Annotated in this window: 108 protein-coding genes and 4 pseudogenes (2 of these 112 cut by a window edge); 54 read left to right on the top strand and 58 right to left on the bottom strand. The window is 60.6% G+C overall.

Annotated features, from left to right (window positions below; all coding sequences use genetic code 11):
• On the bottom strand, nt 1-351 hold the beginning of the coding sequence (locus tag ACK3SD_RS18640) for an MFS transporter (protein WP_481127614.1). 957 nt of this gene lie to the left of the window's left edge; only the first 351 of its 1,308 coding nucleotides appear in the window; it begins with the start codon at nt 349-351; its stop codon lies beyond the left edge, outside the window.
• Between the two features lie 123 nt (nt 352-474).
• Here ACK3SD_RS18640 and ACK3SD_RS18635 point away from each other — a divergent pair, with 123 nt between their 5' ends.
• Nucleotides 475-1,383 carry a LysR family transcriptional regulator gene (locus ACK3SD_RS18635; RefSeq protein ID WP_481127613.1) on the top strand — a complete coding sequence of 303 codons (909 nt, stop codon included), beginning with the start codon at nt 475-477 and terminating at the stop codon, nt 1,381-1,383.
• 515 nt (nt 1,384-1,898) lie between these two features.
• Here the strand turns inward: ACK3SD_RS18635 and ACK3SD_RS18630 are convergent.
• From ACK3SD_RS18630 to ACK3SD_RS18610, 5 genes and pseudogenes are all read right to left on the bottom strand, one after another.
• Nucleotides 1,899-2,291, bottom strand: a pseudogene (locus ACK3SD_RS18630) (malonate decarboxylase subunit alpha); the annotation flags it as partial.
• A gap of 176 nt (nt 2,292-2,467) precedes the next feature.
• A complete protein-coding gene (locus ACK3SD_RS18625; protein WP_137765494.1) occupies nt 2,468-2,845 on the bottom strand; it encodes a cupin domain-containing protein in 378 nt (125 codons plus the stop codon).
• A 68-nt stretch (nt 2,846-2,913) separates the two neighbouring features.
• Entirely contained in the window at nt 2,914-3,756 is an 843-nt protein-coding gene (locus tag ACK3SD_RS18620) for a PRD domain-containing protein (protein ID WP_481127612.1), read from the bottom strand.
• A 28-nt stretch (nt 3,757-3,784) separates the two neighbouring features.
• The gene (locus tag ACK3SD_RS18615; protein WP_481127611.1) at nt 3,785-5,251 is read right to left on the bottom strand and encodes a glycoside hydrolase family 1 protein; all 1,467 of its coding nucleotides are present in this window, start codon (nt 5,249-5,251) and stop codon (nt 3,785-3,787) included.
• Nucleotides 5,248-7,083 (bottom strand): beta-glucoside-specific PTS transporter subunit IIABC, encoded by a 1,836-nt coding sequence (locus ACK3SD_RS18610; RefSeq protein WP_481127610.1) that lies wholly within the window; start codon nt 7,081-7,083, stop codon nt 5,248-5,250. Before ACK3SD_RS18610 ends, ACK3SD_RS18615 begins: the two co-directional genes overlap by 4 nt.
• 273 nt (nt 7,084-7,356) lie before the next feature.
• Here ACK3SD_RS18610 and ACK3SD_RS18605 point away from each other — a divergent pair, with 273 nt between their 5' ends.
• On the top strand, nt 7,357-8,088 hold the full coding sequence (locus ACK3SD_RS18605; RefSeq protein ID WP_481127609.1) for an AzlC family ABC transporter permease: 732 nt from the start codon (nt 7,357-7,359) through the stop codon (nt 8,086-8,088).
• Nucleotides 8,085-8,378 (top strand): AzlD family protein, encoded by a 294-nt coding sequence (locus tag ACK3SD_RS18600; protein ID WP_481127608.1) that lies wholly within the window; start codon nt 8,085-8,087, stop codon nt 8,376-8,378. Before ACK3SD_RS18605 ends, ACK3SD_RS18600 begins: the two co-directional genes overlap by 4 nt.
• A 146-nt stretch (nt 8,379-8,524) precedes the next feature.
• Here the strand turns inward: ACK3SD_RS18600 and ACK3SD_RS18595 are convergent, their stop codons facing one another.
• The 6 genes from ACK3SD_RS18595 to ACK3SD_RS18570 are packed head-to-tail and all read right to left on the bottom strand — an operon-like array spanning nt 8,525 to nt 11,880.
• Nucleotides 8,525-8,917, bottom strand: a complete 393-nt coding sequence (locus ACK3SD_RS18595) for a DUF943 family protein (RefSeq protein WP_481127607.1) — start codon at nt 8,915-8,917, stop codon at nt 8,525-8,527.
• Between the two features lie 26 nt (nt 8,918-8,943).
• Nucleotides 8,944-9,336, bottom strand: coding sequence for a DUF943 family protein (locus tag ACK3SD_RS18590; RefSeq protein WP_481127606.1), 393 nt, complete (start codon nt 9,334-9,336; stop codon nt 8,944-8,946).
• A 50-nt stretch (nt 9,337-9,386) separates the two neighbouring features.
• Nucleotides 9,387-9,785, bottom strand: a complete 399-nt coding sequence (locus ACK3SD_RS18585) for a DUF943 family protein (protein ID WP_481127605.1) — start codon at nt 9,783-9,785, stop codon at nt 9,387-9,389.
• Between the two features lie 55 nt (nt 9,786-9,840).
• Nucleotides 9,841-10,233 (bottom strand): DUF943 family protein, encoded by a 393-nt coding sequence (locus tag ACK3SD_RS18580; RefSeq protein WP_481127604.1) that lies wholly within the window; start codon nt 10,231-10,233, stop codon nt 9,841-9,843.
• A 26-nt stretch (nt 10,234-10,259) separates the two neighbouring features.
• Nucleotides 10,260-10,652, bottom strand: coding sequence for a DUF943 family protein (locus ACK3SD_RS18575; protein ID WP_481127603.1), 393 nt, complete (start codon nt 10,650-10,652; stop codon nt 10,260-10,262).
• The gene (locus tag ACK3SD_RS18570) at nt 10,645-11,880 is read right to left on the bottom strand and encodes a PAAR domain-containing protein (RefSeq protein ID WP_481127828.1); all 1,236 of its coding nucleotides are present in this window, start codon (nt 11,878-11,880) and stop codon (nt 10,645-10,647) included. The genes ACK3SD_RS18575 and ACK3SD_RS18570 overlap by 8 nt, the downstream gene beginning before the upstream one ends.
• Nucleotides 11,881-11,909: 29 nt before the next feature.
• Between ACK3SD_RS18570 and ACK3SD_RS18565 the strand changes: the two genes are divergently transcribed.
• The gene (locus ACK3SD_RS18565; RefSeq protein ID WP_481127827.1) at nt 11,910-12,218 is read left to right on the top strand and encodes a hypothetical protein; all 309 of its coding nucleotides are present in this window, start codon (nt 11,910-11,912) and stop codon (nt 12,216-12,218) included.
• Nucleotides 12,219-12,360: 142 nt separating this feature from the next.
• On the opposite strand, the gene ACK3SD_RS18560 is transcribed toward ACK3SD_RS18565, so the two are convergent.
• A complete protein-coding gene (locus tag ACK3SD_RS18560) occupies nt 12,361-13,902 on the bottom strand; it encodes a methyl-accepting chemotaxis protein (protein ID WP_481127826.1) in 1,542 nt (513 codons plus the stop codon).
• A 459-nt stretch (nt 13,903-14,361) separates the two neighbouring features.
• Here ACK3SD_RS18560 and ACK3SD_RS18555 point away from each other — a divergent pair, with 459 nt between their 5' ends.
• The 8 genes from ACK3SD_RS18555 to ACK3SD_RS18520 all read left to right on the top strand — a co-directional run bounded on the left by ACK3SD_RS18555 (nt 14,362) and on the right by ACK3SD_RS18520 (nt 23,127).
• Nucleotides 14,362-15,840 (top strand): hypothetical protein, encoded by a 1,479-nt coding sequence (locus ACK3SD_RS18555; protein WP_481127825.1) that lies wholly within the window; start codon nt 14,362-14,364, stop codon nt 15,838-15,840.
• A 247-nt stretch (nt 15,841-16,087) separates the two neighbouring features.
• Nucleotides 16,088-17,305, top strand: a complete 1,218-nt coding sequence (locus ACK3SD_RS18550) for an SfnB family sulfur acquisition oxidoreductase (protein ID WP_481127824.1) — start codon at nt 16,088-16,090, stop codon at nt 17,303-17,305.
• A gap of 13 nt (nt 17,306-17,318) precedes the next feature.
• Entirely contained in the window at nt 17,319-18,524 is a 1,206-nt protein-coding gene (locus ACK3SD_RS18545; RefSeq protein WP_481127823.1) for an SfnB family sulfur acquisition oxidoreductase, read from the top strand.
• The gene (locus ACK3SD_RS18540; RefSeq protein WP_481127822.1) at nt 18,524-19,888 is read left to right on the top strand and encodes an LLM class flavin-dependent oxidoreductase; all 1,365 of its coding nucleotides are present in this window, start codon (nt 18,524-18,526) and stop codon (nt 19,886-19,888) included. Before ACK3SD_RS18545 ends, ACK3SD_RS18540 begins: the two co-directional genes overlap by 1 nt.
• A gap of 30 nt (nt 19,889-19,918) precedes the next feature.
• Entirely contained in the window at nt 19,919-20,743 is an 825-nt protein-coding gene (locus ACK3SD_RS18535; protein WP_481127821.1) for a MetQ/NlpA family ABC transporter substrate-binding protein, read from the top strand.
• Nucleotides 20,744-20,745: 2 nt separating this feature from the next.
• Nucleotides 20,746-21,831 (top strand): methionine ABC transporter ATP-binding protein, encoded by a 1,086-nt coding sequence (locus ACK3SD_RS18530; RefSeq protein ID WP_481127820.1) that lies wholly within the window; start codon nt 20,746-20,748, stop codon nt 21,829-21,831.
• Complete coding sequence (locus ACK3SD_RS18525) at nt 21,815-22,468, top strand: methionine ABC transporter permease (protein ID WP_137765471.1); 654 nt, start codon at nt 21,815-21,817, stop codon at nt 22,466-22,468. Before ACK3SD_RS18530 ends, ACK3SD_RS18525 begins: the two co-directional genes overlap by 17 nt.
• Before the next feature lie 134 nt (nt 22,469-22,602).
• The gene (locus ACK3SD_RS18520) at nt 22,603-23,127 is read left to right on the top strand and encodes a GNAT family N-acetyltransferase (RefSeq protein ID WP_481127819.1); all 525 of its coding nucleotides are present in this window, start codon (nt 22,603-22,605) and stop codon (nt 23,125-23,127) included.
• A gap of 52 nt (nt 23,128-23,179) precedes the next feature.
• Here the strand turns inward: ACK3SD_RS18520 and ACK3SD_RS18515 are convergent, their stop codons facing one another.
• The 4 genes from ACK3SD_RS18515 to mntR form a co-directional block, all read right to left on the bottom strand.
• Nucleotides 23,180-23,992, bottom strand: a complete 813-nt coding sequence (locus ACK3SD_RS18515; RefSeq protein ID WP_481127818.1) for a MetQ/NlpA family ABC transporter substrate-binding protein — start codon at nt 23,990-23,992, stop codon at nt 23,180-23,182.
• Nucleotides 23,993-24,009: 17 nt separating this feature from the next.
• A complete protein-coding gene (locus ACK3SD_RS18510) occupies nt 24,010-24,678 on the bottom strand; it encodes a methionine ABC transporter permease (RefSeq protein WP_481127817.1) in 669 nt (222 codons plus the stop codon).
• Nucleotides 24,671-25,696, bottom strand: coding sequence for a methionine ABC transporter ATP-binding protein (locus ACK3SD_RS18505; RefSeq protein ID WP_137765467.1), 1,026 nt, complete (start codon nt 25,694-25,696; stop codon nt 24,671-24,673). Before ACK3SD_RS18505 ends, ACK3SD_RS18510 begins: the two co-directional genes overlap by 8 nt.
• Nucleotides 25,697-26,174: 478 nt before the next feature.
• A complete protein-coding gene (gene mntR / locus ACK3SD_RS18500; protein ID WP_481127816.1) occupies nt 26,175-26,639 on the bottom strand; it encodes a manganese-binding transcriptional regulator MntR in 465 nt (154 codons plus the stop codon).
• A gap of 204 nt (nt 26,640-26,843) precedes the next feature.
• Here mntR and ACK3SD_RS18495 point away from each other — a divergent pair, with 204 nt between their 5' ends.
• From ACK3SD_RS18495 to ACK3SD_RS18480, 4 genes are all read left to right on the top strand, one after another.
• Nucleotides 26,844-27,044, top strand: coding sequence for a hypothetical protein (locus ACK3SD_RS18495; RefSeq protein ID WP_481127815.1), 201 nt, complete (start codon nt 26,844-26,846; stop codon nt 27,042-27,044).
• Nucleotides 27,045-27,226: 182 nt separating this feature from the next.
• Nucleotides 27,227-27,763, top strand: a complete 537-nt coding sequence (locus ACK3SD_RS18490; RefSeq protein WP_481127814.1) for an SRPBCC family protein — start codon at nt 27,227-27,229, stop codon at nt 27,761-27,763.
• Nucleotides 27,763-28,926, top strand: a complete 1,164-nt coding sequence (locus tag ACK3SD_RS18485) for a zinc-dependent alcohol dehydrogenase (protein ID WP_137765463.1) — start codon at nt 27,763-27,765, stop codon at nt 28,924-28,926. The genes ACK3SD_RS18490 and ACK3SD_RS18485 overlap by 1 nt, the downstream gene beginning before the upstream one ends.
• A gap of 313 nt (nt 28,927-29,239) precedes the next feature.
• The gene (locus ACK3SD_RS18480; RefSeq protein ID WP_137765462.1) at nt 29,240-29,728 is read left to right on the top strand and encodes a YciE/YciF ferroxidase family protein; all 489 of its coding nucleotides are present in this window, start codon (nt 29,240-29,242) and stop codon (nt 29,726-29,728) included.
• Nucleotides 29,729-30,059: 331 nt separating this feature from the next.
• On the opposite strand, the gene ACK3SD_RS18475 is transcribed toward ACK3SD_RS18480, so the two are convergent.
• The 5 genes from ACK3SD_RS18475 to ACK3SD_RS18455 all read right to left on the bottom strand — a co-directional run bounded on the left by ACK3SD_RS18475 (nt 30,060) and on the right by ACK3SD_RS18455 (nt 34,654).
• The gene (locus tag ACK3SD_RS18475; protein ID WP_481127813.1) at nt 30,060-30,956 is read right to left on the bottom strand and encodes a manganese catalase family protein; all 897 of its coding nucleotides are present in this window, start codon (nt 30,954-30,956) and stop codon (nt 30,060-30,062) included.
• A gap of 147 nt (nt 30,957-31,103) precedes the next feature.
• Nucleotides 31,104-31,616 carry a ferritin-like domain-containing protein gene (locus ACK3SD_RS18470; RefSeq protein ID WP_137765460.1) on the bottom strand — a complete coding sequence of 171 codons (513 nt, stop codon included), beginning with the start codon at nt 31,614-31,616 and terminating at the stop codon, nt 31,104-31,106.
• Nucleotides 31,617-32,029: 413 nt separating this feature from the next.
• Nucleotides 32,030-32,176: a hypothetical protein gene (locus ACK3SD_RS18465; RefSeq protein WP_168195913.1), complete on the bottom strand. Its 147-nt coding sequence runs from the start codon at nt 32,174-32,176 to the stop codon at nt 32,030-32,032.
• 97 nt (nt 32,177-32,273) lie between these two features.
• Nucleotides 32,274-33,269 (bottom strand): cytochrome d ubiquinol oxidase subunit II, encoded by a 996-nt coding sequence (locus ACK3SD_RS18460; protein ID WP_481127812.1) that lies wholly within the window; start codon nt 33,267-33,269, stop codon nt 32,274-32,276.
• Complete coding sequence (locus ACK3SD_RS18455) at nt 33,266-34,654, bottom strand: cytochrome ubiquinol oxidase subunit I (protein ID WP_481127811.1); 1,389 nt, start codon at nt 34,652-34,654, stop codon at nt 33,266-33,268. Before ACK3SD_RS18455 ends, ACK3SD_RS18460 begins: the two co-directional genes overlap by 4 nt.
• Before the next feature lie 307 nt (nt 34,655-34,961).
• On the opposite strand from ACK3SD_RS18455, the gene ACK3SD_RS18450 reads away from it, so the two are divergent.
• Nucleotides 34,962-35,222: a hypothetical protein gene (locus ACK3SD_RS18450; RefSeq protein WP_137765457.1), complete on the top strand. Its 261-nt coding sequence runs from the start codon at nt 34,962-34,964 to the stop codon at nt 35,220-35,222.
• Between the two features lie 93 nt (nt 35,223-35,315).
• Here ACK3SD_RS18450 and ACK3SD_RS18445 read toward each other — a convergent pair whose 3' ends face one another.
• The 3 genes from ACK3SD_RS18445 to ACK3SD_RS18435 all read right to left on the bottom strand — a co-directional run bounded on the left by ACK3SD_RS18445 (nt 35,316) and on the right by ACK3SD_RS18435 (nt 38,211).
• Nucleotides 35,316-35,615, bottom strand: a complete 300-nt coding sequence (locus ACK3SD_RS18445) for a hypothetical protein (RefSeq protein ID WP_481127810.1) — start codon at nt 35,613-35,615, stop codon at nt 35,316-35,318.
• 246 nt (nt 35,616-35,861) lie between these two features.
• On the bottom strand, nt 35,862-36,956 hold the full coding sequence (locus ACK3SD_RS18440; protein WP_481127809.1) for a tyrosine-type recombinase/integrase: 1,095 nt from the start codon (nt 36,954-36,956) through the stop codon (nt 35,862-35,864).
• Nucleotides 36,957-37,182: 226 nt separating this feature from the next.
• Nucleotides 37,183-38,211, bottom strand: a complete 1,029-nt coding sequence (locus ACK3SD_RS18435) for an ABC transporter substrate-binding protein (RefSeq protein ID WP_481127808.1) — start codon at nt 38,209-38,211, stop codon at nt 37,183-37,185.
• A 193-nt stretch (nt 38,212-38,404) separates the two neighbouring features.
• Here ACK3SD_RS18435 and ACK3SD_RS18430 point away from each other — a divergent pair, with 193 nt between their 5' ends.
• Entirely contained in the window at nt 38,405-40,513 is a 2,109-nt protein-coding gene (locus ACK3SD_RS18430) for a TonB-dependent receptor (protein ID WP_481127807.1), read from the top strand.
• A gap of 36 nt (nt 40,514-40,549) precedes the next feature.
• Here the strand turns inward: ACK3SD_RS18430 and ACK3SD_RS18425 are convergent, their stop codons facing one another.
• The 3 genes and pseudogenes from ACK3SD_RS18425 to ACK3SD_RS18415 form a co-directional block, all read right to left on the bottom strand.
• Complete coding sequence (locus ACK3SD_RS18425) at nt 40,550-40,693, bottom strand: hypothetical protein (protein WP_168195912.1); 144 nt, start codon at nt 40,691-40,693, stop codon at nt 40,550-40,552.
• Between the two features lie 108 nt (nt 40,694-40,801).
• Nucleotides 40,802-41,404: pseudogene (locus ACK3SD_RS18420) on the bottom strand (RBBP9/YdeN family alpha/beta hydrolase); the annotation flags it as partial.
• Nucleotides 41,405-41,427: 23 nt separating this feature from the next.
• Nucleotides 41,428-43,644, bottom strand: a complete 2,217-nt coding sequence (locus ACK3SD_RS18415; RefSeq protein WP_481127806.1) for a putative bifunctional diguanylate cyclase/phosphodiesterase — start codon at nt 43,642-43,644, stop codon at nt 41,428-41,430.
• Nucleotides 43,645-43,956: 312 nt separating this feature from the next.
• Between ACK3SD_RS18415 and ACK3SD_RS18410 the strand changes: the two genes are divergently transcribed.
• Genes ACK3SD_RS18410 through ACK3SD_RS18390 form a run of 5 tightly spaced genes read left to right on the top strand, consistent with a single transcriptional unit; the run spans nt 43,957 to nt 48,930 of the window.
• A complete protein-coding gene (locus ACK3SD_RS18410; protein ID WP_481127805.1) occupies nt 43,957-45,525 on the top strand; it encodes an ABC transporter substrate-binding protein in 1,569 nt (522 codons plus the stop codon).
• On the top strand, nt 45,525-46,577 hold the full coding sequence (locus tag ACK3SD_RS18405) for an ABC transporter permease (protein ID WP_481127804.1): 1,053 nt from the start codon (nt 45,525-45,527) through the stop codon (nt 46,575-46,577). The genes ACK3SD_RS18410 and ACK3SD_RS18405 overlap by 1 nt, the downstream gene beginning before the upstream one ends.
• On the top strand, nt 46,574-47,431 hold the full coding sequence (locus ACK3SD_RS18400; RefSeq protein ID WP_481127803.1) for an ABC transporter permease: 858 nt from the start codon (nt 46,574-46,576) through the stop codon (nt 47,429-47,431). The genes ACK3SD_RS18405 and ACK3SD_RS18400 overlap by 4 nt, the downstream gene beginning before the upstream one ends.
• The gene (locus ACK3SD_RS18395; protein ID WP_481127802.1) at nt 47,421-48,272 is read left to right on the top strand and encodes an ABC transporter ATP-binding protein; all 852 of its coding nucleotides are present in this window, start codon (nt 47,421-47,423) and stop codon (nt 48,270-48,272) included. Before ACK3SD_RS18400 ends, ACK3SD_RS18395 begins: the two co-directional genes overlap by 11 nt.
• A complete protein-coding gene (locus ACK3SD_RS18390; protein WP_481127843.1) occupies nt 48,265-48,930 on the top strand; it encodes an ABC transporter ATP-binding protein in 666 nt (221 codons plus the stop codon). Before ACK3SD_RS18395 ends, ACK3SD_RS18390 begins: the two co-directional genes overlap by 8 nt.
• 91 nt (nt 48,931-49,021) lie before the next feature.
• On the opposite strand, the pseudogene ACK3SD_RS18385 reads toward ACK3SD_RS18390, so the two are convergent.
• Nucleotides 49,022-49,131, bottom strand: a pseudogene (locus tag ACK3SD_RS18385) (type VI secretion system tube protein Hcp); the annotation flags it as partial.
• A 161-nt stretch (nt 49,132-49,292) separates the two neighbouring features.
• Between ACK3SD_RS18385 and tnpA the strand changes: the two are divergent.
• Nucleotides 49,293-49,703, top strand: a complete 411-nt coding sequence (tnpA, locus tag ACK3SD_RS18380; RefSeq protein WP_481127726.1) for an IS200/IS605 family transposase — start codon at nt 49,293-49,295, stop codon at nt 49,701-49,703.
• A 381-nt stretch (nt 49,704-50,084) separates the two neighbouring features.
• Here tnpA and ACK3SD_RS18375 read toward each other — a convergent pair whose 3' ends face one another.
• The 3 genes from ACK3SD_RS18375 to ACK3SD_RS18365 all read right to left on the bottom strand — a co-directional run bounded on the left by ACK3SD_RS18375 (nt 50,085) and on the right by ACK3SD_RS18365 (nt 54,318).
• Nucleotides 50,085-52,199, bottom strand: coding sequence for a TonB-dependent siderophore receptor (locus ACK3SD_RS18375; RefSeq protein ID WP_481127801.1), 2,115 nt, complete (start codon nt 52,197-52,199; stop codon nt 50,085-50,087).
• Nucleotides 52,135-53,292, bottom strand: a complete 1,158-nt coding sequence (locus ACK3SD_RS18370; RefSeq protein ID WP_481127800.1) for an ABC transporter substrate-binding protein — start codon at nt 53,290-53,292, stop codon at nt 52,135-52,137. Before ACK3SD_RS18370 ends, ACK3SD_RS18375 begins: the two co-directional genes overlap by 65 nt.
• Nucleotides 53,293-53,472: 180 nt before the next feature.
• Complete coding sequence (locus tag ACK3SD_RS18365; protein WP_481127799.1) at nt 53,473-54,318, bottom strand: GNAT family N-acetyltransferase; 846 nt, start codon at nt 54,316-54,318, stop codon at nt 53,473-53,475.
• 379 nt (nt 54,319-54,697) lie between these two features.
• On the opposite strand from ACK3SD_RS18365, the gene ACK3SD_RS18360 reads away from it, so the two are divergent.
• From ACK3SD_RS18360 to ACK3SD_RS18345, 4 genes are all read left to right on the top strand, one after another.
• The gene (locus tag ACK3SD_RS18360; RefSeq protein WP_481127798.1) at nt 54,698-55,912 is read left to right on the top strand and encodes an MFS transporter; all 1,215 of its coding nucleotides are present in this window, start codon (nt 54,698-54,700) and stop codon (nt 55,910-55,912) included.
• A gap of 95 nt (nt 55,913-56,007) precedes the next feature.
• A complete protein-coding gene (locus ACK3SD_RS18355; RefSeq protein ID WP_481127797.1) occupies nt 56,008-56,463 on the top strand; it encodes an acyltransferase in 456 nt (151 codons plus the stop codon).
• Nucleotides 56,464-56,539: 76 nt separating this feature from the next.
• Nucleotides 56,540-56,761 carry a type II toxin-antitoxin system Phd/YefM family antitoxin gene (locus ACK3SD_RS18350; RefSeq protein ID WP_481127796.1) on the top strand — a complete coding sequence of 74 codons (222 nt, stop codon included), beginning with the start codon at nt 56,540-56,542 and terminating at the stop codon, nt 56,759-56,761.
• 114 nt (nt 56,762-56,875) lie between these two features.
• Nucleotides 56,876-57,472 (top strand): hypothetical protein, encoded by a 597-nt coding sequence (locus ACK3SD_RS18345; RefSeq protein ID WP_481127795.1) that lies wholly within the window; start codon nt 56,876-56,878, stop codon nt 57,470-57,472.
• 29 nt (nt 57,473-57,501) lie between these two features.
• Here ACK3SD_RS18345 and ACK3SD_RS18340 read toward each other — a convergent pair whose 3' ends face one another.
• Nucleotides 57,502-58,677, bottom strand: a complete 1,176-nt coding sequence (locus tag ACK3SD_RS18340) for a sugar transporter (RefSeq protein WP_481127842.1) — start codon at nt 58,675-58,677, stop codon at nt 57,502-57,504.
• Nucleotides 58,678-58,991: 314 nt separating this feature from the next.
• Here ACK3SD_RS18340 and ACK3SD_RS18335 point away from each other — a divergent pair, with 314 nt between their 5' ends.
• On the top strand, nt 58,992-59,960 hold the full coding sequence (locus ACK3SD_RS18335; protein WP_481127841.1) for a sulfonate ABC transporter substrate-binding protein: 969 nt from the start codon (nt 58,992-58,994) through the stop codon (nt 59,958-59,960).
• A 28-nt stretch (nt 59,961-59,988) separates the two neighbouring features.
• On the opposite strand, the gene ACK3SD_RS18330 is transcribed toward ACK3SD_RS18335, so the two are convergent.
• The 8 genes and pseudogenes from ACK3SD_RS18330 to ssuD all read right to left on the bottom strand — a co-directional run bounded on the left by ACK3SD_RS18330 (nt 59,989) and on the right by ssuD (nt 69,593).
• Complete coding sequence (locus ACK3SD_RS18330; protein WP_481127794.1) at nt 59,989-61,206, bottom strand: acyl-CoA dehydrogenase family protein; 1,218 nt, start codon at nt 61,204-61,206, stop codon at nt 59,989-59,991.
• Nucleotides 61,203-62,654 carry an MFS transporter gene (locus ACK3SD_RS18325; protein ID WP_481127793.1) on the bottom strand — a complete coding sequence of 484 codons (1,452 nt, stop codon included), beginning with the start codon at nt 62,652-62,654 and terminating at the stop codon, nt 61,203-61,205. The genes ACK3SD_RS18330 and ACK3SD_RS18325 overlap by 4 nt, the downstream gene beginning before the upstream one ends.
• Before the next feature lie 169 nt (nt 62,655-62,823).
• Nucleotides 62,824-63,699 carry a MetQ/NlpA family ABC transporter substrate-binding protein gene (locus ACK3SD_RS18320; RefSeq protein WP_481127792.1) on the bottom strand — a complete coding sequence of 292 codons (876 nt, stop codon included), beginning with the start codon at nt 63,697-63,699 and terminating at the stop codon, nt 62,824-62,826.
• 2 nt (nt 63,700-63,701) lie between these two features.
• Nucleotides 63,702-64,403, bottom strand: a complete 702-nt coding sequence (locus ACK3SD_RS18315) for a methionine ABC transporter permease (protein ID WP_481127791.1) — start codon at nt 64,401-64,403, stop codon at nt 63,702-63,704.
• On the bottom strand, nt 64,400-65,419 hold the full coding sequence (locus ACK3SD_RS18310) for a methionine ABC transporter ATP-binding protein (protein ID WP_481127790.1): 1,020 nt from the start codon (nt 65,417-65,419) through the stop codon (nt 64,400-64,402). Before ACK3SD_RS18310 ends, ACK3SD_RS18315 begins: the two co-directional genes overlap by 4 nt.
• The gene (locus ACK3SD_RS18305; protein WP_481127789.1) at nt 65,416-66,843 is read right to left on the bottom strand and encodes an LLM class flavin-dependent oxidoreductase; all 1,428 of its coding nucleotides are present in this window, start codon (nt 66,841-66,843) and stop codon (nt 65,416-65,418) included. Before ACK3SD_RS18305 ends, ACK3SD_RS18310 begins: the two co-directional genes overlap by 4 nt.
• Before the next feature lie 76 nt (nt 66,844-66,919).
• A pseudogene (locus ACK3SD_RS18300) lies at nt 66,920-68,367 on the bottom strand (FAD/NAD(P)-binding protein).
• Nucleotides 68,368-68,435: 68 nt separating this feature from the next.
• On the bottom strand, nt 68,436-69,593 hold the full coding sequence (ssuD, locus tag ACK3SD_RS18295; protein ID WP_481127788.1) for an FMNH2-dependent alkanesulfonate monooxygenase: 1,158 nt from the start codon (nt 69,591-69,593) through the stop codon (nt 68,436-68,438).
• A gap of 276 nt (nt 69,594-69,869) precedes the next feature.
• Between ssuD and ACK3SD_RS18290 the strand changes: the two genes are divergently transcribed.
• The 5 genes from ACK3SD_RS18290 (at nt 69,870) to ACK3SD_RS18270 (ending at nt 76,406) form a co-directional block, all read left to right on the top strand.
• Nucleotides 69,870-71,765, top strand: a complete 1,896-nt coding sequence (locus tag ACK3SD_RS18290; protein WP_481127787.1) for a sigma 54-interacting transcriptional regulator — start codon at nt 69,870-69,872, stop codon at nt 71,763-71,765.
• Nucleotides 71,766-71,814: 49 nt separating this feature from the next.
• Nucleotides 71,815-72,333 carry a P-loop nucleotide/nucleoside kinase family protein gene (locus ACK3SD_RS18285; RefSeq protein WP_481127786.1) on the top strand — a complete coding sequence of 173 codons (519 nt, stop codon included), beginning with the start codon at nt 71,815-71,817 and terminating at the stop codon, nt 72,331-72,333.
• A 211-nt stretch (nt 72,334-72,544) separates the two neighbouring features.
• On the top strand, nt 72,545-73,282 hold the full coding sequence (locus tag ACK3SD_RS18280) for a gluconate 2-dehydrogenase subunit 3 family protein (RefSeq protein WP_481127785.1): 738 nt from the start codon (nt 72,545-72,547) through the stop codon (nt 73,280-73,282).
• 3 nt (nt 73,283-73,285) lie between these two features.
• A complete protein-coding gene (locus ACK3SD_RS18275; RefSeq protein ID WP_481127784.1) occupies nt 73,286-75,070 on the top strand; it encodes a GMC family oxidoreductase in 1,785 nt (594 codons plus the stop codon).
• Nucleotides 75,071-75,080: 10 nt separating this feature from the next.
• Complete coding sequence (locus ACK3SD_RS18270) at nt 75,081-76,406, top strand: c-type cytochrome (protein WP_481127783.1); 1,326 nt, start codon at nt 75,081-75,083, stop codon at nt 76,404-76,406.
• Between the two features lie 60 nt (nt 76,407-76,466).
• On the opposite strand, the gene ACK3SD_RS18265 is transcribed toward ACK3SD_RS18270, so the two are convergent.
• On the bottom strand, nt 76,467-78,650 hold the full coding sequence (locus tag ACK3SD_RS18265; RefSeq protein WP_481127782.1) for a beta-glucosidase: 2,184 nt from the start codon (nt 78,648-78,650) through the stop codon (nt 76,467-76,469).
• A 252-nt stretch (nt 78,651-78,902) separates the two neighbouring features.
• Here ACK3SD_RS18265 and ACK3SD_RS18260 point away from each other — a divergent pair, with 252 nt between their 5' ends.
• Together ACK3SD_RS18260 and ACK3SD_RS18255 are read left to right on the top strand one after the other, a co-directional pair.
• Nucleotides 78,903-79,133, top strand: a complete 231-nt coding sequence (locus ACK3SD_RS18260; RefSeq protein ID WP_137765422.1) for a DUF378 domain-containing protein — start codon at nt 78,903-78,905, stop codon at nt 79,131-79,133.
• Between the two features lie 432 nt (nt 79,134-79,565).
• Nucleotides 79,566-80,072, top strand: a complete 507-nt coding sequence (locus ACK3SD_RS18255; protein ID WP_481127781.1) for a DsrE family protein — start codon at nt 79,566-79,568, stop codon at nt 80,070-80,072.
• Between the two features lie 35 nt (nt 80,073-80,107).
• Here the strand turns inward: ACK3SD_RS18255 and ACK3SD_RS18250 are convergent, their stop codons facing one another.
• Nucleotides 80,108-80,650, bottom strand: a complete 543-nt coding sequence (locus ACK3SD_RS18250) for a DUF924 family protein (protein WP_481127780.1) — start codon at nt 80,648-80,650, stop codon at nt 80,108-80,110.
• Between the two features lie 228 nt (nt 80,651-80,878).
• Here ACK3SD_RS18250 and ACK3SD_RS18245 point away from each other — a divergent pair, with 228 nt between their 5' ends.
• From ACK3SD_RS18245 to ACK3SD_RS18235, 3 genes are all read left to right on the top strand, one after another.
• Nucleotides 80,879-81,313: a pyridoxamine 5'-phosphate oxidase family protein gene (locus tag ACK3SD_RS18245; protein ID WP_481127779.1), complete on the top strand. Its 435-nt coding sequence runs from the start codon at nt 80,879-80,881 to the stop codon at nt 81,311-81,313.
• 1,075 nt (nt 81,314-82,388) lie between these two features.
• Nucleotides 82,389-83,894, top strand: coding sequence for a glycine betaine/L-proline transporter ProP (proP, locus tag ACK3SD_RS18240; RefSeq protein WP_481127778.1), 1,506 nt, complete (start codon nt 82,389-82,391; stop codon nt 83,892-83,894).
• A gap of 415 nt (nt 83,895-84,309) precedes the next feature.
• On the top strand, nt 84,310-85,209 hold the full coding sequence (locus ACK3SD_RS18235) for a manganese catalase family protein (RefSeq protein ID WP_481127777.1): 900 nt from the start codon (nt 84,310-84,312) through the stop codon (nt 85,207-85,209).
• 41 nt (nt 85,210-85,250) lie between these two features.
• On the opposite strand, the gene umuD is transcribed toward ACK3SD_RS18235, so the two are convergent.
• The 4 genes from umuD to ACK3SD_RS18215 form a co-directional block, all read right to left on the bottom strand.
• Nucleotides 85,251-85,679, bottom strand: coding sequence for a translesion error-prone DNA polymerase V autoproteolytic subunit (gene umuD, locus ACK3SD_RS18230; protein WP_481127840.1), 429 nt, complete (start codon nt 85,677-85,679; stop codon nt 85,251-85,253).
• Between the two features lie 101 nt (nt 85,680-85,780).
• Nucleotides 85,781-86,137 (bottom strand): hypothetical protein, encoded by a 357-nt coding sequence (locus ACK3SD_RS18225; RefSeq protein WP_481127776.1) that lies wholly within the window; start codon nt 86,135-86,137, stop codon nt 85,781-85,783.
• A 173-nt stretch (nt 86,138-86,310) separates the two neighbouring features.
• Nucleotides 86,311-86,709: an H-NS family histone-like protein gene (locus tag ACK3SD_RS18220; protein ID WP_137765415.1), complete on the bottom strand. Its 399-nt coding sequence runs from the start codon at nt 86,707-86,709 to the stop codon at nt 86,311-86,313.
• 315 nt (nt 86,710-87,024) lie between these two features.
• Nucleotides 87,025-87,846, bottom strand: a complete 822-nt coding sequence (locus ACK3SD_RS18215; protein ID WP_137765414.1) for an IclR family transcriptional regulator domain-containing protein — start codon at nt 87,844-87,846, stop codon at nt 87,025-87,027.
• A 238-nt stretch (nt 87,847-88,084) separates the two neighbouring features.
• Here ACK3SD_RS18215 and ACK3SD_RS18210 point away from each other — a divergent pair, with 238 nt between their 5' ends.
• The 8 genes from ACK3SD_RS18210 (at nt 88,085) to ACK3SD_RS18175 (ending at nt 94,249) form a co-directional block, all read left to right on the top strand.
• Nucleotides 88,085-88,768 (top strand): 3-oxoacid CoA-transferase subunit A, encoded by a 684-nt coding sequence (locus ACK3SD_RS18210; RefSeq protein WP_137765413.1) that lies wholly within the window; start codon nt 88,085-88,087, stop codon nt 88,766-88,768.
• A complete protein-coding gene (locus tag ACK3SD_RS18205) occupies nt 88,768-89,448 on the top strand; it encodes a 3-oxoacid CoA-transferase subunit B (protein WP_481127839.1) in 681 nt (226 codons plus the stop codon). Before ACK3SD_RS18210 ends, ACK3SD_RS18205 begins: the two co-directional genes overlap by 1 nt.
• Nucleotides 89,426-90,628 (top strand): 3-oxoadipyl-CoA thiolase, encoded by a 1,203-nt coding sequence (gene pcaF, locus ACK3SD_RS18200; protein ID WP_481127775.1) that lies wholly within the window; start codon nt 89,426-89,428, stop codon nt 90,626-90,628. The genes ACK3SD_RS18205 and pcaF overlap by 23 nt, the downstream gene beginning before the upstream one ends.
• 8 nt (nt 90,629-90,636) lie before the next feature.
• The gene (pcaD, locus tag ACK3SD_RS18195; protein WP_481127774.1) at nt 90,637-91,398 is read left to right on the top strand and encodes a 3-oxoadipate enol-lactonase; all 762 of its coding nucleotides are present in this window, start codon (nt 90,637-90,639) and stop codon (nt 91,396-91,398) included.
• 15 nt (nt 91,399-91,413) lie between these two features.
• Entirely contained in the window at nt 91,414-92,529 is a 1,116-nt protein-coding gene (locus ACK3SD_RS18190) for a muconate cycloisomerase family protein (protein ID WP_481127773.1), read from the top strand.
• 12 nt (nt 92,530-92,541) lie between these two features.
• Nucleotides 92,542-92,832 (top strand): muconolactone Delta-isomerase, encoded by a 291-nt coding sequence (gene catC / locus ACK3SD_RS18185; protein ID WP_137765409.1) that lies wholly within the window; start codon nt 92,542-92,544, stop codon nt 92,830-92,832.
• Between the two features lie 75 nt (nt 92,833-92,907).
• A complete protein-coding gene (gene catA / locus ACK3SD_RS18180) occupies nt 92,908-93,837 on the top strand; it encodes a catechol 1,2-dioxygenase (RefSeq protein WP_481127772.1) in 930 nt (309 codons plus the stop codon).
• Nucleotides 93,838-93,880: 43 nt separating this feature from the next.
• The gene (locus ACK3SD_RS18175) at nt 93,881-94,249 is read left to right on the top strand and encodes a hypothetical protein (protein WP_481127771.1); all 369 of its coding nucleotides are present in this window, start codon (nt 93,881-93,883) and stop codon (nt 94,247-94,249) included.
• A gap of 179 nt (nt 94,250-94,428) precedes the next feature.
• Here the strand turns inward: ACK3SD_RS18175 and ACK3SD_RS18170 are convergent, their stop codons facing one another.
• From ACK3SD_RS18170 to ACK3SD_RS18160, 3 genes are read right to left on the bottom strand one after another with little or no spacing between them, the layout of a single operon-like run.
• A complete protein-coding gene (locus ACK3SD_RS18170; protein ID WP_481127770.1) occupies nt 94,429-95,739 on the bottom strand; it encodes a c-type cytochrome in 1,311 nt (436 codons plus the stop codon).
• Between the two features lies 1 nt (nt 95,740).
• Entirely contained in the window at nt 95,741-97,513 is a 1,773-nt protein-coding gene (locus tag ACK3SD_RS18165; protein WP_481127769.1) for a GMC family oxidoreductase, read from the bottom strand.
• Between the two features lie 33 nt (nt 97,514-97,546).
• Nucleotides 97,547-98,263 (bottom strand): gluconate 2-dehydrogenase subunit 3 family protein, encoded by a 717-nt coding sequence (locus ACK3SD_RS18160; protein WP_481127768.1) that lies wholly within the window; start codon nt 98,261-98,263, stop codon nt 97,547-97,549.
• A gap of 396 nt (nt 98,264-98,659) precedes the next feature.
• Between ACK3SD_RS18160 and ACK3SD_RS18155 the strand changes: the two genes are divergently transcribed.
• Both ACK3SD_RS18155 and ACK3SD_RS18150 read left to right on the top strand, forming a co-directional pair.
• Nucleotides 98,660-99,706, top strand: a complete 1,047-nt coding sequence (locus tag ACK3SD_RS18155; protein ID WP_481127767.1) for a Gfo/Idh/MocA family protein — start codon at nt 98,660-98,662, stop codon at nt 99,704-99,706.
• A gap of 148 nt (nt 99,707-99,854) precedes the next feature.
• Nucleotides 99,855-100,874: a LacI family DNA-binding transcriptional regulator gene (locus ACK3SD_RS18150; RefSeq protein ID WP_137765402.1), complete on the top strand. Its 1,020-nt coding sequence runs from the start codon at nt 99,855-99,857 to the stop codon at nt 100,872-100,874.
• Nucleotides 100,875-100,906: 32 nt separating this feature from the next.
• Here ACK3SD_RS18150 and ACK3SD_RS18145 read toward each other — a convergent pair whose 3' ends face one another.
• The gene (locus ACK3SD_RS18145; protein ID WP_137765401.1) at nt 100,907-101,869 is read right to left on the bottom strand and encodes a heme-binding protein; all 963 of its coding nucleotides are present in this window, start codon (nt 101,867-101,869) and stop codon (nt 100,907-100,909) included.
• A gap of 158 nt (nt 101,870-102,027) precedes the next feature.
• On the opposite strand from ACK3SD_RS18145, the gene ACK3SD_RS18140 reads away from it, so the two are divergent.
• The 5 genes from ACK3SD_RS18140 to ACK3SD_RS18120 all read left to right on the top strand — a co-directional run bounded on the left by ACK3SD_RS18140 (nt 102,028) and on the right by ACK3SD_RS18120 (nt 106,270).
• The gene (locus ACK3SD_RS18140) at nt 102,028-103,134 is read left to right on the top strand and encodes an L-dopachrome tautomerase-related protein (protein WP_481127766.1); all 1,107 of its coding nucleotides are present in this window, start codon (nt 102,028-102,030) and stop codon (nt 103,132-103,134) included.
• A 218-nt stretch (nt 103,135-103,352) separates the two neighbouring features.
• On the top strand, nt 103,353-104,561 hold the full coding sequence (locus tag ACK3SD_RS18135) for a diguanylate phosphodiesterase (protein ID WP_481127765.1): 1,209 nt from the start codon (nt 103,353-103,355) through the stop codon (nt 104,559-104,561).
• Nucleotides 104,562-104,651: 90 nt separating this feature from the next.
• On the top strand, nt 104,652-105,281 hold the full coding sequence (locus ACK3SD_RS18130) for an alanyl-tRNA editing protein (RefSeq protein ID WP_481127764.1): 630 nt from the start codon (nt 104,652-104,654) through the stop codon (nt 105,279-105,281).
• A 125-nt stretch (nt 105,282-105,406) separates the two neighbouring features.
• Nucleotides 105,407-105,721, top strand: coding sequence for a DMT family transporter (locus ACK3SD_RS18125; protein WP_137765397.1), 315 nt, complete (start codon nt 105,407-105,409; stop codon nt 105,719-105,721).
• 162 nt (nt 105,722-105,883) lie between these two features.
• Nucleotides 105,884-106,270: a bleomycin resistance protein gene (locus ACK3SD_RS18120; RefSeq protein ID WP_481127763.1), complete on the top strand. Its 387-nt coding sequence runs from the start codon at nt 105,884-105,886 to the stop codon at nt 106,268-106,270.
• Here ACK3SD_RS18120 and ACK3SD_RS18115 read toward each other — a convergent pair.
• The 7 genes from ACK3SD_RS18115 to hpaA all read right to left on the bottom strand — a co-directional run.
• Nucleotides 106,267-106,806 carry a DUF3156 family protein gene (locus ACK3SD_RS18115; RefSeq protein ID WP_481127762.1) on the bottom strand — a complete coding sequence of 180 codons (540 nt, stop codon included), beginning with the start codon at nt 106,804-106,806 and terminating at the stop codon, nt 106,267-106,269. The genes ACK3SD_RS18120 and ACK3SD_RS18115 overlap by 4 nt on opposite strands.
• The gene (locus ACK3SD_RS18110) at nt 106,784-108,277 is read right to left on the bottom strand and encodes an APC family permease (RefSeq protein WP_481127761.1); all 1,494 of its coding nucleotides are present in this window, start codon (nt 108,275-108,277) and stop codon (nt 106,784-106,786) included. The genes ACK3SD_RS18115 and ACK3SD_RS18110 overlap by 23 nt, the downstream gene beginning before the upstream one ends.
• Before the next feature lie 57 nt (nt 108,278-108,334).
• Nucleotides 108,335-108,703 carry a cupin domain-containing protein gene (locus ACK3SD_RS18105; RefSeq protein ID WP_481127760.1) on the bottom strand — a complete coding sequence of 123 codons (369 nt, stop codon included), beginning with the start codon at nt 108,701-108,703 and terminating at the stop codon, nt 108,335-108,337.
• A gap of 16 nt (nt 108,704-108,719) precedes the next feature.
• Nucleotides 108,720-110,021, bottom strand: coding sequence for an NAD(P)/FAD-dependent oxidoreductase (locus ACK3SD_RS18100; protein WP_481127759.1), 1,302 nt, complete (start codon nt 110,019-110,021; stop codon nt 108,720-108,722).
• 159 nt (nt 110,022-110,180) lie between these two features.
• A complete protein-coding gene (hpaC, locus tag ACK3SD_RS18095; protein ID WP_481127758.1) occupies nt 110,181-110,693 on the bottom strand; it encodes a 4-hydroxyphenylacetate 3-monooxygenase, reductase component in 513 nt (170 codons plus the stop codon).
• 9 nt (nt 110,694-110,702) lie between these two features.
• Nucleotides 110,703-112,265 (bottom strand): 4-hydroxyphenylacetate 3-monooxygenase, oxygenase component, encoded by a 1,563-nt coding sequence (gene hpaB / locus ACK3SD_RS18090; RefSeq protein WP_137765390.1) that lies wholly within the window; start codon nt 112,263-112,265, stop codon nt 110,703-110,705.
• A 219-nt stretch (nt 112,266-112,484) separates the two neighbouring features.
• Nucleotides 112,485-113,070: the 3' portion of a 4-hydroxyphenylacetate catabolism regulatory protein HpaA gene (gene hpaA, locus ACK3SD_RS18085; protein ID WP_137765389.1), read on the bottom strand. It continues 293 nt past the right edge of the window; the window shows 586 of its 879 coding nt (coding positions 294-879); the start codon falls outside the window, past its right edge — the gene reads right to left on this strand; it ends in the stop codon at nt 112,485-112,487.

The following is a 113,070-nucleotide window of genomic DNA, read 5'->3' as shown; positions in this document are numbered from 1 at the left end:
CGCCACGCCCAGCAAAAAGCGCAGGATGTAGAAGCTGGTGGTGCCCTGCACGAAGGCCATGCAGCCGGAAACCAGCCCCCAGGTGATCATCACCCTAGCGATCCAGATACGGGCGCCGACCTTATGCAGAATCAGGTTGGAGGGCACCTCAAACAGGAAGTAACCCAGAAAGAAGATCCCCGCGCCCAGACCAAATACCGTCGGTGAGAAGCCGAGATCCTGGTTCATGGTCAGGGCGGCGAAGCCGATGTTCACCCGATCAAGAAAGGCAATGAAGTAGAGCAGCATGATGAAGGGCACAATGCGCAGGGTGACTTTGCGCATCACCCGTTTTTCGAGGTCAGCGGTCATAAGGCAATCCTCAGTTTGTGTAGGGGATGTTATTTTTTTGTAAGCAAAATTAGTATGCTGTTTTGGCGGGTATTATCATCAGCGGCGGTTTATATAAATTATTGAGATAATCGGGAGTGAGGAATGGAACTGCACCAGCTGCGTTGCTTTATCGCGGTGGCGGAGGAGCTGCACTTTGGCCATGCCGCCCAGCGGATGGGCATGATGCCTGCCTCCTTTGGCCGCTTTATTCGCCTGCTGGAGGAGGATTTAGGCGTGCGGCTGCTGAACCGCTCGACCCGCAATGTGTCGCTGACCGCCGAGGGCACGGCTTTTTTTGGCGAGGCGGCGCAACTGGTCGCGCAGGCGGATGCGTTGGCGGCGCGCTTCCGTCAGGCTGGCAAGGCGTTGCGCCGTCCGCTGCGCATTGGCGCGATTGACAGCGCCGCCTGCGGGCTGATTCCGCACCTGCTGATGATGTGCGGGCAGGTGCGGCCAGAGCTGGAGATCCACATTACCGAGGACAAGACCGCCAACCTCATTCCGCGCCTCAAATCCGGCTGGCTGGACGTGGCCTTCATCCGCCCGCCGGAGCAGCTTGATCCCCGGCTGGAGCTGGCATTCATCGCGCGGGAGCACTGCGTGCTGGCGGTGCCGCTCGGCCATCCGCTGGCGGCACGGCGCAGTGTGACGGTGCTGGATTTTCAGGCGGAGCCGATGATTATCCCGGAGCGGCGTGCGCGGCCGCACAGCCACGATCTCACCATCTCGATCTTCAAATCCGCCGGCTTTAGCCCGCGCATCGCCCAGTATGCGGAGGAGAAACAGACTATCCTGAGCTTTGTCGCCGCCGGGCTGGGGTTGGCAATTGTGCCAGCCTCCTTCAGCAACATGAACAGCGAGGGGGTGGCCTACATTCCGTTGAAGCTGGAGAAAAGCCTAAAGGGGTTACCGTTAAGCGCTGCCTGGCTCAAGGGCGCGGCCGATCCCGCCACCCATTCGCTGCTCGCCATCATTGCCGAGCACAAGCAGTGGCTGGCGATGCACCTTTAGCGTTTTGGCAATTGGACAGGGTTCGAACCGGGGAGGTGTTACTTGGGAACTGCCCCGGCGGGTGCCGGGGCAGGAGTATCAGGACTGTGGCTGACCGACGGGGCCGCTGCCCAGCGTGCCGCCCGGTGAGGCCTGACCGCTTGGCGCATGCGGGCGACCATCCTCTTTCACCGCGCTGCTGCGGTGTGAGCAGCCTGCGAGGGCCGTGAATGTTGCGACAACCAACAGGAGCGCAGAAATTTTCTTCATGGAACCACCTTTGAGTGAAGTGAAAAAACGTCTTTCTTAAAGCGTGCAAAACCAAAGGATAGTCAATGATTTGGATTTTCACAGGTAAGGCGTTTCCGAAAATGCCACGCCCTATGCCTGATTGATCAGCCGCATCACCCGGTGGTGCTCGCCAGCCGGCAGCTGCTGGTAGGCTGGCAACAGCGCGGCGGCGGCCTCGGCCAGTGCGGCGATCAGCCCCCGTGCGGCGGCGGAGATCTGGCGGCCCTGCGGCGTGATGACGCCATGGGGGCGAGATCCACGAACAGGCGGGAGTAGAATTCGATATAGGTGTGAATGTCGCCGATCTTCAGCAGCTGCGAGACGCGCAGGCTCTGCGGGCCAGAGAAAGCGAAATCGAGTTTGCGGGCGATGCCCTTCTCAAAGATGTCTAGATGCTCGCTGCGCCCAACGCTGGGCATGATCATATGCAGGTCGTGCACGGTAGAAGGGTTCACCTCCGCCAGCATTCGCGAAAGGAAATCCGCCTGCTTCTGGTTATTCCCCTCCATCTCCACCCGGACGCCGGTCGCGGCCAGCCGCCGCTGCTTCTCCACCCGGACGCCGGTCGCGGCCAGCCGCCGCTGCTTCTCCGTGCGGCGCGTATCCCAGACGTGCGGAGATGTGTGTCCTGTCAACATTATCAGCCTCCTGAGATGGCCCATCGTGGCGATGGGCGGGATTCAGGATCCAGTGTGGCGGCCTCTGGCAAGGGCATCAATTAAGCCACGGCGCTAACCATCAGGCTGAGAGTAATGATTGGCAGGCAAAAATGTGCGGCAGATCAAAGCGTCGCCCATTTTCGGCGTCATGCGCACTAAAACTCCGACGGCTCACCCGGCAGCGGTTCAGAGATCGCCTGCCCTTCGACGCCAGCATAGGTGATCACCAGCACAGCGGGTTCATCGGTGGTATAGCCGCGGTGTGCGCTCTCCACCGTCTCATTCAGCGCCTCGCCCGCCCGCACCGTATGGGTCTCGCCGGTCTCTTTGTCCTCGACCGTCAACTGGCCGGAGAGCACATAGGCGGCATTCGGCATCGGGTGGGTGTGCCATGGCAACTCCGAGTGCGCGGGGATATGCATTTTCATCACGGTCAATTTCGGCTTACCAGCCGGGTAACGTTCATAAGTCTGGCCATTCCAGGCCTGTCCGCTGCTCAGCAGCTCTTCGGTATCAATGGATGTTGATGGCATGACATACCTCAATAGGAGAGTGTCCATTGAGTGTAGTTGCAAATAAGGGGTTGATTGGAAAGGAGAGGTCAGGCTTCACTCCCCTCCTCCGCCAGTCGGCTGATATGGATGCTGAGCCAAGTCAGTTCATCCTTTGGCAGGGTGACGGCGTATTTATCCTGGATATAGTCACGAATCGCCCAGGCGACGGCCATCGCTTGCGGGTAGAACCTCAGTAGCTCCTGGTAGAAGTCGTCACCGCCGGTTGAGGCGATGCTGCGGCTAATGATGCGCTCGGCGAAGTAGCGCAGGTGGGTGATAAAACGCTGGTAGTGCAGCGTGGTGGGGTTCAGGTCGCGCTTGAGTTTGTAACGCACAATCTCGGCGATGCGGTTCACCAGTTGCACTTGCTGGTGGGCGTCGCCATTTTCACTCTGCGCCGAAGCGTTGATCAGGTGGAAGGCGATGTGCACCGCCTCATCCTCCGCCAGCGCGACGCAAAAACGGTTGGCGACCAGCGCCCGCGCCTGCTCGCCGAGTTGATACTCGCGCGGGTAGTAGCGCTTGATCTCCCAGCTCAACTTGTTGGTCAGCGGCGCGCCGCCCTTGCTGCGCTCCACCGCGTAGAACAGGTGCTCCGCAAGGGTAAAGAACAGCACGGTGTGCAGCGGCGTTGGGTAGTGCGCTTGCGCCAGCGTGATGATGTCATGGGTGACGTCAAAAAAGGCCGCCGGGATGCGGTCGGTCAATGATAGGAAGTGGCGGGACTTCAGGGTCTCCAGCGGGATAAAGACCTGCTCGATATGCGCGATGTCCACCAGCGCACCGGGCTGGGCATTGAAGCCAATGCCCTTGCCGAACAGCACCATCTCGCGCTGTTCGTGATCCACCAGCAACATGCTGTTATTCAGTGATTTTTTGACGCGTATCACATCAGCTCCCTGCGGCCTTCCGACGCGGTTAGTCCAGATCCTGCCCATTGGAGGCGATCACCTTCTGATACCAGTAGAATGAGTCCTTGCGCAGGCGCGCCAGCGTGCCGTTGCCCTCATCATCCTGATCAACATAGATAAAACCATAACGCTTGGACATCTGCGAGGTGCCAGCGCTGATAATATCGATGGTGCCCCAACTGGTATAGCCCATCAGCTCCACGCCCTCATCCACCGCCTCTGCCATCTGCTCGAAATGCGCGCGGAAGTAGTTGATGCGGTAATCATCATGCACCTGCCCCTCCTCGACCACATCCTTCGCGCCAAGGCCGTTCTCAACAATAAACAGCGGCACACGGTAGCGGTCATACAGTTCCAGCAGCGAGATCTTCAGCCCCACCGGGTCAATCTGCCAGCCCCACTCTGACGCGGGCAGGTAGGGATTTTTTACGCCCAGAATGGTGTTACCGGCGGTGCGCTCGGCATCGGGCTGGGTCGACTCGGTCAGCGACATGTAGTAGCTGAAGGAGAGGAAATCGACCGTATGCGCCTTCAGGATCGCCAGGTCATCCGGCTGCATCTCAATCTTGATGCCGCGCCGCGCCAAATCGCGGGTGATCAGCGGCGGGTAGCTGCCAAACACCTGCACGTCGGTGTAGAAGTAGTTCTCGAGGTTCTTTTTCAGGGTGGCTTCCACATCCTCCGGGTGGCAGGTGCGGGGATAGGTGGTGAGCTTGGTGAGCATACAGCCCATCTGGCTGCCGGGAATTTTGGCGTGGCAGTCGCGCGTGACCAGCGCGGAGGCAACAAACTGGTGGTGCAGCCCCTGATAAATATCCTGCTCTGCCTGCCCCGGCGCGCTCCTCTCCGCGCGGATGCCAGCGGTGGTAAAGGGGTGGCGATGGATGCTGTCGATCTCATTGAAGGTCAGCCAGTAGCGTACCAGATCTTTATAGCGGTCAAAGCAGACGTTGCTGTAGCGCACAAAGGCGTCCAGCACGTTGCGGTGCGCCCAACCGTTGTACTTCTCACTCAGGGCCAGCGGCATCTCATAGTGTGACAGTGTCACCAGCGGCTCAATCTGGTGGCGGCGCATCTCGCGGAACAGATCCTCATAGAAGCGCAGGCCCGCTTCGTTAGGCTCGCGCTCCTCGCCGGTTGGGAAGATGCGTGTCCAGGCGATGGAGACTCGCAGCACCTTGATGCCCATCTCGGCAAACAGCGCCAGATCCTCTTTATAGCGGTGGTAGAAGTCGATGCCGCGCCGCTTCGGGTAGCGCTGGTCGTTCCGCCCATGGAGGGCATCGGCAATGTGCTCCTCTGACAGCGCCATGTGCCCGGTGTAATCCTTGGGATCAAGGTGCGCCTTATGGGCAATGGCGTCCGCGACGGACGGCCCCTTGCCATCGACATTCCATGCCCCTTCGGCCTGATTGGCGGCAATGGCCGCGCCCCATAAAAAGTGCTCGGGGAAAATTGATTTGCTGTGACTCATACGGACTCCTTAAGGATCATGATGGGATTCGGGTCGCCGACGGCGCTGGCCGACGCGGTGGGGGAGACGTGGAAACGCTCACTGTTGGCGACCACCATGATCACCACGGGGTCATAACCAGCGGTAAGCAGCGCCGCCAGGTCAAAGGTCACCAACAGGTCGCCCCGTTGAACGGTCTGGCCGGGCGCCACTTGTGGCTGGAACCCGTGGCCGTTCAGCCGGATGGTGTCGATGCCGATGTGGAAAATCAGCTCCGCGCCGTGGGTGGTGATCATGCTGACGGCATGGCCGCTCTCGAATACGCTCTCGATGGTGCCGTCCGCTGGCGCGCGCAGTTCGCCCCGCTCTGGGATCACGGCGATGCCATCGCCCATGATGCCCGCGGAGAAGACATCATCTTTTACCTGCGACAGCGGGATCACCCGCCCCTCTGCCGGGCGATGGAACGGGAACTCGCCAGCGGCTGGCTGCGGCACCTCTTTGAGTGACGCGGCCTCCTCATGCCAGAGCAGTAGCGTGGCGGTAAAGGCGATGACGAACGCCAGCCCGGCGCCCATCAGGGCGTAGAGGATGTTCCAGGCATTGTCTGGCGAGATGAACATTGAGATGCTGGCAAGGCCGGGGCCGACCAGCGCGAACGCCTCCACCGCCATCCAACCAATAAAGCCGCCGCCCACCACGCTGCCCGCGATCACCGCATAGAGCACCTTTTTGTGCAGCAGCGTGACGCCGTAGAGCGCTGGCTCTGTAATGCCGAACAGCGCCGAGAGGCCCGCGGAGAGCGCGGTGGACTTCAGCACCTTGTCACGGCACTTCAGCGCGACGGCCAGACTGGCCCCGGCCTCGGCGATGTTGTGTGCCAAGGATGCTGGCAGGTAGAGCATCTCACGGCCAAACTGGCCGAGGCTGGTGACCGCGTAGGGGATCAGCGGCTTGTGCATCCCGGCGGCGACAATGAATGGCAGGATGCCGGCCAGCACCGCCGAGGCAACAAATCCCAGCTTGCCATAGAGCCAGACGATCGCCGTCGCCAGCAGGGAGCCAGCCTCAAAGCCGAGCGGGCCGAGCAGCAGCAGCGTCACTGGCGCGGTGACCAGCAGCGAGAGCATCGGCGAAAGGAAAATGCGCAGCGCGCCCGGCGTATAGCGGTTGAACAGGCGCTCGGTCTGGGCGTAGAACAGCACGCATAAAATGGCCGGGAACACCTGTGAGGAGTAAGCGATGTTTTGCAGGTCGAGCGAGAGGAAAGTGGTGCCCTCCGCCAGCTGTTTGGACATCGCGGGCAATAGCATCACTGACACCGCCGAAACGGCCACCAGCACGTTTACCTTAAGTTTGGTGGCGGTGGTGATGGCGACCAGAATCGGCAGGAAGTAGAGCGGCGCGCTGCCGATGTTGTCCAGTACCCGATAGGTGGCGCTGTCACGGCTCAGCCAGCCGGTCATCGCCGTCAGGATCAACAGGGATTTCAGCACCCCGCCGCCAGCGATGGCTGGCACCAGCGGCTGGAAAACGCTGATGACAAAATCGACCAGCCGCGCGCCCCATCTCCCCTGTTTGGCGGGTGAGTCTGCCGTAGCTGTCGGGGCGCCCGCCATCAGCTGTTTCACCGCCTGATACACCTCCACCACCTGACTGCCGATAATCACCTGGCACTGTGCGTTGATCCGTACTCCGAGCACCCCCGGCACCCGCTCCAGCGCCGGCTGATCCACCTGCGCATTGTCGTGCAAGCTCAGCCGCAACCGGGTGGAGCAGTGCTCACAGTGCGCGATATTGCCCACCCCACCCACCCGACTGACAATCTCCTGCGCCATCTCTGCATGGTTCATCCGGCACCTCCGCGTTTGTCCAAAAAAAAAGACCTGAAGCGCCCCTTTTGCAAAGGGAGCTTCAGGTCTTGCCTGGCTAAGCCAGTAACACGCCTGCCTTAACTTCTAGGTTTTTCGGCCTACGATTGCAACCGGTTTCCCCCAGCAAACTAAAAGAGTGTGACGCCCTTGGCAAACTGCCGCGCCTGCCGAGCCATTAACCTGATCGAGCGCAAAAAATGTTGCCCGCTTCTGTGCATTACCCCTTAGAATCGGGGGCCTCAAGGAGAACCCATGAACCGCTCACTCTCTATTTCTTCACACAACCCCGCTTCCGCCGAGCTGATACGTGGGGTGCTGGCTGCCCTGCCGGTGATGATCGGCTTCCTGCCGTTTGGCCTATTACTGGGCGCGCAGGCGGCGCAGAAAGGGCTTTCCGCGCCGGAGCTGATGATGATGACCGGCCTGAACTATGCTGGCGGATCGGAGTTTGCTGCCATTGCGCTCTGGACGTCACCGCCCCACGTCCTGACGATCGTGCTGGTGAGCCTATTGGTCAACAGCCGCCACCTGCTGATGGGCGCGGCGCTGGCCCCCTACCTGAGCCACTTGCCGCTGCGCAAGGCGCTGCCCGCGCTGTTCTTCATGTGTGATGAGAGCTGGGCGCTGGGCATGGCCGATGCCAGCGAGCGCCGGGCGCGCGGGATGACGCCCGCGATGAGTCTGGCATTCTATGCCGGGCTGGCGGGCGCGCTCTGGCTGACCTGGATTATCTCAACCGGCTGTGGCGTGCTGATTGGCCCGGCGCTGGGTGACGTCACCCGCTGGGGCTTCGACATGGCCTTCCCGGCGGTGTTTTTTGTGCTGCTGCGCGGCATGTGGAAAGGATTGCGCGTCGGCCTGCCGTGGCTGGTAAGCCTGATCGCCGCAGGCACGACCTGGCATTGGTTGCCCGGCGCGGCCTATGTCCCGGTCGGCGCGCTGGCCGGCCTCGCGACCATCTTCCTGATGAGCAAAAACGCATGATCTCACTGACTGTCGTCACCATCACCCTGATGGCGCTGGCAACCTACCTGACGCGCGTCACGGGTTACCTGCTGTTACGTGACCGCACCCTCGGCCCACGCGCCAAAGCCGTCATGGACGCCGCGCCCGGCTGCGTGCTGATCACCGTAATCGCCCCGCACTTCGTCACTGCCAACCCCGCCGATCTGCTGGCGCTGGCCATCTCGCTGCTCGCCGCCATGCGCTTCTCACTGCTGCCAGTGGTGATGATCAGCGTCGCCGCTGCCGGCCTGTTACGGCATTTGTTGTAATGGGGGGAGAGGAGCAGTTTGTGAAAAAGGAGATATTCTAAGTTAGCAAACCCTTGCAAGCATCTTATTCAATGTCGGATACGGAGTTCAGATAAGGCTTCGTGTAAAAAAGGATCTCAAGAAGATCCTTTTTGAAACCTTAACGTCTACCAATAAAACTGACCTGTGTTCTGGCTCCATCCAATCCAGCGAAGCGGTTTTTTTTCAATGCACCGTGCAGCAACGGGCATATCATCAAAGCACAACAAATCAGAATCTTCATCCGTTTGTCTGTCGATACGATACCCATCCCCAAAGTCCATAATGTTCACACTGTAATAACCATCTTTAGACTTGTGTGGAATCCCGTATTTCGCTTTGATCATGGCCTTATTAGCTTTCCACCAATCTATCTGACGACTTTTCAGGTGCGGAAAATGCCTTACCAATATTGTATTACCCTCATGCACCGCTACAATTTCAACGGGAGTCAGGTACTGCCACAACGTATAGTCACAGGCCGCAACCGCGACAACACCTGCAATCAGCCGCTTATTCACCCCACCTCCTTTTCATATGGAAAAAATTATCGATAAAACTGACCGCTATTTTTGCTCCAGCCAATCCAGCGAAGTCTGTTTTTTCTAATACATCGTGCATCTACATGCATATCATTAAAGCAAAGTAAATCTGAATCTTCATCCGTGCCTTGATCAACGCGATAACCATCACCATAATCCATAATAAATACTTGGTAGAAGCCCTCCTCAGATATGTGAGGAACCCCATATTTTGCCTTTATCATATCCTTATTGGCCTCCCACCAAGCTATCTGACGAGTTTTCAGATACGGAAAATTCCTGACAAGAATAACATCGTCGCTATGTACTGCAACAATCTCAACGGGTGTAAGACACTGCCAGAGCAGGTAGCTACAGCTTGCTGCTGCAATAAAGCTCACAATCAATCGCTTATTCAACATATCTCCCTCTCATATGGAAAAATCGCTTAAGAGAAATATCTATTAATTTAATATGATCGATAGATAAAACCAGTATTTTTGCTAAACCTAATCCAAAGTCGAGGTTTTTTTTCAATACATCGAGCATCTACAACCATTTCATCAAAGCAAAGCAGGCCTGAGTCTTGGTCTGTGCCACTGTCGACACGATAGCCATTACCAAAGTCCATAATATGCACGCTGTAATAATCATTTTCAGATTTGTATGGAATTCCATATTTTGTTTTTATCATGTCCTTGTTGGCTTCCCACCATGCAATTTGCCGGCTTTTAAAGTAGGGGAAGTGTCTAACCAGTATGGTATCTTCGTCGTGAACGGCCACGATCTCAACGGGTGTACAATACTGCCAGAGCAGATAGCTACAGCTTGCAGCCACGATAATGCTTATGATTAGTCGCTTATTCACCCTCCCTCCTTTCCATATAAAAAAACTTTCAAAAAAATTATATATGAATCTTATATCATCGATAAAAAAAGCCAGTGTTCTGGCTAGACATAATCCAAAATCGTGGTTTTTTTTCGATACATCTGGCTTCTACTGGCATCTTATCAAAACACAGCAAGTCAGAATCTTCATCCGTACCGCGATCAACGCGATAACCTTTGCCAAAGTCCATAATAACCACAGTGTAATAATTATCTTCAGTTTTACGTGGGATGCCGTATTTTCTCTGAATCATATCGTTATTATTTTCCCACCACGCAATTTGCTGGCTTTTTAAGTAGGGGAAATGCCTGACCAATATGGTGTCTTCGTCATGAACGGCCACGATCTCAACGGGTGTAAAATACTGCCAGAGCAGATAACCACTGGCCGCAACCGCGATAACACCTGCAATCAGTCGCTTATTCACCCCACCTCCTTTCCATATGGAAAAAATTATCGATAAAACTGACCCCTATTTGGACTCCAGCCAATCCAGCAAAGCGGATTTTTTTCAATGCATCGTGCATCTACATGCATATCATTAAAGCAAAGTAAATCTGAATCTTCATCCGTGCCTTGATCAACGCGATAACCATCACCATAATCCATAATAAATACTTGGTAGAAGCCATCCTCATATATGTGAGGAACCCCATACTTTGCCTTTATCATATCCTTATTGGCCTCCCACCAAGCTATCTGACGAAATTTTAGATACGGAAAATTCCTGACAAGAATAAAATCGTCGCTATGTACTGCAACAATCTCTACAGGTGTCAGATACTGCCAGAGTAAATAGCCACAGCTTGCTGCTGTGATAACACCTGCTATCAATCGTTTATTCATCCTGCCTCCCGGTAATTTCTATAGTGGTATTCATCTCGGTGATAAATGGTCTGTAGCCATATTCATCCCAATGCTGAAGCGCGAACCATAATCGGAAGATGCGAAACTCGCGGTATATAGGGTTCAGGATGTCAGCAATATCAAGGCCGAAATGATCTTGGATTTGATAATGTACCCTTGCTCGATAAGAGTTACCCTCGACTTCCAGTGATTTGAGTGTGATATGTGTCGCCCAGGTATCATGGACTGAAATTACCAGTCCGTTAGTACGGTCGAGTGGGCTGTCAAATTTAGGCAGAATTGACGATCTAACGGTCTCAAAATCCCCTTCTTCATTAAATAAAACATCCTTTTTAGCAAGCGGAATAAATCCATATTCATAATTAATAACATCTTCCAGAGCACCTTTAATCTTTAGCAAAGAACTTTTTTTTGAATGATCGCCCAGGATCTGCTCTTTCAGCGCCCTGTCCAGCAATGGACTGCTGTACGGCGTGCCGCTGTTCTCCTGCATATGGTTAATCATTTTCGTAATAAGCTCTTTGTAAGGGCCATGAAATGAGAACATATGCGCCAGTTCCCGGAACTCATCAAACATGAGACGTGCGCTTTCATCACGACTGACTGCTTCTTCCATCAGGCTGCCCGGATAAAACCCGTTATACGGAGTGGCAGTAACAGGGGGTATCAGGGTGAGCGTATAGGGGTTAACTTTCGCCGAAATGTCCGTCAAACCAAAACGCGCTTTCAGCTCGGCCTCGCTAAGGTCGCCGCACTGCATATCCTTTGCGCCGTAATCATCCATCGTACGCTGAGTGGCATAGATAAGCGCCGGGATGGGCATCGGTTCAAGCCCCTTCTCTTTTGCCTCGATAAGTTTCATTTTGCGCGCTTCCTGTTCCCGCTCTGCCACGCGACCGGCGTTGCAGTCACTGTCATAGGTATGCGAGAGGACTGACGGAATAAACCGGGCGCGACAGGGGCAGGAGCTATAGCTGTCCAGCGAACCCGCCCACTCTTTCAACTCTCCGCTCACCTGGTAGGTATCCCCCATGCCGCCGCAGACACGGAACCGCCCTTCATGCTTTCCACAGGTTACCGGGTCACCCTCCCTGACCTGCTGCCTCACAATGCCGCCTATTTCGTAGGTGTCATCAGAGGCACCAGCAAGAATGCGTCCCCCGCAGGTGGTTTTATCCAGGTGATACAGAAAAAATCCTATTGCCATAATCCCACACCAATTTAATGGTTATAAAATTGGCGCATCATAACTTACTTGCAGATGGGATCAATCTGGGCCTCATCAAAATGGCGGAAGTCCGCTCCGAAAGTATGGAATTATCACCCGAAGGTATCCATGCAAGGCATATTCTTAATGAAACCTATCATGAATGTGCTGGAAAACATCTGTCAGCGGCATTCTTGCGGGATGAACAGAGTTTCAGAACAGGCAACGCCAGCCTCTGTGTCAAACAGGTTAATCCGTCAGCCGGAACTCACTCCCCAAAAAAGCAGGGAACTATGGCGGCATCCCTGATGCTGAAAAACGGGTGGCTAGCTAAATAGAAGGACTTGCCACGCGATGAGGGAAATCGGTCGTTAGATGGCAAGAGCAGTCGATGCTCTATAGCGTGAGAGGCTGAAGATCAACGGGTGATGGTTGTCGCCTATCGACATAAAAAAGCCCGCTTACGCGGGCTTGAGAAGGTTATTGGCGGAGGGTGAATACCGCCACTGTCTGGCGCAGTCGGCTGGATTGCTCCTCGAGCGAGGCGGCTGCCGCGGCGACCTCCTCCACCAGCGCGGCGTTGTGCTGCGACACCTCATCCATCTGCGTTACCGCCGTGTTGACCTGACCGATGCCGTGGCTCTGCTCCTGCGTGGAGACGGCAATCTCCCCCATGATGCGGGTGACGTTCTGGATCGCGTTGCCGATGCGCTCCATGCTCTCGCCAGCCTGCGCCACCAGTTTGCTGCCGGTGCTGACCCGCGTGTCCGCCTGCTCAATCAATCCACGGATATCTTTGGAGGCGGCGGCGGAACGCTGCGCCAAATTGCGCACCTCGGCGGCCACCACCGCAAAGCCCCGTCCCTCTTCGCCAGCGCGTGCCGCTTCTACCGCCGCGTTTAACGCCAGAATATTGGTCTGGAAGGCAATGCTCTCAATCATGCTAATGATGCTGGCAATGCGGTCTGACCCCTCTTCAATGCCGGCCATGGTGCCGATCACCTCATTCACGATGCCATTGCCCTCAGAGACAATCTGGCGCGCTGCCTGCGCCAGCTCGTTGACCTGACCGGCATTGTCAGAGGTCTGGCGAACGGTAATGGTCAGCTGTTCCATGCTGGCGGCCGTCTCACCCAGTGAGGAGGCCTGCTCCTCGGTACGGGCAGAGAGATCCCGGTTGCCGGAGGCGATCTCCTTGGCGGCGTGCGCCACCGCGTCACTGGCATCACGCACCTGGCCGATGGTATCGGCCAACGAGCGGCGCATACTCTCCAGCGCTTCCATCATTGCGCCAATCTCATCCTGACGGGCTGCCACCACCGGCGTCTGCAACTGGCCGCGGGCGATCTCCAGACAGTGGGTGCGGGCGCGATCAATGGCTCCCAGCAGGCGTGTCTTCATCAGGCGCACCACTGCCGCCAGCGTCAGCAGGAACAGTACGGAGAACACCGCGAGGCAGAGCAGGCTGAAGTGGAAATCAGACTGGGCCTTCTCGTTCAGTGAATGGGCATACTCTTCGCGGAAAGCCAGCAGCGCATCCAGCGAGATCTCAAACTGGCGATCCAGCGCTGGTACTTGGCCGGTGATCAGGCCATTGACCTGCGCGCTGTCACCCTCGCGCACGGCGGCCATCAGCGGCTGGAGCGCCTGATCGTGGTAAGCCTGCCAGCGATGGGCAAAGGCATCCGCCAGAGGCTGTTCGCCCGGTTGCTTTGGCCAGCCTTGGTATGCGGCGAACGCCTGTTTCGCCAGGCCATAGACTCGCTCCGCCTTCTGTAAGGAAGCGGTGGCCTCCGCGCTGTTCCCCTGTGCCTGATAGGCAAGGGCCTGGGCCGTATGTACCCGCAGGGTGCGGCTGTGGTTAATGGTATCGACAATGGACAACACCACCCGAATCTCGCGGTTGACATCATTCAGGGAGTGGTTGCTGCGTTGCAGGTAATAACTGCTGATGGCGATGCTGGTAAAAAACAGGATAGAGAGAAAAATCAGGGAAAACAGAGTAAAACGCCGGATAGACATAGTGGAAACCTGCTCAAGACGTTAAAAGGAAGTCAATAAAAGCCGAGATGGCCTGCTTCTGTTAACGGCAGCGAACAGAAAAACATGAGGGTACAGAAAAAAAGAGTGGTTCCACGTGGATAAAACATTGCGCCGTCGCATGGCTTAATTTTGTGCAGAGAGTTGGCAGCCAAATTTATCCTGTTGATGTGAATGAAGTTTATACGGATAAAATAGCATTACCATGGCTTAATGAATATTGTGTCACCCAATGAACAGGCCAATCACAAGCTGCTGTTAAAATAGGCTAAAAAAGGGCGGACATAAAAATCGCGCTAGTATGGCGTAAGAAACAGACTTCCGTGCATGAAGGGTAAATAAAAATTAACGTTAACATTTTGATGTTTTATTCATGGCGGGAGTTGTTATTGTCTTTCACTCCTCGGTTTTTTATCGGCAACTTCAGCGTAAGGGTAACACATGAAAAGCATCCCTCTTTTTATGTCTGCCATGGGCGCGGGCATTATTATAGTATTTGCAGGGCTGGGTGTGCACTCCTATTGGATTGATGAGCTATTTACCCTCGGTTCCATTAGCGGCGATCTGCACAATCTCTACCAGACGTATTTATTTAATGATATCCATCCCTTTTTATATAATACTCTGCTTTACTTGTGGGTTCAGGTATTTGGGGTGGACGAGGCTGGCACCCGCGCCTTCAGCCTCTTCTGTTCATTATTGACGGCCCTGTATGTCTGGCAGCGTGGGCGTCAGTTGCTCAACCCCGGTATGCTGGCGCTCTACCTGCTACTATTCCTGACCAGCTATGGATTTATCCACTTTGCGCTCCAGGCTCGCTCCTATGCATTGTTAATCATGCTCTCCACCATGCAGTCATTTGAATTTATTTATAATTTACGCGGGGAGAAAAATAAAAGACGCTTTTATTTTCTCTGCATACTGGTCTGCTGGACGCACTTTATCGGGCTTTTTTTCACCGCCGCGCTGTTTGCCGCACGGTTTCTATGCGTCGAGGGACGCGTCCGGCAGCTGGTGGAATATACGTTGGTCATGTTGGTATCCAGCTCACACTTTATTATTATCATGCTAATGTCGGGATTCAATGGAAAAAGTGACTGGGTGCCGCTGATTGCGCCGCTGGATCAGATATATAACACCATCCACCTTGTTTTCCCGATAACACATTTCCCTAAATATGTAGTGGGCGACACCGTTAACAGCCTGCTTATCACGTTGGCGTTTATTGGCATATGCGCGTTCCCGTTATTGCAGCGCGGAGCGGAATCCCCACTGGCGGAGCGCAAAACCTATATCTACGGATTGCTGGTGCCGCTAGGCGTTTTTATCGTTATTACCGCAATAACCTCGTTACTCAAACCGGTTCAACTGGATCGCACCATGTATATCTGCTCACCGCTAGCGCTCTCCATTGCCGTGGTGTTCTTGGAGCGATTAAAAGGGGCAGGAAAGATATTGGCGGTGGTGATTGCCATATCCTCCCTGCTTTCAGCCTACAAAAATATTTATTATCAAAATGATGACTATATGAGCGGTAATGAAGCCTATGATCAATCGACCCTCTACGCGATCGCCACCTGCAATGATGGCAATACGGTAGGTAGCCTCAACGGTAGCCCAACGCACCCAGAGTGGCGCTATCTGGATTTTTATCTGCATAAGTACAAAGGAACGATGATTAACCCGCGCTGTCAGGCCCTCTGGCAACGTTTTGACCCCCGCACCAGTCGGCCGGATCTGGTGCAGTTCAACCACCCGACCGCTGCGCGGCTAGCGCTGGCCAAACCCTTGCTGGATGCGGGCTACCGGCAGGTAGACCAGCCCGGCCCGCACCGGGATTACAACATTGGCGCGCTGGCCTCCCCGGCCTACGTCCAACGCACTGGCGTCAAGACGCGGGCACTCTCAGTTATTCGTTGATGCTATGCCCGCCATTAGCTGAAATAGGGCCAATGGCGGGTGCAACGTTTGCCGCCTATTGGCTTTATTAAGCCTGAAAATGGCAAAGCAAAATAACGGATAACCACTGCATAAATTGCACTAAGCCGTTGCTTTACACGCCGCCCGCTCGCTCATTACACTCGGCCCATATTCCTTCATCCGCTTATTTTTTCGGGCTTTTCTGCTCCTGTCCCATCGCGCCCGTTATTTATCAGGGAGATAAAATATGGTGAATACCGTTTCCCCGTCGCGGCGCGCTGTTGAGGCCGCGCGCATCACTGACGCACAACAGGCGCTGGCGGCAGCCCGTGCCGTGGCGGCGCAGGCGCTGCCCGGTGCGGCGCTGCGTGACCGCGAGCGCCGCTACCCGCTGGAGGAGCTGGCGCTGTTCAGCCAGAGCGGGCTGGGCGGCATCACCCTGCCAACGGCCTATGGCGGCGCGGCCCTGCCTTTTGGCGTGCTGGCAGAGGTCTTCCGGCTAATTTCCGCCGCCGATCCGGCGCTTGGCCAGATCCCACAGAACCACTTTGGCCTGTTGCGCCTGATCAATGAGATCGCCTCCCATTCACTCAAGGAGAAGATCTTTGGCGCGGTGCTGGCGGGCCAGCGCATCGGCAACGGCGGGCCAGAAAAAAATACCAAACACACCCTCGATATGCGGGCGCGGCTGACGGCCACGCCACGCGGCCTGCGGCTGACCGGTGACAAGTTCTACTCTACCGGCGCGCTGTTCGCTGACATCGTGGCGGTCAAGGCACTGGATGATGGCGGTAAGCCGGTGCTGGCGCTGATCCCGACCCCGGCTGACGGGCTGGCGATCATCGATGACTGGTCTGGCATGGGCCAGCGCACCACCGCCAGCGGCAGCATGGCGCTGCGTGACGTGCTGGTGGCCGCCGATCACGTACTGCCGCTGACGCACCTTACCGCGCGCCCCACCATCCAGGGTGCGGTGTCGCAGCTGATTCAGGCGGCGATTGATGCCGGCATCGCCCAAGGCGCGCTGGATGAGGCGCAGGCCTTTATCCGCGAGCGCTCCCGTCCGTGGGTGGATGCGGGGGTGGCACGCAATGCGGATGACCCCTACATTCTGGCGGATGTCGGCCGGCTGGATACCGAGCTGGCGGCGGCCAATGCCCTGCTGCGCCGCGCGGCCCGCGTGCTGGATGAGGTGGATGCCCAGCCGATCACCGCCGAGAGCGCCGCCCGTGCCTCCATCGCCGTGGCGGAGGCCAAGGTGCTGACCACCGAAGTGGCGCTGCGGGCGGCAGAGAAGCTGCTGGAGTGGGGCGGCAGCCGTGCCACGCTGGCGGAGTACGGGCTTGATCGCCACTGGCGCAATGCCCGCACCCATACCCTGCATGATCCGGTGCGCTGGAAGTACCACGCCATCGGCGCCTATACCCTGAACGGCCACCTGCCGGCCCGCCACTCCTGGATTTGACAAGGATACCCCTATGACCACCCATGTTACGCCGCCACGTCCGGCGGCCCGCATCACCTCCGCCGCGCAGGCGCTGGAGGTGGCCGATGCCCTGGCGGCGCGCTTTGCCGCCGGGGCCTCCGACCGTGACCGCGTTCGGCACCTGCCACGGGCCGAACTGGCGGAGCTGTTTGCCTCCGGGCTGGGGGCGATCACCGTGCCGCGCGAATGGGGTGGCCCGGCGCTGCCCAACCGCGTGCTGGCGGCGGTGATTGCCCGACTGAGCGCCGCCGATGGCTCGATCGGCCAGGTGCCGCAGAACCACTTCTATGCGCTGGAGGTGCTGCGGGTGAATGGCTCGCCGTCACAGCAGGCGCGGCTGTATGGCGAGGTGCTAGCCGGGGTGCACTTTGGCAATGCGCTGGCGGAGTTCAGTTCACCGGCCGCGCACCAGCGTTACACCCGTTTGGAGCGCGGCGCGGCGGGCTGGCTGGTGGTCGGGCAGAAATTCTATGCCACCGGCGCGCTGTTCGCGGGCCGGGTGCCGACGGCGGCGCTGGGCGAGGATGGCAAGGAGCGGCTGGTGTTCCTGCCAGCTGACGCGCCGGGGTTGCGCATTACCGATGACTGGTCAGGCTTCGGCCAGCGCACCACCGGCAGCGGCAGCGTGGCCTTTGATCAGGTGCCCGCCGACGAGCAGGACATCGTGCCGTTCCAGAGTGCCTTTGAGCGGCCGACGCCGGTTGGCCCGCTGGCGCAACTGCTCCATGCCGCCATCGATCAGGGCATTGGCCGTGCCGCCTGGCAGGAGATGCTGGCCTTTGTGCGCCAGCACGCCCGCCCATGGATCGATTCCGGTGTGGAGCGCGCCAGCGACGACCCGCTGACGCTCGACCGCATCGGCAAGCTGACGGCGCGGCTCCAGGCGGGCGACGCCCTGCTGGAGGAGGCCGGTGACGCGGTGGACATCGCCCAGCAGCGCACCGAGGCCGCCACCGTGGCAGAGGCCTCCATCGTCGTAGCGCGGGCGCGCGCCTGGACTACCGAAGTATCGCTGGAGGCGGGCAACCTGCTGTTCGAGCTGGCCGGCAGCCGCGCCACGCTGGCGGAGCATAATTTTGACCGCCACTGGCGCAATGCCCGTACCCATACGCTGCACGATCCGGTGCGCTGGAAGTACCCGGTGATAGGCAACTATGTGCTGAATGGCGTCCTGCCGCCGCGCCGGGGGACTCTCTGATGGCGAAACCCCTGTTGCTCAACGCCTTCACCATGAACTGCGTCGGCCATATCTATCACGGCATGTGGACGCACCCGCAGGATCGCTCGGTGGAGTTCAACCGCCTCAGCTACTGGACAGAGTTGGCACAGCTGCTGGAGCGCGGGCTGTTCGATGGCATCTTTATCGCCGACATCCTCGGCGTGTATGACGTCTACCAGAATGGCATCGGCCTGACGGCGAGCGAGGCGATCCAGTTGCCGGTCAATGACCCGCTGATGCTGGTCTCCGCCATGGCGGCAGTGACCGAGCATCTTGGTTTTGGGCTGACCGCCAACCTCAGCTATGAGGCGCCCTACCCCTTTGCCCGCCGCATATCGACGCTGGATCACCTGACCAATGGGCGCGTCGGCTGGAACATTGTCACCGGCTACCTCGACAGCGCGGCGCGGGCGATGGGTAAGCACAGCCAGACGGCCCATGACCGGCGCTACGATCAGGCCGATGAGTTCCTTGAGGTGAGTTACAAGCTGTGGGAAGGGAGCTGGCAGGATGACGCGGTGCGGGCCGACAAGGCGCGGCGGGTGTTCGCTGATGCGGCGCGCATCCACTCGGTGCGCCACCACGGCGAATTCTATCAGGTCGAGGGGGTACACCTCTCCTCACCCTCGCCGCAGCGCACGCCGTTGCTGTTTCAGGCGGGCAGTTCCGCCCGTGGGGTGGCCTTCGCGGGCCGCCACGCCGAGTGCACCTTCGTCACGGGCTCCTCGCCGGAGGGGGTGCGCCGGCAGGTCAGCGCCCTGCGACAGGCGGCAGTGGATGCGGGCCGCCCGGCAGACGCGCTGAAAGTGTTCATGGGCATTGGGGTGATCGTTGCACCGACGGCCGCCGAGGCGCGGGAGAAGCACCGCGAATACCTGCGCTACGCCAGCCCAGAGGCGGGCATTGCGCACTTCTCTAGCTCTACCGGCATTGATCTGGCGCGCTTTGGGCTGGATGAGCCAATCCAGGCCGGGCCAACGCAGGCGATCGAGTCCGTTACCCAGACCTACAGCGGCTGGACGCGCCGCCGCTTGCTGGAGCAGCACGCGCTGGGCAGCCGCTACCCGCTATTGGTGGGCGATCCGCAACAGGTGGCTGACCAGCTGCTGCACTGGCTGGATGAGGGTGACATTGATGGCTTCAATCTGGCGCGCATCATCAATCCCGGCAGTTATGAGGAGGTGATCCGCTGGGTCATTCCTGAGCTGCAATCCCGTGGCCGCTACAAGACCGGCTACGCGCCGGGCAGCCTGCGCCACAAACTTTTCCAGCAGGGCGACCGCCTGCCCGCCAGCCACCCGGCGGCGGCGTGGCGGCAGCCAGCTGACCCCTCCGCGCGCTGACGCGGCACTGATAATGATAATGGAGCACATATGACTTTACCTGTCTGGGGAATATCTCGTATTGGCAAAACCCTGCTGCTGGCCGCTTCTATGGCCTTCTCGGGCGCGGCGATGGCCGCCAGTTACAGCGGGCCACTGAAAGTTGGCACCACCGCCGCCTTTGCCCCGCCGCTGGAGGCTGCGGCCGCCGAAGCGGGCAAGCAGGGGCTGAAGGTGGAGATTGTGGAGTTCAGTGACTGGATTGCGCCGAACGTCAGCCTGGAGAATGGCGACATTGACGTTAACCTGTTCCAGCACAAACCCTTCCTCGGCAATGCCAATCAGGAGGGGGGCTTCCATCTGGTGCCCTATGCGCCAGCCATCATCAATCAAGTCGGCCTCTACTCGAAAAAACATGCCAGCATCGCGGCGCTACCGGAGGATGCCACAGTGGCCATCCCCAATGATCCGATCAATGGCGGGCGCGGCCTGCTGCTGTTGCAGAAGGCGGGCTTGATCACCCTGACGCCAGGCGTGGGAATCAAGGCCACCACGGCGGACATCGTCAGCAATCCCAAGCATATCCGCATCATTGAGGTGGAGGCGGTGCAACTGGCACGCTCGCTGGATGAAGTGGATCTGGCGATTGGCTACCCGCACTATCTGCGCCTCTCTGGCGTGATTGCGCCGGAAAAAGCGCTGCTGTTCGATGGGCTGGAGCACCCCGAGTATGTCATCCAGTTCGTGATCCGTGACGGCCATCAGGATGACCCGCGCCTGCGTCAGTTCGTCGATATCTACCAGCATTCGCCGGTGGTACGCGCCGCGCTGGATAAGTTCTACGGCACGCTCTATCAACCCGGCTGGAGCCAGTAACCATGTCCACCCTTGTGCTGCCGGTTCCCGGCGATACCACCGAGGCCGCCGCCGATTGGGGCCGCCACGGTGACACCCATGTGCGGCTCGCCGCCGTCAGCAAGGTCTACCCCGGCCAGCAGGTGGCGGCGCTGCATGAGATTGACCTCGACATCCGGCGCGGCGAGATCTTCGGCATTATTGGCCGCAGCGGCGCGGGCAAATCGACGCTGATCCGCACCCTCAACCGGCTGGAGCGCCCAACCGGCGGGCAAGTGGTGGTGGATGGCACCGATCTGGACGGGCTGGATGAGGATCAGCTGGTGGCCTACCGCCGCCGCACCGGCATGATCTTCCAGCACTTCAATTTGCTCTCCGCCAAGACGGTGCGGCAGAACATCGAACTGCCGCTGCGGGTGGCGGGTGTGCCAGCGGCGGAGCGGCAACGGCGCGTGGATCGGCTGGTGGCGCTGGTGGGGCTGGAGGCGCGACAGGATGCCTACCCGGCGCAGCTCTCCGGCGGCCAGAAGCAGCGCGTCGGTATCGCCCGCGCGCTGGTGCATGATCCGGCGCTGCTGCTGTGCGACGAGGCGACGTCGGCCCTTGACCCGGAGACTACCCACGCCATCCTCGATCTGCTGCGTCGCATCAATCAGGAGATGGGCATCACCATTATGCTGATCACCCATGAGATGGAGGTGATCCACGAGATTTGCCACCGGGTGGCGGTGCTGGACAATGGGCAGGTGGTCGAGCAGGGGCCGGTCTGGCAGGTATATGGCAACCCACGCCACGCCACCACCCGCCGCCTGCTGACACCGCAGCATGACCGGCTGGGCGTGGCGTTGAGCGACCAGCCCGCCGATCCCTTCGCGCCGCTGCTGGTACGGCTGCGCTACCACGGTGACGGTGTCACGCCCAATTTGCGCCGGGTGCTGGCGGCCTTCCCCGGCGACGTGACGCTGGTGGAGAGCGCGCTGGAACCCATCCAGGGGCGTACCGTCGGCCACCTGCTCTTGGCGGTCACGCCGCCCGCTGGCACGCCGTTGCGGCCAGATCACACCCTTGCAGACCATGTGGAGGTACTGGGTTATGTCGCTGCTGATTGATCGCCTGTGGCAAGGCATTCTCGATACGTTGCTGATGGTGGGCGTCTCCTCGCTGCTAGCGCTGCTGCTTGGCCTGCCGCTGGCGGTGGTGCTGGTGGTCAGCGATCGCGGCGGCCTGTATGAGAACGTGCCGCTGAACCGGGTGCTGGGCTGGTTGGTGAACCTGTTCCGCTCCGTGCCCTTCCTGATCCTGATGGTAGCGCTGATCCCCTTCACCCGGCTGCTGGTGGGCACCAGCTACGGCGTCTGGGCAGCGGTGGTGCCGTTGACCGTGGCGGCGATGCCCTTCTTCGCGCGCATCGCGGAGGTGAGCCTGCGTGAGGTAGACCACGGCCTGACGGAGGCGGCGCAGGCGATGGGCTGCAAGCGCGGCCACATCATTCGCCATGTGCTGCTGCCGGAAGCGCTGCCCGGTATTGTCAGCGGCTTTACCATTACGCTGGTGACGATGATCAACGCCTCGGCGATGGCCGGCGCGATTGGGGCGGGCGGGCTGGGCGACCTCGCCTACCGCTACGGCTACCAGCGATTTGACACCCAAGTGATGCTGACGGTGATCGTCGTACTGGTGGCGCTGGTCACGCTGCTGCAACTCTCCGGCGACCGTCTGGCGCGCCGCCTCAACCACCGCGCCTGACGGCGCGGTTCTTCTGCATTTTTCAGCTTCTGTTTGCCGTATTTGTTGTTTTACTTCCGCCTCGCCATCAGGAATAGTGCCGTTACCCCTTCTGTTGACAGATTATCCTGTGCAGGGGCGAGGAGGAGAATGCGATGAGTGAACCCTGTTTTATCGAAACCCGGCCCGACGATCTGCGCGTGGCCACACTGATGGCGGCGCTCTCCCGCGAGTGCCGCGCCCGCTATGGGCTGGCCTCCGGGGATCGCAACCCCGTGCCGCTCTCCCGCTTTCAGGCACCGGAGGGCGAGTTTATCCTGCAACTGCTGGACGGGGAGCCGGTGGCGATGGGTGCCTATACCCGCTATGACCAGGACACCGCCGAGCTGGACTATGTCTGGACACGCGCTGACCAGCGCCGCCAGGGGCTGGCACTGCGGATGGTGGCCGAGCTGGAGCGCCGCGCCCGCGAGGAGGGCTATAAACAGGCGATCATCACCACCGGTTGCCGCCAGCCGGAGGCCATTAGCCTCTGCCTGTCGCTGGGCTACACCCCGCTGTTTGATGTCCATGCCGATCCTGCCCGCTATGCCGAGCCACCCTACGACGGCCATCTCTCCTTCGTGAAGTGGCTAGTGGCGCTGACCGCCGTCCGGCGGCGGGCGCTGAAGGCCAGCTAGCCGTAGACATAAAAAAACCCGGGCAAGCCCGGGTTTTTGTTGGCAATCACTCTCAGTTGTTCACCGGAATGACCGCGCCTTTGTACTTGGTGCGGATCCAGTCCTGAATTGCCTTGGAGTGCAGCACCGTCACCAGCGCCTTGATGTCCGGTTTGTTTTCATCGCCACGGTGCACGGTGATGATGTTGGCGTACGGGTTGTTCTCGCCGCTCTCCACCGCAATCGGGCCTTTCACCGGGTCGAGGCCAGCGTCGATGGCGTAGTTGGCGTTGATCACCACCGCGTCGCCTTCGTCATTGTTATACATCTGCGGCAGCAGCGCGCCTTCCACGTTCGCCAGGAATTGCAGGTGTTTCGGGTTCTCCACGATGTCGCTAATACGCGCGTCCACTTTGCTCACGCCCGGTTTCAGCTTGATCACGCCTTCACGCTCGAAGATGGAGAGGATACGGCCCTCTTCCGCCACGGCGTCACGCATGATGACCTTGCCCTTGTTCGGCAGGTCTTTCAGGCTCTTGTACTTCTTGGAGTAGATGCCGATCGGCTCGATGTGAATCGCGCCAGCGCTAACGAAATCGTAATCTTTGTCGCCTTCGTGGTCTTTCAGCACGCTGTTCAGGTACGGGATGTGCTGGAAGTAGTTGGCGTCGATGTCATGGCTCGCCAGAGCGGTGTTCGGCAGAATGTAGTCCTGGAACGGTTTGATCTCCAGATCGATGCCCTGCTTCGCCAGAATCGGCTTGGCCTGCTCGAGGATTTCGGCGTGCGGCACGTTGGACGCGCCGACGGTCAGGGTGTCCGCCCAGGCGGAGAGGCTCAGGGCTGACAGGGTGGCCGCAGCCAACAGCGTTAAGGTCTTTTTCATTATATCTATCCAGTCTGTTAACGTTTATCGAGCAGTTTGGTAATGACGTCGCCAATGAGCTGGATGATGAACACGATGATCAAAATCATCACGGTCGCCACCAGGGTGACATCGTTATGGTTGCGCTGGAACCCTTCCAGATAGGCCAGGTTGCCGAGGCCACCCGCGCCAATGACGCCAGCCATCGCGCTGTAGCTGACCAGCGCGATCAGCGTCACGGTGATGCCAGACACCAATGCCGGTGAGGACTCCGGCAGCAAGACGCGGAAAATCAGGGTGCTGACGCGCGCGCCCATCGAGCGGGACGCCTCAATCACCCCTTTATCCACCTCACGCAGGCCAATCTCCACCAAGCGGGCATAGAACGGCGCGGCACCGACAATCAGCGCCGGCAGCGCGGCATCCGCGCCCAGGATGGTGCCAATCAGCGCCTTGGTGAAGGGGATCAACAGCACAATCAGGATGATGAACGGGATGGAACGGAACACGTTCACCACAATGGAGATCACCGAGTAGAGCGCGCGGTTCTGGAACAGGCCGCCACGGGCGGTCAGGAACAGCGCCAGCCCCAGCGCGATGCCCAGCACAAGGGTGGCGACACCGGCCAGACTGGTCATGTAGAGCGTTTCCAGGGTGGCGGCCCAGAGCTGGTCCAGTTTCAGGTGCGGAAAAAGTGACTCAGTCATGGGTGACTACCTCGGTTGCGATGTCATGGTGTTGCAGGTCGAGCAAAATCTTCTCCAGCAGGTCGGCGGAGGCGTTGACGTGCAGCCAGAGTTCGCCAAACGCGCCATTGGCGGTCTGGGTCATCTTGCCGTGCAGGATGTTGAACGGCAGGCTGTAGCGCATCGCCAGTTCCGATACCACCGGCTGGTGGGCGTTGTTGCCGGTGAAGGTCAGCTTGAGCAGCGCGCCGCCCAGCGCCTTCACCAGCGCCGGGTTGAACGCCTCTTCGGTCTGCTGGTACTGGTTGACCTGATTAACGAACTGGCGGGTGATGGGCTGTTGCGGGTGGGTAAAGACCTGAATCACCTCGCCCTCCTCCACCACGCGGCCGTTCTCCATCACCGCGACGCGGTGGCAGATTTTGCGCACCACATGCATCTCATGGGTGATTAGCACGATGGTCAGGCCCAGCTTGCGGTTGATGTCGAGCAGCAACTCCAGAATGGCGTCTGTGGTCTGCGGGTCGAGGGCGGAGGTCGCCTCGTCACACAGCAGCACTTCCGGGTTGTTCGCCAGTGCGCGGGCGATGCCGACGCGCTGCTTCTGGCCGCCAGAGAGTTGGGAGGGGTAGGCGTGCTCGCGCCCCTCGAGGCCCACCAGCGCCACCAGCTCCTTCACGCGTTGCTGGATGGCGGCCTTCGGCGCGCCAGCAATCTGCATGGAGAAGGCGATGTTTTCGCTGACGGTGCGCGACCAGAGCAGGTTGAAGTGCTGGAACACCATGCTGATCTTCAGCCGGGCGCGGCGCAACTGCTCGCCGCTGGCTTGTGCGATGTCCTGTCCGGCCACGTTGACCACGCCGGAGGTCGGCTTTTCCAGGCCGTTCAGCAGGCGGATCAGGGTACTTTTCCCTGCGCCGCTGTAACCAATGATGCCGTAAATCTGCCCGCGCTCCACGCGCAGGCTGACGTCGTCGACGGCCACGATCGGCTGTTTGTCGCCGTTGAATATTTTCGACACGTTCGAAAGAACGATCATACCCGTGGATCCTTATCTACTGCCGTTAATTTCAGCAACATGCGCTGAATAAATAATCTGACACTGGGTGCTTTTTATTTATCGGTTTATAACTGGCATAAATGACATAAATTTAGTGTATTTGCCCGCCTCATGCTAAAGAAAGAATGTCCGGAGCGAAAGCATTAAAATGCACCGTCTTAGTGCGTTTTTTTCTAAGGTTATATTGACGGCGTTAATGGCTGAAAGCCCTTGAATCAATGGGGTTGCGGCGGATGGCGCCGCAATAAAAGCCGGCCCACCTTGGCAGGCAGGCCGGAAATAACGGGAGAGAACCAGAGCGTTGCAGAGCATTGACCCAAGGCGGGCCGAAATGAAACAGACAGTAGTATGGGACAACGCCAGAGTAGCGTGAACAATCAGGGTAGGGAACGATGAAATTTGGCTTTAGATAGCCAGAAATAGGTTATTGCCGCCAGCGGCGGCAATAAGAAGGGGATTAAATGGAGTGTTGGCCCTGCTCCACAATACGGCGGAAAATAGCCAGCGTTTCGTCGCTGACATGGTGCTCAATGCCCTCGGCATCACGGCGTGCGGTCTCCGGGCTGACGCCCAGCACCAGCAGGAAGGATTCACAAATCTGGTGGCGAATGCGGCTCTCGGTCGCCAGCTTCTCCCCTTCGGGCGTCAAAAAGACCCCACGGTAGGGCATCTGTACCACCAAACCGGCGGCGGCCAGCCGTTTCAGCATCTTGGCGACCGTGGGTTGTGACACCCCGAGCCGCGCCGCTAGGTCAACCTGGCGTGCCTCACCGAACTCGCCGATCAGATCGGAGATCAGCTCGACGTAATCATCAATCAACTCACGGCGGTGGGCCTCCCGCACTTGCAGGAACCCCTGAACATGTTCTTCGACATCAAGCAATGGGTTGCTGCCGGACTGGGTGGTTTTATCTTGGGCCATCAACTTTCCTCGTTTTTACTGACCAATCCCCGGCTTTCCTACCCGGCATTAGCGCACTGACGAGCCTATTGTAAACCATGCGCGCCCCAGAACAAATTTCGCGTCATTTACTTTTGCTATAAAATATAGCCTGTGCTATATCTGTTTATTAATCGATCACGACGGCATCAGGCCGACGTGGACAGAACCAGAGGGGGAGAGACAATGGCGTGTTTCATTCAACTACTCAAAAATTATGCCCGGTCACCCTTTACGCTGCGCCTGATGCTGGTGGAGTTGCTGGCCGAACGCCTGACCCAGCCGCGCAAGCCGGGAGACACCCCGGAAAAGAAGCCGGCCCTGCTAAACGCGCTCGCCCGGTTGCCCAAACCGGCCGCTGACCTGCCGCATACCGCACGTAGCTAACCCTGGCGGGGGAGCCATCCCCCGTAGATTTTCCTCTCTTGCCTTGCCCGCACTTCCCCTGCCCCTGACTAAAATTCACCCCATTTGCCGGTAATTTGGCAGAACTTTGCTTAACTCTATAGGGACTGGCCACAAGATGGAGCACGCTCCATCGGCAGGCGCACAACCAGGAGGAGAGGATTTTGCAAAACGCTAATCGAGAAGCCACTGGGGTGGAGAAGAGTGATGAGCCGGTGATCCGCAGCTGGATCACCGTAGGACGCCCGGCGGCGGAGCTGCACCGCCTGTGGCGGCAACCTGATACCTTGCCGCAGGTGATGGGCCACTTTGCCCAGATAGAGGTCACTGGCCCGACCGAGGCGCGCTGGCGTGTGGAGGGGCCGCTGGGAAAAACCTTTGACTGGCAGACGCGGGTGGTTGATGAGGCCGAGGGGCAGTTTATCCACTGGCGTTCGCTGGAGGAGGCGGACGTGCCCAATGAGGGGCGGCTGATCTTCCGCCCCGCCCCCGGCAACAAGGGCACCGAGCTGACGCTGGTGGTGCGCTTCGACCCACCGGGCGGCATCCTCGGGGAGAAACTGACCTCGCTGTTCGATCTGATGCCGAAAGAGACCCTCAGTAAGGCGCTGCGCCGCTTCAAAAGTCTGGCGGAGACCGGTGAGATCCCGCAACTTTCCCCGCTGCCAGCCGGCGGCGATCGCAAAGAGAAGGAGGCGTAATGCGTGCACTGTGCTGGAACGGCGTGAATGACCTACGGGTTGAGACAGTCAACGATCCCACCATCATCAACCCCAATGACGCCATTTTGCGCGTCGGCCTCAGTACCACCTGTGGCTCGGATCTGCACGTCATTGATGGCCTGATCCCTACCATGAAGGAGGGGGACATCCTCGGCCATGAATTTATGGGCGAGATCGTGGCGGTTGGCAAAGGGGTGAAAAAGGTGAAGGTGGGGCAGCGGGTGGTGGTGCCCTCCTTTATCTCCTGTGGCTCCTGTTGGTTCTGTCAGCATGAGCTGCACTCCTGCTGTGATAATACCAACCCGCATAGCGAGCTAGGTGAACCGGTGCTCGGCCACCCCACGGCCGGCATCTATGCCTATAGCCACGCCTTTGGCGGCTATGCCGGTTCCCATGCCGACTACATCCGCGTCCCCTTCGCTGATAATGACTGCTTCGTGGTGCCCGATGAGGTGACAGACGAGCAGGCGCTGTTTCTCTCCGACGCCGCGCCGACCGGTTACATGGGCGCGGATTTCTGCAATATCCACCCCGGCGACATCGTGGCAGTGTGGGGGTGCGGCGGCGTTGGCTTGATGGCGCAACAGAGCGCCCTGCTGATGGGCGCGGAGAAGGTCATCGCCATTGACCGTTTCCCGGAGCGGCTGGCGATGGCGCGCAAGCTGGGCGCGATTCCGCTCGACTACACGCAGATTGACATCCATGAGGCGCTGATGGAACTGACCGGCGGCCGCGGGCCAGACAGCTGCATTGATGCGGTGGGGATGGAGGCCAAGGGTGAGGGGCTGACGCAGGTCTACGATCGCACCAAGCAACTGCTGCACCTCGAGACGGATGTGGGCGCGGCGCTGCGGCAGGCGATGTACTCCATCCGCAAGGGCGGCACGCTCTCTATCCTCGGCGTCTATGGGGTGATGGATAAATTCCCGCTCGGCCTGCTGATCAACAAAAGCATCACTGTGCGCACCGCGCAGCAGCATGGTCAGCGCTACATGCAGCGGCTGATTGACCACGTTGCCAAGGGGGAGCTGGACACCGCCTTCATGGTGACGCACCGCTTTTCGCTGGAGGACGCGCCGCTCGGTTACGACATGTTTAAGCATAAGAAAGAGGGGTGCATACGGGCGGTGTTCAAGCCCTGATGCCGCCCTGCCCCATCCCAAGCGGATGGGGCAATATCTGAACAATATCTCCCCGCTGTACAGCTTTTATTTTCTTCAGGCGCAAGGTGTCAGCGAAAATATGTGTTGTCAACAGGGAGAACTTTCACTCCCATTCCCCTCGTCCTCAACCGTGGATTATTTCTTTACAACGCTACCCTCGGGCCATTTGAGCCGGTTGCTTGTAATTCAGCCATATTCGACTATTACTTAAAGGGAGGATGAATAAAGTGCATCGAGTGCAGATGCAGTTCAATGAACTTCCCTACCATGCAACGTAAAAGAGGATTATCAGATGGCTATTAAGACCCTGAAGGATCTTTTCATTCATGATTTGTCGGATGTTTACAGTGCAGAGAAACAAATAACCAGAGCACTGCCAAAAATGGCCCGCGCAGCCGAAGACCCAAAATTAGTCGAAGCATTCAATACCCACCTGGAAGAGACCCAAGGCCAGATTGACCGCCTGGATCGGCTGGTGGAAGCCACGCCAGAAGTGCGCATCAAACGCATGAAGTGCCACGCCCTTGAGGGGCTGGTGGAAGAGGCAGTGGAAATCATTGAAGGCGTGGAAAAAGGCCCGGTGCGTGATGCTGGCCTGATCGGCGCCGCTCAGAAAGTGGAACACTACGAGATTGCGACCTACGGCACCCTGCGCGCCATGGCGGAAAGACTGGGCTACACCGAAGCGGTCAAACTGCTGGAAGAGACACTGCAAGAAGAGAAAACCACTGACGAGAAGTTGACGGTGATCGCTGAAAGCCAGCAGCCTGAACAGAAATAACCGGTTTCTCCTGTTGTTGATCTTATTGCCCCGGCACAGCCGGGGTTTTTTTATCCTAGATTGGCAGATAAAAAAAAGCCCGCCGAAGCGGGCTGAACAATCAACGTAATTCGTTACAGAGAAATCTGACCGGGTCACTATAACGCGTTATTGCGCCTGGCTGGTTATTTCCACCCTTATTTAAGAGCAATCCTAGCTCGCCTGCGTAGTATTTAATCACGCAGGTACTTGGCGCAGTAATTAACAGAATTGTAATAAATCGGCGAGAGAATAAAAAAAGGGCCACCCCTCCGGGCGGCCAAAATAACCATCAACAGGCAAAACGGGGAGACTATTTTTTACGCGCGGCGGCCTCATTTTCAATTGGCCCGGCAGAGCCGAGATCCGCGCCAGTAACAGGGTTAATCGAGGTGTCAGATTGGGTGCGCATCGCCATCGCTTTCAGGTCAGCGGCCTGCTCGTCGGGCAGGCTAACCGACGCGCTGCCATCCGCGCCATCCACGCCCGCCTGTGGTTCACGCACGTAGTTGAAGTTATCGTCAGAGTTCCAGCTGCCGCGTACCTCCTCCTCACCTGACATGTTGTAGTAGGTGTTGGCAAACTCCGGCATCGGCGGCAGTTTGCCCGGCGGGAAGTTATTGCGGATGGAATAGAGTGCCTTCTCAAAGGATTGCTGGTGCGCCACCTCACGCGTCATCAGGAAGCCCAGTGCATCCTTGATGCCCGGATCGTCAGTGACGTTGATTAGCCGCTCATAGACCATCTTGGCGCGCGCCTCGGCGGCGATGTTGGAACGCAGGTCAGCGGTCGGTTCACCAATGGTGTCCACGTAGGCCGCAGTCCACGGCACGCCAGCCGAGTTAATCAGCGCCGGGCCGCCGCCATACAGCAGCGAGGTGATGTGGCTGTCATTGCCATTGCCGGTCAGCGAGCGGTATAACTCCGCCTCTTTCTGCGTGCCCTCGGCCAGATCGCCTTTGGCACCCTTATTCAGCATGGCGATAATGGTGCCGATAATCTCCAGGTGGCTCAGCTCCTCGGTGGCGATATCCAGCAGCAAATCTTTGCGGCCCGGATCGTCCTCAGCAAGGCCCTGGGTAAAATAGCGGCAGGCTGCCGCCAGCTCACCCTGGGCACCGCCGAACTGTTCGAGCATTAGGTTGGCAAGGCCGGGATTGGGCGCTGCCACGCGGACAGTGTATTGCAGTCCTTTTACGCGTTTAAACATTGCTTGCTTCCTCATTTTTATAGGTATGGCAAACCCTCTCCCACGGAATATCAGGTAAGCGACATCGGCCCTGAAAAAAGGGAGGGATCGGTAAACAGGTTTATTGGTGCAGATATCCCGGCGCACGCGCCGGGATCGGGAGAAACACTATTTCTTGGCTTCGGTGTCCGGTGCTTCCGCACGGGCCAGGAATTTCTGGGTGGTATCTGGCAGATGTTCCAGCACCCATTTGGCCATCTCTTTTTCCTGTTCCAGAATCTGGGTAAAGATGCGCTCACCCTCTTGGTCGCCCAGCACTTTCGCTGCCGCAATCAGGGAGGTATAGGATGCGATCTCCAGGTTCTCAAACACGTAACCGCTAATGCTGCCCTTGACCACTTCATCGCTGGCGAACATGCCGCCCATTGCCTGGCCCATGGCCGTCACTTTACCGGCAATATCCTTGAAGGTGGAATTGGAGGTGTCATAACGATCAATAACGCTTTTCACCAAACGCTGCTGCTCTTTGGTTTCACTAATATGCTGCTCGATGCGCATTTTCAGGTCAGGATAATGCTCCAGGCGGTCTGCCATGCCTTTCAGCATGGTTTCGGCTTGTTCTTCCATTGCATGGGCATCACGCAGCCAATCAAGATAATTCTCTTGCGTTGTCGTTGTCATAAGTTATCTCCCAGTCATTCACCGTAGAACATCATTTTCCGTTACCTAAATAAGTCTAGACGCAAATGATCATTTAGCCAGTCATGTGGCGGGGCAAGCCCATGATATTTCGTGAGGCGGGATTAATAACTGGCTGAAATAATTAATATTCCACGCGGGCTATCATGACACCTCCTGAAACAGGCAAAACCCTGACGGAATCAGGACTGGCGCGCCTTGTGGCCGCTTTATAGGGTGCGGGAGAGTGGCTTACTGATAAGGTGAATTGGGCAAAAAAAGCAGAAATCTGAACAGGAAGAAGGGGCCGTAAAATAGCGTTTTGGGAGCATTCCTAAACGACTAAAATAGAAATAACTGCCCGCCGGCATCATTCTGATACACAACGGGCAGTTATTTTACATGACGCACAGCCATCAGCGCCAAAACACAGTGACATAGGTGCCAATGACCAACATAAATATTGCCCAAGCCGTATAGGCAATGGTGAGTTGGGTTTTACCATCTGGCTCATCCGGGCCTGGATCGTTCTGTATTTCGCCGGGTAACTCGCTGTCTTTCATAATATCTTCCTTTTTTACCAGTGTAATTACATGCACGTTTTGGCATGGAGAGATCTGGAGGTTGATATTAGAGGTATAGATCAGCATCCGGCGGGGATCAATATTTTATCCTTACCGTCTGGCGGTGAATTTTCCCTTTGAATACCCAGAAGACATAGGTGTTATAAAACAGTGTGAAGGGGATCACCATCGCGAAACCGGCCAGTACAAACCCTTGGGTGGCCGGCGGCGAGGCGCTGTTATAGAGCGTAAGCCGGGGCGGCAACACCTGCGGGAACAGGGTGAAACCAATCGCCAGAAAGCCCAGCCCGGTGGCAGCCAGCAGCAGCATCAGCGCCGTCAGGGCATAACGGCGGGCGAGCGCCAGATAGAACAGCGCCACCAGCAGCGCCAGCACGGCGGCAAAGAGCGCAATCATCGCGCCATCCTGCCAACGCGCCCGGTTGTGGTCATTCAGGTGCGCCAGCCAGAACATCAGCCCCATAAACAGCAGCAGGGTGCCCACGCCACCCCACCCCAACATGCGGCGAAAGTGCTCGCTGAAGGGGCCTGCCATCCGCCACTGGAGCCAGCCAGCACCCAATACCAGATAGAGCACGGTGATCACCAGCCCACAAAAGAGCGTAAAGGGCGTACACCAGAGTAGCGTTTCTGGTGCGGCGGGCGGCGCTGGCACTCCCTGGATAAAGCAGCCAAACAGGATGCCCTGAAACAGTGACGCCAGCAGGGAGCCGATGAACACCGCCGCGTCACACCAGCCGGGCGAGCGGGCGCCATGGCGAAACTCAATCGCCGCGCCGCGCAACACCAGCGCCAGCAGCATGACCACCACCGGTACTAGCATGGTGCTTAAAAAAGTGCTGTAGGCCTCGGGAAACAGCGCCAGCATCCCGCCCAACAGCAGCACCAGCCAGGTCTCATTGGCGTCCCAGATCGGCAGGATTGAGAGTACCACCCGATGGCGATCGGCAGGCTGGCGCGTCAAGCCAAGCCAGATGCCTACCCCCAGATCGGTGCCGTCCAGCAGGATATAGGCCAGCAGCGAGAAGGCCAGCGTGGTCGCCGCCAGCAGCGGCAGCAATTCGCCGGTCATGGCGGCCCCTCCTGTCGGCCAAGCATCGGCCAGATCTCCGGCGCTGGCCCGGTCTCCCCCGTGCTGGGCGACTGCCGCAACAGGCGCAGCAGTAGGGCCAGCCCAATGCCAAAGGTCAGCAGGTAGACCACCACAATCGCCGCCGCGACCGCCAGCGAGAGCGGCAGGCTGAGCACGGTGGCGCTCTCACTGGTGCGCATCAGCCCATAGACGGTAAACGGCTGGCGGCCCGATTCAGTCACCACCCAGCCGGCCAGCATCGCGATAAAGCCAGCTGGCCCCAGTGCCACCATTAACCGGCACAGGGCGCGGCTGGTAAACAGGCGTTTGCGCCACCACTGCACCACGCCCGCCAGCGCGGCGACGGCCATCAGCAGCCCCAACCCGACCATAATGCGAAAGGCAAAAAATACCAGCGCAACCGGCGGCAGATCCGCCGCCGGGAAGGCGGAGAGCGGCTCAATGGTGCCGGAGAGATTGTGCCGCAGATAGAGTGAGCCGAGATGCGGGATCGCCACCTCAACATGGTTCTGCTGGCTCGCCTGATCGGGCAGCGCAAACAGCCGCAGCGGCTCGCCCTCGCCCGGCGGCGGCCGCTGCCAGCTCCCTTCCATCGCCGCCAGCTTTTGCGGCTGGTGCTCCAGGGTGTTCAGGCCATGCAGGTCACCCACCACAATCTGAAGCGGCGTCAGTACTACCAGCGCCGCCATGCCCACCCCATACATAATGCGTGCATGGGGATGGCGGCTGTCACGTAGCAGGCGATGGGCGGCGCAGGCGGCAACCACCAAAAAGGTGGCGATGGCTGATGCCAGCACCATATGCGTAAAGCGATAGGGAAAAGAGGGATTGAAGACGATCGCCCACCAGTCGGTCGGGATAAAGCGGCCATTTTCCGCCAGCTGGAAGCCGTCCGGCGTCTGCATCCAGGCATTGGCTGCCAAAATCCAGAAGGCGCTCAGCATGGCACCCACCGCCACCATGATGGTGGCAATCAGGTGCAGGGTTTTGCCAATGCGTGGCAGGCCGAACAGCATCAGCCCGACGAAACCAGCCTCAATAAAGAAGGCCACCAGCACTTCGTAAAACATCAGCGGCCCGAGCACCGCGCCGGTGCGGGTGGAGAATGGCCCCCAGTGGGTGCCAAACTGGAACTCCATCACTACGCCGGTCACTACCCCTACCCCCATGTTCAGGGCAAAGATCTTCTGCCAGAAACGCATGATCTCCAGATAGGCGGGCCGCTGGGTGCGTACCCACAGGATCTCAATCACCACCAAAAACAGAGACAAACCAATGGCGAACGCCGCCAGCACGATATGCAGGCCAATGGTAAAGGCAAATTGCGAACGGCTGACCAGCAGCACGAAATCCTGAGTATCCATATTCCCTCCTTCACCAAGTCTATGCGGGGAAAAGGGGTTTGCAAGGTGAAAGCGGAGGAGCCAACGGTTGGTGCGGGGGTGATATATAAAGGTTATGAAAAGTGAAAATGAGAATAAATGATTTGTGTGAAGGCAGTCCCAAGATGGAAAAAGGCGCTTCGGCACGGGTAGTTTAAGCCTATAGTTATACGACGCGCAAAAAACGCGCCTCAGCCCGAGGCTGTGATTATATTATCTGGTTGAATAATCCTTTTATTACATTCATATACAAATGCCGCGTAGAGTGCCAGCCAAGTAAGGATCAGCTATGAAGAGAAAAATTCCTATCCTGAAAAATACATACGAGCAAGTTTATCATGATGCCGGGCCACACCATGCCGTCCCGTTGCTGATTATGTCGAGTGAAGCGGGAACAGAAGTATTCTTTTCACCCAAGCTCAACCAGTTGCAGTTACTTGCTGCGTTAGACATTGCCATTATTAATATGACAGCCTACCGGGAAAAAATGGGCCAGCAGGATATTACTGGCGAGGTGTGGAGTGCTGCCAACAGCGACCGCGCCAGTTGACAACGGGGGCTAATGCTGATTGTCCTCTCCGGGCGCAATCAGCACATATTTCTATAAATCAACCACCTATCCTAGGTTGATCGGCCGCTTGGCCTACCGCCAGCCATCCTGATTGAAAAGATCGTCGTCATTATTACGTGCAGGGAGTTTACCCATAATGCCCGCCCAATGTTCAACCTGCTGTTTGCTGATATACTTCACTTCGGTCGTACCTGGATGGCTTTCTGAGGGAGTCACATAGGCAATACATGGAAAAAACTTCGGCCTGTTCTGGAACAGCAACTCCTCCACTTCTTCATTATTCATCAGAGGGTTTACTCCTGATCCGGGGAATAAAAGGTACTCATCAAAAAGCCATGTGCGATACTCCACTATATTAGTTAATAGCTTCATAACAGTTCCTTTATCCACTAGCTGTAGAGGGGCACATCAATGTTAGTATGGTGCATTTAGCCATTTTTGGTAGCGATTAAATGAATGGTTTGACACTTCAATGACAAATTAACTTCAACCACCAGAGAAGATCCCTCTTCTTCAAGCAGTTAGTAATTAAGCACTATTTAGATTTTTGCCACAAAACCGATTTACCACATCTTCCATCTAAATGAGATATTACCGCGCCCAAGGGAGGTGACAGCGTCACGCCCCCATATAGAGCATCGCATCTGTAGGAAGCACTAAACGGATGCCGCCATAATGGTGTGGCAAGGTCAGGTAACTTTCTGCCTGGATTATTTCCTGCATATTGTCAGAGAGCCGCCCGAGCGCTTTTTGCATCTGCTCCAGATAATCATGGGTGTCATACACTTTATCTATGCCTTCCAGCGCATGGTTCATGATTTTGCGCGCCACGTCATTTGGCACGCCCAGTGCCGACAGCTTCGACCGCGCCGTACGCCGCAGGTCACGGGTGGTGAACGCCTCCAGACCCAATCCTCGCTCCGCCCGCACCAGCCGGCGCAAGGATTGGGTGATCGCCCCTTTCGACAACGGCAACTCCGGGTTGAGTGGCGAGGGCGCCAGCCAGGGGCTGCCGGGGTTGGCGCGGTCGAGCGCCTCAATGCACTGGCGCATCAGTGGGCTGATGGGCAGCGTATGATCGCGCTGGGATTTATTGCGTTTCCCCTGCCGCCAGATGCCTGCCTCCAGATCAAACTCGCTGCGCCGCGCGCGCACCACCTCATCCGGCCGTCGCGCCGAGAGCAGGCAGAGGCGCAGCGCCCAGCGGCACTGTTCCGACAGATCCCACATATCCAGCCCATGCCAGAACACCCAGATCTCTGCGTCGGTCAAGGTACGTTCACGCGGCGGGTTGTTGCGGCCGCCGACATCGCGGCGCTTCATCGCCCCCAGCGGCGAGTGATCCAGATAGCCCTGTGTCTCCGCCCAGCCGAGGAACTGTTTGCACAGCGCGAACACCCGCTTGGCCTCAGAGATTTTGCCTTCGGCCAGCAGCAGATTGAACAGCCGGTTAAGGCGCAAGCGCGTCAGCTTTTTCAGTTGCAGCGACCCGATGCCGGGCAGCACATGGTTCAACAGGGAGGAGATGGCGATCTCAGGTCGGCGGCGGGTTATCATTAATGATAGCCGGATCCAGATACGCATGATCTCCTCGACCGTACCCTCCTCGTCCACATTGTCCAGCTGCGCCAGCGGGATCGCCTGCAACTGTTCCATATACTCCAGAACGTGTCGGCCCACCCGCTCATTAACAAAATCACTGTTCAAATCCATAACGCTTGTTTTTCTGTGAGTTAGCTGAAGGCGGCTGTTATAGCAGGTTCCACTCCACAGCTCAAAAGCTTTGTGACTCCATACCTAATAAGTCTGGAGTCACAGACGTAAAGCTACGCTCATAATAATGAAGCTGGCAGCATCATGATGAGTCATGATTTATCAGATATGCATTTAGTGCAAAACGCGCCCAATTGGGCGCGTAAAAGGGAGACGAAAGCCGGTTTTACGCTGGCCCCTGCGCGTGCAGGATGCGCTGTGCATCGGCATCACTTAGGATGTAGTCGAAGAAGCGTTGGTAGAACGTCTTGGTGATTTTCAGCATATCGATTTCAGCGAACCGTGTTGGGTGCAGGGTCTTGGCGGCCCAAGGAATTTGCAGCGCCGCTTCGGTGCCGTAGCGATCCCACGGGAAAACGCCGGCCGGGTTGCGGAACACCTTGCCAGCCTGCTGGGCCTTTAACGCGGCGAAGATCGGCGCATCACCTGAGTCTGCAATGTTGCCAGCATCAGCGCCGAGGATAATCACGTCCGGCTGCCAGGCTAAAATCATCTCCGGTGAAACCTCATGCATATTGCCGGAAATGGATGCCGCGGCATTGCGCCCGCCTGCCGCGCGGATCCATTGGTCAATCAGGGTGCGCGCGCCATCCACTTTCAGGGGGTGTAGGGAGGAGATATGCAGCACGCGCGGGCGCTGCGCCTCCGGCAGATTTGCCAGCCGCTGCCCAACCTGCACGATCTGCTCATCCAGCCAGCTGTTGTAGGCGTTGGCCCGCGCCATCGCGTCCGGTGTGCCGAGCACCTCGGCGGTGGTCAGCAGGGATTTTTTCATTGAGGCGTAGTCAGTAAAGCGCATCTCCAACGTCGGGATATGCGCCTGCCGGTAGGCCGCCGCATCACTGTCGCCCGCTGGCACAAAGATCACGTCAGTGTTTCGTGCCAACAGTGCCTCACTGTTGAAGCTGATGCCATGCACTGACAGCGCCTGCGATAGCGACGGTTGCAGGCGGAACATCCACGGTCGGCTCTCTGGATGGTTGACGGTAGCGACGATTTTGTCACCGGCGCCGAGGGTCATCAGCAGGGAGTGGTGGGCAAACCAGGCATCGGCAATGCGGTGTACCTGTGCCGGCAACGTAACGCGGTGACCAGTATCATCTGTTACCTGACGAGGGGTATCTGCGGCAAACGCAGGCGATGTAGTGGCGAAAAACAGGGAACATGCCCACGCTGCTATGCGGGATCTGACCATAACCTACCTGCTTGAAAGAGGGGGAAAGGCCGTACCATAACATAGCGCTATATATATTTATATATATCGAAATCATAGGGCGCGCCGACCAATCGTTATATACATTCATACATATCGATGTGCTACCCTAGCCGCCTTTTTTTATTGCCTATGGCTTTCGGCGCTTTGCCGTTTTGATTTTATAATGAGCACAATGCACAGATTTACCCGCCACGCCCTTGCGCTGGCGGTGCTTTCCGCCCTGCCGGGCTACGCCTGCGCCAGTGATGACACCCTGACCGTGACCGCCAATCCAGCCACCACCGGCAGCGAGCCAGCCGCCACGGAGAAACGAGCTTCCCTCGGCAACCTGGGCAAGCGCGAGATCCGCAATACGCCCTACTCCGTTCAGAGCGTCTCCCCAAGTGTGATGACCCGCCAGCAGCTGAAGGATGCAAAACAGGTCTACCGTTACATGCCCTCTGTACAGGGTGATGGCGCACGGCCACAGACGCGCGGTATGCAGGGCAGCGTGGTGCAGAACAGCCTGTTGGACGGGCTGAATATTGTCTCGACCACCCAATATCCGGTCGAACAGTTTGATCATATTGAAGTATTGAATGGCTTGGGTGGCGCGCTCTATGGCCCGGCCAACCCGGCAGGGATGTTCAATTTTGTCTCCAAACGCCCGACCGATCTGCCCCAGCACAGCTTGACGCTGGGCGGCGGCACCGACGGTAGCCGACTGGTTGCCACTGACCTCAGTGGCCCGCTCGACAGCAACGATCGCGTCCGTTACCGCCTGAACCTGCTGGATGATGAGGGACACAGCTACGCCGCCAACAGCCGTAAACGTCGCCAGCTGTTCAATCTGGCGCTGGATGCCAACCTCACTGATCAGACAGTGCTGGAGACCACCTTCAGCTATTACCACTACTATGCCAAAGGGCTGCCCGCCAGTTACGCCTTGGCCAACGGCGTCGCGTTCCCATCGGCATCACGCATCGATAAGGATCGTTCTGGTCAGTATTATGCGGGAAATGATGATAAAACCCTGACCGCCTCCCTGCACCTTAAGCATGACTTTGACGGCAACTGGCAGGGGGAGATCGCCGTGCTGCGCCAGATCGCTGACCGCGAATCGACCGCCGTCACCAATACTTTCCTGAACAATGACGGAAGCTACAAGACCACCGCGTCTACCTCCACCGCCAGCCGCTTTACCATTAATAGCTACTTTGCCAACCTGACCGGCGCAGTAGAGACTGGTTGGCTGAAGCACGATCTGGCGGTTGGGATGCGCGGTTTTGTCTGGAAGAACTACAACCCGCGCAATGGCGGCAGCTACACGCTGGGCGAGGCGAGTCTGGATAATCCGCAGCGCTTTGCGGAGCCGGACTATCCGGACTACACAGATCGCTACCACTCGGCGACCACCACCCAGCAGGCGTTCCTGTTGAGCGACACCCTGACCTTCTCGCCGCAGTGGAGCCTGATGCTCTCCGGCAGTGAGAGTTTCCTGACCTCGGCCAACTACGGCAAAAGTGGCGTGCGCAGCAGCCAGTCCGATGACAGTGGCTTTAGCGGTTCTGCCAGCCTGCTGTACAAGCCAATTGACCCGCTGACGCTTTATGTCACCTACGCCGACAGCCTGCAACAGGGCGACGTGGCACCAAGCGGGGCCAGCAATGCCGGATCGGTGCTCTCCCCCTACCGCAGCAAGCAGACCGAGGTGGGCAGCAAGCTGGCTGTGGGCCGTACGTTGCTGACCGCCGCGCTGTTCCAGATTGATCGCCCCTACGCCTATACCAATAGCCAGGGGGAGTATGCGGTGGATGGCGCGCAGCGCAACCGCGGGCTGGAACTGATGGCAGACGGTGATGTGTTGCCAGATCTGCACCTCTATGGCGGCATGACCTGGCTCGATCCCCGCCTGCGTGACAGCGCCAATGTCGACGCCAAAGATAAGCAGATTGTCGGGCTGCCGCGTTACACCGCCAGTCTGTTGGCGGTCTATACCCTGCCAATGCTGAGCGGAACGGAGATCCATGCCGGGGGACGCTACGTGGGCCGCCGGCCGACGGACAACGCGAATGATAACTGGACGGGAAGCTACGCCACTTTTGATGCTGGCGGCAGCTACAAAACGCGGTTGTTTGAGACGGACACCACCTTCCGGCTGGATATCACCAACCTGACCAACCGCCACTACTGGACGAATATCGTGCCGGGCGGCTTGAATGGCTACAGCGGTGCAGGCTATGCCTCGGCCCAGCTGGGAGAGCCGCGCATGGCACAGCTCTCGATGCAGATCGCCTTCTGATAATGGCATCGCCCGGCGCAGAGACCGGGCGATGGATCAGTGTTTGGTTTTGTCTGTTTCAGGCTCTTTGTCACCGGCTTCCGGCGCACTGTGCGGATCGTCTTTATCTTCGGCCTTGGACGGCGCAGGATTCTGATGCTTGTCGTTTGGTTTATCGCTAGCAACATAACTCGGGTTCATCGCGTGCTCCTCACGGGTTGATCGTTGTCCAGACTTTCATTTGCAAAAACGAAAGGTGAATGAAGAGTATAGCCAAAATTTCACGCCCCGCCGCCCGCCTTCCCGCCACTAACGCAACTGGTTGCCAGAGATTTGGTTGATCAGCACTTCGCACAGCGGCCACTCGCCGTAGCCCGCCTCACTGTGCAGGTGGCCAGCGCCCTTGATAATCCGCAAGTCGCTGCCCCAGGCGGTAGCCAATCGGTTGGCGCGCGTCAGGCTCAGGTGCTCATCGTTATCGCTGGCAACCATCAGGCTCGGGAAGGGCAACCGCTCCAGCGACAGTGGCCGTTGCAGGCGGATTGGCGGCAGGGCGTCCGGCGCATCCACATCCGCCGGGGCCACCAGCAGTGCGCCCTTGATGCGGGCATCGGGGTAGTGCGCCGCCCACTGGGTGATGGCTACCGCACCGCAGCTATGGCCGATCAGCACAATCTCTCCCTCCAAGGGCGCGAGGGTCTTTTGGATGCCCTCAATCCACGCCTGCCGCTCGGGCCGCTCCCAATCCTGTTGCTCAACCCGGATCATCTGTGGGTATTTCTGTTCCAGCAGGGTCTGCCAGTGGTGTGGCCCGGAGTTGGTATAGCCGGGCACGGTAACGAAATGCATGGTGAAGTTCCTTGTCAAAGTGACGTTGTCACGTTTAGCGAGAGCAGCACCCCAGCATAGGGCGCACGGGCCATGGCGACAAGCGTTTACTCCTCCCGTTTCAGCGCCAGCAGCGCCGGGATCTGCTCCTGCGGAATGGCATGGGAGAAGAGGTAGCCCTGCATCTCATCACAGCCCGCCTCGGCCAGCACCGCCATTTGCCCCTCGGTCTCTACCCCTTCGGCGGTGACTGTCAGGCCCATCGCCCGCCCCAGCCGCACCACGGATTCAATGATGGCGCCCGAGTTCTCCCCCTCGCCGAGGCTCTGGATAAAGGAGCGGTCAATCTTGATCTTATCCACCGGGAAACGGCTAAGGTAGCTGAGGCTGGAGTAGCCGGTGCCGAAATCATCCAGCGCAATCTTGAACCCAGCTTCACGCAGCGCCAGCAGCGTTGCGCGCGAGATCTCATCGTCATCCAGCAGCACGCTCTCGGTGATCTCTAGCTCAATCCGTGTCGGGTCGGTCTGCTCCTCCGCCACGATGTGCTGTACCCGCTGGGCAAAGCCGTTGGTGCGGAACTGCACCGGCGAAATGTTCACGGCGATAAACAGGCCCGGCCAGCCGTGGGCCGCGCGGCATGCCTGCCGCAATACCCACTCACCCAGCGGGATGATGATGCCGTTCTCCTCGGCAATCGGGATGAACTCCTCTGGGGCAATTTGCCCCCGTACCGGGTGCTGCCAGCGCAGCAGCGCCTCAAGCCCAATGATCTGCTGGCCATTGATGCCCACCTGTGGCTGGAAGTGCACCGCCAGCCCCTGCTCATTCAACAGGGCATTGCGCAGATCCGTGGCGAGCGCCTGCCGCGTTTTGACGGAGTCATCCATCGACTGCTCAAAGTAGCGGAAGTGGCCGCGCCCCTCATATTTGGCGACGTAGAGGGCAATGTCCGCCTTGCGCATCAGCTCGCCACGCTCGATGGCATCCGCCGGTGCCAGCGCCACGCCAATGCTGACGCCAATGAAGGTATCGTTGCCGGCCAGCAGGAAGGGGCGCTCGATTGCCACGTGGATGCGCTGGCAGAGTGCCTGCACGTCGCTCAGCTCCTGCACCTCGCTCTGCACAATCACAAACTCATCGCCGCCAATGCGCGCCACGGTGTCGGTTTTGCGTACCAACCCATTGAGCCGCGATGCCACCTCCTTAATCAGGCCATCACCAGCGCCATGGCCCAGCGTGTCATTGACGTTCTTGAAGCGATCCAGATCGAGCACCAGCAGCGCGGTATAGCCACCGTTGCGCAGGGTCGCCGCCAGCGAGTGCGACAGCCGATCCTCCAGCAGCGCGCGGTTTGGCAGGCCGGTTAGCACGTCATGGAACGCCAGATGTTGCGCCTGCGCTTCGCTGGCGCGCAGCTCAATCATCGATTTTTGCAGGTTGAGGGAGGAGCGCCAGAGCGAGCGGACAATCACCGCAATCACCAGCAGGAACAGCAGCGCAGAGAGCGCGGTCGCCGGGCCAATGACGCTGAGCATCCGGCTGCCGGGGCGCTCCGGTTGCCATGTCAGGTAGCCCATCGGCTGCCCCGCGCGCGCATGAAGAGGAATACTGTGCTCGCCCGGCAACTGCCCCGGCCGCGGGCTGTAGTGCAGGCCGGCAATCATGCTGCCCTGTGACAGCTCATCCAGGTAGCCATCATTCAAGAAGCGCAGGCTGACCAACGTAAAGGGGCGGCCGCCCAGCGGGACGTTGATTGGGCTGGCCGCCATGATCATCGGCTCGCCCCTGACCATCACCATGTCAGAGAGGGTGGCGGTGCGGGAACGGCTGTGCTGCGCCGGTGAGGAGTGGCGGGCGGCCTGATCGCCACGCTGGCGCAACTGGCCGAGGCGTGGCACCACCTCCTGTGGCAGGACGGCGGAGTCTGGGCTGGCGACACCATTGATGGAAGCAAAAACCAGCCGGTTCTCCGCGTCGAAGATAAAGACCTGCTGATGTTTGAACATGCTGAACAGCCAGTTGCCGACATTATCGTTCAGCCAGTTGGTGTCGATGGGCTGCTGGTTCAGCTGTTGCCCCAGTGGCGGCCAGGCGGCGACGCTGCGTTGCTGTCCTGCCAGCTCACCCAGACTATGATTAAGAGAGGTGGTCAGGATGCGCGTCTCTTGCTCCAGCTCACGCTGGTTGGTGTTATGTCCAAGCCATACCAGAAACAGCGTGATCAGTGTGAACATCACCAATAGCACGGTCGCCAGCGGATAGAGCATCTGCCGGTTAAAGCGGCGGCGAAAGCCATCGGGGAGGGTCAAATTGCTGAGCATGGGCGGTTCCGGACTGGTAGACGCGATCCGTTAAGATTAGTACAAAAATCAATCTTGTTAATGCTTCACCGCAGAGGGCGGCGGCAAGCGCGCCCAGTGACAAGAGAAAAATCGGAAGGGCCGTTAATCGTCTGAAAATGGCTGGCAAAACGGGCCACAGGCCAGAAAACAACGGCTTGAAACGGGAATCGCTCAGGTTATATTCATATTAGATATGTATATAACGATAAAGCATAAGCATAGCCAATATTGTTCTGGTTGCCCTACCCTAAGTTAACCTACACTCGCGAAAAACACTCTTAAGGCAAACCTATGAAATTCAACGCCCCAACCTTGATTGCCCTGGCCCTGGCGGCCTCATTTTCCGTCTCGGCGGCTACTCCGCCAGATACCTTAGTCATTGCCCAATCGATTGACGATGCCAGCAGCCTCGATCCGGCGCAGGGTTTTGAACTGACCTCCGTGCAGGCATTCACCAACCTTTACCAGCGTCTAGTGCAGTCTGACCCGCAAAACCCGACTGACATCAAACCGACCCTCGCCAGCAGCTGGCAACCGGGTAGCGACAACCGCAGCATGACCTTCACCCTGCGTGACGGCGCGACCTTCTCCAGCGGCAACCCGATGCGCCCGGAGGATGTGATCTTCTCCCTCTCCCGCGTGGTGAAGCTGAACCTTGAGCCGTCGTTTATCCTGACCCAGCTGGGCTGGACGGCGGAGAACGTCGACGCCAACCTGAAAAAGGTAGGTGACAATCAGGTGCAGGTGAGCTGGAGCGCCAACGTCAGCCCGACCTACGTGCTGAGCCTGCTCTCCGCGCCGGTGGCCTCAATCGTTGATGAGAAGACCGCGATGGCGCACCAGCAGAAAAATGACTACGGCAACCAGTGGCTGATCTCCCACTCTGCCGGCAGTGGCCCCTACCAGATCCGCCGCTTCATCGCCCATGAGGTGCTGTTGCTGTCCGCCAACCCGACCTCACCGGCGGGCGCTCCGAAGCTGAAAAACGTGCTGATCAAGAACGTGCCGGAGCCAGCCGCCCGCCGCCTGCTGCTCGAGCAGGGCGATGCGGATATCGCACGTAACCTGGGCGCTGACCAGATGGCCGCGCTGAAAGGCAAGGCGGGCGTCAAGCCGGTTGCCTTCCCGATGGCCTCGCTCTACTACGTGCAGTTCAATATCGACGCCTCGCCAGCGCTGAAGAACCCGGCATTCTGGGAGGCTTCCCGCTACCTGTTCGACTACCACGGCATTGCCGACGATCTGCTGAAGGGCCAGTTCCAGGTACACCAATCCTTCCTGCCGGAAGGTTTCCTGGGCGCGCTGAATGACAACCCGTACACCTTCGACCCGCAGAAGGCCAAGGAGATTCTGGCGAAAGCGGGGCTGAACAACGTCAGCTTCAAACTCTCCGTCAGCAACCAGCCGCCCTATCTGGACATCGCACAGGCGTTGCAGGCCAGCTTTGCCAAAGGGGGTGTGAAGGTGGAACTGCTGCCGGGCATCAGTACCGAGGTGGCGTCCAGCGTCAAGGCACACAAATATGAGGCTACGCTAAACGCATGGGGCGCGGACTACTTCGACCCGAATACCAACGCCGCCGCCTTTGCCTATAACCCGGAAGATGGCAGCACCACGCTGGCGATGCGCTCCAACTGGCACATTCCCGAGCTGACCAAGCAGGTGCTGGCCGCCACGGCAGAGAGCGACAAGGCCAAGCGCGTGGAGATGTACCAAGCCATGCAGCGTGAAGTGCAGAAGAACTCACCTTACGTGATTGGTTTGCAGGCGCGTAATCTGGTGGCGCTGCGCGACAACCTGCAAGGCTACGTGCAGGGCATCAACCCTGACATGGTTTACTACAATCAGGTCAGCAAGTAATGGCCGCAGTAAATCCTGAAGCCGGGGCGACCCGGCTGTTTTTGCGCCGTGCCAGCCGGGTGGCGACCAGCCTGCTGTCGGTGGCGATCACCCTGCTGGGGCTGCTGGCCTTCACCTTCGCTCTGTCACGCCTGTCGCCGGTCGATCCGGTGTTGCAAGTCGCTGGCGATCACGCCAGCGCGGCCACCTATGAGCAGGTGCGCCGCGATTTGGGTCTCGACCAGCCGGTGCTGATGCAGTTTGGCCACTATATTGAGCATCTGGCGCAGGGTGACATGGGCATTTCGCACATCACCAACCAGCCAGTGCTCGACGATCTGATGCGTACCTTCCCGGCCACCGTGGAGCTGGCGACCTGCTCGATCCTGTTTGGCGCGATCTTTGGCATCTCGCTGGCGCTGCTCGCCGCCTGGAAACCCGGCAGCCTGCTGGACAACGTGGCGCGGCTGGTGTCGCTGCTCGGCTACTCGGTGCCGATCTTCTGGCTCGGCCTGCTCGGGCTGCTGCTGTTCTATGCCGTGCTGCACTGGTCAGCCGGGCCGGGGCGGCTGGATGATCTCTATGTCTATACGCTGGAGCCAAAAACCGGCTTCGTGCTGATCGATACCTGGCTCTCCGGTGACCGGGAGATGTTCCTCAACGCACTGGCGCACCTGTGGCTGCCGGTGGTGGTGCTCGGGCTGCTGGCGATGGCCAGCATTACGCGCCTGCTGCGCGCCGCCCTGCTGGAGGAGAGCAACAAAGAGTACGTGACGCTGGCGCGCGCCAAGGGCGCAAGTCGGGGCCGCATCCTGCTGCGCCATATCTTCCCGAACGTGCTGGGTACGCTGATCACCGTGCTGGCGCTCTCTTACGCCAGCCTGCTGGAGGGTGCGGTACTGACCGAGACGGTCTTCTCCTGGCCGGGCGTCGGGCGTTACCTGACTACCGCGCTGTTCGCCTCGGATGCGCCAGCGATTTTGGGTGGCACGCTGCTGATCGGCACCTGCTTCATCATCCTGAATGCGCTGGCAGATGCCCTGACCTACCTGACTGACCCGAGGACCCGATGACGCAACATCTCTCTGACGTGGAGCCACTCACCCCGCGTCGCCGCCGCCGCCGGGTAACCACCCTGGCGGTTGGCGGCACCCTGATTGCGGTGCTGCTGCTAGTGGCGCTGTTCGCGCCCTGGCTCGCGCCTTTTGATCCGAACACGCAACAGATGTCGGCGCGCCTGCTGCCGCCCTCGGCGCTGCACTGGTTTGGCACCGACGGCTTTGGCCGCGATCTCTATTCGCGCGTGCTGTATGGCACTCGCCCCACCCTGCTGCTGGTGATGCTGATTCTGGTGCTGACCATCCCGGTCGGGATGCTGATTGGCATCAGCGCCGGTTACCTCGGTGGCTGGACAGAGCGTGTGCTGATGCGCATTACCGACATCTTTATGTCGCTGCCCAATTTGGTTATTGCGCTGGCGCTGGTGGCGATGCTCGGCCCCGGTCTGCTGAATGGCGCGCTGGCGCTGGCCTTGACCAGCTGGCCGCCCTTCGCGCGGCAGGCACGGGCGGAGACGCTGGCCCTGCGCCGCAGTGACTATCTGGCCGCCGCCCGGATGCAGGGCATCAACGGCCTGCGCCTGATGTTCGGCCATATTCTGCCGCTCTGTATGCCGAGTGCGGTGGTGCGCGCCGCCCTGAGCCTTGGTGGCATCATCCTGTCGGCGGCGGGCCTCGGCTTCCTCGGCATGGGCGTACAGCCGCCGACCGCAGAGTGGGGTTCGATGGTGGCCGAAGGCAGTAAAGTGATTTTTGACCAGTGGTGGGTCGCCGCCGCACCGGGTGGCGCCATTCTGTTCGCCAGCCTGGCCTTTAACCTGACAGGCGACGGCCTGCGTGACCGACTGGATACCCGTAATGGCCATTGATACTGCCCCTCTGGTCGTAGCCGACCGGCTGCGCATCTCCGTTGCCGACAGCGGCGCCCCGCTGGTCAATGATCTGACCTTCTCCCTTGGCCGCGAGCGCGTGGCGCTGGTCGGCGAGTCCGGCTCTGGCAAGTCCCTCACCGCCCGCGCGCTGATGGGGCTGCTCTCGCCGTCACTGCGGGTGCAGGCACGCACCCTGACGGTGGGCGGCGAGGCGATCCTGAACCTGAGCGAACGCCGCTGGGGCCAGTTGCGTGGCAACCAGATCGCGATGGTGATGCAAGACCCTAAGTACGCCCTCAACCCGACGCGCACCATTGGTTGGCAGGTTGAGGAGCCGCTGAAGCTGCACAGCGCCCTCTCCCGCGCCGAGCGCCGCGAGAAGGTGTGCGCGATGCTGGACGCCGTGGGCCTGCCGCAACCGAGCGAGCTGATGAAGCGCTATCCGCACCAGCTGTCGGGCGGCATGGGACAGCGCGTGATGCTGGCGATTGCGCTGATCACCGAACCACAGTTCCTGATTGCCGATGAGCCGACCTCGGCGCTCGACCACGCGATGCGCGATCAGGTACTTGGCCTGATCCGCAAGCTGGTTGAGGAGCGCAACATGGGCCTGCTGCTGATCAGCCACGATCTGCAACAGGTGGCCGATCACTGTGACCGGGTGATGGTGATGTACAAGGGCGACATTCTTGACGCCCTGCTGGCCGCCGAACTGCCGTTCGCGACCCATCCCTACACCAGCACACTGTGGGCCTGCCGCCCCAACAAATCGACGCATGGCAAGCCGCTGCCGACGCTGGATCGCGCCGCTCTGGAGGCTGACCGTGGGAATCATTGATCTAAATGGCCTAAGCGTGTCACACCGTCAGGGTTACGAGATGCGCACCGTGGTGCATGATGTGTCGCTGACCGTGCAACCCGGCGAGTGTTTTGGGCTGGTCGGCCCCTCCGGCTGCGGCAAGTCGTCGCTGCTGTGGGTGATGGCCGGGCTGAACCCGCACTGGGAGGGGCACATGCAGTTGGCTGGCCATCAGGCGACGCCGGGCAAAGCCTTCACTGGCGACCTGCGCCGCGAGGTGCAGATGGTGTTCCAGGATCCATACGCCTCGCTCCACCCGCGTCACCGCCTGCGCCGCACGCTGGCGGAGCCGCTGAAGCTGTTTGGCTTCGACAATGTGAATGACCGCATCAATGACGGCTTCCGCCATGTGGGGCTGGATCCGGCGATGGCCGATCGCTACCCGCACCAGCTCTCCGGCGGTCAGCGCCAGCGTGTGGCCATTGTGCGCGCCCTGCTGCTGCAACCGAAAGTGCTGCTGCTCGATGAGCCAACCTCTGCGCTGGATATGTCGGTACAGGCCGAGGTGCTAAACCTGCTTAATGATCTGAAACAGCAGGATAAGCTGACAATGGTGCTGGTCAGCCACGACCCGGATGTGATCGACCACATGTGTGACCACGCGGTGCACATGGCAGCCGGGCGGATTGTTGGTTAACGCCCAAAATGACGAAGCACAGGCGCAATGCAAATTGCGCCTTTTTTGTGGCCAGTGCTTTTTACTGCGCATTGAACCCAAGGACAGCAGGTCAGGCGTAGACGCGATCGTTCCAGGTAGCGCGATAGATAGGTTCCCTTCCATATATTTCCAAGTGATGGCCGCATAGCGCAACTCGAGGGTTTCATGGTGCGTGCTGCTTGGTTATCTCGTTTGCCAGATTAAAGACCTGATTGACTTCAAAAGCCATCTGCCGCAAAACGGCGGCGTGTTTGTCTTTAACTCTGACTGAGAGTGTTTTGGTATGAATGCTCATAGTGCGCTAAACTACAGGCTTTATAGCACATTTTCAAGGTTGGTCTATGGAGTTAACTTATCGAACGGGGCGGCATTGCGTCTTTGTGCTGCATTGCCATTTAATCTTTATCACTAAGTACAGGGGCAAGGTGTTTAACGCCGTCCATCTGGAAACGTTGGAGAAGATAATCCGCAACGTATGCGAGCAGTTCGAATGCGAGGTTGTAGAATTTAACGGGGAGTCGGATCACATCCATATCCTGCTTAACTTTCCGCCGAAGGTGGCAATCAGCAAACTGGTTAACAGCCTGAAAGGGGTGAGCAGTCGCAAGATGAAATTGCTTCATCCTGATTTGCATAAACCCGCGTGGAAGTCAGACGCGCTTTGGTCGCCGTCTTATTTTGCTGGCAGTGTGGGCGGTGCGCCCCTCGAAGTGATTAAGAAATATATTGAGGATCAGAACCGCCCTCATTAGCGCCCTGTCGGGCGCTTTGCTCTGCATCCCCTACCTAAAAGGAAGGGGCTTTCCGCGAAAAGCCTGGTAATACAAGGCACGCATTGCGCTCACCCTTATTGCCTCTATTTGATGGGATAGCGCCGGCCCTACGCCCTTTAATGCGTGGTCGAGTTTTGAAGCGAGAATACTATTAGATTGCAAATAATTAATAATCTGTTTGTTTTAATGCATAACCGTTTCGTGCGAAGAGTACACGGCCAATATTTGGTTGCTTAGCACTCTCTTCTACACCGGAGATTAGGTGATCGTTGATTTTGAATAATAACGCAAAGTATGTTGTAACTACTTACGTAGTGTAAATACATCGCTAAAAAAGCCGGCTACTGCCGGCCTTGGGGATTAGAAATCAACGGAGGCGGAGAGCACCACTTCGCGCGGATCGCCGATCGCGATGCGCAGGTTGCTGGCGCTAGAGGTGTAGTAGGTGGTGTCGAACAGGTTTTTCACGTTCAGTTGCCACTTCACATCGTAGCCACTGTAAGGTGTGTGCCAGGCGACGAAGGCGTCGGCCACCGTGTAGTCATCCAGCCAGAAACTGTTGGCGGCGTCGCCCGGTCGCTTGCCGACATAACGGCCGCCGACACCAACCCGCAGGTCATCATTGGCAATTAGCCCGGTATGGCCAAAATCATTAGTCAGGAACAGCGCGGCAGTGTGGCGCGCGGTGTTGGGCATCCGCATCCCGCGGTTCTCTGGGTCCTCTTTGACCCGGGCGTCGGTATAGGCATACGATCCCACCAGACTCAGGCTACGGGTCAGTTGACCTGCCATATCCAGCTCCACGCCCTGTGAACGCACCTGCCCGGCGGTGCGGGTATAGGTCTCGCCGCCAATCGTCTCGCTCACCATCACATTGCGCTTGCGGATGTCATACAGTGCCAGCGTGCCGGTAATGCCGTTCGAGGTGTCGATTTTCGCGCCCACCTCATACGCCTTGCCCTGCTCCGGTGGCAGCGCACCAATCTGCGTGGCGATGGAGGAGTTGGGCTTGAACGACTCGGTATAGCTGGCATAAAGGCTCGACCAGTTATTCAGGCTGTAGACCACGCCCACGCGCGGCACCAGTTTGCTGTCTGAACTCTGGGTATTGGTGATGAACGGGCGGCCCTTGCCGGCCATCACGTCGAAGCGGTCGTAGCGCAGGCCGCCAATCAGTTGCCAATGCTCATCCAGACGCAGCACGTCCTGCATAAACAGCCCACGGCTGTCGATGTTCTCACGCTGGTCGCTGTCCTTGGCACTGACGGCGGTGCTGGCATCCAACAGGCCATAGACCGGATCATAAACGTTAAACAGGCTGTTCTTGGTTTTGGTGCCGCGGATCATGTCGCCCCGGTAGGTACGGTCGGCCTCATAATCGACGCCCATCAACAGCTGGTGGTTGACGCGCCCCCAATCAACATCGCCATTTAAGGAGAGTTGCGCGATCTGGGTACGGGCATTGGCGGAAGCCGTCGAGTCGGCCTGGCGCGTCAGGATGCCCGTGTCGGCATCATAGGCAGTGGCGCGCGCCTGATTGTCGCTGTAGCGATTGCGGTTGAAGGAGTAGGTAAACTGGGATGACCAGTTCTCGCTCAGCGCCTGATCGGCCTGGAAGGTCAGGGTGTCCTGATCGCCACGCGTGGCGTTGTAGGTTTCGTCGAAACGGCGCTCACGCGGCACATTGACTGGCTTGCCGGTGTTGGTGTCCAGCACCGTGCCGCGATCAAAGGGCACCAGATACTCCATATGCTCCCAGGAGAGCCGCACCACCGTGCTGTCGCCCACCCACATCAGGGAGGGGGCCACCACGGTCTGGCGCGTGCGGCCAAAGTTGCGCCAGTAATCCGTCTCACTGTGATCGACAATCAACCGGCCGGCAAACCCGCCGCCCAGCGGGCCGGTGACGTCAAGCTGACCACCGCCGCCACCAAAACTGCTGGTGCGCCCTTCGAGATGCACATGCGGCGTCATCTGCGGTTTTTTGCTGATGATATTGACCATCCCACCCGGCTCATTCATGCCGTAGAGCATCGACGACGGGCCTTTCAGCACCTCCACCCGTTCAGTGGTTGGCGTGAAGTTACGCGCCTGAATGGAGCGCAGCCCATCACGCAAAATGGATCCGTCACGGTTGTCGCCAAAGCCACGTTTGATCACCGCATCCTGGGTGCCGCCCAAGGTGTTGGACTGGGTAATGCCGCTGACAGTGTAGAGCGCCTGATCGAGGCTGCTGGCATCCTGATCCTCCAGCACCTGTTTCGGCACCACGGTAATGGATTGCGGCGTCTCGACGATGCGGCTCTCGCTGCGGGTGGCGGTTACGCTGCTGTGCGGCTGGTATGAGCCGATGTTGGCGGTCGCGGTCTCTTCCGCTTTTTTCGTGACGACCAGCGTATCGCCGGTCTCTTCAGCCTGAGTGAGGGTGGGAATGATCAGGCTGCTGCCCAGCAGGCAGGTCGCGATGGTTTTCATGGGGTAACTGGCTCCAGAAAGTCCCTGTCAAAGTCAGCGGCAAAAAGCGCTGATAAAGGTCTTGTAATGTCTGTTGTGGGTTGAGATCGCTGAACAAGGCCGGATAGAGCGCCTTGGCAAAATATTCGGTGGCTACCAGGTGATAGGGGCTGAGGTAGAAGTTATGCCACAGGGCATAGGCACGCCCGTCGCGCACCGCCGGCAGTTGCGCGAGGATCGGCTGTTTTGCCATCACTTGCTGGAAGCTCTGTGCGGCCTGTGCCGCTGCCACCTGCGGGCCGAGGCGTACCGTGCGGCTCTCCCCCTCTGGCTCGCCCATGCCGGTGGCGATATAGACGTCAGGGTTGGCGGCCAGCACGCTCTCAGGGTTCAGCTCGCCGAACACGCCGCTCACCTGACCTGCCGCGATGTTCTCCCCGCCGGCAAAGGCCAGCAGTTGCCCAAGGTTGCCATTGACGGCGGTGGTGCAGCAGGTATCGCGCCGACCGAGGTGCAGATGCAGCATCACGCGGGTTTTTGGCCCTTGGTAGGTTGCCAGCCGCTGTTGGATCGCCGCCATGTGGTGTTGGTAGAAGGCGATGAACGCCTCCGCGCGCTGCGGCTGGTTGAAGATCTCGCCCAGCAGGCGCACGCTCGGCACGGTATGGTTCAGCAGGTCTACCCGCAGATCCACCACCACCACCGGCACATGGGCCTGCTCCATCAGTTGCAGGAAGGCGGCGTTACCGGCGGTGCTTTTAGCCAGACGCGGCAAAATCACCAGATCGGGGTTGAGCGCCAGCACCTTCTCGGCGCTGATGTCATTGACGCTGCCGCTACCCAGTTGCGGAATGGTCGCCAACTGTGGAAATGCCTGCCGGTACTGCGCCCAGGTCTGCGGATCATACTTCGCCAAATCCGCCGGCCAGCCCACGATATGTGCTGCCGGATAACCCGGTTGCAGCAGGGCCAACGTGTAGAGCATCCGGCTCTCACCGAGGATAACGCGCTGGGGGTGGTCTGGGACGGTGACCTGTCGGCCGAGCAGATCAGTCACCTGTTTGGCGTGGCTGCCGAGGCTTACCACCAGCAGCAAAAGAGCGGCAAAACGCATGGATCCATCCGAGATGATTCAAGAGGCCGCAAAAGATAATCAATATCATTTGCTTTTACAATCTATTCCGGGAGGAAACTATTCATTTCATTAGGTAATGGCGGGCAGAATCCTGTAATCCCAGAATCCTAGGATTACAGGATTCTGGGATTCTTGCATGGATTGGCGAGGTGGTGCGGCTTAGCCCATCGCCTGTGACATCAGGCCAAACGCCTGCAGCGTACCGGGCGCAGGCACCCAGGGCGTGCCTCTAACCATCACGGTGGGGTTGTCCACCTCTTGCAGCCCCTGCCCTGTCAGCCAGCTGCACAGGCCAAGGCTCGGATCGCTGTCAACACGCACAAACTCGCCCGTCAGATCGGCCATCAACGTGCTGATCAGCACTCTCGCCTGCTGAGGATCATGGGCAATAACCGGCCCGATAAGCCAGCCATGCCCGAAGCGGCGCAGGCCGGCGAACCCCTGTGGCTGGCCATAGGCATCCTGCAGCAGCAACACACGCTCACCCTCGTTCAATAGCGTGGCTACCATCGCCGGGCGGAACAGGCCGTGGGCGCGGTGATCCAGTGCAGTAAGCAGATCCGCATCCTCTGCCGTGGCCGGGCGCAGCCGCTGCCCTGCCAGTGGGGCGACCAGCGCGATTTCGCCGAGGGCGGCACACTGGTGCTGCTGCACCAGACCGGTTACGTGGAAGCCATACTTCTCATAGAGTGCCTTGCCCGCCTCAGTGGCGTTAAGGCGCACGGTGTAGCCGGGCATTCGCTCCAGCATGGCGAGCAGCAACTGCTTCCCAATCCCATGCCCCCGATACGCCTCATCCACAATCACCAGCCCCACGGTGGCATAGGCCTCACCCCAGCGCCAACCGAGGATGGTGCCCACCACCTGCCCCTCCTGCTCGGCCACCACGCCCTCGCCGAGGCGCAGCGCCTGCTGCCAATCCTCCAGCCGGTGTGGCCACTTTACCTGTTGGGATAGCATCCACGCCTGAGGTAAATCGCTCTGCTCCATTGCACGAAAATGCATCGTCCTCTCCTTACATCATGCTGGCGCTTGGCGCACCAACCTCTCACTTGAAGCCATGCTGTCAGGCCAAGGGCGCGGGTTCACACCGTTGCAGCCAGTCTCAACCATCCAAAATAGAGGTTATTGCCTGGTTTGCATACCCTTCACGCGTCACTCGTGGGCTGAGGCTTAATCATCACATTACATGACTTAAGTGACAAACCTATTTGGGCAATCAATGCTTGCCGCTCCCGGATGGCGCGACTACACTGCCCGGCTCCTTAATGGAATCATCAACGGCGACAGCAGGGGCACCCCCCTACTGGCATGACAATAACAACGCGACATGCCGGCACGCGCAGTTCCTTTCTCTCATTTTTTACAGTAAGCAATTAGCATCATGGAAAATACCAGTCACACCCCGGCCCCCGCGCCGTCGGCCGCTTGGGCGATTTTCGCCCTGGCGTTGGGCAGCTTTGCCATCGGCATGAGCGAGTTCTCAATCATGGGACTGCTGTCCGAGGTCTGCCACTCCCTCTCTGTCACCCTGGCGCAAGGCAGCCAGTTCATCAGCGCCTACGCGCTGGGCGTGGTGATCGGCGCGCCACTCTTCTCCCTGCTCACCGCCCACCTGCCGCGCAAACGCCAGCTGATGCTGTTTATGGCACTGTTTTTCGTCGGCAACCTCGGTAGCGTGCTGGCGAACAGCTACCATGCGCTGGTGCTGGCGCGCTTCGTCAGCGGCCTGCCGCACGGCGCGTTCCTTGGCGTGGCCGCGCTGGCCGCCGCGGCGCTGGTGTCGCCTGACCACCGCGGCAAGGCAGTGGGCCGGGTAATCCTCGGTCTGACGCTGGCCTCGCTGCTCGGTAACCCGCTGGCGACGCTGCTGGGTGAGTACATCAACTGGCGCTGGGCATTCGGTGTGGTGGCCCTGCTGGCGCTGCTGGACGTGCTGCTGATTGCCGCGATCTTCCCGAAACGCGGCGACGAGGCGGTCAGTTCGCCGCTGAAGGAGATCAGGGCATTGATGAACATGCGCATCTGGCTGACGCTGGGCATTGCGGCGATTGGCTTTGGCGGCATGTTCTCGGTGATCAGCTACATTTCGCCGGTGGTGACCTACGCGGTGCACCTCTCCCATAGCTGGCTGCCGGTGATCCTGTTCGCCTTCGGCCTTGGCATGGTGGCCGGCAATTTGGTGGGCGGCTGGGCGGCTGACCGGAAGATCATGCCCGCCATCTTCTTTGTGCTGGTGTGGAGCATCGCGGTGCTGCTGCTCTTCCCGCTGCTGGCGCCGAGCCTGCTGGGTGCCATCGTCGGTAGCTTCCTGATTGGCACCAATCTGGCGCTCTGCGCGCCGTTGCAGGTGCGGCTGATGCAGGTGGCCGGCAAGGCGCAGACGCTGGCGGCGACCCTCAACCACTCCGCCTTTAACATCGCCAACGCGCTGGGCGCCAGCCTCGGTGCCTATGTGGTGGAGCATGGCTACCCGGTGACCTACACCGCCACCTATGGGGCCATTCTGCCGCTGCTGGGGCTGGTGATCTTTGCCTTCTCCCTGCTCAATGAGCGCGCCGCCCGCTACCGTGGCGAACCTGTGGCGTCAGAGGCGTAACATCTCCAAGCGGCCTGCGGGCCGCTTTTTTTATGCGGTTTTCTGCCGCTGGCGTTTGGGTTTATCATCGGGCCTTCACTGACAAGGAGAAGCACATGGTAGCGCGACGCAGCGTCGGTATTCAGGACGTCACCTTTGGCAAGGATGTGGTGATCTATGAGCCAGTCAACCTTTACGGCTGCACCCTGGGCGATGGGGTCTTCATCGGCCCCTTCGTGGAGATCCAGAAGAACAGCACCATCGGCCACGCCAGCAAAATCCAGTCCCACTGCTTTATCTGCGAATTTGTCACCATTGGCGAACGCTGCTTCATCGGCCATAACGTCACCTTCGCCAATGACCTGTTCCACGACGGCGCACCCAACCCCGACCCCGCCAGCTGGGGGCGCACGGTGATTGGCAACGATGTCTCGATCGGCAGCGGCTCCACCCTGCTGGCGGTCACCATTTGCGATGGCGCAGTGATTGGCGCAGGCAGCGTGGTGACCAAATCGATCACCGAGAAAGGCATCTATGCCGGTAACCCGGCCAGGATGCTGCGGCGGTTGTAAGCTTCCACCAACATACCTGTACATGTTACCTGTACAGGTGTATTGCGGCATCACCATTTCCTTACGGGCAAATATCATGAAAGAGATGAGTTATACCGACGCGCGACAAAACCTTGCGGAGATACTCAATGACGTTGCTGCTGGCGAACAAGTTGAGATTATCATGCGAGGCAAGGAGTCTGCGTATGTTGTAAATGCTCAAGAATACCGGGCATTTATGAAACATAAATTAGAGCATGAATTTGAAGAGATGATGTCTATACATGGTGATGCCATTAAGGCACTTGCCGAACGATGAACACACCTCTTTTTATTACGCTGTCATCTCAAGTCCTCCCCCTCTTATCCGATAACCCTCTGACATCATGCACTTCCGGCCACCGGGGGTGCCTTGCCAGAAAAGGATAAGCCTGTGCTGTTACCTGAAATCTGCCGCCATATCGGCGCGCAACCTGAGCGTTATGCCCGACGTTTCAACTTTGCTGCCTGCGAGCTGTGGCTCTGCACTGAGATTTGCCACATCTTCAATTTTGATCTGGGACATGCGCACTTCCCCGCGCTGGGGGAAGGACGCTACTTCCTCTATAACGAGGATGACAAACGCGATCTGAGCCTCTACCGCGACCTGTCGCAGGCTAAAGGCGCATTCCAGCACCAGTTGCTGACGCATATTGAGGCCAAGGTGGCCTACCCCAACCAGAACCCGCAAAAGAATTGGCTAAAATCGCTCACTATGAAGATGGCGAAACACCGGGGTATGGGCGTGACGCTGGAGGGGTGGGTGTTCCTGACGTGGACGTCCGATGACAAATATAAGAAAACGCCGCAGCCGGAGCAGTTCTTTGCCAATGTGGAGGCACAGTTGCTGGAGAAGGAGGCGTTGGGTTTGCTAGGGGAGAAGTGGGTGGTGGCGCCTGAACGTTACCCGGTGATTGATGAGGTGTTTGAGTGGCGTGGCCGCCCCAAACGTATCGTGGTGCAGGCGCTGCGCATCGTGGCGGCAGGATAAGCGCCGGGGCTGCCCCGGCGCGGTGGCGGTTAACGCCGGCGAGTACGCTGGCGCAGGTAGAGGCTCAGCCCGATGAAGGTCAACAGGCCGATGGCCGCGCCGCTGGTGCCGATGTTGCCCAGTGAGGTTCGCAGGATAATCTGGTTGCCGAGCAGCGCCCCCAGCCCAATCCCCAGATTCACAATCGAGGAGTAGATCGACATGATGATGTCCGGCGAATGGGGGTCGGTCGCCAGCACCTTCACCTGGAATGAGAGGTTGACCATCATGATCGCCATGCCCCAGAACAGGCTGAGGATCAGCAGCTCCATCGCGTTGGTCGCCACATAGCCGAGCAAGAACATCGACAGCGTAATCAGCGCGATGGAGGTGAGCAGCAGCGTGGTGGCGAAGCGCTCACCCATAAAGCCAAACAGCAGGCTGCCGATGATCCCTGCCCCGCCAAACACCAGCAGCAGCAGCGTGGTGAAGCCATCGCCCATCAAACCAATGTTCTTAATGAACGGCTCAATGTAGCTGTAGGCAGTGTAGTGCGCGGTAAACACCAGCGCGGTGAACAGGTAGAGGCTGAGCAGCATCGGCTGGCGCAGCAGCGCCGGCAGGCTCTTGAGCGAGGCGTGGTGCTCACTCGCCAGCGACGGCAGCAGCTTGAACAGCATCACCAGCACCACGATGGCCGACACGCCAATCACCACGAAGGTCATGCGCCAGCCCAGCAACTGGCCGATGATCCGTCCGAGCGGCAGGCCGAGCACCATCGCCAACGCGGTGCCGGTCGCCAGCATACTTAAAGCCTGGGTCTGTTTCCCCATCGGTGCGACGCGAATGGCAATCGAGGCGCTGATCGACCAGAAAATGGCGTGCGCCAGCGCGATGCCGATGCGCCCGGCCACCAGCACCCAGAAATTCCAGGCGACCACCGACAGCACATGGCTCAGGATAAACACCACGAAAGTCCAAAGCAGCAACTGCTTGCGCTCCACCTTGCTGGTCAGCAGCATCAGTGGCAGTGACATCAGCGCCACCACCCAAGCGTAGATGGTCAGCATCCAGCCAGCGTGGGCGGTATCAATCGCGTAGGTCTGCGCTATGTCCGTTAGCAGGCCAACCGGCACGAACTCCGTGGTATTGAAGATAAAGGCGCTGATGCTCAACAGCAGCACCCGCAGCCACTGGGTGCGGCGCGAGGTTTGCGGGATGTCCAAAACGTGATCAGTCATGATAAAAGTGGGGCGCCTCTCTTCAGGGAAAAGAAATATTTTGGGACGTAATCCACAAAAATGAAATTATTTTTATGTTTTCAGTGGGTAGGGCGTCAGGACACACCTTGCGCAGCGCAGGTTAAAAGGCGTCCATTGCCGCGCCGTTTCTAATCAAATCGAAAAAAAGCATTTAGTAATTAGGCATATAATATGCCGATAAAACCGTTTTCAATTCTGTCGCGGCTGGTCAGGATAGGGGCATTCCGTGAGCGCCTTTCTGCTTGGCACGGTCACTTTCACTAAGGGATAACAGAATGATGAAAACGCCATTTGGCCGCACCCTCGCCGCCACCGCCCTCACCAGCGCCCTGCTGGCCCTCTCCTCCGCAAGCTGGGCGGCAGAGAAGCCCGAGGTGGTGAATATTGGTTACCAGAAGGCCAATATCTTTGCGCTGTTGAAGTATCGCGGCACGCTGGACGAGCAGTTCAAAAAGCAGGGCATCCAGGTGCGCTGGGTGGAGTTCCCGGCTGGGCCGCAGATGCTGGAGGGGCTGAACGTCGGCAGCATTGATTTGGCGGCCACCGGCGACGCACCGCCGACCTTTGCGCAGGCGGCACAGGCCGATCTGGTCTATCTGGCGCACTCTCCGGCCAACCCCAAAACCGAGGCGATTGTGGTGCCGGAGAATTCGCCGATCCACAGCGTCGCTGACCTGAAGGGCAAGCGCGTGGCGCTGAACAAAGGCTCTGACGTCAACTACCTGCTGGTGAGCGCGCTGGAGAAGGCCGGGCTAACCTACAAGGACATCACCCCGGTCTACCTGCCGCCGAGCGACGCGCGCGCCGCCTTCCAGCGCGGGGCAGTGGATGCCTGGGTAATTTGGGACCCGTTCTACGCCGAGGTGGAGGCCCACGCCAACGCCCGCAAAGTGCAGGACGCCGAAGGTCTGGTGCCGCACTACACCTTCTACCTTGCCAGCCGCAAATTTGCCGACGGCCATCCGCAGGTGGCGCAGCAGGTGATTGATGAGCTATCCACCCTGAGCGACTGGGCCAACGGCCACCCGGATGAGGCGGCGAAAATCCTGTCGCAGTCCACCGGGCTGGAGCAGCCGATCTGGGCGCGAGCGCTTTCACGGATGCCGTTTGGCGCACAGCGCATGAGCCTTGAGGTCTTCACCCAGCAGCAGGCGCTGGCGGATACCTTTACCCGCATCGGCCTGCTGCCGGTGAAAGTGGAGGTGCGCAGCGCCACCTGGTCGCAGGACGCCGCGCTGAAGCAGTAACCCACCAGGCGGCCGGGCCGCCCTTCCCCTACTCCCCGTTGCCGATCTGCCAGACGAAGATCGGCGTTTTGCCATTGACCTCCCACTCCCCCACGGCACGCGCCTTGTAGATCACCGGATTGTGTGACGCCACGGTGCGGGCGTTGCGCCAATGGCGATCGAGCGCCTTGCTGAGCCGGGTATCGGACGCGCCGAGCGCATTGAACAGCTCTGTGGCGGCGCGCGGCACCAGCTCGCTGGCGATCACCTGCGCCCGGTCGGCATCAATCTCCGCCGTGACATTCAGCGCCTGCACCAGTGCCTCATCCGTGACGGCGTGCGCCTCGTAGGCACGTTGCAGCGCGTAGGACGCCTGCTGCACGCTGGCCTCGGTGGCCCAGGCCCAGGCGGCAATCTGCCCCACCACCTGCAACACCTGTGGATCCTGCCGTACCTGGCTGGCGTTGCCGTGGCTATAGACGCGGCGACGATCGCGCACCCCCTCGCGGGCATCGCGCAGCACGGCCCGGCCAATGCCAGCCAGCGTCGCCAGCAGCACATGCTGGTAGAAGGCGGTCTGGTAACGGAAGCGGCTGGCGAAGTCATAGACGTGCTCCTGCTCCACCTGTGCGGCGCTAAAACGGGTGGTGCCGCTGCCGGTCAGGCGCTGGCCGAAGCCATCCCAGTCATCCTCGCGCACCACGCCCGGCTGGTGGGTACTGACCAGCGCAATCACATCGCCACCGGTGTCGCTGCGCTGCGCGAACACATCGATCCAGTCGGCAAACAGGGTGCCGGTGCTGTAGAACTTCTCCCCCTCCAGCCGCCAGCCGTGGGCTTGCGGCGTCACTTTGGTGTTGACCTCGCCAAGCTTGACGTTGCCAATCTCCGTCCAGCCGCTGCCCACCAGCTCCCCGTCCAGGAAGCGCTGGAACCAGCGGTCACGCGCCGGGCTGTCGGGCTGGTTGAGGCGGTCCTCCACAAAGGCGAAGTGGGCGCGCAGCGCCTGCGGCAGGTTGGAGTCAGCCTCCGCCAGCTCGGTCAGCAGGGCGAACAGTTGTGGCAGGGAGGCACCGAAGCCCCCCTTCTCACGCGGGATACGCAGCGTGCCAAAACCTGCCGCCTTCAGCCACTGGATCGGCTCATGGGGCAGCGTGCGGCGGCGCTCGCGGTCACGCGCGCCTTCGGCGATGCGGGCAAAGAGCGGGCGGAAGCGTGCCGCCAGTTGCGCCTCATCGGCGCCGGTAGAGAGCAGGGGCTGGCTCATGGGGTATCTCCTTCAGGTGAATGGTCATCAATATCGTGGCGGGTTGGCTCATGGCGCACCGCGAGCAGGAACACAATCGGAATCACGGCGCTCAGTGACACCACCCAGAACATATTGGTGCCCAGCGACGCCTGCAAAATCGGCAGGATAAACAGCGCCAGCGCGCTGCCGATGCCAGAGAGCGAGCGGCTGAAGCCCACGCCGGTGGCGCGGATGGAGGTCGGATAGGAGAGCGCCGGGTAGATCATCAGCTGCGCGCCGGGGCCAAAGCCCTCGGCAAACAGCCACAGGCCGAGCATCAGCACGGCCACGCCGATGCCGATCGCCGCCTGCGGGTGGCCAATCAGCGCCAGCGCCACCAGCGCGATGAACTGGAGGGCAAAGCCCGCGATGGCCACATGGCGCGACGGGTATTTCCACGCCAGCCGCATTCCCAGCAGGCCGCCAGTGAAGGCGAACAGCACGTTCAGCCCGAGGGAGGCGGAGATGGTTTCAAACACGCCAGCCCCGAGGAACTGCGCCAGGATCGAGGGCAGGAAGAAGGCGATGGCGGTGTACTCAAAGGAGATACAGACGTTCATCACGCCAGCGACAATGGTGCGCTCGCGGTAAGGCTTCTGGAACAGCACGCGGAAGCTGGGCTTTGGCGCGGGCGGCGCGCTGGGGCGATCCGGCTCCGCCTCATGGGCATGGATGCCGTAGGCGTCGCGCAGGATGCGCACCGCCCCCTTCAGGTCGCCTTGGTTGGCGGCCCACAGCGGCGACTCGTTCATGAATTTGCTGCGCACCGCGATAATCAGCAGCGCTGGCACCGCGCCAAACAGCAGCGAGGCGCGCCACAGCCAGTCAAGGTGCTGCTCCGGCAGCAGGAAGTAGAGGCCAAAGATAATCAGGAAGCAGACCGAAGAAGCGGCGTACCACATTGGGCACCAGGCAGCCAGCCGCGCCGCCTTATTGGCCTTGCCGCTGAATTTGGAGAACTCCGCCAGATAGGCCATCGCCACCGGTAAATCAATGCCGACGCCGATGCCCATCAGGAAGCGCGCGCCAATCAGCACCCAGACATTCGGCGCCAGCCCGGCGGCAATCGCCGACACCACAAAGAACAGCATATCGGCCATGAATACCGAGTAGCGGCCATAGCGATCCGTCAGCCAGCCGCCAATCAGGTTGCCGATGATGGTGCCCAGCATGATGGAGGAGGTGACCAGCCCGGTCAGGGTGGGCGTCAAATTGAACTCCCTGACCACGTCGTCAATGCCATAGGAGAGGGTCGTCAGGTCATAGGCGTCCAGGAACACGCCGCCCAGCGCCAGAAAGACGATCATACAGGCATAGCTATTCTTGTCGCTGCGGGTGTTGATCAGTCGCGCCACGTCGCTGGCGGAGCGTACCGGCGCCGAGGGCGGCGCGCTGACCAGTTCATCATCAAGGTTAAGTGTGCTCATGGGCATCCTCTTATCAGGCAGGTGTCCCCCGGTTATACGAACCGCCACCTGACATCACAACCAACAATCCCTGCTAACGATATTCATCAAATTCAATAAGATACCTGGATGGCGGGCAGCAAAAAGACCGGTTCGGCCAGCGGCGGAACCGGTCAGGGCCTGGCAAGGATCAGTTGGCGGAGACGGGCACCAGCACCCCTTTCACCCGCGGGTCATCGGTCTCGGCCAGCCACCGTTGGACACGCGGATCGGCGAACGCCTGCTGCAATTTGGCGATGCTCGCCTGTTGCAGGTAGGGAGTACCAATCACCAGCTGGGAGGCAAAGGTTCTGGGCGCGGGCGGGAACAGGATGCCCTTCTCGCGCGGCACCTTGCCAGCGTCAAACTGTGAGACGTAGCCAATGGCGGCGTCCACGGAGTTGAGCGCGCGCGGCATGGTGAGCAGATCCAGCTCCTTGAAAACAAAACCATGCGGGTTCTCGCGGATGTCCTTCAAGGTGGCGGTGCGTGGCTCCACCGCCGGGTCGAGGGTGATCAGCCCAATGCGCTGCAACAGCCACAGCGCCTGCCCCTGATTCGCGCCGTCGTTGGGCACCACAATCTCCGCCCCCTGCGGCAGCGCCTGCACCGAGCTGTAGCGATCCGAGTAGAGGCCAAACGCCCACTGGAACACCGGCACGGTGGCGGTGAGCTGGAAGCCATTGGCATCCACCACCTGTTTCAGCCACCACTGGTGCTGGTAGACGGTGGCGGCATACTGCCCCGTAGCCACCGCGCGATCCGCTTGCACCGGGTCCTGAACGCCTACCGCCTCCAGTTTCAGCCCGTAGTCGGGCGCGACGTGCTCGGCGACATAGTTGATCAGCCGCTCCTCCCCGGCCATCGCTGGCTCAAAGTGCACCTTCAGCGTGTTGCCGAAGGTGACCGCCTGCGCCTGCCCGGCGTAGAGGTGCCAGGCAAAGCCAGCGGCGGCGAGCACCGCCACGCCAGCGACCACCCACGGCCAGCGCCGTGGCTTGACGATCTCAAATGAGGGGTGTGACATGGCTAATTCCTCTCCTGGTGAGGTTGCAAGGCGGCAACCAGCCGGTCGCCAATGAACTGGATAATCTGGATGGTGGCGATCAGCACCACGATGGTGGCGATCATGATGTGTTGGTCGAAACGCTGGTAGCCGTAGACCACGGCCAGATAGCCGATGCCGCCCGCACCGATGGTGCCAGCGATGGCGGAGTACTCAATCATGGCGATCAGGTTGAGGGTCACTGCCGCCACCAGCGCCGGCAGTGCCTCACTCAGCTGGGCGCGGGTGATGATCTGCCACGGCGAGCCGCCTGAAACCAGCCCGACCGCCGTCACCTCCGGTGGCAGTTCGCGCAGCGCGTTCTCCACCAGCCGGGCGAAGAATGGCACGCCAGCGGCCACCATCGGCACAATCGCCGCCGGGATGCCGATGGTGGTGCCCGTCAGCCAGAAGGTGAAGGGGATGATGGCGGCCATCAGCACCAGAAAGGGCAGCGAGCGGCCAATGTTGACCAGCCAGCCCAGCGAGCGATTGAGCGCTGGCTGCGGGAACAGCCCGCGCGGCGAGGTGTTGAACAGCACCACCCCCAGCGCGCCACCGAGCGTGACGACCAGCAGCATCACGATGCCGACCATCAGCCAGGTTTCGCCATAGGCTGGCAGCATCAGTTGGGCAATCTGGTTCCAGGGGGTGTCCCGGCTCATTACGTCAACCGAATGCGTCATACCGCCTCCCGCCAGGCCGGTGCCTGTTCTAGCACCTCCGCCGTCAGTCCCAGCGCGTGGAGTGCCTGCACCAGCGCCTGCGCGCTGACGGGCGACTCCGCGAAGCGCACCGCGATGCGCACCCGCCCCGCCTGCCGGTCGCCCAACCGTTCCACTTGGCCGCCGAGCAGATCAATGTGCAGGTTGAACTGGCGGCTCAGGCGGCTGATCCAGTCCGTCGCCACCGGCTGGCGGGTGCCGTAGGTGACCTGCAACAGCAGATCGCCCGCGCCCGCCAGCGCCCGCACCGGGAAGAGTTGCTCCCCCAGCCGTGAGCCGGGCTGCGCCAGCAGGTCACTGACCTCCCCCTGTTGCACCAGCCGGCCGTCGCGGATCTCCGCCACCGCATCGGCGGCGCTGCGCACCACATCCATCTCATGAGTGATCAGGATGATGGAGAGGCCGAACTGGTCACGCAGCTGCATCAGCAGGTGGAGGATGGCGTGGGTGGCCTCCGGATCCAGCCCGGAGGTGGCCTCATCCGCCAGCAGCACGGCAGGTTTCAGCGCCAGCGCGCGGGCAATGCCGACCCGCTGCCGCTGGCCGCCGGAGAGTTGCGCCGGGTAGCGGCTGGCCTTGTCCGCCAGCCCGACGCTCTCCAGCAGCTCCCCAACGTGGCGCGCGATCGCCGGTGGTGCCACGTGCAGGTACTCCAGCGGCAGCGCCACGTTCTGCCAGACGGTCTTGCGTTGCAGCAACGCAGAGGACTGGAACACCGTGCCGATGGCGCGCCGCTCCCGCCGCAGAGCCGCGCCGCCCAACAGCGAGAGATCCTGACCATTGACGCGGATACTGCCCTGGCTTGGCCGCTCCAGCAGGCTGATGCACTTCGCCAGCGTGGATTTGCCCGCACCGCTCGGCCCCACCACAGCCGTGATGCCGCCCGCTGGCACCTGCAACGAGATGCCTTTCAGCACCTCCACCGTGCCGCCGTGGCGGGTGCGGTACTGTTTATGCAGATTCTCAATCTCAATCATGGTGTGTTGGCCCCTGCGGTTTCACCCTGCGTGACGTTGTCACTCGCTGACCAGCGATAGCCGGTGGCTGGGTGGGGTGCGGCCAGCCGTGGCCCCTGCCCAAACAGCTTCTCGCGTAGCGTGCCCTCTGCGTAGTCGCGCTTGAATACCCCGCGCTTTTGCAGCTCCGGCACCAGCAGCTCGACCACGTCGACAAAGGTTTCATGGGTCACGGCATAGGCGAGGTTGAAGCCATCGACGTCGGTCTCCTCCACCCACGCCTGTAGCTCATCGGCCACCGTCTGCGCGCTGCCCACCAGCAGCGGGCCAAAACCGCCGATGCCCACCCACTCCGCCAGCGCCTGCACCGTCCACTGGCGGTTGGGATCCGCGGTGGAGAAGGTTTCAACCGCCGACTGGATGGCGTTGGTATGCAAATGCTTCAGCACCTGATCGGCGGGATACTGGCCGAAGTCGATGCCTGTCCAGCCGGAGATCAGCGCCAGCGCCCCCTCATGGCTGACGTAGGATTTATACTCCTGCCATTTGGCCTGCGCCTGTCGGTCGGTCTCGCCGACAATCACCGTTTGCAGGTTGAAGATCAGGATGCTGCGCGGATCGCGTCCCGCCTCGGCGGCGCGGCGGCGGATGTCCGCCACGGTCTTTTTCAGCAGCACCTTAGAGGGTGCGGCGACAAACACGCACTCGGCATGTTCCGCGGCGAACTGCTTGCCCCGGCTGGAGGCCCCGGCCTGATAGAGCACCGGCGTGCGCTGCGGCGAGGGTTCGCACAGGTGGATGCCCGGCACCTGGAAGAAGTGCCCCTGGTGGTTGATCGGGTGCACCTTGCTCGGGTCGCTGAACAGGCGGCGCTCGCGGTCGCGCAAAATCGCCCCCTCCTCCCAGCTCCCCTCCAGCAGCTTGTAGACCACCTGCAAATATTCATCGGCGTAGTCATAGCGCACGTCGTGGTCGCTCTGCGCCTGCAACCCCAGATTGCGCGCGCCGCTCTCCAGATAGGAGGTAACAATGTTCCAGCCCACCCGCCCCTTGGTCAGGTGATCCAGCGTCGAGAGGCGGCGGGCAAAGGGATAGGGGTGCTCAAAGGAGAGCGAGGCGGTCAGGCCAAACCCGAGGTGCTCCGTCACCAGCGCCATCGGAGTGATCAGCGCCAGCGGGTCATTGACCGGCACCTGCGTCGCCTGACGGATCGCCGCCTCGTTGTTGCCGTTCAGCACGTCATACACGCCCAGCACGTCGGCGATAAACAGGCCATCAAATTTGCCGCGCTCCAGCAGGCGCGCCAGCTCCGTCCAATAGGAGAGATCCTTGTACTGCCACGAACGGTCACGCGGGTGCGCCCACAGGCCGGGCGATTGGTGCCCAACGCAGTTCATGTCGAAGGCGTTCAAACGGATCTGGCGGGGTGATGAGGGTAAGGTCATGGCTACGCTCCAGGTAAAGCCGGGCCGCCGGAGCAGGCCCGGTGGGATCAAGGTTTGGTTAGGGGAAAGCGTTAACTCAGCGGGAAACCGGACATCGCCGGGAGGCGTCATTGACCGGCAGGGTTTCAAGAATACGTTGCGCCACCGCCTCGGCGTGCTCGGCCACCTGCGGCAGGCCCATCAGTTCGCCAAAGCGGCCGCGTGCCGCCGGGCCAGCCACCAGCAAGCGCGGATCGGGCTGCCCCTGCTGGTCGAGCGCCTCGGAGTGGGCGTTGACCAGAATGCCGAGGCCAAGCGGATCGGCCACGATGCGCCCTTGCGCCGCCAGTGCGCGCAACAGCGGTTGGCTCTGGATCAGCGCGCTGTGGGCCGGGCCGGTGGTGACCATCAGGCGGTCAACCGTTACCTGCTCCAACATGCCGCGCCGGTGTTTCAGTGACAGCGTCACGGTGTGCGGCGTGCTGTCGAGGGCCGCCAGCCGTGCCGATACGACCCGTAACTGGCCGCTCTGCTGCGCCGCCGCGATCACCGCGTGCACCTGTGGCGCGATGCGGTAGCGATGGACATCCCACCAGGGTCGCAGGTGGCGCAGGAAGCGGCGCTGTTCCGCCAGCGGCAGGCGTTGCCAGATCTGCTGCCCTTGCCGGCGCACCTCATCCAGCACCGCCTGCCAGCTGATGCCCTGTTCGGCGGCGGCGGCAATCTCCCGGCGGGTTCGCGCCAGCCAGTCGCGGGTGCGGTCAGCGGTGACCTCTCCGGTAGAGAGCGTCCACGGCGTGTAATCCCCCTCGGCGTTAGGGCGCGGCAACAGCCCCCGGCGTGAGAAGGCGGTAATCGGCCCACGGTGACCAATGCGGTGCAGCGAGGCCACCACATCCGCCATGCTCAGGCCCGTGCCGATGATGCCGACCCGCTCATCACGCCCCACCCGGTGCAGCGCCGCCGGTTGCCAGGGTCGGCCACCAGCGCCGGGTGGTGGGCCAGCCGTGCCGCCACCTGATGCGGCAGTGCCGGCGGCGGGTGGCTGATCGCCAATACCACTACATCCGCCGCCAGCCGCTGCCCGGCGGCGGTGACGATTGCGCCCTGATCCAGCCCGATGGCGCGATCCTGTAGGTGGCGCAAGGTGGAGGGAGAGTCACTCGCCGCCTGCCAGAATTTCTCTGCCATATAGCGGCCAAAGGCCGACCGCTGCGGGTAGAGTTTGCCATCCCGCCAGCGCGCCTGCGGATCGTCAGCGAATGCCGGGCTGGCGCGATACCAGCGCTCAAACTCCCCCTCCTCAGCGGCCGAGAGCATCATCCGTGCGGCAGGCACATTGATGCGGTGCGCCGGGTCTTCCGCGGAGTAAGCTACCCCATGCCCCGGCTGCGGGCGCGGCTCGAGCAGGGTGATCGCCAGCGGTTGCTCGCTGCGGCGCGCCAGCTGTATCGCCAGCGCCGCGCCGCTGAAGCCGCCGCCAACGATCGCGATGTGTGGCCTATCCACGGGCGCGGCCCGCCTGTGGTGCGCGCGCAAGCCCATACGCTCGCGGCATCGGTGCAACGTGGTGGTTCTGGTCAGGCATCATAGGTTCCCTTTGCTGGCCGGGCTTATTTGCCCGGACGTTTGTCACCGCCGATGGTCTCGCCAAACGGGCCGGTGTTGATGGTACGCGCGCGCTGTTGCGCCATGTTCTCCAGCGGCAGTAATGGCATTACCAGTTCGGCGAAGCGGTGCGCCTCCTCCAGATGTGGATAGCCGGAGAGAATGAAGTTCTCAATGCCGAGCGCCTGATACTCGCGGATGCGATCGGCGATCTGCTGCGGGCTGCCCACCAGCGCGGTGCCTGCGCCGCCGCGTACCAGTCCGACGCCCGCCCACAGGTTTGGCCCGATGCGCAGGCTCTCTCGGTTGCCTTGGTGCAGGGCGCTCATCCGCGCCTGACCGGTGGAGTCCATGCGGGCGAAAATCTTCTGCGCCGCCGCGATGGTCTCCTCATCCAGATGGGCGATCAGCCGGTCAGCCGCCGCCCACGCCTCCTCTTCGGTCTCCCGCACAATCACATGCAGGCGGATGCCATACTCCAACTTGCGGCCGCGCGCCTCCGCACGCTGGCGCACCACGGCGATCTTCTCCGCCACCTGCGCCACCGGCTCACCCCAGGTCAGGTAGCTGTCAATCTGGTTGGCCGCCACGTCAATTGCTTCCGGGGAGGAGCCACCAAAGTAGAGCGGCGGGCCATTCTCCTGCACCGGTGGGAAGAGGATCTCCGCCCCTTCAACATGGATGTGCTTGCCCTCAAAGTCCACTTTTTCACCCTTCATCAGGCGTGAATAGACGTTGAGGAACTCCTCCGTCACCTCGTAGCGCTCGGCGTGGTTGAGGAAGATGCCGTCGCCCTTGTTCTCCACCGGGTCGCCGCCCGTCACCACGTTAATCAACAACCGGCCTTCGGAGAGGCGATCCAGTGTCGCGGCCATGCGCGCCGCCAGACTCGGTGGCTGGAGGCCGGGACGCACCGCCACCAGATAACGCAGCCGGCGGGTGATCGGGGCCAGCGCTGAGGCCACCAGCCAGGAGTCCTCGCAACTTTTGCCGGTCGGGATCAGGACGCCGTAGTAGCCCAGATTATCGGCGGCCAGCGCAACCTGCTGTAAATACGGGAGATCCACCGGCCGTCCACCCTGAGTGGTGCCCAGATAACGCCCGTCGCCGTGGGTCGGCAGGAACCAGAACACTTTTAATTTATTGTCAGTTGCTTCGCTCATTATGCAATTCCTATATAACCATATCTGTTATTTATCGATGGATGCTTCCCGTTTGGTTATAAATCATTTAGCAGGATGCGTGCCAGCTTGTGACATCAATTTTTTCATTACTTATCAGCAAGATAAAAAATTGGCTCACTCAGTGGCGTGTTGCAAATGCGACAACCGCACTGTCGCCACTGCCGCATTTGCAACAGCCGCGCGTGGTTGCCCCCTCCCGCTGGCGACAGCAGTGGGATAAGCTTTTTCTCCCATACCTGCCGCAGGGAGAGTGCCATGCAGAACGTCCACCCCATCGCCCCCGATCAGCCGGTCTTGATTGATCCGGCCTCCATCGCCTTCCAGAACTTGCTGGACCAACTGGCGCCCACTGACGCCACCGTGCTGATTGTCGGCGAGACGGGCACCGGCAAAGAGGTGGTGGCGCGCTACCTGCACCACCATAGCCCCCGGCGGCACCAGCCCTTTTTGGCCGTAAACTGTGGCGCGCTGGCCGAGAGTCTGGCGGAGGCCGAACTGTTCGGGCATGAGAAGGGGGCGTTTACCGGCGCGGCACAGGCGCATCCGGGCTGGTTTGAGGCGGCGGAGGGCGGCACGCTGCTGCTGGATGAAATCGGTGAACTGAGCCTGTCGCTACAGGTGAAACTGTTGCGGGTATTGCAGGAGCGGGAGATCACCCGCGTCGGCTCGCGCAAGCCGGTGCGCATCAATGTGCGGGTGATTGCCGCCACCCACGTCGATCTGGCACAGGCGATCCGCGAGCGGCGATTCCGTGAGGATCTCTACTACCGGCTGAACGTGGCGGCCGTGGCGTTGCCGCCGCTGCGCCAGCGCCGTGAGGATATCCCGGTGCTGGCGGAGCACTTCTTGTCACTCTATGCCCGCCGGCTCGGGCGGCCACAGTTGCGGCTGTCGCCTGAGGCGCTCGCCGCGCTGATGGCCTACGGCTGGCCGGGCAATATCCGCGAACTGGAGAACACCCTGCACAATGCGGTATTGCTGAACCGGGAGAGCACCATCACGCCACGGCAGTTGCGGCTCAGTCAGGAGGAGCCGACCCCCGCGCCGACGGCGGACAACCTGCACGTTGAGCGCTTCATCCGCCAGGAGGTGGAGCGCGGCGCGCCCCAGCTCTATGCGCGGCTGGTGGAGAGCATGGTGCGCCATGCGCTGGAGGCCAGCGACGGCAACCAGTTGCAGGCGGCCTCGCGATTGGGCATCAGCCGCCACACGCTGCGCACCCACCTCGCCCATCTGGGGCTGATCAAAGGCCGCAGCAAACCCGCCGCCCCGCTGGCGGCGCAACAGGGCGACCGTACGCTGCGTATCGGCTACCAGAAGTTTGGCAATCTGGGCATGTTAAAGGCGCGGCAGAGTCTGGAGACGCTGTTTGCCGGGCGCGGGGTCAACGTGCAGTGGAGCGAGTTCCCCGCTGGCCCGCAGCTTTTGCAGGCGTTGCACCACAATGAGATCGATTTCGGCACCACCGGCGAGGTGCCGCCGATCTTCGCGCAGGCGGAGGGCAGCCCGCTGCTCTACGTCGCCTATGAGCCGCCCGCGCCGCAGAGCGTGGCGATGGTGGTGCCACCAGACAGCCCCTTCCATACCCTGGCCGAGTTGGCGGGCAAGCGCATCATGGTGAACAAAGGGTCGAATGTGCACTATTTGCTGGTGCAGATGCTGGATGAGCAGGGCATGGCGCTGAATGACGCTCGCATCGTCTACGCGCCGCCGAAATACCCGCTGGCCCCCAGCGACTATCTGGCCGCCGATGCCTGGATGATGTGGGACCCGCTCTTGAGCGATGCCGAGCAGGCCGGCTGGCGGGTGATTGCCGATGGCCGCCAGCGGGTGCAGAACCAGCAGTTCTATCTGGCACGGCGCGATTTTGTCGCGCAGGCCGGGGATACGCTGCCGCCACTGCTGGAGGCGCTGCAACAGACCGGCCACTATATCGACAGCCAGCGGCACGAGGCCGCCCGGCATCTGGCCGGTGAGCTGGGCCTGCCCTCCCCCTCGCTGGAGCAGGCGCTTTCCCGCCGCAGCCACCGTACGCAGTTGATGAATCATCAGGTGATCCGCGACCAGCAGGCGATCGCTGACCGCTTCTACGCCCTTGGGCTGCTGGCCCGCCCCATCGCCGTGCGTGACGCCATCTGGCAACCGGGGTGAATTCTTCATACGCTTAACCTGTTAACGGCATTCATTCCGGAGAGAGATGATGGCACTGCATACCCCGTCACAACCAGCGTCACCGGCACCGGCATTGCACCTGTTCTGCGGCAAGGCTGGCGCAGGAAAATCCACGCTGGCGCAGGAGCTGGCGCGCGATCACGGCATGATGCTGATCAGCGAGGATGGCTGGCTCAGCACCCTATTCCCGGCGGAGATCGCCTCACTGGCGGATTACGCCGAGCGCGCCACCCGGCTGAAACGCGCTCTGGCCCCCCATCTCATCCAATTGCTGCAACATGGCGTCATGCTGGCGCTCGACTTCCCGATGAATACCGCCGCCTCACGCGCCTGGGCGCGGGATCTGGCCGAGGCCGCTGGCGTCAGCGCCGTGCTGCACTGGCTCGATCTGCCCGATGATGTCTGTCTGGCGCGCATCAATGCGCGCAATGCCTCCGGCGAGCACCCCTATACGCTGTCAGCCGAGCAGTTCGCGCAGTTAGGCCGCCATTTTGAAGTCCCGCATCCCGAAGAGGGATTGACCCTCCAGCCGGTACGCCATTTTTAAGAAAATTTCTGATATTTTAAGAAAGCAAATTTAACATTTGCTGCAAAAGCGTTCACCCCGTATAAATGTGATCCAGCTCACTTATTAGGCATAACCGGATAATTTGTAAGAATATATTTAATGCCGTTATTTGCAAAGAAAAGGTAAACAAAAGAGATTTTAATCACGCTTTGTTAATTTTTTGTTTGACACAAGTAAGTGAGCGCAAGGAATGTCTAAATCATTTTCAGGAAATTCCCGTCGGGATTTCTTGTTGAAAACCATCACGCTGGCACCGGCCGTGGCCATTGGTGCCAGCGGGCTGGGCGGTCTGGCGGCCGTGAAAAAAGCCGATGCGGCGGAAGATATCGCCCCGGCCAACCATGAAGCCAGAGCCTATACCCCCACCTTCTTCACCCCGGAAGAGTATGCCTTTGTCTCCGCTGCCGCTGCCCGCCTGATCCCGGCGGATGAGCGCGGCCCCGGCGCTGTGGAAGCCGGTGCACCGGAGTTCATCGACCGCCAAATGAACACTCCATATGCAACCGGTTCCAACTGGTACATGCAAGGCCCGTTCGACCCGGACGCCAATCCCGCGCTGGGTTATCAGCTGCCGCTGGTGCCGCGTGACGTCTACCGGCTGGGCATCGCTGCCGCCGATGAGCACGCCAAAAAGCAGTATGGCAAGGTGTTCGCCGAGCTGGAGACGGCGCAGCAGGAGGAGATGCTGGGCCAGATGGAGGCCGGCAAAGTGACCTTCAGCCAGGTGCCGGCGAAGATCTTTTTCGCCACGCTGTTGCAGAACACCCGTGAGGGCTTCTTCAGTGACCCGATCCACGGCGGCAACCAAAATATGGTGGGCTGGAAGCTGATTGGCTTCCCGGGCGCACGGGCAGACTTTATGGACTGGGTGGAACGGGGCGAAGCCTATCCCTTCCCGCCGGTATCAATTCGCGGCGAGAGGGCGTAACTGATGGCCAATGTAATGAAGAAGGTGGATGCGGTCATCGTCGGTTTCGGCTGGACCGGGGCGATCATGGCAAAAGAGCTGACCGAGGCGGGTCTGAACGTGGTGGCGCTGGAGCGCGGCCCGCACCGTGACACCTACCCGGATGGCGCCTACCCGCAGGTGATTGACGAGCTGACCTACAATATCCGTCGCAAGCTGTTCCAGGATCTCTCCAAGAGCACCGTCACCATCCGCCACAATAGTTCGCAGACCGCCCAACCCTACCGCCAGCTTGCTGCGTTCCTGCCTGGAACCGGTACCGGCGGCGCGGGCCTGCACTGGTCTGGCGTCCACTTCCGTATCGACCCGATGGAGCTGCGGATGCGCAGCCACTATGAGGAGCGCTACGGCAAGAAATTCATCCCGGAAGGCATGACCATTCAGGACTTCGGCGTCACCTATGATGAGCTGGAGCCGTTCTTTGACAAGGCGGAGAAGGTGTTTGGCACCTCCGGCAGTGCCTGGAGCGTTAAGGGACAGGTGATCGGCCAGGGCAAGGGCGGCAACCCGTTTGCGCCAGATCGTTCAGACAACTTCCCCCTGCCCGCGCAGAAGCGCACCTACTCCGCCCAGCTGTTTGCGGCGGCGGCAGAGTCGGTGGGCTACCACCCGTATGACCTGCCTTCAGCCAACACCTCCGCGCCCTATACCAACCCGTATGGCGCGCAGATGGGCCCGTGCAACTTCTGCGGCTATTGCAGCGGCTATGCCTGCTACATGTACTCCAAGGCGTCGCCGAACGTGAACATCTGGCCAGCGCTGCGTCAGGAGAAGAAGTTCGAACTACGCGACAATGCCCACGTGCTGCGCGTCAACCTGACCGACGACAAGCGCCGCGCCACCGGCGTGACCTATGTCGATGCGCAGGGCCGCCAGATTGAGCAGCCAGCGGACATCGTGATCCTCGGCGCGTTCCAGTTCCACAACGTGCACCTGATGCTGCTCTCCGGCATCGGCAAGCCATATGACCCGGTGACCAACGAGGGTGTGGTCGGGCGTAACTTCGCCTACCAAAACATTTCCACCATCAAGGCGTTCTTCGACAAGGACGTGCACACCAACAACTTCATCGGCGCGGGCGGCGCGGGTGTCGGCGTGGATGACTTCAATGCCGATAACTTCGACCACGCCAAGTATGGCTTCGTCGGTGGTTCGCCGTTCTGGGTCAACCAGGCGGGTGCCAAGCCGATCTCCGGCCTGCCGACCCGTCCGGGCACCCCGACCTGGGGCAGCAAGTGGAAAGCCGAGGTGGCGGATGTCTACACCCACAACGTCTCGATGGATGCCCACGGCGCACACCAGTCCTACCGCTCCAACTATCTGGATCTGGACCCGAACTACAAGAACGTCTACGGCCAGCCGCTGCTGCGCATGACCTTCGACTGGCAGGACAACGACATCAAGATGTCGCAGTTCATGCATGACCGGATGCACAAGATTGCCGAGGCGATGAACCCGACGGTCATCACCGGCGCACCGAAAAAGCCGGGCCAGCACTTCGATACCACCGTCTACCAGACCACCCACATGAACGGTGGCGCGATCATGGGCGAAGATCCGAAAACCAGTGCGGTGAACCGCTACCTGCAAAGCTGGGATGTGCACAACGTCTTTGTGCCGGGCGCATCCGCCTTCCCGCAGGGGTTGGGCTACAACCCAACCGGCACCGTCGCAGCCCTGACCTACTGGGCAGCACGCGCCATCCGCGAGCAGTACCTGAAAAACCCAGGCCCGTTGGTGCAGGCATAAGGAGCATGTCATGAAAAAGTTAATCTTTGCACTGACCCTCGGCGCGGCCAGCGTCAGCGCCTGGGCGCAGGACAACAGCGGCGCGGATCTGATCAAGCGTGGCGAGTATCTGGCGCGCGCCGGTGACTGCGTGGCCTGCCACACCAGCATGGGCGGCACCGAGTTCGCTGGCGGGCTGGGGATGAAGACGCCGATCGGCACCATCTACAGCACCAACATTACGCCGGACAAAGAGACCGGCATCGGCGACTACAGCTTCGAGGATTTCGACAACGCGGTGCGCCGTGGGGTCGCCAAGAATGGCCAGACGCTTTACCCGGCGATGCCTTACCCCTCTTACGCGGTGGTGAAAGAGGATGACATGCGCGCGCTCTACGCCTACTTCATGCATGGCGTGGCACCGGTGAAGCAGGCCAACCGCGACAGCGACATCCCGTGGCCGCTCTCTATGCGCTGGCCGCTGCGCTTCTGGCGCGGCATCTTCGCCCCGGAGGTGAAGGACTTCATGCCAGCCAAGGGCGAGGATCCGGTACTGGCGCGCGGCCGCTATCTGGTGGAGGGGCTGGGTCACTGTGGCGCCTGCCACACCCCGCGTAGCCTGACGATGCAGGAGAAGGCGCTGAATGACCAGGAGGGCAGCAGCTACCTCTCCGGCAGCAACGCACCGATTGATGGCTGGGTCGCCACCAACCTGCGCGGCGACAACAAGGATGGGCTGGCCCGCTGGAGCGAGCAAGAGCTGGTGGAGTTCCTGCGCACCGGCCGCAATGACCATACCGCCGTGTTTGGCGGCATGACCAGCGTGGTGGAGCACAGCCTGCAATACCTGAGCGCCGATGACGCCACCTCCATCGCCCGTTACCTGAAGTCGCTGCAACCGCAAGACCAGCACCAGCCGCCGTTCAAAGAGGACGAGACAGTGGCACAGCAGCTGTTCCACGGTGACGACAGCAAGCCGGGCGCGGCGATCTATGTCGATAACTGCGGCGCGTGCCACCGCACCGATGGGCGCGGCTACGTGCGCGCATTCCCGGAGCTGCGTGGCAACCCGGTGGTGATGTCTGACGACGCCACCTCGCTGATCCACGTGGTGCTGACCGGCTCGGTACTGCCGGGCGTTCAGGGCGCGCCATCCAGCCTCACCATGCCGGGCTTCGGCTGGCGGCTGAATGACCAGCAGGTCGCGGACGTGGTCAACTTCATCCGCTCCAGCTGGGGCAACCACGCGCCAGCCATCTCGGCATCAGACGTCGCCAGCGTGCGCAAGGACAAGGATGTGATCACCGATCCCATCATGCTCGGCAGCCCCTCGGTTGAGAAGCTGCACGCGGAATAACCTGCGCTAACGCACAGACAAAGGGCCTCTTATCGAGGCCCTTTTTTTATGGCGGCAAGGTTACTGCAGCACTCGACCAATGGGTAGCCACGCCTCCGGCAGGTGGACGGTGGTGCTCAGTGCCTCGTCCATCGCGTGCGCGCCAGCCATCACCTGATAGTCACCCCGGTAGATGTGCCACTTCACCTGCCCGGTGTCCCAGCGCGCCACCAGCCGTGGATCGACCTCCACCGCCACTTCACTGCTCTCGCCCGGCTTCAGCGTCACGCGCTGCCAGCCCACCAGCCGCTTGACGAAACCGTGGTCGCTGCTGCCGTTGCTCAGGTAGAACTGCGGCGTATCGGTGGCGGTGCGGTTGCCATTGTTGACCACCGTCAGCCGCAGGCGCATCCCGCCGCCCGCCACCGGCTCCACCTTCAGGTTGTGGTAGTGGAAGCGGCTGTAGGTCAGGCCGTAGCCAAACGGGAACAGCGGTTTCAGCGCCTCGCGCTCAAACCAGCGGTAGCCGACATCCGCCCCCTCAATGTTGTAGTCAACCCGGATATCCTGCTTGAGCGGCTGGCCGGGCATGGCGGTGGTGCTGTCAGGATCGGGCAGGCTATGGCGCGGCAACTGTGACTCTGCCGCCGGGAAGGTGACCGGCAGGCGGCCAGCGGGTGAAACCCGCCCGCTCAGGATGTCAGCGATCGCCTCGCCGCCACGGCTACCGGGATACCACGCCTCCAGCACCGCGCCCACCTGATCCAGCCACGGCATCTTCACCGGGCCGCCGGTTTGCAGTACCACCACCGTGCCGGGGCGGGCGGCGCTTACCGCCTCAATCAGCGCATCTTGATGGTTCGGCAGTGACAGGTCACGCACGTCGGTGCCCTCCGCCTGCCACTGCCAAGCGAACACAATCGCCACCTCGGCGGCCTTGGCCTGTGCGGCGGCGCGCGCCGGGTCAGCGCCGTCATCCCAGCTCACCTCTGCCTGTGGGAACGCCGCCCGCAGTGCTGCCAGCGGCGATGAGGGGTGCAGCACCATGCTGTCCGTGAAGATGCTCTTGAAGGGCGTTGGCGCACGCTGGCTGCCTGCCGGGATCACCTGGCTGGAGCCACCGCCGGAGATGACGCCCTTGTCGGCGTAGCCGCCAATCACCGTGATACGTTTGACCTCCGCATTGATGGGCAACTGGCCGCCGCTGTTTTTCAGCAGCACCATGCCCTGACGCGCCACCTCCTGCGCGACGGCGGCGTGGGACGCCTCGTCCGACGGGCGTGGCTGCGGCGGGTGGCGCAGGCCATCCACGGCGATCAGGCTGCGCACGATGCGGCGCACCATGTCATCCAGCCGCGCCATCGGCACCTTGCCGGACTCCACCGCCTCTTTCAGCGGCTGGCCGAAGAACACCGCCTTATCCAGCTCCTCGCCGGACTGTTGGTCCAGCCCGGCCATCACCGCCTTCTCCGTGGAGTGGGTCGCGCCCCAATCCGACATCACCCAGCCGGGATAGCGCCAATCACCCTTCAGCACCCGGTTCAGCAAGAAGGCATTTTCGGAGGCGTACTCACCGTTGATCTTGTTGTAGCCCGGCATGATGGCACCCGGCTGCCCCGTCTCCAGCGCCAGCTGGAACGCCAGTAAGTCGGACTCGCGCGCCGCGCCCTCCGCCAGCACCGAGTCTGCCTGCACCCGGCCCGTCTCCTGCGCGTTCAGCGCATAGTGCTTGAGGGTGGAGACCACGTGGCGGCTCTGGATGCCGGCCACTGTCTCCCCGGCCATCAGGCCCGTCAGCAGCGGGTCTTCACTCAGGTACTCGAAATTGCGGCCATTGCGCGGTTCGCGGATCAGGTTCATCCCGCCTGCCAGCAGTACATTGAACCCTCTGGCGTGGGCCTCCTCCCCCAGCAGCTCGCCGGTGCGGCGCGCCAGCGTCGGTGAGAAGGTAGAGGCACTCAGCAAGCCCGATGGCAGGGCAGTCATGCGATCGTCCGGGCGCACGCCCGCCGGGTTGGCGACGCCAAGGCTGGCATCGCTCTCCTGCAGGCCGGGGATGCCCAGCCGTGGGATGGCGGGCGTATAGGCCGCCGACCCCACCGCACCCTCAGGTTTCGGGCGCTCGCCGAGCGCAAAACCCACTGGCGTGTGCACCAGCATGATCTTCTCGTCGAGCGTCATCTTGCTGACCAGCTCTGCCGCCTGGCGGTCAGCCGGGGCGGTGGCCTGATACACCTGTTGTTCCTGCTGCGCACTGTCCGTCATCGGTTCCTCCTTATTTAAAAGCCTGCCCATAAGGATAGTCCCCACCACCGTGGATGGCGGTTTTTACAGATTCTTACCCCGCTCGCACTTTTGAAAAAATTAAGCAGCGGCAGGGGGGATAGCGGCGCGGCAGGTTAAAAATTAAGCGCTATACTCAAATTGAAAACATGACTTTCTGCTGTTCAGGACGTGCCTGTCAGAATTTTTCAGTAGGACTATTCCTTACCGCAGGTGACATTGATAGGAGGACTCATGAAAGCACTGAATACCATCGCTCTGTTGCTGCTCATTATTGGCGGCTTGAACTGGTTACTGGTCGGCCTGTTCCAATTTGATCTGGTCGCGGTTATTTTCGGTGGCCAAACGGCGATACTCTCACGCATTGTTTACATCATCGTTGGCCTGTGCGCGCTCTACTGTCTGGCGCTGTTGCCACGTATCCGCTCACATACCGTCACATCGACCACGACCACTCGCCTCTAAGCCAATGGCTTTCCCAGAATCATGCCCAAGATAAAAGCGGCAGTGTCCATTCCTGCCGCTTTACTGTTTTATTCGTTTCCGTTATCGATTAGACCGGCTAATTAATTCCCGTACACTAACCCCGCTATTTAGCCTGCCAACCAAGCGCATGGAAATATTCATGTTAGCGCTCTTTACCTGTCGTTCTAGTCTTATTCTGATTCTTGTCAAGCCTGATTAATATGGCGAAACACTATGCTATAAATCTCTCCACATCTGCACGTGGTGAACCGCTTTCCGCCCCTTTTGGGTGCTTGAAGGCTGATGTGCTCTGTCTTGTATTATTTGGAGAAAGGTATGCGTCTGGCGTCAACGGTATTAACAGTGGTATTAAGTGTGGCCGCGAGTGTGGCGGTGGTGAAGTCCCCGGACCTCATCAATAAAGTGCAAGCCATGAATGCACCCAAGGATGAACCGGGCTTCTGGCAAACGCCAACTATCGATGGTTACGGCCCTGTACACTATTGGGATGATGTGGCTTATCGCCCAAGCGTGGGCAATGGCGATCCTTACAAAATTGTCTTCTTTATTAATAAACAGGAAGTGGGGCCAGACAAAATTAACGAGGGGCTGGATCGCGTTGCGCGCGCCGTGAACCTCTATGTGGCCTCTGGCGTGCCGCTGAACCAGCTGAAGTTTGTGGCCGTGCTGACCGGCGGTGCCACGCCAGCCACCCTGAACAATGAGCAGTTCCACAAGATTAACGGCTTCGATAACCCGAACCTGCCGCTGATTGAGAAACTGCGCAAGGCAGGGGTAGATATCTCCGTCTGTGACCAGTCGGTGGCGGCGCACCACTACGACCGCACCTGGGTGGACAAGAGTGTGACACAGGCGCTCTCCGGCCTGACTACCGTCACTACCCTGGAGCATCAGGGCTACTCCTTCATGCCGCTGTAATCCCCCGGACGGCGCCACCCGGCGCCGTTTTTTCGCTAGAAGAAAGGGAGTTGGTTCTCTTTCAGGTAGCGTACCTCCTCTGGCGTTGATGCCCTGCCCAACCGTGCGTTGCGGTGCGGGTAGCGGCCAAACCGCTCAATGATCTCCCGGTGCTGCCGCGCATGGTGCGCCATCTCTGCATCGCCCAGCGCCTCAAACAGCGCAACAGCCTGCTGGTGGATGACGCGCGACTCCGCGTGCATCCAGGGCATCAACAGGAAGGCGCGCTCCCGCGCGGGCAGTTGCTGCCAGCTGGGCTGGCGCATCGCCTCCTGTGAGAGCACCAGCGCCATGCCATCCTGCGCCCAGGCCGCCGCATCCTGTCGTGCCAGATTGCGTGAGAACTGATCCAGCACGATGATCTCCGCCAGCCGCCCGCGCAGGCTGTGTCGCCACGGGGAGAGTTCGCCACGGCATGCCGCCTGCCAGCACTCACCAAACCGTTCGCGCAGGGTCTGGTCAAACTGCTCATCCCTGCTGAACCACTTCGCCTCACCGGCCTCGCCAAACCAGAATGCCAGTACCTGTTCATATCCCATTATCCTTCCCCCTTTAGGCCGTTGATGCCCTAAATTTAGCCAATCTGGCAAGGGTGTGGTGACGGCGCACCGCGAGGATATTCATTTTTGTTATAGGCCGTCCATTGGACGCTCGGGTTTTGCTCTACTAGCCTTATCTGGGTGACATATTGATTTGAAACGGGTTACGCGCCCTTTGCAGCACCGCCAGCCCGGCGGTTCCCTGATCATGATAACCAGGAGCTTACGATGAGCCAGAAGACGCTGTCCGAACTGTCCAAACTGATCAAAGACATCGACTACGCCATGATGTGTACCTACAGCGAAGGTGGCGCCATCGCCAGCCGCCCGATGAGCAATAACCGCAACGTGGAGTACAACGGCGACGCCTACTTCTTTACCACCGAGGACAACCAGACCGTGGCGGACATTGATCGCAACACGGCCACCACGCTGAACTACGTCACCGCCAAGCCCTCCGACAAACCGACCCTGTTTATCGCCATCGAAGGCACCTCGGAACTGATCCGCGACAAAGAGACGCTGAAAGAGTACTGGACGCCGGACGTGGAGAAGTGGTTCCCAGAGGGCATCGACACCCCTGACCTGCTGCTGATCAAGGTCAGCGCCCAGCGCCTGACCTACTGGGACGACCAGAGCAACCATCAAGAAATTACGCTGTAATCCCTGTCCAAAACCGCCTGCGGGCGGTTTTTTATTTCCGCGACAACGCTGGCCAATTTCTCCCAATTCCGGCCGTGAATATTCCGGCCCTTTATCCGCTTACCCCGTCTAAAATTTACTTCCCCTACCGGTGAAGCCCGGACAATTTCCCCCGTGAACCGGCACTTGCTAACGCCGCAAAGAGGCGGCGGAAATGGGCATTATTTCACGATGGCGGCCCGACATTTTTCGGCACTGGCTGGGATAGCGGGAGAATATCTTCCCTCGCTTCACAATGGCTCCGGTGCGCCGCGCCGATCTGGCCGGGAAAATATCATTTTGCCGAGCCGCATTCGGCCCAATTATAGCGAGCCAATGTGACAGGGCGTTTATTCCGCTGAGCATGAAAATCCCAGAGTGCGTGGCTGGCGCTGGCGAAGAAATTAGCCGGCGATTTTTTTGCCATTTATTGAGTAGGTTGCATTGATGACGCTTTGTTCGCCGAAATGCCCGGCGCAGGGGGGTGAAAAGGCGGGCTTATGCACACATTTTGGCTGGATGCGTAAACCATCGTCGCGGTGCTGGCAAGGAGAGTAACAGGGAGAAGGTGATTTTTTCAGCGAAAAAATAGCCGTGAACTCTGCCGACAAGTAACCTCGCTTTTATCGCTTCATGCAGGAAATTGATTTCCTGACACTCGCATTTGATGGCGCAATATCCACCCGCGCGATCGCCTTGGTTGAAATGAATAATGCCTGCCAAAATCGAGTCAGTTAAGCAAAATTAAACAACCCACTTTTTTTCACTCCGGGAAATAGCGTAGAAGGCTCAATCAGATATGCCCACTAACGCTGGGTGTACTCGCAATTTGGCTTATTTTGTCCTTCAACTTATCCTGTCGGCTTAATAGTGAAGCGGAAAAATCGGGATATTTTTGCTGATAATTTGTGCATTCAGCGTTTTATTTTGCATTTTCGCTTAGAACTTGACCATAAAGACCCCCTTTGCTGTTCCTATAGTCTATCCTTCTGTTATAACAATTATGAATGACTGGAACCATCAAGCATCAATAACCATAACAACAGGTCCACTTGCTATGAAACTTAGAAAAAAACAGGTGAAGCCCATCGGCTTAAAAGACGTAACCATCATCGATGATGCCAAGTTGCGTAAAGCCATTACCGCTGCCTCTCTGGGCAACGCAATGGAGTGGTTTGATTTTGGGGTCTACGGCTTCGTGGCCTACGCACTCGGGCAGGTCTTCTTCCCGGATGCCAACCCCAGCGTACAGATGATCGCCGCGCTGGCGACCTTCTCGGTGCCATTCCTGATCCGCCCGCTGGGTGGGATGTTCTTCGGCACCCTCGGCGATAAGTATGGCCGCCAAAAAATCCTCTCCATCACCATCATCATTATGTCCGTCAGTACTTTCTGTATCGGGTTGATCCCCTCCTATGCCTCCATCGGCATCTGGGCACCGATCCTGCTGTTACTGGCAAAAATGGCACAGGGCTTCTCCGTCGGCGGTGAGTACACCGGCGCGTCAATCTTTGTCGCCGAATATTCCCCTGACCGCCGCCGTGGCTTTATGGGCAGCTGGCTCGACTTCGGCTCCATCGCTGGCTTTGTGACCGGTGCCGGTATCGTGGTACTGATCTCCGCCATCGTCGGCGAGGCCAACTTCCTCGAATGGGGCTGGCGCCTGCCGTTCTTCCTGGCACTGCCGCTGGGCATCATCGGCCTCTATCTGCGTAACGCGCTGGAAGAGACCCCGGCTTTCCAGCAGCACGTTGACAAGCTGGAACAGGGCGACCGCGAAGGCCTGCGTGATGGCCCGAAAGTGTCGTTCAAAGAGATTGCCACCCGCCACTGGAAAAGCCTGCTGACCTGTATTGGTCTGGTGATCTCCACCAACGTCACCTACTACATGCTGCTCACCTACATGCCGAGCTACCTGTCGCATAACCTGCACTACTCGGAAGACCACGGTGTGCTGATTATCATCGCGGTAATGATCGGGATGCTGTTTGTGCAGCCGATAATGGGCCTGCTGAGTGACCGCTTTGGCCGTCGCCCGTTCGTGATTATCGGCAGCATCGCGCTGCTGGTGCTGGCGGTGCCTTGCTTCATGTTGATCAACAGCCAAGTGACCGGGCTAATCTTCGCTGGCCTGCTGCTGCTGGCGGTCGTCCTTAACGCCTTCACCGGCGTGATGGCCTCCACCCTGCCAGCGATGTTCCCGACCCACATCCGCTACAGTGCGCTAGCCAGCGCCTTCAACATCTCGGTGCTGATTGCCGGCCTGACGCCGACCATCGCCGCCTGGCTGGTGGAGTCCTCGGGTGACCTTTATATGCCGGGTTACTACCTGATGGTGGTGGCGCTGGTGGGCCTGGCGACCGGTATCTTCATGAAGGAGACCGCCAACAAGCCCCTGCGTGGTGCGACCCCGGCAGCCTCCGATTTGGCGGAAGCCAAGGAGATTCTGCGTGAGCACCACGACAACATTGAGCAGAAGATTGAAGACATCAATACGCAGATCGCTGAGCTGGAGACCAAACGTGCCAGCCTGATCCAGCAACACCCACGTATCAACGAATAAGGCTCCCGTGCCTTAAGCAAAGCCCCGGCCCATGCTGGGGCTTTTTACATTTTGTCGCCTTTCTTAACGCAGAACTGCACTATCCCGCCAAGCGGCCAATAACCCCAAGGTTATCAGGCGATTCAGTGCCCCAAAGCACGCTGGTGCCCCCTAATACTGCCTCCCCCTATCTGCCAGCCACCTGACACATTTCCCATCACGGCCGCGTCACTTATCCCACATGTTCTATAACTTAGGTGTGTTACCTGCCCAGTTGGCCCTATGCCACCTTCCAGATAACGCCATGCAGTGCCGTGTTCACCCGATGGATTTTCCCCATGGCCTGCATGTGTGAGCATGATATCGACAAAGCACCACAATGCGGTTTGCAAGGGATTTCCCCTATTTCTGACCACCCAAACATTGAGGATGGCGAATGTTTAAACATGTCAAATCACTGCAATACACTGTCCGGGTTTCTGAACCCAACCCTGGCTTGGCTAACCTGATGCTGGAGCAGTTTGGCGGGCCACAGGGCGAACTGGCGGCGGCCTGCCGCTACTTCACCCAAGGGCTGGGCGATGATGATCCGGGGCGCAAGGATCTGCTGCTGGATATTGCCACCGAGGAGCTAAGCCATTTGGAGATCATTGGCACCATCGTGGCGATGCTGAACAAGGGCGCGAAGGGCGAGCTGTCGGAAGGGACGCAGAAGGAGGCCGATCTCTATCGCTCACTGACCGGCAACGGCAATGACAGCCACATCACCGGCGTGCTCTATGGCGGCGGGCCGCCGCTGACCAACTCCGCTGGCGTACCCTGGACGGCCGCCTACATTGATACCATCGGCGAGCCGACAGCTGACCTGCGCTCGAATATTGCTGCCGAAGCCAGGGCAAAAATCGTCTATGAACGCCTGATCAACCTGACGGATGATGTCGGCGTGCGTGACGCGCTGACCTTCCTGATGACCCGTGAAGTGGCGCACCAACTCTCCTTTGAGAAGGCGCTCTACGCCATCCGCAACAACTTCCCGCCGGGCAAACTGCCGCCGGTGCCCGCCTTTGCCAACACCTACTACAACATGTCGGGTGAGGGCGAGGTGCGGGGAAGCTGGAACTCAGATGAGAACTTCCAGTATGTGGCCGACCCGCAGCCCGCAGTGGATGGCGGCGACGGGCTGGCAGTGCTGACCATCCCGGAGTCGCAGAAAGTGGACTATCAGGTGATGGCGCAGCGCACCCAGTCTGACCCGAACATCAACCCCGTCACTGGTGCGGGGCTTGGCTCTACCCCGTTGGAGGATAAGGATCTGGGGAGTAAGGGCCAGCCATAACGGCTAGCCCGGCAGGGGGCATACCCGCGGGTATGCCTTTTTTATTTACGCAGGGTATGGATGACGTGCAGCACCTTGCCGAAGATCTCCAGCCGGTCAGCCTCTACGTAGATGGGCTGGTAGGCCGGGTTCATCGGCTCCAGACAGAGACGCGGCGTCAGGCAGAGCCGCTTGACGGTAAACTCCCCCTCCACCGCCGCAATCACGATGTCGCCATGCTGCGGCGTTTCGGCGCGATCCACCACCAGCAAATCACCACTGTTGATGCCCGCCAGTACCATTGAATCCCCCTCGGCACGCACAAAGTAGGTGGCGCTGGGGTGGCGGATACAGTACTCGTTCAGATCCAGCGTCCGCTCAATGTAGTCCGCCGCCGGTGACGGCACCCCGGCACGGCAGTAGTCGGCAAACAGCGGCAACGCCAGCACCGGTATCTCCTCATCCGGCGTGCTAAATATGCTTGTTACAATCACATCACTTCCCTCAATGATACTGGTTATCTATCCAGTATATGATAATTTAGAGGAATGGAAAGTGAGATTGCTCCGTTTCTCAAGGTGTTAGCCGCAGGTTATTTCGCCAGTGCCGCCATCAGGTTGGCGCGGCAGGCGCTGTCTTGCTGCACGGCGCGGGCTTTGTCGGCCTCAGGCAACCCCTGGAAAGCGGCAATCACCCGCCGGGCTTCGTCGCGATCCAGCGATTTGCGGTCAAGCGCGTAGAAGGAGTTGCCGCCCTCAATCACGGTATTGAAATCGCGCAGATAGGCCTCTGGCGACGTGTCACTGCCCTGACGTTGCACAATCACACACATCACCGCGCTATAATAGCCGTCGTTTTCCACACGGGCTTTATCAGCCCGATTTTTCCACCACATGCCAGCGGCCGCCAATATCAGCAGCACGAGAATTAAGGTTACGCTTTTTTTCATTTTGATCTTTTCTTGATAATAAAAGGTGATTCTAAAGTGTCATCAGACAAACCACCAGCCAGAATAGCGGGATGATATAGGGTTGGTTGAGAAAAGCGGAAATGGCGGCAGGGAAAGAGGCAAAGCGGGGAATTAAAGGCAGGACGCCGCTGTTACACGGCGTCCTGGGGCGATCACAGGGCGAAATCGTCCAGCGACTTGCCGGCATCCAACGCCAGTTTAATGGCTTTCGGGGTGCGGCCCTGACCAGTCCAGGTTTTCAATTCGCCATTTTCATCGCGGAATTGATATTTCGCCGGACGCGGCTGGCGCTTCTGGCGGCCACCTTGGGCATCGGTCATCGCCAACAGTTCAGCCGGGTCAATGCCCTCTTCCTGCATCAGCTCCAGATACTCTTTCAGCTTGGTAAGGTGCTCTTCTTTCTGCTGCTTTTCTGACGCCTCTTCTTCGCGGCGTTCTTCCACGATGGTTGTCAGTTTTTGCAGGATTTCTTCCAAGGTTGAGAGATCGACCTCACGCGCCTGAGTGCGCAGGCTGCGAATATTGTTCAACGTCTTCAGAAAACCAGTCATAATAATACCTTTCTATTCGATGCTTTATATTTATACAAATGTTTAAGAAGCGCGATCTTATAATACCCCTACGACTATTAACAACATTAAATCGTAAATAGCCGACAACAGCCTAATAAGTATCCGATTTTTCCTGCACTATTATCCGCGCAGAAATCAGGGATACCCTGCCGTCATTAAAATAGTGGATACCATTATTACGATATAATGCCCAAACTGATGATGGCGAAACGCCGCATATCGGCGGCGCAAAAAGGATAATATTGCGCGCCCTTGGCAAGCCAAGCCGGCAGGAATTTCATTTAAATGTCGCGATTACAACAATAGCGCCAGCTCCATCGCGGTACGCTGCAACTGCGGCAATACCGTGTCGCGCAGGGTCTGGGCCGAGACCTGCGAGGCATTGACGCCGACGTTCATCGCCGCCACCACCCCACCCTTGCGTGCGTGCATCGGCACCGCAATGGATCGCAATCCTATCTCAAGCTGTTGATCATTAATCGCATACCCCTGCCGCTGCACCCGCGCCAGCTGCTCGCGCAGCTGGGTGGCGTCACGCACCGTGTGGGGCGTCAGCGGCTCAAAGGTGACGCGTGACAGGTAGGCGTCCAGCTCGGGTTCCGCCAGCGCGCTGAGCAGCACCAGCCCCATCGAGGTGGCGTAGGCCGGCAACCGGCTACCACGCTGTAGATCGATGGTCATGATGCGTTTCACATTGGCGCGGGCGATGTAGAGGATGCTGTCGCCATCCAGCGTCGCCACCGAGCAGGACTCATTAAGCTGCTTGCTCAAAAACTCCAGCGAATTCTGTGCTGCCCGCGCCAGTTCCGAGCTGGCAAGGTAGGCATGACCAATGGTCAGCACCCGTGGCAGCAGCACATAGTGGCGACCATCCGGGCAGTGGACAAACCCCAGCGCCTTGAGGGTGTAGAGACAGCGCCGAACCGCCGCGCGCGGGATGCCGGTCATCTGGCTAATCTGCGATACCGACAGCCGGTGCAAGTGCGGCGTGAAGACCTGCAATACCTCCAGCCCGCGCGCCAGTGACGCCATGAAGTTGGGATCGCCCTTGTAGGTGTGATCACTCAGCGCGCCAATCTCCCCCAGCCGCTGCCACTCGTTATGCCCCTCGCTCACCCTATTCTCCCCTTGGTTGGTGACGTCTGGAGGGCTAATTATCGCCTTCACCGCCCCGTCGCAAGCGCCTCACGTGCAAATTCTCTGGTTGGATCACAGATTTAACACAATTTTAACTAACTGTCCGATAATCGCACAATGTTTTGATATTCGGTATTGCGGCAGGTCAGGGCGACGCATAGGGTGAAAAAAACAGCAGTCACGCGGAGCACACTCCGCAGTGTGAAAAGGAGATCCCATGATTGATAAAAGCGTCCCCTCCGCCGACGACGCGGTGGCGGACATCCATGACGGGGCAACGGTGATGGTCGGCGGCTTTGGCCCGGCTGGTCAGCCCTATGCGCTGCTGGAGGCGCTGGTGCGCCGCCGCCCGCGCGACCTGACCCTGATCAGCAACAACGCCGGTAACGGCGACCACGGGCTGGCGGCGCTGCTCAAGGCTGGCTGCGTGCGCAAGGTGGTCTGCTCCTTCCCACGGCAGGCGGACTCCTGGGTATTCGACGAACTGTATCGCCGAGGCGAACTGGAGCTGGAGTTGGTGCCGCAGGGCAATCTGGCGGCGCGCATCCAGGCCGGGGGTGCCGGGCTGGGCGGCATCTTTACCCCGACCGGCTACGGCACCCAGCTGGCAGAGGGCAAGGAGACGCGGGAGATTGAGGGACGCCACTATCTGTTTGAGTTGCCGCTGAAGGCGGATTTCGCGCTGATCCGCGCCCACCTCGGCGACCGCTGGGGCAATCTGGTTTATGACAAGACCGGCCGCAACTTCGGCCCGATCATGGCGATGGCGGCGGCCTGCACCATCGCCGAGGTCAACCGGCAGGTGCCGCTCGGCGGGCTGGACCCGGAGCAGGTGATCACCCCCGGCATCTTTGTTCAGCGTCTGGTCGCCACCGCCGCCCAACAACGGAGGAGCGCATGATGGACAAACTGACCCATGAACAGCTGGCGCGCCGCATCGCGCAAGACATTCCGGAAGGGGCCTACGTCAACCTTGGCATCGGCATCCCCACGCAGATCGCCAACTACCTGCCCCATGACAAGGAGATTTTCCTCCAGAGCGAGAATGGCATTCTTGGCATGGGGCCAGCCCCGGCGGCGGGTGAAGAAGACCCGGAGCTGATCAACGCTGGCAAGCAGTACGTCACCCTGCTGGAGGGCGGCTGCTACTTTCACCACGGTGACTCCTTCGCCATGATGCGCGGCGGCCACCTGGATATTTGCGTGCTGGGGGTTTACCAAGTCTCGGCACGCGGCGATCTCGCCAACTGGAGCACCGGCAAGCCCGGTGCCATCCCGGCGGTGGGCGGCGCGATGGATCTGGCGATCGGCGCGCGCCAGGTGTTCGCCATGACCGAGCACCTCACCCGCCACGGCGAGTGCAAAATTGTCGAGCAGTGCACCTACCCGCTGACCGGCGTCGGCTGCATCGACCGCATCTATAGCGATTTGGCGGTGATGGACGTCACGCCCGAGGGGCTGGTGGTCACGGAGATCTTCGGTGGCCTGACGCCAACACAACTGCAAGCGCTTACCCCGGTGCCCCTCACCTTCCACCTCAACCAACGCGAGGACGCTGATGCAAACCGCCTATCTGTGTGACGGGGTACGTACCCCCTTTGGCCGCCTGAATGGCGGGCTGGCCGCGCTGCGCGCCGATGATCTGGCGGCGCTGCCGATTCAGGCGCTGATGGCGCGCCACCCGCAAGTGGCGTGGGAGCAGCTGGACGACGTGCTGTTTGGCTGCGCCAATCAGGCCGGTGAGGACAACCGCAACGTGGCGCGCATGGCGCTGCTGCTGGCGGGGCTGCCGGTCTCCGTGCCGGGCTGCACCGTCAACCGCCTGTGCGGCTCGAGCCTTGACGCGGTGGCGATGGCGGCGCGGGCGATCAAAACCGGCGAGGCTGACCTGCTGCTGGCGGGCGGCGTGGAGAGCATGTCACGCGCCCCCTTTGTGATGGGCAAGGCGGAGAGCGCCTTCAGCCGCACCATGCAGCTGGAAGACACCACCATGGGCTGGCGCTTCATCAACCCGAAAATGCAGGCGCTCTACGGCACTGACACCATGCCGCAGACCGCCGAGAAAGTGGCGGCGCGCTTTGGCGTCTCGCGTGAGGATCAGGATGCCTTCGCGCTGCGCAGCCAGCAACGCACCGCCGCCGCCCAACAAGAGGGGCGTTTCGCGCCGCAACTGATTGGCGTCAGCGTGCCGCAGAAGCGCGGCGAGCCGCTTGAGGTGACAGCGGATGAGCACCCACGCGCCACCACGCTGGAGGCGCTGGCCCGGCTCAGGCCGGTGGTCACGCCACAGGGCAGCGTGACGGCGGGCAACGCCTCCGGGCTGAATGACGGCGCCTGCGCCCTGTTGCTCGCCAGCGAGGCGGGGATTGGCCGCCACGGCCTGACCCCGATGGCGCGCATTGTCGCCAGCGCGGTGACCGGGCTGGAGCCATCGATCATGGGCGTTGGGCCGGTGTCGGCGGTGCGCAAGGTGTTAGCGCGCGCCGGGCTGTCGCTCGGGCAGATGGATGTGATTGAGCTGAACGAAGCCTTCGCCGCCCAGTCGCTGGCAGTGACGCGCGAGTTGGGGTTGCCCGATGACGCCGCGCACGTCAACCCGAATGGCGGCGCGATTGCCCTCGGCCACCCGCTCGGTGCCTCCGGCGGCCGGCTGGTGATGGCCGCGGCCTATGAGCTGCAACGCACCGGCAGCCGCTATGGCCTCTGCACCATGTGCATTGGCGTCGGTCAGGGCATCGCGCTGATCATTGAACGGGTATAGGGGGCCGCATGGAGATTGAGTATCGCCTTGATGGGCCGGAGGGCGCGCCGCTGCTGGTGCTCGCCAACTCGCTCGGCACCACCTATGAGATGTGGCAGCCGCAGCTTGAGGCCATGACCGCCCGCCACCGGGTGCTGCGTTTCAACGCGCGCGGCCACGGTGCCACCCCGTTGCCAGCCGGGCCGCTGACGCTGGCGCAACTGGGCAGTGATGTCATCACCCTGCTCGACCACCTGGGGGTGGAGCGCGCAGGGTTCTGCGGCATTTCGATGGGCGGCCAGACCGGGCTGTGGCTCAACCGCCACCATCCGGAGCGCTTCCATGCGCTGGCGGTCGCCAACACCGCCGCGCGCATCGGCACCCGTGAAGGGTGGCAGGATCGCGCCCGGCTGGTGCGGGAGCAGGGATTGACGCCGGTGGCCGTTGGCTCGGCGGAGCGCTGGTTCACCCCGACCTTCCGCCAGCGGCACCCAGAGCAGGTGGCGGCGCTGATCCGCGCGCTGGCGGCAGGCAACGCGGCAGGCTACGCCGCCTGCTGCGAGGCGCTGGCCATGGCTGACCTGCGCGAGGATCTGCACCACCTGTCGCGGCCGATGCTGGTGATTGGCGGCCAGCATGATCCGGTCACCACCGTCGCTGATGCCAGCGAGATCGTGCGCGCCGCGCCAAACGCCGAGCTGCACCTGCTGCCCGCCTCGCACCTGAGCAACGTTGAGACGCCAGACGCATTCAGCGCCGCTGTTTTGCACTTTTTCCGCCGTGCGGCATAACCGAAGGAACCGTGAATGAGCATCCAGATAGAACGCATCGAGAGCTGGCTGGTGGATATCCCGACCATCCGCCCGCACAAGCTGTCGATGACCACCATGGGCTGCCAGACCCTGATGCTGGTCAAAATGACCGACCGCGACGGGGCCGAAGGCTGGGGCGAGGGCACCACCATCGGCGGCCTGAGCTATGGCCCGGAAAGCCCGGAGGGAATGAAATCGGCGATTGACACCTACCTCGCCCCGGCGGTGTGCGGCCGCGCCTTTGATGGCCCGGCGGCGCTGGCGGCGGCGATGAACCTGCCGGTCAAGGGCAACACCTTTGCCAAATCGGCGCTGGAGACCGCCTTCCTCGACCTACAGGGCAAGCGCCTTGGCGTGCCGGTCAGCACCCTGCTGGGCGGCGCACGCAGCCCGACCCTGCCAGTGCTGTGGACGCTGGCGAGCGGCGACACCCAGCGTGACATTGAGGAGGGCAAGCGCCTGCTTGCCGAAGGGCGGCACAGTGCCTTCAAGCTGAAGATTGGCGCGAAGAGTCTGGCGGAGGATCTGCGCCACACCCGCGCCATCCGCGAGGGGCTGGGCGAAGGCGTCAGCATCCGGGTGGATGTCAATCAGGCGTGGGACGCAGTGACGGCGGTGCGCGGCATGGCGGCGTTGCAGGAGATTGGCATCGATCTGGTGGAGCAGCCGGTGGCGCTGTGGGATCGCGCCACGCTGGTGCAGCTTAGCCAACGCTTTACGCTGCCGGTGCTGGCAGATGAGGCGGTGGCCGATGCCCATGACGGCTATGCGCTGGCCGCCGCCGGCTTTACCGGGGCCTACGCCCTGAAGATCGCCAAGGCCGGCGGGCCAGCGCAGGCGCTAAAACTGGCGCATGTGGCGCAGGCGGCGGGCGTCGCGCTCTACGGCGGCACCATGCTGGAGGGCACCATCGGCACCCTCGCCTCGCTCCATGCATGGTCTACCCTGCCGCTCAGCTGGGGCACCGAGATGTTCGGCCCGCTGCTGCTGAAAGATGACATCGTTGCCAACCCGCTGGTGTTCCGCGAGGGCGGCGTGACGATCCCCCAGGGGCCGGGCCTCGGCATCACCCTGGACGATGACAAATTCCGCCACTATCAGCGTAAATAAGGAGAGCTACCGATGTTATTCAAAGTTGAGATGGTGGTACGCATCCCACCGGAGATGCCCGCCGACACCGCCGAGCAGATCAAGCGGGAGGAGAAGCAGTACGCCCAGCGGTTGCAGGAGCAGGGTGTCTGGCGCCATCTCTGGCGCGTCGCTGGTCAGTACGCCAACGTCAGTATTTTCGATGTGGAGAGCAATGAGGCGCTGCATAACCTGCTTACCCAACTGCCGCTCTACCCCTACATGGAGGTGACGGTGACGCCGCTCTGCCGCCACCCCTCCAGCATCCATCCAGACGATCGCTAATGCCATGACTGGCCGGCATCGCGCCGGCCCCTCTGCCTCACCCGATTCACCCTACACTGCAATGAGGGCAATAATATGAAAACCAATTACAGCCAGCATGACGATGTCAAAAAATTACTGGAGATCAGCTGTGGCCTGCACAGCGAGGGGGGCGACGCCCGCTTCAAGCAAATTATGCACCGGCTGGTGAGCGACCTGTGCCACCTGATAGATGAGTTCGACGTCACGCCAGAGGAGTTTTGGCAGGCGGCCAACTACCTGCACACCCTTGGCGGACGGCAGGAGGCGGCGCTGCTGGCCGCCGGGCTGGGGCTGGAGCACTATCTGGATATGCGCGAGGATGCGCGCGAGGCCGAGGCCGGTTTTGGCGGCGGTACTCCGCGCACCATTGAGGGGCCGCTCTATGTCGCCAATGCGCCGTTGAGCGACGGTTATGCGCGCATGGATGACGGCAAGGATGATGGCCGGGTGATGTGGCTGCACGGCCAGGTCAAGGACACTGACGGTCAGCCGCTGGTGGGCGCGGTGGTGGACATCTGGCACGCCAATACGCTGGGCAACTACTCCTTCTTCGATAAATCGCAGGGCGAGTACAATTTGCGCCGCCGCGTCCGTACCGATGCCGAGGGGCGCTACGCCGTACGCAGCATCGTGCCTTCCGGTTACGGCTGCCCGCCCGATGGCCCGACGCAGGCGCTGCTCGATCGCCTTGGCCGCCACGGTAACCGCCCGGCGCATATCCACTTCTTCGTCTCCGCGCCCGGTCATCGCCACTTGACCACCCAGATCAATTTAAATGGCGACCGCTACTTGTGGGATGATTTCGCCTTCGCCACCCGCGACGAACTGATTGCCGAGCCGGTGGAGATCACCGACCCCACCATTAGCGCGAAACGCGACCTGCCCCACCCGCACACTGAAATTGAATTTGATTTCACCCTGACGCCAGCAACTCAGACGCACGAGGAGCAACGTATTCAGCGCGCCCGTGCCCTGCAAGAGTAATAAGCCCCATTCCCCTTGGCGCCCGCGGGCGCCTTTTTTATGCTTGGAATTGAAAGCCATTATTTCTGTGATGTCAGCTATTGAGAAAAGGGGGTGCAAGCACATTGAAAATCTTAAGAGTGTTTCTTACGTTGTTCTATTTATTTTAATGGCGGTTGCTACTGCTGCGCTGTGCATTTTGTTGGCAAGGGTGATCTATTTTACCCTCACCTATCAGCTATATGATTTGGCACACTTTTTCGATATTTATGGTGATGAGGATGTGACAACGTTTTTTGCCGCCATCATCTTTTGGACGACATTGCCGGTGAGCTTGCTAAGCGCATTTTTCACCACCCGCACCATTCTCCGGCGTTGGGATAGCCATCGTAGGGGCAAAAAGGCGCATGGCCAACAGCCGCCTGCGGTTTGAAAGGTGCCGGCACGAGAGCGGTGGCGAAATTCGCCCCTGGTGTTGGCTGGCCGCCACCGCCTTCGTCCGGCTTAATAAGGATAACAACTGTAACCGGTTTACACTTCCGCTAAAATGTTAACAAATCGTAAAACAGAACATTCTGTAAGCGGTTCGGCGCGTCCTTGCGCCCACGTATTTTAGTGCGCCGCCATCTGTGGTGGCAATTTCAATAGCTCACGCTCATCCGTCACATCCTTCACCGGCACCGCCGGTGCGGCATTGCCCCAGCTGTTACGCACGTAGGTGGCAACGGCCGCCACCTGATCATCCGAAAGCTTCCACGCAAAGCTGGGCATCGCCCCGCTGGTCGGGTTGCCTTGGGTCACGGCCCCGCGCCCGCCCTGCAATACCGTGGTGATCAGCGAGGAGGCGTCTTTCGCCATCAGGCCGGGGTTGCCCGCCAGACTGGCCGCCAGGTTCGGAATGCCCTTGCCGTCGCTGTTGTGGCAGGCCGCGCAGTTAGCGGAGTAGACGTGCTCGCCGGTCTGCATCAGCGGGTTGTCCGCCGGCAGGGGCTGCGGGCGCTTGGCACCGGAGTCCGGCACCGATTTTAGGTAGACCGCAATGGCATGTAGATCGGCATCCGTCAGGTACTGGGTCGAGTTGCTGACCGCCTCGGCCATCGGGCCGGAGGCCACGGCGACATGGTTGCTGCCGAGTTTCAGGTACTGCGCGATCTGATCCTCGCTCCAACTGCCGATGCCGGTATAGCCATTCGGCGTAATGTCCGGCGCATGCCACTCCGCCATGTTGCTGCCCTGCAGGTAGGCGTTCTTGTCGCCGCCCAGCAGGTTCTTGGCGGTATGACAGCTGGCGCAGTGCTCCAGCCCCTGCACCAGATAAGCACCACGGTTCCACTCGGCGCTTTTGCTGGCGTCGGCGGCAAAGCCGTGGTTGGCGAAGAACAGCAGGTTCCAGCCCATCATCGCTAGCCGGATGTTATACGGGAAGCCAAGGTTGGTCTCCGGCACCGCATTGTGAACCGGTTTAACTGAGCGCATGTAAAGCCAGAGATCGTGCATATCCTCATTACTGACATTCACATAGGCGTTGTAGGGCATCGCCGGGTAGAGGTTCTCGCCCTCCTTGCCACGGCCATGCCGCACCGCGCGGAAGAAGTCGCGCTCCGTCCAGTTGCCGATACCGGTTTCGGCGTCCGGCGTGATGTTGCTGGCGAAGATGCCGCCAAACGGCGTACTGATGGAGTAGCCGCCGGAGAACGGCGTTTTGCTGCCCGGCGCGGTGTGGCAGGCCACACAGTCACCGGCGATGGCGACATAACGGCCGCGCGCCACCGCCTCGGCGTCGGCATCCGCCGGCGGTTGGCTGGTCAGCGTCTGGTTGTCCGCCACGTCGTCTGTGCTGGCATCCGCGTTCTGCCAGAGCAAGCCCGCCGCCACCGCGGCGGCAATCAGGGCCACGCCCCCAATGATGGTTGTTTTTTTCATGTCACACCTTTACCAGCGGGCCAGGGTTTTTCAGGTATTGTTCGATGATCGCCTTCGCCGTCCACAGGCTCAGCGCGCCGATGGTGCCGGTCGGGTTGTAGCCCGCATTGTTGGGGAAGGAGGAGGCACCGAGCACGAACAGGTTGTGCGCATCCCAGCTCTGTTGGTAGCGGTTGAGCACGCTGGTTTTCGGGTCAGTGCCCATCACCGCGCCGCCGATGGTATGGTCACTGGCGAAGTTGTAGGGCGAGTAGTGGCCGGAAGCCGAGTTGGTGCCGATCACCGTCTTCGCGCCCATCGCTTTGCCAATCTCCACGCTCTTTTCCATGATGAAGGCGGCCGAGCGGCGGTCATTGTCGTTGTAGTCGAAGGTCACGCGCAGCAGCGGGTTGCCGTTGTCATCCACGTACTCCGGGTCGAGATCGAGGTAGTAATCCTCATGGGAGAAGCTGGTGCCCTGCCCGAAGATAAAGGTGGCGTTCTGAAAAGCGTGGGTATAGGCCTGTTTCCACGCCTTGCCCCAGCGCGGAGTGCCAGGCGGCAGGGCATCGGCATTGCCGATTGGCCGCGCGCCGCGTGCCACCACCAAAATGCCCGCGCCACCAATGAAGTCCATGTCGCTATGGTCGAAGTTGTCGCCGTTGTAGTCATCCACCTGCTGTGACAGCGCGCCCGCGCCGATGTACTGGTTAAGGTTCTCATCCTCAAAGAACAGGCTCGCGCCGGAGACGGTCTGGAAGCTGTAGGCGCGGCCCACCACGCCGGTTTTGCTGACCGGATCGTAGGGCTTGCCAATCTTCGAGAGCAGCAGCAGGCGCACGTTCTGCATCTGGAATGCCGACAGCACCACGATCCCCGCCGGTTGCTCCCACTCTTTTTTGTTCTTGTCGACGTAGGTCACGCCGGTCACGGTTTTGCCGTCCGCCGCCTTGTTGACGCGCACCACCGCAGAGTCGGTCAACACCGTGAAGTTCTCACGCTGCATCAGCGCCGGGATCACGCAGGCGTTGGGGCTGGATTTGGAGAAGTTGCCGCACCCGTAGTAGAGGCAGTAGCCGCAGTAAGTGCATGGCCCCATGCGCACGCCCAGCGGGTTGACGTAGGCGCGGGAGGCTTGCCCAGCGGGCACCATGAAGGGATTCAGGCCCATGCCTTTGGTGGCGTCGCGGAAGATGTCGGTCAGGCGCATCCCTTCCAGCGGCGGCAGCGGATAGTCGCTGCTGCGGTCGCCCTCAAACGGGTTCCCCTCTGGGATAGTCTCGCCCTTCAGCTTACCGGCCTTGCCGGAGACGCCAGCGATCTTCTCGAAGCGATCGTAGAACGGCTCTAGCTCGTCATAGGTGACGCCCCAATCCTGGAGGATCAGGCCCTCGGCAATCTTCTGCTTGCCGTAGCGCGCCACGGTCTGGCTGTAGGGCTGGAAGTCAAACGGCAGGAAACGCCACGCCATGCCGGCCCAGTGGGTGCCGGAGCCGCCGACGTTGTAGCCCAGCTCGTTCAGGTTCCAGTCACGGGTCGGTAGCGCCTGCTGGGTACGGTTGTTGCGGAAAGTGGTGGTCTCCACCGCAGGGGGGAGCAACATGCTGCGGCGGGTATCCCAGCGCAGTTCATCGGTATCCACGGAGGGCGGGAAGTCGGTGGCGGTCTCAAACCACGGGCCACGCTCAATCGCCACGACATTCAGGCCAGCGCGGGTCAGCTCTTCCGCAATCAGGGAGCCGCACCAACCCAGACCAACAATCACCACGTCAGCTTTTGGACGGATAGTATTCATAATTAAAACTCGTCTTAATGGTTTGCCACGCGCTTAGAGCGTGTTGTCAATCAGGCTGGTGGGGATGATGTTCAGCTTCTGCCCTTTTTTGCTGAGCAGGTCGCGGAAGTCATAGCGTGCGCCGGGGAAGCCAATCATTTTCCAGCTGGCCATTTCCTTGTTGCCGCCGTAGATCGGATCGGAGAGGAAGCCCTCGCGGACGTTTTGCAGCAGCAGTTCAAACAGCACCTTAGTCTCCACCTCAGGCCCCAGATCGAGGGCATCGGCCTCCATGGCGTGCAGCAGACGATCCTGCTCCGCGCCGGAGAGCGCGACAAAAGGCTTACCGCTCTGGCGCTGGGTGTAGGCATCCAGCGCCGCCAGCCCCTGGCGGTATCGTTGGGCCGGGGTGAGCGGGGATTGCGGCCCCTGCTCCGGCGTGCCCTTGACGAATTTGCCCAGACGGTAGAGCGCGGCGGCGTTGCCGTAGTCGCCGGCCAGCTGGCGGTCAATGAAGGTGGCGCATCCCGCCTCCTTGCCGCTGATGCTCAGCTCGTCGGCCGGGATGAAGCGCTCGGCGATGGCGCCCACGGTGTCGAATTCATGCTGGGTCAGGTACTGCAAGCCGCCCTGACGTGGTGGGGCGGGCGGTGTGCTGGCCGTGCCGCTCTCCCAAGGCTGGCCGCCGGTGACGACCTCCGCCCGGGCGATCGGCAAGGAGGTGGCCACACCCAGTGCGGCGAATGAGGTAAGAAACTCTCTGCGTTTCATGTTTTCCCTGCAAAATAGATAGACATTGCCCAACTGGCCGTTATTTCCTCCGCGCAATGGCGGGGCGATTTTTTTCCGCAGGCGAGCACATGCCTGATCGGTTAATCAGAACAGGGCGATGTTTTCGCAATGGGGAGTATCGGTTTAACGACGCAGCAGAGTGCGATTTAGCTTGACCAGAGGTGGGGTATTCACATTTTTAAATTAAATAATTAATAAAAATTTAACACAGATTAAGCATAATTTTTTCTTATTCCGTTGGGAAGAATTGCCTTGATGGAATTCCATCAACGCAGCCCGTTTCCACTCCGCATTAACATTTCTATGATGAATTTGCCTCACCCTTATAACAGCCAAGGTCGGCTGTTTCATGAATAGAACATAATCGGAGTCCCTATGTTTCCATCTGTCCTGCCCCAACCCCGTTTGCCCCAGCGCCGTGACATTCCCTCCCTGCGTTGGGGGATCATTGGCCCCGGCTGGATTGCCAACCACTTCGCGCAGGCGCTGCGCCACCACACCGACCAGCAATTGGTGGCGGTGGCTGGCCGCAACGCGGAGAAGACCCAACGCTTCGCGGAGCAGTGGGCGATCCCGCACGCCTACACCGATACCGACCAGATGCTGGCGCGCTCGGATCTCGACATCATCTACGTGGCGACGCCACACAACCACCACCTGCCGGATGGGCTGAAGGTATTGCGCGCCGGCAAGCACCTGCTGGTGGAGAAACCGCTGGCCCTCAACGCGCAGGAGGCGGCACAGCTGCAACGGGAGGCGCAGGCGCAACAGCGCTTCTGTCTGGAGGGGATGTGGTGTGACTTCACGCCAAAATATGACGTGTTGACACAACTGCTGGCGAACGGCGATCTGGGCGAGTTGCACACCCTGTTGGCGGATCATGGGGAATTTTTCACCGCCGATCACCGCATTTTCAATGCCGATCTGGCGGGCGGGCCGATGCTCGATCTGGGGAGTTACCTGGTTGCCCTGAGCGTCAAGGTGGCCGGTGGCGCGCCAGAGCAGCTGGTGGTGACCGGCCAGTCGGTGCCGGGTGGGGTGAACGGGCAAGCCTCCATGCTGCTGACATATGCTGGCGGGATGCACGCCGTGCTCAACACCACGCTGTTCAGCCGCACGCCGAGCGGCGCGGTGATCGCCGGGCGTGACGCCACGCTGGTGCTGGATGGGCACTTCTACGCGCCGGGCGACTTTGTGCTCACCGCCAGCCAGGGCAACCACTCGCTGCGCTGGCAGGATGCTGGCAACCACTACGCCCAGCTCTGTCATGAGATGGAACACGCCGCATGGTGCATCGGTCAGGGACGGCTAGAGTCGCCGATCCGACCCCTCGCCACCACCCTGACCACGCTGGGGGTGATGGATGAGGCGCGCCGCCAGCTCGGCATTGTCTTCAATGAGGAGCGTGATAATCACGCGTGATGTGTTTGGCAACAATTGATGCCTTGCCTGCCGGGCGGGCAATTCGATAATAGGCCCGGCTGGCTGCCGGGCATGGCCACGTTGGCTGTTTACCCCCCTTTCCGCCAGCCCATTGGGCTGGCGTTATCTTGTTATTTTTGGAGCAGTAATGAAAAAGTTTACCCTGGAGATGCTGGCGAAGATGGCTGGCGTCGGTGTGGCAACGGTTGACAGGGTGCTCAATGAACGTGGCGGCGTTTCGCCGGAGACCACGCGGAAGGTGTTGAATGCGGCGCGGGCGATGGATATAAAACGCCCGCTGCCCGAGGCGTACCAGCACCCCTGGCAGGTGGAGGTGTTCCTTAGCGCCAATCCTTCCCATTTTTTTAAGCAACTGGCACAGGATTTCGCTGACATTGCCGGTGGGCTGGGCTACCGGCGTATTACGCTGCACCGCACCTTCATCCCGGAGTCACAGCCGGAGAAGCTGGCGCACTACATCATGCAGAGCAGTGAGAAGCGCGATGGCCTGATTGTGTTCGGCCATGACTACCCGATCATCCATGAGGCGCTGGCGCACTGCCGGGCGCGTGGGGTGCCGGTGGTGACCATAGTCACTGACCTGCCGGGGGCGGCGCGCCTGTGCCATGTCGGCATTAACCAGCAGCAGGCGGGGCGCACCGCCGGGCTGCTGATGAGCAAGACTGCCCGCCAGCCGGGCGATGTGATTATGGTCAGTGGGCGGGTCGACTACCGCGCCCACCAGCAGCGCATAGCTGGCTTTCGCGAGGCGATTGCCCAGCGCGCGCCGCATCTGCGGTTGCGGGAGTTACTCTGTGGGCAGGATCAGCGCGACATGATCCGCTCGCTGCTCCATGACGCCCTGCTGCACTCGCCGCAGCTGGTGGGCATCTACAACACCGGCGTCGGCAACACGGAAATCCGCACCACCCTGCAACAGCACCAGCTGCTGGGCGACTGCGTCTACATCACCCATGAGCTGTACTCCGTGACGCGTGCGCTACTGCAACACGACCTCGCCTCCTTCACCCTCGACCAGAACGCCGCACAGCACGCCCGGCTGGCGATGGATATCCTGCTGCGCCATCTTGATACGGGCGAGCAGCCAGATCTCTACCGGGCCGGGAAGGTGGAGCTGAAGGTGATTACGGCGGAGAATATCGATTGATAGACCGGCCAGCGCGCGGCGGGTCGGTGGCATCAGGCGCGGGGTTGCCAGCGCGCGACGGTGCCGTTTTTGTTATAAGTGAGCGGTGACGGGAAGCGGATAAACTCCACCAGCATTCCCCACGGGGTTTTACCAAAGTGGAAGCGGTTGCCCTCGCCGCCCTCGCAGCCGGAGAGCGGGTTAGGCCCCGCCAGCAACTCGCCACCGGCGGCGACAAACTGCCGGGTGGCCGCCTCGATGTCGGCACAGTAGACGCCCAGGTGCGTCAGGCCCACGTCATTGATCCCGGCGGCGCGCTCGCGCTGGTAGCCGGTCAGGCTGAACAGTTCGACGTTCGCGCCATTGCCCAGCCGCAGCATCCGCACCTCTTTCATCGCCGTGTCGGGCCGCAGGCCGTTCATCGCCGTGATCTCCTCGCCACCGGAAGGCGCTTGCTCCTTGTCAATCAGCGCATAGAGGGTGACGGCGTGGAACGCCTGCTGGAAAAAGCGCTCGGCGGCGTCCATGTCCGGCACAGTGATGCCGACGTGCTCAATCCCGATGGGCGCGTCATCACGCAGGAAGTGCTCCAGCAGGAACGGGAAGCGCTCGCCAGCCTTCTCCGCCAGATATTGCTCACTCTCCTCAGTATCACCGCTGACCGACACCGCGCCAACGAACTGCCCGTTAACCGTCAGCGGGCAGGTGCCGCCCAACGGGATCAGCCCCGGCAGGTTGCCGACCCAGGACTCAGTTTTCGCCATCTCGCTGAAGGTGCCGGTGGATTGTTGGAAACCGGCGCAGGAGCGCCCCTTGCCCACCGCCGCCTCGGCGCTGGCGAAATAGGCATTGTCCATCCGGCGGAAGCCCACCAAGTGGCCGCCAAAATCCATTACCGCCACTGAAACCGGTGTATTGCGCTCTGCCGCCTCCGCCACCACGGTTTGGATAATAAGCTGGGCCAGATTATCACTGATGCTAAAATTTTTAATTAATTGCAGCCCGTTACCTTCCATTCTCTCCTCCCTGTTTGTCTATTTCAAAAAACTCAACTAAACATGAAGATAAAGCGTTGGCCAGGTTATCGGAAAAGACAAGGCCACTATTTGATGGAATTAAATCAAGCGCGGGAAATAGCGGTGTTATTGCCACGCCAATTCAGAGGGAAAAAAAGATGAGAAGACGAGATTTTATTACCGGCAGCCTCGCGGCCTACTGTCTGGCGCGCGCACCCTTCAGTCTGGCGGAGCCGACCCGCTCGCCCGCGCTGGAAGCGGTGGTGGCCTCGCCGTGGCTGGCCAATGGCGTGACGGTGTCACCAAAAGGGGAGATCTTCCTGAATTTTCCGCGCTTTAAAGAGCACAACACCTCGCCGGCGGTGGCGCGCCAGACAGCGGCCGGGCTGGTGCCCTTCCCCGGCAACCACTGGAACCAGTGGCGGCCTGGTGACAGCGGCACTGATACGCTGGTCAACGTCAATGCGGTGCATATCTTCTCCCAGCCCTGGCTGTGGGTGGTTGACCAGGGCGCGCCAGAGGGCGGCAAACCGGGGCCAGGGGCGGCGAAAGTGATTGCCTTTAACCTGGAGAGTGGCGAGCCAGAAAAGATTATTCGTTTTGATGCGTCCATATTGCCAGAGGGGGGCATGTTGAATGATCTGCGCCTCTTCGGCAATTATGTGTTTATTACGGACTCCGGCCTCGGCGGGATTATTATTTACGATCTCAACACCGGAAAATATAAGCGCAAGCTCTCCGGCTCGCCGCTGTTGAAAAAGCCGTCTCAGGCGCAGCAAAAAGGGTTCGGTGGCCGGGTGCTGAGTGATGGCAAAGGCACACTCCCCGCAGTGCAGAGCGACATGCTGGAGATCAGCCCCAATGGGCAGTGGCTCTATGTGGCGACGCCGACCGGGCCACTCTACCGCGTGCCGCTGGCGCTGCTGCTGGATGAGGTGCTGGATGGCCGCGCGCTGGAGCAGCGGATGGAGAAGGTGGCGGATATCCCTTCCATCGGCGGCACGGCAATGGACCGGAAGGGCCGGATCTACCTGTCGAACGTCGAGGAGCGCGCCATTGAGGTGCTGCACCCCAATGGCCGCCGCGAGATCCTGTTGCAGGATAACCGGCTTATTTCACCGGATGCGCTCTATATCGCCAATGACGGTTTCCTCTACATCCCCGCGCCGCAGCTCGAGTACCTCGCCGCCCACTCCGGTGGCCGTGGCGACCAGACACGCGCGCCCTATTACATCTACCGATATTTGCTGCCGGTGCGCCCGTAACGCCCTATTTTTGTTCGAAAATTGCCAATAGGGGCAGCAAAGCGGCTGAATCAGGGCAATGGCGGCCCTGATTCACCGCCAATCGCGTAGGATGGGTGCAGAAGGCGGCAAATTGCGCCACAATAGCGATCCACTCTGATACATGCGCTCCTCCTTAACAAGAATGGCGATAGCCTGCATGTGATGGCCCTTTTGGTGATTTTTCCCAGGATACGTTCATGCTTTCGACGCTGATCTACCGCAGCCGCCCCAGCCAATTGGCGGACGCCCCCTTTCTGGCCGCGCTGGCCGACCACGCCCGGCAACGCAATGAGCCGGTGCAGGTCACTGGCATCCTGCTGTTTGATGGCAACCACTTTTTCCAGATCCTTGAGGGGCCGTACGCCGCAGTCAATGCCGTCTATGCCCGGATTTGCGACGATAAGCGGCACCAGCAGCTTGTTGAGCTGATGCGCGACTACGCCCCGGCGCGGCGCTTTGGCAAGCTGGGCATGGAGATGTTTGACATGCGCGGCTGCCCGCCAGAGGAGGTGCTGCCGCAAATTCTGGCGCGCAGTACCCTCCAGCCGCGCGCTGGCGATGAGGATCGGGTGGTGCGCTTTATCCGCGCCTTTGCCAGTGGCCGCTGGCAACAGACACTTCCCGGCCATGACGCGGGGGAGGCGCTGCGGCTGGTGACGCAGCCCGCGCCCTTCCAGCCCGGCGCGGCCGCACCGGGCCAGCCCTGCCGCTTCGCCCTGCAACCGATCGTGGACACCACTAACCAGCACGTCAGCGCGCTGGAAGCACTGATCCGCGCGCCGGACGGCGGCTCGCCCGCGGCATACTTCGCCTCCCTCTCAGACGAGGCGCAGTATGCCGCGGATCTGGAGGCCAAGGTCTACGCCTTTCAGCTGGCGCAGCAGATTGGCATTGGCGACAGCATGATCTCCGTCAACCTGCAACCAATGTCGCTGGTAAAGGTGCCCGACGCGGTGCCAGCACTGGTGCGCGCGGTGACGCAGAGCGGGCTGGTGCCGAGCCAGGTGATTGTCGAGATCACCGAGAGCGAGTTCATCACCCACTTTGACGCCTTCGAGGCCGCTATCCGGCAACTGCGCGCCGCCGGATTCAGTCTGGCGATGGATGATTTTGGCGCGGGCTATGCCGGGCTGTCGCTGCTCGCCCGCTTCCAGCCGGACAAGATCAAGATTGACCACGCGATCATCAGCGGCGTGCACCGCAGCGGCGCGCGGCAGGCGATTGTGCGCGCCATTCTGGCGTGCTGCTCTGCGCTGGAGATTGCGGTGGTGGCCGAAGGCGTGGAGGAGGTCGAGGAGTGGCGCTGGCTGGCGGCGGCGGGCATCCACACCTTTCAGGGTTACCTGTTCGCCCGCCCGGCGCTGGAGCAGGTCGCCCCCATCACCTGGCCGCTGTTGGGCGAGTGACGGGCAGCCGTTGTTGTGGCCTAATGATCAACATGATGTTAAAAATCTGATAAAACCGATCGCTTTTCCACAGACAAAGGCAGGGACACCATGACCACCAAACACTACTTCTTCAGTGATGAGCTTACGATGGACGCCGAAGTGCTGGCCTGTGAGCCGGGCGACGAGGGCACCTGGCACGTACGGCTGGCGGGGACGCTGTTCCACCCGCACGGCGGCGGCCAACCCTCGGACATCGGCCGCCTTGGCGGCGCGCGCGTGCTGAAGGTGATGCAGGATGAGACCGGCATTATCCACGTGACCGACAACCCGCTGGCGGCGGGAGAGGTGCCGTTGGAGGTGGATGCCGACAACCGCCGGCTCAACACCCGGCTGCACTCTGCCGGGCATTTGATTGGTACGGTGGGCGAGCGGCTCGGTTGGCGCGCGGTCAAGGCCAACCACCGCCCCGGCGAGGCGCGCGTGGTGTTTGAGGCTGCCGGGTCAGACGAGGCTCCGGCCGCCGCCTTGTTGAGCGATCAGGTAAATCAGCTGGTGACCGCCGCGCTGGCGCGCAACCAGTATCTTGAGGGCGAGTCACGCTGGGTGACCTGGGGCGACCTGCCAGCCTACGCCTGCGGCGGCACCCATGTGCGCGCCACGGATGAGGTGGGCAACGTGCTGATCACCGCCGTGAAGCTGAAAAAGGGCGCGCTGACCGTCTCTTATGCACTGGCTTAACGCGTTGGCGGCGTGACATCTCTGCTTGGGGCAGCTATCGTAGCCGCCCTTTCCGCGCCGGGGACGACCCCGGCGTCTGTTTCTCACGTCCGGGACGGCCCGGCTCTTAACGTAAAGGAGCCAGCATGGCCTGGATTCTGTTGGTGGTGGCGGGGTTGTTTGAGGTGGTGTGGTCGTATGCGATGAAGCTGTCGCAGGGCTTCACCAAACCCTGGCCGACCGTGATCACGCTGGTTGCGATGGTGGTCAGCTTCGCCCTGCTCTCTTTCTCAATGCGTACCCTGCCACTCGGCACCGCTTACACCATCTGGACCGGCATTGGCGCGGTCGGTGCCTTTTTGCTCGGCCTGCTGGTGCTGGGCGAGCCAGCCAGCCTGATGCGCATCACCGCGGCGGTGCTGATCGTCGCCGGGCTGGTGCTGATGAAGCTCGCTTCCTAAACCTCAGGACAACCTATTGGTTAGCGTGAGAATAATTCACGCACATCGCTTGCCGGTTCAGGCTATAACAGGGGGACGATTTCATTTTTCGCCCCCGGAGAGCGGCGAACACGCAAACCAGGATGGACTATACCACAGGGAAACGACCTCTACTGGAACCGGATGGTTCCTGAACTTACCGTATCGGACTTCAACGCCTCGCTCACCTTCTATGTCGATGTCCTCGGCTTTAGCGTGATGATCCGCCGCAGTGCGCCGGATTTCGCCTACCTCAGCCTCGGGGAGGCGCAATTGATGCTGGAGGCCGCCCACGACACCGGCTGGCGTACCGGCCAGTTGGAACACCCCTACGGGCGCGGCGTCAATTTCCAGATTGAAGTGGAGGATGTGATGCCACTGGTGGCGCGGCTGGCGCAGCACGGTATCGCGCTCTACCGCCCGCTGACCGACAACCACTACGCCACCGGCAGCGACAGCGCCCGCCAACGTGAGTTTCTGGTGCAAGACCCGGATGGTTACCTGCTGCGTTTCAGCCAGTACATCGGCTAGCGCTGAAAGCGAGCCATCGCCTCGGCGACCATCTTCAGCACGCTTAGCAACAGCATTCGCTGGTGGGGCGTCAGGCGCAGGTAGCGGCGCAGCGGCGGCAGGCGGCAGGCCACCTCGCTCGCCGCCCACGGCTCAATCACGCAGCGCCACTCTCCCCCTTCCATCCGTAGATCAAACTGGCGGTAGTCCAGCTCCGCCAGCGTCTGCCGCAAGTTGGGGAAGTGGTTGAGGTGGCAGGCCAGCGCCGATGCCATCGCGCCACGGCCAGTAAAGCGCACCGGCTGGCGTCGCCACCAGCCTGGCTGGTGGGCGCGCACGCGCCCCACGGCGCGTTCGGCCAGCGGCCCGGCGCAACTGAACTCGCAGCGCCAGAGGTTCGCCATAAACAGCCGCTGCCGCTGCGCCTCCACCCGCACCTCTACCCCCGGCCCCAGCGTCAGATATAGCCGCCCCTGTCGCGCCTCCGGCTGCCAGTTCGCCAGATCGGCGCTGACGGCGCGCAGCAGCGTCGGTTCAGACCAGCGAGCGGAGCGCATCGGGTGCCTCCTCGTGAAGCTGCGGGTGGCGTGCCATCGCCCGCGTCACCACCTCCTCCACCGCCACCGGCTTGAAGGGATTGACCCGCTGCACCAGCAGCGTCCAGCCCAGCGCGTAGAGGGAGGCGATGGCCAGCATCACACCAAAGGGCACCAGAATGGCGCTGCGATCCATGCCCGCCGGGGTGATATGCCAGATGGCGATGATGATGCCGACGCTGGAGATCACCTGCGGCAGCGGGAAGAGTGGCGAGCGGTAGGCGCGCGGCAGATCCGGGCGCCTGATGCGCAGCAATACCACCGAGAGCGTCACCAGCAGATAGGCCACGCCCCATGCACAGACCGCCGCCAGAATCAGCGGCACGATGCGATCGACATTGCCCTGCAAGTACCACGCGTGCAGGCAGGGGATGGCTGCCGCCAGCGCAATGGCCGCCACCGGCGTCTTGAAGCGCGGGTGCAGCCAGGTGAGCACACGCGGCAGCGCGCCATCCAGCGCCATGCTGTAGAGAATGCGCGGCACGGCGGCCATCAGCGTATTGATGGTGGCGGCCCCCGCCAGAATCAGCCCAAAGCCCAGCCAGTACTGGCCGGCATGGCCCATCACCTGATAGGCGAAGGTGGGCAGCGCCAGCGGCGTGTCCATCAGGCGCAGGCCGTGGGCCGGGTCTACCAGCACGTTATCCACCTGACGGCTCATCGCCGCGCCGTACAAAAACAGGCAGCCAGCGACGCAGAGCAGCCCCAGTCCCATCGCCTGCGGCAGGGTGCGGTGCGCGCGCTTGATCTCCGGGGCCATCGGCGTCACCAGCTCACAGCCGACGAACAGAAACATCGCCATGCCGATATAGCTGACAAAGCCGCCGATATCCCCCAGATTGAGAGCCGCGCCAAACCAGCCCGGCTGAGTGACCGCCGGGGCAGTGAGCAGCCCGCCGATGCCGAACACCAGCAGGGTAAAGCCCATGCCGAAGGTCAGCACCACCTCCACCTTGCTGAACACCTCAATGCCCAGCGCGTTCAGGCAGGCAAACAGCAGCACCATCGCCACGCCCAACAGCCAGGTGTCCTGATGCGTCGCCAGCGTCGGCAGCAGGGACTCAAAATTGGCGAGCGCCATCACGCCAGCCAGAATGGTCTCGGCGGTCGCCGCATAGATATGCACCACCAGATAGGCGCAGAGCGCGCCGACGATGGCGAAAAAGCGCCCCATCCCACAGGAGATGTAGTCATACACCGAGCCGGTGGTGGGGATCAGCGCCGCCGCCTCGGCAAAGGTGGTGATCTGCGCCTGCATCATGATGAAGGCCAGCAGCACCGCCAGCGCGAAGCTGTCGCCCCCCATGCCAAAGCCGCTGGTGGCGGTCAGCAGGGTCGGGCTGGCCATCAGCATCCCGACGGAGCTGGCCATAGTGCCGGGGAAGCCAATCACGCCGCGATCCAGGTGCGCCCTCAATTTTTGGTTATACATGCCCACCTCCACCGGGTGTCAGAAAAAAACGGACGGCGCAGGGCCGTCCGTCCGGGTTTAGCGCAACGTCACGTTCGCCAGATAGTGTTTTACAAAGCGCTCGCTCAGCACCTGCCAGCGCACGGCGGTGCCCTGCTCGACAAACCAGCTGTCGCCCGACCGGTAGCGGGTGGTTTCGCCGGTCGCCTCGTTGGTCAGTTCGATTTCACCCTCCAGCAGCGTGGCGTGCTCGGTGAAGGGGTAGGTCATGCGGAAGCCGCCACGGGTGGCGGAGAACAGCCCGCAGGTCAGGTCATCGCCCGGCTCGCCAAAGATCATCGCCCCGGCAGCCTGTGGGTCGCCCTCGGTGGGGGTGGCCCCCAACAGGCGGATGCTGCCAATCGGCTGGAGTTCAGGGATCGGTTGGTTCAGTTTCAACGGTGTCATGCTCTTCTCCGGTCAGTTAATTGCGGCCTTTCCAAAAGCCGCTGGTTTGGTGCATCAATTTGCCGGCGGTCACCAGCAGCAAGCGCAGGCTGTCGCGGCCGTGGACGGTGGCGTGGGGAATGCGGCTCATCAGTTGGTAACGGTCAGAGCCGCCATTTATCCCCTCCGCCAGAATCTTGCAAACGATATGTGACGGCGTCACGCCGAAGCCGGAGTAGCCCTGCACATAGAAGACGTTGTTGTGCGCCTTGAGGGTGCCAATCTGCGGGAAGAGGTTGGCACTACACGCCATCGGCCCGCCCCAGGCGAAATCAATGCGCACGTCGCGCAGATAGGGGAAGACCTGCAACATCAGCGTGCGGTTCCAGGCGGCAAAGTCGCGCGGCGTGTACTCGACAAAGCGCGTGGCGCTACCAAACAGCAGCCGGTTTTCACGCGTCAGGCGGTAGTAGTTGATCACCGGGCGGATGTCGCTGAACGCCCCCCGCAGCGGGCTGATGCGCTCCACCAGCGCATCAGGCAGCGGCTCGGTGGCGATCTGGTAGGAGTAGGTCACCAGCGTTTTGGCGTGAATTTCTGGCTCCAGCTTGTTGAGGAAGCTGTCGCAGGCCCACAGCAGCTTTGCGGCGCGTACGCTGCCGGTCGCCGTGCGCACCCGCACCTGCTTGCCGTACTGCACCTCAACCGCCGGGGAGGACTCAAAGATCCGCACGCCGAGGGAGGCGGCCGCGCTCGCGGAACCGAGCAGCATGTTGAGGGAGTGGATCTGGCCGCCGCCCATGTGTTTCAGCGCGGCGCGGTAGACCGTCGAACCCACCACCTGCTGCACGTCGCGCCCGGTGTAGAGCGCGATCTCCTGCTCCGGGTCTGCCGCCCGGAACTCCCGCTCCCACTGGCGCAACGTCCGCTCCTGACGCGCGTTGTAGGCCAGGTAGCCATAACCGGGCACGAAATCGGCGTCGATCTGGTATTTGCGGATGCGGTCACGGATGATGCCCGCGCCCATGTTGGCGATGGCGAACAGCGCGGCCATGCCGTCCGGGCCGACATGCTTTTTCACCGCCTCGATGTCATGGCCGATGCCCGCCATCACCTGCCCGCCGTTGCGGCCGGTGCCGCCATAGCCGAGGTGGCGCGCCTCCAGCACCACCACGTTGGTGATGCCCTGCTCCGCCAACTCCAGCGCGGTGTTGATGCCGGAGAAGCCGCCGCCAATGATCACCACGTCCGCCTCAATGTCCTGTTGCAGCGCGGGGAAGCTCAACGAGTATTTTTTCGTGGCGCTGTAGTAGTTCAGCGCATCCAGTTGGTTATGCATGGGTTGCCCTGTCTTATCTGGTCGAAGGCCCAATACACCATGCGCGTCGGGCGCGAAGTATCGTCCATAAGAGGGAGGAGGCACGGAAGCGTGAGGCAACGCACAGGCGGCGGGCACAAAAAAAACCGGCCGGGGCCGGTTTGTTCGCAGGGTGAAGGGTCAGACGGGCAGCGCCGCCGGGTGCGGTGTGGCGTGGAAGCGGCGCTTGAAGTAGATCAGCCCATTGCCCTCCTCCGCCAGTGTGATGTGCTGGATCGCCACCAGGTAGACCTGATGGGTGCCGATAAGCTGGATCTGCTGGATCTCACCCTCGAGGCTGGCCAGCGCGCGGTCGAGCACCGGCTGGCCGGTCGCGCCCTCGTGCCACCCCTCCAGCGTGAAGCGCTGCTCCATCGGCAGTTCGGTCATGCCAGCGAAGTGGCGCGCCATCTCCTCCTGCTCATGGTTGAGCACGTTGATGCACATCCGGCCATTCTGCTCAAACACCGGGTTCATGGCGCTCTTGCGGTTGACGCAGATCAGCACGGTGGGCGGCGAGTCGGTGACCGAACAGACCGCAGTGGCGGTGATGCCGCAGCGCCCGGCGGTGCCTTGGGTGGTGACGATGTTGACGGCGGCGGGCAGGCTGGCCATCGCGTCACGGAAACGGCGTTGTTGTTCGTCGAGAGACATAAAACCCCCTTATTTCAGTAAACGGTCGAGCTGGTTGATGTCATTGCCATTGTGCAGGTGCGGCACTTTCCAGCCGTCGCGGTCATAGTCCGCCAGACAGCGCTCCACCATCTCCATCATGCCCTTCATGTTGCCGGAGCCTTGGGCGTGGCGCAGGCACTGGAGACGCACCTCATCCTGGCTGCCGGCGTAGTTGATCTCATACAGTTCATGGCGGCCACCGAACTCGGTGCCGATGGCGTCCCACATCAGTTTCAAAATCTTGATGCGCTCCTCGTGGCCCATGCCGTTGGAGCCGCGCACATACTGCGCCAGATAACGGTCAATCTCCGGATTGTTGAGATCGCGCACGCTGGAGGGCAGGTAGATCAGGCCGCTGGTGACGTTGCTCTCAATGATGTTTTTGATCTTGCTGTAGGCCATCGGGGCCATCACGCGGTAGGTCTGCATCGCCTGCATGTCTGGCAGCCAGGCACCGTTTTTCCACGGTTGCGCCTCCGCCCACATCGCATCACTCAGCGACCAGAAGAGGTTGCGCCACGCCACTACCTCGCCCAGCGCCGCCTGCACGCCGCGGAACTCCATCACGCCGGTGCACTCGAGGCTCTTTTGCAGCAGCGCGGTGATGAAGTCGAGCTTCACCGCCAGCCGCACGCAGGCCTGCATCGGGTAGAGGCGCGCAAAGCCCGCCTCGACGCTCCAGCGGCGGCAGCGGTCGAAGTCGCGGTAGATCAGCACGTTCTCCCACGGGATCAGCACCTTGTCCATCACCAGAATCGCGTCGTTCTCATCAAAGCGGCTGGAGAGCGGGTAGTCGAACGGCGAGCCGGTCGCGCCCGCGGTCAGTTCATAGGAGCCGCGTGAGATAAGCTTCACACCATCGGCATCCATTGGCGCGACGAACATCACCGCGAAGCTGGGATCGTCGCCCATCACCTGCGCCGAGCCAAAGCCAATGAAGTTGTAGTGGGTCAGCGCCGAGTTGGTCGCCACCACTTTCGCGCCGCTGACAATGATGCCAGCGTCCGTCTCCTTCTCCACCTGGATGTAGACATCCTTCACCTCGTCCGCCGGCTTGTGGCGGTCAATCGGTGGGTTGACGATGGCGTGGTTGAAATACAACCCGGCTTCCTGGATGCGGGTGTACCAGCGGCGGGCGTTGTCGGCGTATTCGCCGTAGAACTCCGGGTTGGCACCCAGCGAGCAGCCGAAGGCGGCCTTGTAGTCCGGCGTACGCCCCATCCAGCCGTAGGTCAGGCGTGACCAGTCAGCGATGGCGTCGCGCTGCAAGCGGATCTCCTCGGCGGAGCGGGCAAAGCGGAAAGTGCGGTGGGTGTAGCCGCCGTTGCCGGTGTCGGTCTGCCAGCAGAGGCTGTCATGGGTCTCGGGCGCGTGCAGCGCGTCATACAGGGTGGCAACCGAGCCAGCGGCGTTGCGGAAGGCCGGATGGGTGGTGACATCCTTGACCCGCTCGCCATAGATGTAGATCTCGCGGCCATCTTGCAGGCTCTTGAGGTACTCATCCCCGGTGAAGGGGCGGTTGGTGGCGGCGCGGTGGGCTTCAGGTTTCATGGCGTGACCTCGGGTTTCAGCGGTGAATAGGGTGTTTGTTATTTATGTGTTTCTTTTCTGTTAATTGATTTAAGCGCCGGATGGCCCACCCCGGAAGAGACGTTTCAGGCGATTGCCGGTACTTTTCCGTTGCGCGCAGGGGAAGCTTGGGGATTTGCGATCGCGATCAAAGGCCGAAAAAAAGGGCGGGATGGAGAACCCATCCCGCCCGGCGAGCACTTATCGGTTGCGGAAGGCGCTCGGCGGGCAGCCTGCCATGCGGTGGAAGAAGCGTGCGAAGTAGGCCGGATCTTTGTAGCCTAGCGCGTAGGCGATCTGGTGGACGCTCTGCGGGCTGTAGCGCAGCAGCCGTTTCGCCTCGCGCAGCAGCCGCTCATAGATCAGGCGCTTGGGCGGCTGGTTGGCGAAACGGCGGCACAGCCCGGTCAGCCGTGATTCGCTGATGCCGAGCGCGTTGGCGTAGTCCGGCACTGCCCAGTGCTGGGCGAACTGCTCATCCACCAGCCGGTTGAAGCGCTGGAAGATGCGCATCTCACCGCGCACGCCGCAGGCCGAGTGGTCATCTGGCGGTGCCTCGCGCAGCAACAGGGTGAAAATGGCCTGTGCCAGCGCCGCCAGCACCAGCTCCCGCCCCGGATGGGGTTGGCTGAACTCGGCGGCCACCAGCGGCCAGTAGTGCTCCAGCGCCGCCAGCGTGTGCGGTGACGACTCAAGCGACAGGCACAGCCCGGCGAGGGTCGCCGCCTCGCCACTGCCCGGCCACAGCTTTTCAATCAGCGGCCAGATCAGCTCCTGGCGCACCGTC

The organism is Chimaeribacter sp. YP20170169 (assembly GCF_056739715.1).
This window is presented reverse-complemented; position numbering and strand designations above follow the sequence as displayed.

Coding starts and splice junctions, on each gene's coding strand:
- ACK3SD_RS18635 (WP_481127613.1), top strand. CDS start 475: ATGGAACTGCACCAGCTGCGTTGCTTTATCGCGGTGGCGGAGGAGCTG.
- ACK3SD_RS18625 (WP_137765494.1), bottom strand. CDS start 2,845: ATGCCATCAACATCCATTGATACCGAAGAGCTGCTGAGCAGCGGACAG.
- ACK3SD_RS18615 (WP_481127611.1), bottom strand. CDS start 5,251: ATGAGTCACAGCAAATCAATTTTCCCCGAGCACTTTTTATGGGGCGCG.
- ACK3SD_RS18610 (WP_481127610.1), bottom strand. CDS start 7,083: ATGAACCATGCAGAGATGGCGCAGGAGATTGTCAGTCGGGTGGGTGGG.
- ACK3SD_RS18605 (WP_481127609.1), top strand. CDS start 7,357: ATGAACCGCTCACTCTCTATTTCTTCACACAACCCCGCTTCCGCCGAG.
- ACK3SD_RS18600 (WP_481127608.1), top strand. CDS start 8,085: ATGATCTCACTGACTGTCGTCACCATCACCCTGATGGCGCTGGCAACC.
- ACK3SD_RS18575 (WP_481127603.1), bottom strand. CDS start 10,652: ATGAATAAACGATTGATAGCAGGTGTTATCACAGCAGCAAGCTGTGGC.
- ACK3SD_RS18570 (WP_481127828.1), bottom strand. CDS start 11,880: ATGGCAATAGGATTTTTTCTGTATCACCTGGATAAAACCACCTGCGGG.
- ACK3SD_RS18560 (WP_481127826.1), bottom strand. CDS start 13,902: ATGTCTATCCGGCGTTTTACTCTGTTTTCCCTGATTTTTCTCTCTATC.
- ACK3SD_RS18555 (WP_481127825.1), top strand. CDS start 14,362: ATGAAAAGCATCCCTCTTTTTATGTCTGCCATGGGCGCGGGCATTATT.
- ACK3SD_RS18550 (WP_481127824.1), top strand. CDS start 16,088: ATGGTGAATACCGTTTCCCCGTCGCGGCGCGCTGTTGAGGCCGCGCGC.
- ACK3SD_RS18545 (WP_481127823.1), top strand. CDS start 17,319: ATGACCACCCATGTTACGCCGCCACGTCCGGCGGCCCGCATCACCTCC.
- ACK3SD_RS18540 (WP_481127822.1), top strand. CDS start 18,524: ATGGCGAAACCCCTGTTGCTCAACGCCTTCACCATGAACTGCGTCGGC.
- ACK3SD_RS18535 (WP_481127821.1), top strand. CDS start 19,919: ATGACTTTACCTGTCTGGGGAATATCTCGTATTGGCAAAACCCTGCTG.
- ACK3SD_RS18530 (WP_481127820.1), top strand. CDS start 20,746: ATGTCCACCCTTGTGCTGCCGGTTCCCGGCGATACCACCGAGGCCGCC.
- ACK3SD_RS18525 (WP_137765471.1), top strand. CDS start 21,815: ATGTCGCTGCTGATTGATCGCCTGTGGCAAGGCATTCTCGATACGTTG.
- ACK3SD_RS18520 (WP_481127819.1), top strand. CDS start 22,603: ATGAGTGAACCCTGTTTTATCGAAACCCGGCCCGACGATCTGCGCGTG.
- ACK3SD_RS18515 (WP_481127818.1), bottom strand. CDS start 23,992: ATGAAAAAGACCTTAACGCTGTTGGCTGCGGCCACCCTGTCAGCCCTG.
- ACK3SD_RS18510 (WP_481127817.1), bottom strand. CDS start 24,678: ATGACTGAGTCACTTTTTCCGCACCTGAAACTGGACCAGCTCTGGGCC.
- ACK3SD_RS18505 (WP_137765467.1), bottom strand. CDS start 25,696: ATGATCGTTCTTTCGAACGTGTCGAAAATATTCAACGGCGACAAACAG.
- mntR (WP_481127816.1), bottom strand. CDS start 26,639: ATGGCCCAAGATAAAACCACCCAGTCCGGCAGCAACCCATTGCTTGAT.
- ACK3SD_RS18495 (WP_481127815.1), top strand. CDS start 26,844: ATGGCGTGTTTCATTCAACTACTCAAAAATTATGCCCGGTCACCCTTT.
- ACK3SD_RS18485 (WP_137765463.1), top strand. CDS start 27,763: ATGCGTGCACTGTGCTGGAACGGCGTGAATGACCTACGGGTTGAGACA.
- ACK3SD_RS18480 (WP_137765462.1), top strand. CDS start 29,240: ATGGCTATTAAGACCCTGAAGGATCTTTTCATTCATGATTTGTCGGAT.
- ACK3SD_RS18475 (WP_481127813.1), bottom strand. CDS start 30,956: ATGTTTAAACGCGTAAAAGGACTGCAATACACTGTCCGCGTGGCAGCG.
- ACK3SD_RS18470 (WP_137765460.1), bottom strand. CDS start 31,616: ATGACAACGACAACGCAAGAGAATTATCTTGATTGGCTGCGTGATGCC.
- ACK3SD_RS18465 (WP_168195913.1), bottom strand. CDS start 32,176: ATGAAAGACAGCGAGTTACCCGGCGAAATACAGAACGATCCAGGCCCG.
- ACK3SD_RS18460 (WP_481127812.1), bottom strand. CDS start 33,269: ATGACCGGCGAATTGCTGCCGCTGCTGGCGGCGACCACGCTGGCCTTC.
- ACK3SD_RS18455 (WP_481127811.1), bottom strand. CDS start 34,654: ATGGATACTCAGGATTTCGTGCTGCTGGTCAGCCGTTCGCAATTTGCC.
- ACK3SD_RS18450 (WP_137765457.1), top strand. CDS start 34,962: ATGAAGAGAAAAATTCCTATCCTGAAAAATACATACGAGCAAGTTTAT.
- ACK3SD_RS18445 (WP_481127810.1), bottom strand. CDS start 35,615: ATGAAGCTATTAACTAATATAGTGGAGTATCGCACATGGCTTTTTGAT.
- ACK3SD_RS18440 (WP_481127809.1), bottom strand. CDS start 36,956: ATGGATTTGAACAGTGATTTTGTTAATGAGCGGGTGGGCCGACACGTT.
- ACK3SD_RS18435 (WP_481127808.1), bottom strand. CDS start 38,211: ATGGTCAGATCCCGCATAGCAGCGTGGGCATGTTCCCTGTTTTTCGCC.
- ACK3SD_RS18430 (WP_481127807.1), top strand. CDS start 38,405: ATGCACAGATTTACCCGCCACGCCCTTGCGCTGGCGGTGCTTTCCGCC.
- ACK3SD_RS18425 (WP_168195912.1), bottom strand. CDS start 40,693: ATGAACCCGAGTTATGTTGCTAGCGATAAACCAAACGACAAGCATCAG.
- ACK3SD_RS18415 (WP_481127806.1), bottom strand. CDS start 43,644: ATGCTCAGCAATTTGACCCTCCCCGATGGCTTTCGCCGCCGCTTTAAC.
- ACK3SD_RS18410 (WP_481127805.1), top strand. CDS start 43,957: ATGAAATTCAACGCCCCAACCTTGATTGCCCTGGCCCTGGCGGCCTCA.
- ACK3SD_RS18405 (WP_481127804.1), top strand. CDS start 45,525: ATGGCCGCAGTAAATCCTGAAGCCGGGGCGACCCGGCTGTTTTTGCGC.
- ACK3SD_RS18400 (WP_481127803.1), top strand. CDS start 46,574: ATGACGCAACATCTCTCTGACGTGGAGCCACTCACCCCGCGTCGCCGC.
- ACK3SD_RS18395 (WP_481127802.1), top strand. CDS start 47,421: ATGGCCATTGATACTGCCCCTCTGGTCGTAGCCGACCGGCTGCGCATC.
- tnpA (WP_481127726.1), top strand. CDS start 49,293: ATGGAGTTAACTTATCGAACGGGGCGGCATTGCGTCTTTGTGCTGCAT.
- ACK3SD_RS18375 (WP_481127801.1), bottom strand. CDS start 52,199: ATGAAAACCATCGCGACCTGCCTGCTGGGCAGCAGCCTGATCATTCCC.
- ACK3SD_RS18370 (WP_481127800.1), bottom strand. CDS start 53,292: ATGCGTTTTGCCGCTCTTTTGCTGCTGGTGGTAAGCCTCGGCAGCCAC.
- ACK3SD_RS18365 (WP_481127799.1), bottom strand. CDS start 54,318: ATGCATTTTCGTGCAATGGAGCAGAGCGATTTACCTCAGGCGTGGATG.
- ACK3SD_RS18360 (WP_481127798.1), top strand. CDS start 54,698: ATGGAAAATACCAGTCACACCCCGGCCCCCGCGCCGTCGGCCGCTTGG.
- ACK3SD_RS18355 (WP_481127797.1), top strand. CDS start 56,008: ATGGTAGCGCGACGCAGCGTCGGTATTCAGGACGTCACCTTTGGCAAG.
- ACK3SD_RS18350 (WP_481127796.1), top strand. CDS start 56,540: ATGAAAGAGATGAGTTATACCGACGCGCGACAAAACCTTGCGGAGATA.
- ACK3SD_RS18335 (WP_481127841.1), top strand. CDS start 58,992: ATGAAAACGCCATTTGGCCGCACCCTCGCCGCCACCGCCCTCACCAGC.
- ACK3SD_RS18330 (WP_481127794.1), bottom strand. CDS start 61,206: ATGAGCCAGCCCCTGCTCTCTACCGGCGCCGATGAGGCGCAACTGGCG.
- ACK3SD_RS18325 (WP_481127793.1), bottom strand. CDS start 62,654: ATGAGCACACTTAACCTTGATGATGAACTGGTCAGCGCGCCGCCCTCG.
- ACK3SD_RS18320 (WP_481127792.1), bottom strand. CDS start 63,699: ATGTCACACCCCTCATTTGAGATCGTCAAGCCACGGCGCTGGCCGTGG.
- ACK3SD_RS18315 (WP_481127791.1), bottom strand. CDS start 64,403: ATGACGCATTCGGTTGACGTAATGAGCCGGGACACCCCCTGGAACCAG.
- ACK3SD_RS18310 (WP_481127790.1), bottom strand. CDS start 65,419: ATGATTGAGATTGAGAATCTGCATAAACAGTACCGCACCCGCCACGGC.
- ACK3SD_RS18305 (WP_481127789.1), bottom strand. CDS start 66,843: ATGACCTTACCCTCATCACCCCGCCAGATCCGTTTGAACGCCTTCGAC.
- ssuD (WP_481127788.1), bottom strand. CDS start 69,593: ATGAGCGAAGCAACTGACAATAAATTAAAAGTGTTCTGGTTCCTGCCG.
- ACK3SD_RS18290 (WP_481127787.1), top strand. CDS start 69,870: ATGCAGAACGTCCACCCCATCGCCCCCGATCAGCCGGTCTTGATTGAT.
- ACK3SD_RS18285 (WP_481127786.1), top strand. CDS start 71,815: ATGGCACTGCATACCCCGTCACAACCAGCGTCACCGGCACCGGCATTG.
- ACK3SD_RS18280 (WP_481127785.1), top strand. CDS start 72,545: ATGTCTAAATCATTTTCAGGAAATTCCCGTCGGGATTTCTTGTTGAAA.
- ACK3SD_RS18275 (WP_481127784.1), top strand. CDS start 73,286: ATGGCCAATGTAATGAAGAAGGTGGATGCGGTCATCGTCGGTTTCGGC.
- ACK3SD_RS18270 (WP_481127783.1), top strand. CDS start 75,081: ATGAAAAAGTTAATCTTTGCACTGACCCTCGGCGCGGCCAGCGTCAGC.
- ACK3SD_RS18265 (WP_481127782.1), bottom strand. CDS start 78,650: ATGACGGACAGTGCGCAGCAGGAACAACAGGTGTATCAGGCCACCGCC.
- ACK3SD_RS18260 (WP_137765422.1), top strand. CDS start 78,903: ATGAAAGCACTGAATACCATCGCTCTGTTGCTGCTCATTATTGGCGGC.
- ACK3SD_RS18255 (WP_481127781.1), top strand. CDS start 79,566: ATGAATGCACCCAAGGATGAACCGGGCTTCTGGCAAACGCCAACTATC.
- ACK3SD_RS18250 (WP_481127780.1), bottom strand. CDS start 80,650: ATGGGATATGAACAGGTACTGGCATTCTGGTTTGGCGAGGCCGGTGAG.
- ACK3SD_RS18245 (WP_481127779.1), top strand. CDS start 80,879: ATGAGCCAGAAGACGCTGTCCGAACTGTCCAAACTGATCAAAGACATC.
- proP (WP_481127778.1), top strand. CDS start 82,389: ATGAAACTTAGAAAAAAACAGGTGAAGCCCATCGGCTTAAAAGACGTA.
- ACK3SD_RS18235 (WP_481127777.1), top strand. CDS start 84,310: ATGTTTAAACATGTCAAATCACTGCAATACACTGTCCGGGTTTCTGAA.
- ACK3SD_RS18225 (WP_481127776.1), bottom strand. CDS start 86,137: ATGAAAAAAAGCGTAACCTTAATTCTCGTGCTGCTGATATTGGCGGCC.
- ACK3SD_RS18220 (WP_137765415.1), bottom strand. CDS start 86,709: ATGACTGGTTTTCTGAAGACGTTGAACAATATTCGCAGCCTGCGCACT.
- ACK3SD_RS18210 (WP_137765413.1), top strand. CDS start 88,085: ATGATTGATAAAAGCGTCCCCTCCGCCGACGACGCGGTGGCGGACATC.
- ACK3SD_RS18205 (WP_481127839.1), top strand. CDS start 88,768: ATGGACAAACTGACCCATGAACAGCTGGCGCGCCGCATCGCGCAAGAC.
- pcaF (WP_481127775.1), top strand. CDS start 89,426: ATGCAAACCGCCTATCTGTGTGACGGGGTACGTACCCCCTTTGGCCGC.
- pcaD (WP_481127774.1), top strand. CDS start 90,637: ATGGAGATTGAGTATCGCCTTGATGGGCCGGAGGGCGCGCCGCTGCTG.
- ACK3SD_RS18190 (WP_481127773.1), top strand. CDS start 91,414: ATGAGCATCCAGATAGAACGCATCGAGAGCTGGCTGGTGGATATCCCG.
- catC (WP_137765409.1), top strand. CDS start 92,542: ATGTTATTCAAAGTTGAGATGGTGGTACGCATCCCACCGGAGATGCCC.
- catA (WP_481127772.1), top strand. CDS start 92,908: ATGAAAACCAATTACAGCCAGCATGACGATGTCAAAAAATTACTGGAG.
- ACK3SD_RS18170 (WP_481127770.1), bottom strand. CDS start 95,739: ATGAAAAAAACAACCATCATTGGGGGCGTGGCCCTGATTGCCGCCGCG.
- ACK3SD_RS18165 (WP_481127769.1), bottom strand. CDS start 97,513: ATGAATACTATCCGTCCAAAAGCTGACGTGGTGATTGTTGGTCTGGGT.
- ACK3SD_RS18160 (WP_481127768.1), bottom strand. CDS start 98,263: ATGAAACGCAGAGAGTTTCTTACCTCATTCGCCGCACTGGGTGTGGCC.
- ACK3SD_RS18155 (WP_481127767.1), top strand. CDS start 98,660: ATGTTTCCATCTGTCCTGCCCCAACCCCGTTTGCCCCAGCGCCGTGAC.
- ACK3SD_RS18150 (WP_137765402.1), top strand. CDS start 99,855: ATGAAAAAGTTTACCCTGGAGATGCTGGCGAAGATGGCTGGCGTCGGT.
- ACK3SD_RS18145 (WP_137765401.1), bottom strand. CDS start 101,869: ATGGAAGGTAACGGGCTGCAATTAATTAAAAATTTTAGCATCAGTGAT.
- ACK3SD_RS18140 (WP_481127766.1), top strand. CDS start 102,028: ATGAGAAGACGAGATTTTATTACCGGCAGCCTCGCGGCCTACTGTCTG.
- ACK3SD_RS18135 (WP_481127765.1), top strand. CDS start 103,353: ATGCTTTCGACGCTGATCTACCGCAGCCGCCCCAGCCAATTGGCGGAC.
- ACK3SD_RS18130 (WP_481127764.1), top strand. CDS start 104,652: ATGACCACCAAACACTACTTCTTCAGTGATGAGCTTACGATGGACGCC.
- ACK3SD_RS18125 (WP_137765397.1), top strand. CDS start 105,407: ATGGCCTGGATTCTGTTGGTGGTGGCGGGGTTGTTTGAGGTGGTGTGG.
- ACK3SD_RS18120 (WP_481127763.1), top strand. CDS start 105,884: ATGGTTCCTGAACTTACCGTATCGGACTTCAACGCCTCGCTCACCTTC.
- ACK3SD_RS18115 (WP_481127762.1), bottom strand. CDS start 106,806: ATGCGCTCCGCTCGCTGGTCTGAACCGACGCTGCTGCGCGCCGTCAGC.
- ACK3SD_RS18110 (WP_481127761.1), bottom strand. CDS start 108,277: ATGTATAACCAAAAATTGAGGGCGCACCTGGATCGCGGCGTGATTGGC.
- ACK3SD_RS18105 (WP_481127760.1), bottom strand. CDS start 108,703: ATGACACCGTTGAAACTGAACCAACCGATCCCTGAACTCCAGCCGATT.
- ACK3SD_RS18100 (WP_481127759.1), bottom strand. CDS start 110,021: ATGCATAACCAACTGGATGCGCTGAACTACTACAGCGCCACGAAAAAA.
- hpaC (WP_481127758.1), bottom strand. CDS start 110,693: ATGTCTCTCGACGAACAACAACGCCGTTTCCGTGACGCGATGGCCAGC.
- hpaB (WP_137765390.1), bottom strand. CDS start 112,265: ATGAAACCTGAAGCCCACCGCGCCGCCACCAACCGCCCCTTCACCGGG.